Source organism: Cohnella suwonensis, assembly GCF_042655365.1.
Taxonomy (GTDB): domain Bacteria; phylum Bacillota; class Bacilli; order Paenibacillales; family Paenibacillaceae; genus Cohnella; species Cohnella suwonensis.
Genome location: NZ_JBHSMH010000005.1, coordinates 1 through 114,812 on the forward strand (window position 1 = coordinate 1; position 114,812 = coordinate 114,812).

108 protein-coding genes and 3 pseudogenes (1 of these 111 running past the window's edge) are annotated in these 114,812 nt (G+C 56.6%); 32 read left to right on the plus strand and 79 right to left on the minus strand.

Annotated elements, in window-relative coordinates:
• Positions 1-585: 585 nt before the first annotated feature.
• The 7 genes from ACFPPD_RS02115 to ACFPPD_RS02145 all read left to right on the plus strand — a co-directional run bounded on the left by ACFPPD_RS02115 (position 586) and on the right by ACFPPD_RS02145 (position 6,416).
• Positions 586-1,557 (plus strand): hypothetical protein, encoded by a 972-nt coding sequence (locus ACFPPD_RS02115; RefSeq protein WP_209742639.1) that lies wholly within the window; start codon positions 586-588, stop codon positions 1,555-1,557.
• A 27-nt stretch (positions 1,558-1,584) separates the two neighbouring features.
• Positions 1,585-2,307 (plus strand): ABC transporter ATP-binding protein, encoded by a 723-nt coding sequence (locus ACFPPD_RS02120; protein WP_209742641.1) that lies wholly within the window; start codon positions 1,585-1,587, stop codon positions 2,305-2,307.
• Positions 2,304-3,029, plus strand: a complete 726-nt coding sequence (locus ACFPPD_RS02125) for an ABC transporter permease (RefSeq protein WP_209742643.1) — start codon at positions 2,304-2,306, stop codon at positions 3,027-3,029. The genes ACFPPD_RS02120 and ACFPPD_RS02125 overlap by 4 nt, the downstream gene beginning before the upstream one ends.
• 3 nt (positions 3,030-3,032) lie before the next feature.
• Positions 3,033-4,499, plus strand: a complete 1,467-nt coding sequence (locus tag ACFPPD_RS02130) for a sensor histidine kinase (protein ID WP_209742645.1) — start codon at positions 3,033-3,035, stop codon at positions 4,497-4,499.
• 17 nt (positions 4,500-4,516) lie between these two features.
• Positions 4,517-5,236 (plus strand): response regulator transcription factor, encoded by a 720-nt coding sequence (locus ACFPPD_RS02135; protein ID WP_209742647.1) that lies wholly within the window; start codon positions 4,517-4,519, stop codon positions 5,234-5,236.
• A gap of 70 nt (positions 5,237-5,306) precedes the next feature.
• Positions 5,307-5,861 carry a PD-(D/E)XK nuclease domain-containing protein gene (locus ACFPPD_RS02140; protein WP_209742649.1) on the plus strand — a complete coding sequence of 185 codons (555 nt, stop codon included), beginning with the start codon at positions 5,307-5,309 and terminating at the stop codon, positions 5,859-5,861.
• 234 nt (positions 5,862-6,095) lie between these two features.
• Entirely contained in the window at positions 6,096-6,416 is a 321-nt protein-coding gene (locus ACFPPD_RS02145; protein WP_209742651.1) for a hypothetical protein, read from the plus strand.
• A 218-nt stretch (positions 6,417-6,634) separates the two neighbouring features.
• Here ACFPPD_RS02145 and ACFPPD_RS02155 read toward each other — a convergent pair.
• The 13 genes and pseudogenes from ACFPPD_RS02155 to ACFPPD_RS02215 form a co-directional block, all read right to left on the minus strand.
• A pseudogene (locus ACFPPD_RS02155) lies at positions 6,635-7,242 on the minus strand (AlkZ-related protein).
• 447 nt (positions 7,243-7,689) lie between these two features.
• Positions 7,690-8,301 carry a DUF2238 domain-containing protein gene (locus ACFPPD_RS02160; RefSeq protein ID WP_209742655.1) on the minus strand — a complete coding sequence of 204 codons (612 nt, stop codon included), beginning with the start codon at positions 8,299-8,301 and terminating at the stop codon, positions 7,690-7,692.
• A 154-nt stretch (positions 8,302-8,455) separates the two neighbouring features.
• Positions 8,456-8,677 carry an AlkZ-related protein gene (locus ACFPPD_RS02165; protein ID WP_209742657.1) on the minus strand — a complete coding sequence of 74 codons (222 nt, stop codon included), beginning with the start codon at positions 8,675-8,677 and terminating at the stop codon, positions 8,456-8,458.
• 44 nt (positions 8,678-8,721) lie between these two features.
• A complete protein-coding gene (locus ACFPPD_RS02170) occupies positions 8,722-9,204 on the minus strand; it encodes a DinB family protein (protein ID WP_209742659.1) in 483 nt (160 codons plus the stop codon).
• 130 nt (positions 9,205-9,334) lie between these two features.
• Positions 9,335-10,531: a M20 metallopeptidase family protein gene (locus tag ACFPPD_RS02175; protein ID WP_209742661.1), complete on the minus strand. Its 1,197-nt coding sequence runs from the start codon at positions 10,529-10,531 to the stop codon at positions 9,335-9,337.
• Positions 10,528-11,421, minus strand: a complete 894-nt coding sequence (gene sdaAA, locus ACFPPD_RS02180) for an L-serine ammonia-lyase, iron-sulfur-dependent, subunit alpha (RefSeq protein ID WP_209742663.1) — start codon at positions 11,419-11,421, stop codon at positions 10,528-10,530. The genes ACFPPD_RS02175 and sdaAA overlap by 4 nt, the downstream gene beginning before the upstream one ends.
• Positions 11,418-12,140, minus strand: coding sequence for an L-serine ammonia-lyase, iron-sulfur-dependent subunit beta (gene sdaAB / locus ACFPPD_RS02185; RefSeq protein ID WP_209742665.1), 723 nt, complete (start codon positions 12,138-12,140; stop codon positions 11,418-11,420). Before sdaAB ends, sdaAA begins: the two co-directional genes overlap by 4 nt.
• 3 nt (positions 12,141-12,143) lie before the next feature.
• Positions 12,144-13,220 carry a dihydrodipicolinate synthase family protein gene (locus ACFPPD_RS02190; protein WP_209742667.1) on the minus strand — a complete coding sequence of 359 codons (1,077 nt, stop codon included), beginning with the start codon at positions 13,218-13,220 and terminating at the stop codon, positions 12,144-12,146.
• Positions 13,220-14,236: an NAD-dependent epimerase/dehydratase family protein gene (locus ACFPPD_RS02195; RefSeq protein ID WP_209742669.1), complete on the minus strand. Its 1,017-nt coding sequence runs from the start codon at positions 14,234-14,236 to the stop codon at positions 13,220-13,222. Before ACFPPD_RS02195 ends, ACFPPD_RS02190 begins: the two co-directional genes overlap by 1 nt.
• A 98-nt stretch (positions 14,237-14,334) precedes the next feature.
• Entirely contained in the window at positions 14,335-15,651 is a 1,317-nt protein-coding gene (locus tag ACFPPD_RS02200) for a GGDEF domain-containing protein (RefSeq protein ID WP_209742671.1), read from the minus strand.
• A gap of 28 nt (positions 15,652-15,679) precedes the next feature.
• On the minus strand, positions 15,680-15,997 hold the full coding sequence (locus ACFPPD_RS02205) for an MTH1187 family thiamine-binding protein (RefSeq protein ID WP_209742673.1): 318 nt from the start codon (positions 15,995-15,997) through the stop codon (positions 15,680-15,682).
• A 30-nt stretch (positions 15,998-16,027) separates the two neighbouring features.
• Positions 16,028-17,137, minus strand: coding sequence for a nitric oxide synthase oxygenase (locus tag ACFPPD_RS02210; RefSeq protein WP_209742675.1), 1,110 nt, complete (start codon positions 17,135-17,137; stop codon positions 16,028-16,030).
• A gap of 233 nt (positions 17,138-17,370) precedes the next feature.
• Positions 17,371-17,667 (minus strand): annotated as a pseudogene (locus ACFPPD_RS02215) (Ohr family peroxiredoxin); the annotation flags it as partial.
• Positions 17,668-17,770: 103 nt separating this feature from the next.
• Here ACFPPD_RS02215 and xerS point away from each other — a divergent pair.
• Together xerS and fumC are read left to right on the plus strand one after the other, a co-directional pair.
• The gene (gene xerS / locus ACFPPD_RS02220) at positions 17,771-18,853 is read left to right on the plus strand and encodes a tyrosine recombinase XerS (RefSeq protein WP_209742679.1); all 1,083 of its coding nucleotides are present in this window, start codon (positions 17,771-17,773) and stop codon (positions 18,851-18,853) included.
• A gap of 99 nt (positions 18,854-18,952) precedes the next feature.
• On the plus strand, positions 18,953-20,341 hold the full coding sequence (gene fumC, locus ACFPPD_RS02225) for a class II fumarate hydratase (protein WP_209742681.1): 1,389 nt from the start codon (positions 18,953-18,955) through the stop codon (positions 20,339-20,341).
• Positions 20,342-20,376: 35 nt separating this feature from the next.
• On the opposite strand, the gene ACFPPD_RS02230 is transcribed toward fumC, so the two are convergent.
• Positions 20,377-20,742 (minus strand): ArsR/SmtB family transcription factor, encoded by a 366-nt coding sequence (locus tag ACFPPD_RS02230; protein ID WP_209742683.1) that lies wholly within the window; start codon positions 20,740-20,742, stop codon positions 20,377-20,379.
• Positions 20,743-20,848: 106 nt separating this feature from the next.
• Between ACFPPD_RS02230 and ACFPPD_RS02235 the strand changes: the two genes are divergently transcribed.
• Positions 20,849-22,231: an MFS transporter gene (locus ACFPPD_RS02235; RefSeq protein ID WP_209742685.1), complete on the plus strand. Its 1,383-nt coding sequence runs from the start codon at positions 20,849-20,851 to the stop codon at positions 22,229-22,231.
• 53 nt (positions 22,232-22,284) lie between these two features.
• On the opposite strand, the gene ACFPPD_RS02240 is transcribed toward ACFPPD_RS02235, so the two are convergent.
• Entirely contained in the window at positions 22,285-23,463 is a 1,179-nt protein-coding gene (locus ACFPPD_RS02240; RefSeq protein ID WP_209742687.1) for an MFS transporter, read from the minus strand.
• Positions 23,464-23,630: 167 nt separating this feature from the next.
• Here ACFPPD_RS02240 and ACFPPD_RS02245 point away from each other — a divergent pair, with 167 nt between their 5' ends.
• Positions 23,631-24,008, plus strand: coding sequence for a winged helix-turn-helix transcriptional regulator (locus ACFPPD_RS02245; protein WP_209742689.1), 378 nt, complete (start codon positions 23,631-23,633; stop codon positions 24,006-24,008).
• Between the two features lie 61 nt (positions 24,009-24,069).
• On the opposite strand, the gene ACFPPD_RS02250 is transcribed toward ACFPPD_RS02245, so the two are convergent.
• From ACFPPD_RS02250 to ACFPPD_RS02285, 8 genes are all read right to left on the minus strand, one after another.
• Entirely contained in the window at positions 24,070-24,501 is a 432-nt protein-coding gene (locus tag ACFPPD_RS02250) for a GNAT family N-acetyltransferase (protein WP_209742691.1), read from the minus strand.
• Positions 24,502-24,644: 143 nt separating this feature from the next.
• Complete coding sequence (locus ACFPPD_RS02255) at positions 24,645-25,775, minus strand: NADH:flavin oxidoreductase (protein WP_209742693.1); 1,131 nt, start codon at positions 25,773-25,775, stop codon at positions 24,645-24,647.
• 91 nt (positions 25,776-25,866) lie between these two features.
• Positions 25,867-26,178 carry an ArsR/SmtB family transcription factor gene (locus ACFPPD_RS02260; protein WP_209742695.1) on the minus strand — a complete coding sequence of 104 codons (312 nt, stop codon included), beginning with the start codon at positions 26,176-26,178 and terminating at the stop codon, positions 25,867-25,869.
• A gap of 91 nt (positions 26,179-26,269) precedes the next feature.
• Positions 26,270-27,298, minus strand: a complete 1,029-nt coding sequence (locus ACFPPD_RS02265) for a phosphotransferase (RefSeq protein ID WP_209742697.1) — start codon at positions 27,296-27,298, stop codon at positions 26,270-26,272.
• Between the two features lie 4 nt (positions 27,299-27,302).
• On the minus strand, positions 27,303-28,586 hold the full coding sequence (locus tag ACFPPD_RS02270; protein ID WP_209742698.1) for a stalk domain-containing protein: 1,284 nt from the start codon (positions 28,584-28,586) through the stop codon (positions 27,303-27,305).
• Between the two features lie 117 nt (positions 28,587-28,703).
• Entirely contained in the window at positions 28,704-29,534 is an 831-nt protein-coding gene (locus ACFPPD_RS02275; protein WP_209742700.1) for a VanW family protein, read from the minus strand.
• Positions 29,531-30,082, minus strand: a complete 552-nt coding sequence (locus tag ACFPPD_RS02280; protein ID WP_209742701.1) for a GNAT family N-acetyltransferase — start codon at positions 30,080-30,082, stop codon at positions 29,531-29,533. Before ACFPPD_RS02280 ends, ACFPPD_RS02275 begins: the two co-directional genes overlap by 4 nt.
• A gap of 16 nt (positions 30,083-30,098) precedes the next feature.
• Positions 30,099-30,728 carry an HD domain-containing protein gene (locus tag ACFPPD_RS02285; protein ID WP_209742708.1) on the minus strand — a complete coding sequence of 210 codons (630 nt, stop codon included), beginning with the start codon at positions 30,726-30,728 and terminating at the stop codon, positions 30,099-30,101.
• Between the two features lie 229 nt (positions 30,729-30,957).
• On the opposite strand from ACFPPD_RS02285, the gene ACFPPD_RS02290 reads away from it, so the two are divergent.
• The 6 genes from ACFPPD_RS02290 to ACFPPD_RS02315 all read left to right on the plus strand — a co-directional run bounded on the left by ACFPPD_RS02290 (position 30,958) and on the right by ACFPPD_RS02315 (position 41,559).
• Complete coding sequence (locus ACFPPD_RS02290) at positions 30,958-32,748, plus strand: ABC transporter ATP-binding protein (RefSeq protein WP_209742710.1); 1,791 nt, start codon at positions 30,958-30,960, stop codon at positions 32,746-32,748.
• 40 nt (positions 32,749-32,788) lie between these two features.
• Entirely contained in the window at positions 32,789-33,463 is a 675-nt protein-coding gene (locus ACFPPD_RS02295) for a response regulator transcription factor (RefSeq protein ID WP_209742715.1), read from the plus strand.
• On the plus strand, positions 33,460-34,710 hold the full coding sequence (locus tag ACFPPD_RS02300) for a HAMP domain-containing sensor histidine kinase (protein WP_378081168.1): 1,251 nt from the start codon (positions 33,460-33,462) through the stop codon (positions 34,708-34,710). The genes ACFPPD_RS02295 and ACFPPD_RS02300 overlap by 4 nt, the downstream gene beginning before the upstream one ends.
• A 176-nt stretch (positions 34,711-34,886) precedes the next feature.
• Positions 34,887-38,729, plus strand: a complete 3,843-nt coding sequence (locus ACFPPD_RS02305) for a response regulator (RefSeq protein ID WP_209742721.1) — start codon at positions 34,887-34,889, stop codon at positions 38,727-38,729.
• 96 nt (positions 38,730-38,825) lie between these two features.
• Positions 38,826-39,533 carry a response regulator transcription factor gene (locus ACFPPD_RS02310; protein ID WP_209742723.1) on the plus strand — a complete coding sequence of 236 codons (708 nt, stop codon included), beginning with the start codon at positions 38,826-38,828 and terminating at the stop codon, positions 39,531-39,533.
• 145 nt (positions 39,534-39,678) lie between these two features.
• Positions 39,679-41,559, plus strand: a complete 1,881-nt coding sequence (locus ACFPPD_RS02315; protein ID WP_209742725.1) for a putative bifunctional diguanylate cyclase/phosphodiesterase — start codon at positions 39,679-39,681, stop codon at positions 41,557-41,559.
• Positions 41,560-41,625: 66 nt separating this feature from the next.
• Here the strand turns inward: ACFPPD_RS02315 and ACFPPD_RS02320 are convergent, their stop codons facing one another.
• The 3 genes and pseudogenes from ACFPPD_RS02320 to hisC all read right to left on the minus strand — a co-directional run bounded on the left by ACFPPD_RS02320 (position 41,626) and on the right by hisC (position 43,827).
• Positions 41,626-42,159 (minus strand): YfiT family bacillithiol transferase, encoded by a 534-nt coding sequence (locus ACFPPD_RS02320; protein ID WP_378081353.1) that lies wholly within the window; start codon positions 42,157-42,159, stop codon positions 41,626-41,628.
• 39 nt (positions 42,160-42,198) lie between these two features.
• A pseudogene (locus tag ACFPPD_RS02325) lies at positions 42,199-42,726 on the minus strand (GrpB family protein); the annotation flags it as partial.
• A gap of 21 nt (positions 42,727-42,747) precedes the next feature.
• Complete coding sequence (gene hisC / locus ACFPPD_RS02330) at positions 42,748-43,827, minus strand: histidinol-phosphate transaminase (protein WP_209742727.1); 1,080 nt, start codon at positions 43,825-43,827, stop codon at positions 42,748-42,750.
• A gap of 194 nt (positions 43,828-44,021) precedes the next feature.
• Between hisC and ACFPPD_RS02335 the strand changes: the two genes are divergently transcribed.
• A complete protein-coding gene (locus ACFPPD_RS02335; protein WP_209742729.1) occupies positions 44,022-45,578 on the plus strand; it encodes an ABC-F family ATP-binding cassette domain-containing protein in 1,557 nt (518 codons plus the stop codon).
• Between the two features lie 282 nt (positions 45,579-45,860).
• Here ACFPPD_RS02335 and ACFPPD_RS02340 read toward each other — a convergent pair whose 3' ends face one another.
• The 4 genes from ACFPPD_RS02340 to ACFPPD_RS02355 are packed head-to-tail and all read right to left on the minus strand — an operon-like array spanning position 45,861 to position 47,962.
• On the minus strand, positions 45,861-46,358 hold the full coding sequence (locus tag ACFPPD_RS02340; protein WP_209742731.1) for a GNAT family N-acetyltransferase: 498 nt from the start codon (positions 46,356-46,358) through the stop codon (positions 45,861-45,863).
• 49 nt (positions 46,359-46,407) lie between these two features.
• Positions 46,408-47,427: an NAD-dependent epimerase/dehydratase family protein gene (locus tag ACFPPD_RS02345; protein WP_209742733.1), complete on the minus strand. Its 1,020-nt coding sequence runs from the start codon at positions 47,425-47,427 to the stop codon at positions 46,408-46,410.
• Positions 47,428-47,429: 2 nt separating this feature from the next.
• Positions 47,430-47,582 (minus strand): hypothetical protein, encoded by a 153-nt coding sequence (locus tag ACFPPD_RS02350; protein ID WP_209742735.1) that lies wholly within the window; start codon positions 47,580-47,582, stop codon positions 47,430-47,432.
• A 47-nt stretch (positions 47,583-47,629) separates the two neighbouring features.
• Complete coding sequence (locus ACFPPD_RS02355; RefSeq protein ID WP_209742737.1) at positions 47,630-47,962, minus strand: PH domain-containing protein; 333 nt, start codon at positions 47,960-47,962, stop codon at positions 47,630-47,632.
• 134 nt (positions 47,963-48,096) lie between these two features.
• Here ACFPPD_RS02355 and cdaS point away from each other — a divergent pair, with 134 nt between their 5' ends.
• Complete coding sequence (gene cdaS / locus ACFPPD_RS02360) at positions 48,097-48,726, plus strand: sporulation-specific diadenylate cyclase CdaS (protein WP_209742739.1); 630 nt, start codon at positions 48,097-48,099, stop codon at positions 48,724-48,726.
• Between the two features lie 91 nt (positions 48,727-48,817).
• Positions 48,818-49,618: a stalk domain-containing protein gene (locus ACFPPD_RS02365; protein ID WP_209742741.1), complete on the plus strand. Its 801-nt coding sequence runs from the start codon at positions 48,818-48,820 to the stop codon at positions 49,616-49,618.
• 159 nt (positions 49,619-49,777) lie between these two features.
• Here ACFPPD_RS02365 and ACFPPD_RS02370 read toward each other — a convergent pair whose 3' ends face one another.
• The 7 genes from ACFPPD_RS02370 to ACFPPD_RS02400 form a co-directional block, all read right to left on the minus strand.
• Positions 49,778-49,942 carry a hypothetical protein gene (locus ACFPPD_RS02370; RefSeq protein ID WP_209742743.1) on the minus strand — a complete coding sequence of 55 codons (165 nt, stop codon included), beginning with the start codon at positions 49,940-49,942 and terminating at the stop codon, positions 49,778-49,780.
• 3 nt (positions 49,943-49,945) lie between these two features.
• Positions 49,946-50,707 carry an SDR family NAD(P)-dependent oxidoreductase gene (locus ACFPPD_RS02375; protein ID WP_209742745.1) on the minus strand — a complete coding sequence of 254 codons (762 nt, stop codon included), beginning with the start codon at positions 50,705-50,707 and terminating at the stop codon, positions 49,946-49,948.
• A 149-nt stretch (positions 50,708-50,856) separates the two neighbouring features.
• Positions 50,857-51,168 carry a thioredoxin family protein gene (locus ACFPPD_RS02380; RefSeq protein ID WP_209742747.1) on the minus strand — a complete coding sequence of 104 codons (312 nt, stop codon included), beginning with the start codon at positions 51,166-51,168 and terminating at the stop codon, positions 50,857-50,859.
• Positions 51,169-51,189: 21 nt separating this feature from the next.
• Positions 51,190-51,540: a MerR family transcriptional regulator gene (locus ACFPPD_RS02385; protein ID WP_209742749.1), complete on the minus strand. Its 351-nt coding sequence runs from the start codon at positions 51,538-51,540 to the stop codon at positions 51,190-51,192.
• A gap of 102 nt (positions 51,541-51,642) precedes the next feature.
• Positions 51,643-52,959, minus strand: coding sequence for a deoxyguanosinetriphosphate triphosphohydrolase family protein (locus ACFPPD_RS02390; protein ID WP_209742751.1), 1,317 nt, complete (start codon positions 52,957-52,959; stop codon positions 51,643-51,645).
• Between the two features lie 46 nt (positions 52,960-53,005).
• Positions 53,006-55,237, minus strand: a complete 2,232-nt coding sequence (secA2, locus tag ACFPPD_RS02395) for an accessory Sec system translocase SecA2 (RefSeq protein ID WP_209742753.1) — start codon at positions 55,235-55,237, stop codon at positions 53,006-53,008.
• A 61-nt stretch (positions 55,238-55,298) separates the two neighbouring features.
• A complete protein-coding gene (locus tag ACFPPD_RS02400; RefSeq protein WP_209742755.1) occupies positions 55,299-57,134 on the minus strand; it encodes an ABC transporter substrate-binding protein in 1,836 nt (611 codons plus the stop codon).
• A gap of 113 nt (positions 57,135-57,247) precedes the next feature.
• On the opposite strand from ACFPPD_RS02400, the gene ACFPPD_RS02405 reads away from it, so the two are divergent.
• Complete coding sequence (locus tag ACFPPD_RS02405) at positions 57,248-57,445, plus strand: hypothetical protein (protein ID WP_209742757.1); 198 nt, start codon at positions 57,248-57,250, stop codon at positions 57,443-57,445.
• On the opposite strand, the gene ACFPPD_RS02410 is transcribed toward ACFPPD_RS02405, so the two are convergent.
• The 16 genes from ACFPPD_RS02410 to ACFPPD_RS02485 all read right to left on the minus strand — a co-directional run bounded on the left by ACFPPD_RS02410 (position 57,437) and on the right by ACFPPD_RS02485 (position 75,537).
• On the minus strand, positions 57,437-58,420 hold the full coding sequence (locus ACFPPD_RS02410; RefSeq protein ID WP_209742759.1) for a hypothetical protein: 984 nt from the start codon (positions 58,418-58,420) through the stop codon (positions 57,437-57,439). The two genes, ACFPPD_RS02405 and ACFPPD_RS02410, sit on opposite strands and share 9 nt — an antisense overlap.
• A 532-nt stretch (positions 58,421-58,952) precedes the next feature.
• Positions 58,953-59,666 carry a FadR/GntR family transcriptional regulator gene (locus ACFPPD_RS02415; RefSeq protein WP_209742761.1) on the minus strand — a complete coding sequence of 238 codons (714 nt, stop codon included), beginning with the start codon at positions 59,664-59,666 and terminating at the stop codon, positions 58,953-58,955.
• Positions 59,667-59,717: 51 nt separating this feature from the next.
• Positions 59,718-60,455, minus strand: coding sequence for a LutC/YkgG family protein (locus tag ACFPPD_RS02420; protein ID WP_209742763.1), 738 nt, complete (start codon positions 60,453-60,455; stop codon positions 59,718-59,720).
• A complete protein-coding gene (locus ACFPPD_RS02425) occupies positions 60,445-61,986 on the minus strand; it encodes a LutB/LldF family L-lactate oxidation iron-sulfur protein (RefSeq protein WP_209742765.1) in 1,542 nt (513 codons plus the stop codon). The genes ACFPPD_RS02420 and ACFPPD_RS02425 overlap by 11 nt, the downstream gene beginning before the upstream one ends.
• Positions 61,983-62,708 carry a (Fe-S)-binding protein gene (locus ACFPPD_RS02430; protein WP_209742767.1) on the minus strand — a complete coding sequence of 242 codons (726 nt, stop codon included), beginning with the start codon at positions 62,706-62,708 and terminating at the stop codon, positions 61,983-61,985. Before ACFPPD_RS02430 ends, ACFPPD_RS02425 begins: the two co-directional genes overlap by 4 nt.
• Positions 62,709-62,822: 114 nt before the next feature.
• Positions 62,823-63,590 (minus strand): DeoR/GlpR family DNA-binding transcription regulator, encoded by a 768-nt coding sequence (locus ACFPPD_RS02435; protein WP_209742769.1) that lies wholly within the window; start codon positions 63,588-63,590, stop codon positions 62,823-62,825.
• 37 nt (positions 63,591-63,627) lie between these two features.
• Entirely contained in the window at positions 63,628-65,103 is a 1,476-nt protein-coding gene (locus ACFPPD_RS02440; RefSeq protein ID WP_209743648.1) for a rhamnulokinase, read from the minus strand.
• A 73-nt stretch (positions 65,104-65,176) separates the two neighbouring features.
• On the minus strand, positions 65,177-66,439 hold the full coding sequence (rhaA, locus tag ACFPPD_RS02445) for an L-rhamnose isomerase (protein ID WP_209742771.1): 1,263 nt from the start codon (positions 66,437-66,439) through the stop codon (positions 65,177-65,179).
• A gap of 25 nt (positions 66,440-66,464) precedes the next feature.
• Positions 66,465-66,836 (minus strand): sensory rhodopsin transducer, encoded by a 372-nt coding sequence (locus ACFPPD_RS02450; RefSeq protein ID WP_209742772.1) that lies wholly within the window; start codon positions 66,834-66,836, stop codon positions 66,465-66,467.
• Positions 66,837-66,851: 15 nt separating this feature from the next.
• Complete coding sequence (locus ACFPPD_RS02455) at positions 66,852-68,921, minus strand: bifunctional aldolase/short-chain dehydrogenase (protein ID WP_209742774.1); 2,070 nt, start codon at positions 68,919-68,921, stop codon at positions 66,852-66,854.
• Positions 68,922-69,166: 245 nt separating this feature from the next.
• Positions 69,167-70,126 carry a class II fructose-bisphosphatase gene (gene glpX / locus ACFPPD_RS02460; RefSeq protein WP_209742776.1) on the minus strand — a complete coding sequence of 320 codons (960 nt, stop codon included), beginning with the start codon at positions 70,124-70,126 and terminating at the stop codon, positions 69,167-69,169.
• Positions 70,127-70,281: 155 nt separating this feature from the next.
• Positions 70,282-71,436, minus strand: coding sequence for a metallophosphoesterase (locus ACFPPD_RS02465; protein WP_209742778.1), 1,155 nt, complete (start codon positions 71,434-71,436; stop codon positions 70,282-70,284).
• Positions 71,437-71,536: 100 nt separating this feature from the next.
• A complete protein-coding gene (locus ACFPPD_RS02470) occupies positions 71,537-72,103 on the minus strand; it encodes an RNA polymerase sigma factor (RefSeq protein ID WP_209742780.1) in 567 nt (188 codons plus the stop codon).
• An 11-nt stretch (positions 72,104-72,114) separates the two neighbouring features.
• Positions 72,115-73,290: an ABC transporter permease gene (locus ACFPPD_RS02475; RefSeq protein ID WP_209742782.1), complete on the minus strand. Its 1,176-nt coding sequence runs from the start codon at positions 73,288-73,290 to the stop codon at positions 72,115-72,117.
• The gene (locus ACFPPD_RS02480; protein WP_378081175.1) at positions 73,268-73,984 is read right to left on the minus strand and encodes an ABC transporter ATP-binding protein; all 717 of its coding nucleotides are present in this window, start codon (positions 73,982-73,984) and stop codon (positions 73,268-73,270) included. The genes ACFPPD_RS02475 and ACFPPD_RS02480 overlap by 23 nt, the downstream gene beginning before the upstream one ends.
• Positions 73,984-75,537, minus strand: coding sequence for an efflux RND transporter periplasmic adaptor subunit (locus tag ACFPPD_RS02485; protein WP_209742784.1), 1,554 nt, complete (start codon positions 75,535-75,537; stop codon positions 73,984-73,986). Before ACFPPD_RS02485 ends, ACFPPD_RS02480 begins: the two co-directional genes overlap by 1 nt.
• Before the next feature lie 710 nt (positions 75,538-76,247).
• Between ACFPPD_RS02485 and ACFPPD_RS02490 the strand changes: the two genes are divergently transcribed.
• Positions 76,248-76,949: a response regulator transcription factor gene (locus ACFPPD_RS02490; protein WP_378081178.1), complete on the plus strand. Its 702-nt coding sequence runs from the start codon at positions 76,248-76,250 to the stop codon at positions 76,947-76,949.
• Positions 76,946-78,388, plus strand: coding sequence for a sensor histidine kinase (locus tag ACFPPD_RS02495; protein WP_209742786.1), 1,443 nt, complete (start codon positions 76,946-76,948; stop codon positions 78,386-78,388). Before ACFPPD_RS02490 ends, ACFPPD_RS02495 begins: the two co-directional genes overlap by 4 nt.
• Before the next feature lie 251 nt (positions 78,389-78,639).
• Here ACFPPD_RS02495 and ACFPPD_RS02500 read toward each other — a convergent pair whose 3' ends face one another.
• Both ACFPPD_RS02500 and ACFPPD_RS02505 read right to left on the minus strand, forming a co-directional pair.
• On the minus strand, positions 78,640-80,652 hold the full coding sequence (locus ACFPPD_RS02500) for a stalk domain-containing protein (RefSeq protein WP_209742788.1): 2,013 nt from the start codon (positions 80,650-80,652) through the stop codon (positions 78,640-78,642).
• Between the two features lie 149 nt (positions 80,653-80,801).
• Complete coding sequence (locus ACFPPD_RS02505; protein WP_209742790.1) at positions 80,802-81,239, minus strand: GNAT family N-acetyltransferase; 438 nt, start codon at positions 81,237-81,239, stop codon at positions 80,802-80,804.
• 172 nt (positions 81,240-81,411) lie between these two features.
• Between ACFPPD_RS02505 and ACFPPD_RS02510 the strand changes: the two genes are divergently transcribed.
• Genes ACFPPD_RS02510 through ACFPPD_RS02520 form a run of 3 tightly spaced genes read left to right on the plus strand, consistent with a single transcriptional unit; the run spans position 81,412 to position 85,216 of the window.
• Entirely contained in the window at positions 81,412-82,491 is a 1,080-nt protein-coding gene (locus ACFPPD_RS02510; protein ID WP_209742792.1) for an endospore germination permease, read from the plus strand.
• A complete protein-coding gene (locus tag ACFPPD_RS02515; protein ID WP_209742794.1) occupies positions 82,488-84,044 on the plus strand; it encodes a spore germination protein in 1,557 nt (518 codons plus the stop codon). The genes ACFPPD_RS02510 and ACFPPD_RS02515 overlap by 4 nt, the downstream gene beginning before the upstream one ends.
• Positions 84,041-85,216, plus strand: coding sequence for a Ger(x)C family spore germination protein (locus ACFPPD_RS02520; RefSeq protein WP_209742796.1), 1,176 nt, complete (start codon positions 84,041-84,043; stop codon positions 85,214-85,216). Before ACFPPD_RS02515 ends, ACFPPD_RS02520 begins: the two co-directional genes overlap by 4 nt.
• 29 nt (positions 85,217-85,245) lie before the next feature.
• Here ACFPPD_RS02520 and ACFPPD_RS02525 read toward each other — a convergent pair whose 3' ends face one another.
• The 3 genes from ACFPPD_RS02525 to ACFPPD_RS02535 all read right to left on the minus strand — a co-directional run bounded on the left by ACFPPD_RS02525 (position 85,246) and on the right by ACFPPD_RS02535 (position 88,875).
• Complete coding sequence (locus ACFPPD_RS02525; protein ID WP_209742798.1) at positions 85,246-86,244, minus strand: CobW family GTP-binding protein; 999 nt, start codon at positions 86,242-86,244, stop codon at positions 85,246-85,248.
• A gap of 42 nt (positions 86,245-86,286) precedes the next feature.
• Positions 86,287-88,251 (minus strand): tetratricopeptide repeat protein, encoded by a 1,965-nt coding sequence (locus tag ACFPPD_RS02530; protein WP_209742800.1) that lies wholly within the window; start codon positions 88,249-88,251, stop codon positions 86,287-86,289.
• 99 nt (positions 88,252-88,350) lie between these two features.
• Complete coding sequence (locus ACFPPD_RS02535; protein WP_209742802.1) at positions 88,351-88,875, minus strand: ADP-heptose synthase; 525 nt, start codon at positions 88,873-88,875, stop codon at positions 88,351-88,353.
• A 148-nt stretch (positions 88,876-89,023) separates the two neighbouring features.
• On the opposite strand from ACFPPD_RS02535, the gene ACFPPD_RS02540 reads away from it, so the two are divergent.
• Positions 89,024-89,536 (plus strand): hypothetical protein, encoded by a 513-nt coding sequence (locus tag ACFPPD_RS02540; RefSeq protein WP_209742804.1) that lies wholly within the window; start codon positions 89,024-89,026, stop codon positions 89,534-89,536.
• Between the two features lie 26 nt (positions 89,537-89,562).
• Entirely contained in the window at positions 89,563-90,510 is a 948-nt protein-coding gene (locus tag ACFPPD_RS02545) for a serine hydrolase domain-containing protein (RefSeq protein ID WP_209742806.1), read from the plus strand.
• Between the two features lie 434 nt (positions 90,511-90,944).
• Here ACFPPD_RS02545 and ACFPPD_RS02550 read toward each other — a convergent pair whose 3' ends face one another.
• From ACFPPD_RS02550 to ACFPPD_RS02570, 5 genes are all read right to left on the minus strand, one after another.
• On the minus strand, positions 90,945-91,244 hold the full coding sequence (locus ACFPPD_RS02550) for a hypothetical protein (RefSeq protein ID WP_209742809.1): 300 nt from the start codon (positions 91,242-91,244) through the stop codon (positions 90,945-90,947).
• A 21-nt stretch (positions 91,245-91,265) separates the two neighbouring features.
• Entirely contained in the window at positions 91,266-93,575 is a 2,310-nt protein-coding gene (locus tag ACFPPD_RS02555; protein ID WP_209742811.1) for a thiamine pyrophosphate-dependent enzyme, read from the minus strand.
• A gap of 58 nt (positions 93,576-93,633) precedes the next feature.
• Positions 93,634-94,638 (minus strand): 2-oxoacid:acceptor oxidoreductase family protein, encoded by a 1,005-nt coding sequence (locus ACFPPD_RS02560; protein ID WP_209742813.1) that lies wholly within the window; start codon positions 94,636-94,638, stop codon positions 93,634-93,636.
• Positions 94,639-94,786: 148 nt separating this feature from the next.
• Positions 94,787-95,701 (minus strand): polysaccharide deacetylase family protein, encoded by a 915-nt coding sequence (locus tag ACFPPD_RS02565; protein WP_209742815.1) that lies wholly within the window; start codon positions 95,699-95,701, stop codon positions 94,787-94,789.
• A gap of 126 nt (positions 95,702-95,827) precedes the next feature.
• The gene (locus ACFPPD_RS02570) at positions 95,828-96,526 is read right to left on the minus strand and encodes an MOSC domain-containing protein (protein WP_209742817.1); all 699 of its coding nucleotides are present in this window, start codon (positions 96,524-96,526) and stop codon (positions 95,828-95,830) included.
• Positions 96,527-96,636: 110 nt separating this feature from the next.
• Here ACFPPD_RS02570 and ACFPPD_RS02575 point away from each other — a divergent pair, with 110 nt between their 5' ends.
• Positions 96,637-96,777 carry a DUF6254 family protein gene (locus ACFPPD_RS02575; RefSeq protein WP_209742819.1) on the plus strand — a complete coding sequence of 47 codons (141 nt, stop codon included), beginning with the start codon at positions 96,637-96,639 and terminating at the stop codon, positions 96,775-96,777.
• 75 nt (positions 96,778-96,852) lie between these two features.
• Here ACFPPD_RS02575 and ACFPPD_RS02580 read toward each other — a convergent pair whose 3' ends face one another.
• A complete protein-coding gene (locus ACFPPD_RS02580; protein WP_209742821.1) occupies positions 96,853-97,581 on the minus strand; it encodes a phosphonate ABC transporter ATP-binding protein in 729 nt (242 codons plus the stop codon).
• Between the two features lie 132 nt (positions 97,582-97,713).
• Here ACFPPD_RS02580 and ACFPPD_RS02585 point away from each other — a divergent pair, with 132 nt between their 5' ends.
• Positions 97,714-97,944: a hypothetical protein gene (locus ACFPPD_RS02585; protein WP_209742823.1), complete on the plus strand. Its 231-nt coding sequence runs from the start codon at positions 97,714-97,716 to the stop codon at positions 97,942-97,944.
• Positions 97,945-98,088: 144 nt separating this feature from the next.
• Here the strand turns inward: ACFPPD_RS02585 and ACFPPD_RS02590 are convergent, their stop codons facing one another.
• Positions 98,089-98,226 carry a hypothetical protein gene (locus tag ACFPPD_RS02590; protein ID WP_209742825.1) on the minus strand — a complete coding sequence of 46 codons (138 nt, stop codon included), beginning with the start codon at positions 98,224-98,226 and terminating at the stop codon, positions 98,089-98,091.
• Positions 98,227-98,434: 208 nt separating this feature from the next.
• Here ACFPPD_RS02590 and ACFPPD_RS02595 point away from each other — a divergent pair, with 208 nt between their 5' ends.
• Entirely contained in the window at positions 98,435-99,187 is a 753-nt protein-coding gene (locus ACFPPD_RS02595) for an HAD family hydrolase (RefSeq protein ID WP_209742827.1), read from the plus strand.
• Positions 99,188-99,262: 75 nt separating this feature from the next.
• On the opposite strand, the gene ACFPPD_RS02600 is transcribed toward ACFPPD_RS02595, so the two are convergent.
• The 14 genes from ACFPPD_RS02600 to pdhA form a co-directional block, all read right to left on the minus strand.
• Positions 99,263-100,378 (minus strand): serine/threonine-protein kinase, encoded by a 1,116-nt coding sequence (locus tag ACFPPD_RS02600; protein ID WP_209742829.1) that lies wholly within the window; start codon positions 100,376-100,378, stop codon positions 99,263-99,265.
• Between the two features lie 75 nt (positions 100,379-100,453).
• Positions 100,454-100,774 (minus strand): hypothetical protein, encoded by a 321-nt coding sequence (locus ACFPPD_RS02605; RefSeq protein ID WP_209742831.1) that lies wholly within the window; start codon positions 100,772-100,774, stop codon positions 100,454-100,456.
• A 103-nt stretch (positions 100,775-100,877) separates the two neighbouring features.
• Positions 100,878-102,368 (minus strand): glutamate synthase subunit beta, encoded by a 1,491-nt coding sequence (locus ACFPPD_RS02610; protein WP_209742833.1) that lies wholly within the window; start codon positions 102,366-102,368, stop codon positions 100,878-100,880.
• Positions 102,369-102,511: 143 nt separating this feature from the next.
• Entirely contained in the window at positions 102,512-102,994 is a 483-nt protein-coding gene (locus ACFPPD_RS02615; protein WP_209742835.1) for a dihydrofolate reductase, read from the minus strand.
• Positions 102,995-103,109: 115 nt separating this feature from the next.
• Positions 103,110-103,883, minus strand: a complete 774-nt coding sequence (locus ACFPPD_RS02620; protein WP_209742837.1) for an anti-sigma factor — start codon at positions 103,881-103,883, stop codon at positions 103,110-103,112.
• Positions 103,884-103,886: 3 nt separating this feature from the next.
• Complete coding sequence (locus ACFPPD_RS02625) at positions 103,887-104,453, minus strand: RNA polymerase sigma factor (RefSeq protein ID WP_209742839.1); 567 nt, start codon at positions 104,451-104,453, stop codon at positions 103,887-103,889.
• A gap of 69 nt (positions 104,454-104,522) precedes the next feature.
• Positions 104,523-105,026, minus strand: coding sequence for a cupredoxin domain-containing protein (locus ACFPPD_RS02630; protein WP_209742841.1), 504 nt, complete (start codon positions 105,024-105,026; stop codon positions 104,523-104,525).
• Positions 105,027-105,160: 134 nt separating this feature from the next.
• A complete protein-coding gene (locus tag ACFPPD_RS02635; protein ID WP_209742843.1) occupies positions 105,161-106,732 on the minus strand; it encodes a plastocyanin/azurin family copper-binding protein in 1,572 nt (523 codons plus the stop codon).
• Positions 106,733-106,981: 249 nt separating this feature from the next.
• Complete coding sequence (gene thyA, locus ACFPPD_RS02640) at positions 106,982-107,776, minus strand: thymidylate synthase (RefSeq protein ID WP_378081189.1); 795 nt, start codon at positions 107,774-107,776, stop codon at positions 106,982-106,984.
• Positions 107,777-108,194: 418 nt separating this feature from the next.
• On the minus strand, positions 108,195-108,689 hold the full coding sequence (locus ACFPPD_RS02645; protein ID WP_209742847.1) for an acyl-CoA thioesterase: 495 nt from the start codon (positions 108,687-108,689) through the stop codon (positions 108,195-108,197).
• A 658-nt stretch (positions 108,690-109,347) separates the two neighbouring features.
• Positions 109,348-110,769 (minus strand): dihydrolipoyl dehydrogenase, encoded by a 1,422-nt coding sequence (lpdA, locus tag ACFPPD_RS02650; protein ID WP_209742849.1) that lies wholly within the window; start codon positions 110,767-110,769, stop codon positions 109,348-109,350.
• A 2-nt stretch (positions 110,770-110,771) separates the two neighbouring features.
• Positions 110,772-112,127: a dihydrolipoamide acetyltransferase family protein gene (locus ACFPPD_RS02655; protein ID WP_378081191.1), complete on the minus strand. Its 1,356-nt coding sequence runs from the start codon at positions 112,125-112,127 to the stop codon at positions 110,772-110,774.
• A gap of 16 nt (positions 112,128-112,143) precedes the next feature.
• Positions 112,144-113,121 (minus strand): alpha-ketoacid dehydrogenase subunit beta, encoded by a 978-nt coding sequence (locus tag ACFPPD_RS02660; RefSeq protein WP_209742851.1) that lies wholly within the window; start codon positions 113,119-113,121, stop codon positions 112,144-112,146.
• A gap of 127 nt (positions 113,122-113,248) precedes the next feature.
• Positions 113,249-114,352, minus strand: coding sequence for a pyruvate dehydrogenase (acetyl-transferring) E1 component subunit alpha (gene pdhA / locus ACFPPD_RS02665; protein WP_209742853.1), 1,104 nt, complete (start codon positions 114,350-114,352; stop codon positions 113,249-113,251).
• Positions 114,353-114,597: 245 nt separating this feature from the next.
• Between pdhA and ACFPPD_RS02670 the strand changes: the two genes are divergently transcribed.
• Positions 114,598-114,812: the 5' portion of an alpha/beta hydrolase gene (locus ACFPPD_RS02670; protein ID WP_209742855.1), read on the plus strand. 541 nt of this gene lie beyond the right edge of the window; the window shows 215 of its 756 coding nt (coding positions 1-215); the start codon lies at positions 114,598-114,600; the stop codon falls past the right edge of the window.

Genomic DNA, 114,812 nt, shown 5'->3' on the forward strand with positions numbered 1-114,812 from the left:
ATCTTTTCTGGCCATAAAAAATCCTCCCCTGACTGATTCTGAGGAGGATTATCTCATAGCGATTAGCGGGCTTGAAGGTGGGGAAGGTTTGACGCTTACGTTTCAATGACAACATCGCTTAAGCTGTATAGTAATCAGAATCAATTAATTGCTTCTAGCGTAACTTATGGCGTTTCCGTCATTTCCTTAAATATGACGGCAGGAGAAGTCGTGCGTATAGACGCTAGCACTACCTTCAAGGCCGGTTTAATTGTGTATTAAATTCGGACGGATACTGAATAAAACCTGCTCATAGCGAGATGGAAGGCCGTGACAGGTTGCTGGTTGGTGACCTGTTTGGCCCTTATTATGCACCTCTCTACCAGTATCGGCGAGCGCTGAAATCATGTAATGTAGAGCCTCCTTCAGTAGAAGGAGGCTCTTTCACGTTTATATCGCATGATGCGGGGATCAATCGTATGCGCCTATTCGCCAACCCACATTTTAGAAATATTTTCGAATTGGTTTCGAGGGAGTTTAGACTCCTCCTTTAGACTAAGGTTGTAAGCAAGAGAAACCATACAATCTTAAAGGAGCGAGTAAGATATGAAGAAGAGAAACCAATGGTTGATGATCGGCGGAGCGGCTGCTGCGGTGACGTTGTTTACGGCGACGGCGTTCGCGTACACCCCGAATACGGAGGGGTACAACGCGTTCAAAGAGGTGCTGAAGGCGAACCAATTGTCGGGCAAAGCTTTCGAGAGCGCGACGATGAACGGAAACTTCACCGTGACGGTCGATGGCAAGTCCGTGCTGATCGCGGACGGTAAGACGAAGGTGGCGGACGCGGAAGACGGACACATCGTGAGCAGCGACTTCGACTTCACCCTCATGGGCGTCGCGCGCAGCGGCAGTCTGTACAGCAGCGGCGATGAAAGCATCTATATGGTCGACCGCACGCACGATCTACACTATCAGGTGATCAACCTTGACAAGGAGAACGCTGGCAAGCACCGCGAGCGGCCTGATGAGGACGACTTCCATGGCCGCTCGATGAGCAAAGCGGAAGAAGTGCTTCTCGATTTCATGGTCGGCGACCTCAAGGATAATTTCAGCGTGTCGAACCATGCGGACGGCTCGAAGACGATTACGGCTGACATTGACGAGAAGGATATTCCGCTTCCGATTCGCCTGCTGATGGACGTGGCGGAGTCTAAGGACGGGATTGAGCGCAAGCATGCGGAGGAAGTGCCGGCAGAATGGGAGCGAATCAAGGAGCTGCCTTTCTTCCAAGGACTTAAAGACATCAACTTCGAAGAGCAAGTGCCGGAGCTGACGAAAGATTTCGCGATTGAGCACGTGATGCTCCAATTCACGGTGAATGCGGACAACGAGCTTCAGAGCGTGCAAGGCGAGCTTGAAGTAAGCGGCAAGGACGAAGCGGGCGTTGCCCACACGGTGGAGATCGAAGGCGCGGGTGATGTCAGCGGCATTAACGCGACGACGCCGGACGTGTACGACCCTGCCGGAAAGAACATCGAAATCATCGACGCGGCAACGTTCGAAGATCGCGGCTAACATCACGATAACGGGAGGACCTGTCTTATGTTCGAAGTGAACGATTTGTCGAAGGTCTACCCCGGCGGCCGCGGGATCCAAGGGCTCAATCTCACCGTACTTCCCGGTGAGGTTGTCGCCTTATTGGGGCCGAACGGCGCCGGGAAGACGACAGCACTGCAAGCGATGGCCGGTTGGCTCGAAAGCGACCGCGGGAATGCGCGTTTGGACGGCGCTTCCGTCGCCGACCAGCCCGAGCAGACGAGGCCGTACATGGGTTTGATGATTGGCGAGCCGACGCCGTACCCCTATCTCACGGGTTACGAGTATTTGAAACTCTATCACAAGCTGTACCCGGGCATTGACGAAACGCGTATTCGGCAGACGATAGAGCTTGTGGGCATGTCGAACCACCAACAGCTCAAAATCAAGAAGTACTCCACCGGTATGAAACAGCGGATTGAGCTCGCTAGCGCGTTGCTCCATCGGCCGAAGCTGCTGCTGCTCGACGAACCGTTCTCGGGCATGGACATTGAGGGTCGGCGGGAGATGGCCAAGATATTGCGCAATCTCGTAGCCGAGACGGGGATGAGCATCATCGTCTCGTCGCATCAGGTGCACGACATCGAGGATTGGATTACGCATGCATGCATTATTTACGAAGGGCGGCATGTCGGTACCTCGAGCGTCGCACAGATTCGGGAATCGTTCCCTAGCGTAGAGGATTACTATTTGCACGGTATCGCGCAAGAAAGGAGCGGGGCCGCATGATCGCGCAATTGAACTATCTCACGGGCGAAGAACTGCGTAAGCTGCTTCGCGGAGGCAAGCTGAAGGTGCTGCTGCTGCTCGCCTTCCTGATCGGCGTCTTCTTCGTCTTCATCGGCGACCGTATCGGGCTGGACGACAACCTCCCGTCGACCTCGTTGGAACTGTTGCTTGCGATCGTGTTCCCCTTATTCATGGTGTCGCTAGGCAGCGACCTCATGGTCGGCGAATTTAAGGACCGTACGATCAAGCATGCGCTGAAGCTGCCGGTCAGCCGAGAGTCCCTCTATATGGGGAAAATGCTCGCAGGGTGGACCGCCGGTGCTTTGATCGTGTTAAGCGTGTTCGTGCCGACGTTGATCGGAAGCATGGTGCTACAGGGGGTGCCAGCCCCCTCCGAGCTGGGGGCGAGTTTGGCTGAACTCGGCGGCGCGATTCTGTTCTGCGGATTACTAGTGGTGTTGGTTAACTGCGTGTCTTTATGGACGGGGAGCGGCGGAGTCGGGCTATTGGTATGCGTTGTGCTGTGGCTGGCGATGGGCGTCGTCGGCTTACTCGAACCGCAGTTAAGCCGATTCTTCGTCACCGACTTCACGGATTGGGTGCGGCCGTTTCTGTACGCAGGCGATGCCGGCGCGTCGGTCTCGGCATTGCTATTTATAACAGCCTACTATATCATTGGCACTATATTGGGCTTGTTAGCCTTCCAAAGAAAAGAGATCTAATAGATGTCTATTCGACTGAAGCTCATTTTAACGTATCTCATCGGCATTGTGCTGACCGCGGCGATCGTCACGGTGACGGGCATCGGAATCGTCACGGGGGTCGTCTCGTATTTCGCAAGCAGCATCGCGAAGGATCAAACCCCGCGCGAGGCGTTTGAGCGGGGCATCGATGTGATCGTGGACCTGCGCTATACGGAGCGGTATAAGCCGGAGGAGTTGGTCTCTCCCGCATTCGCGAGCCTGATAGGAGACCGACTGAGGCCGTTCGAGGGCTTCCTCGTCGTCCAGGAAGGCGAGCGATGGGAAAGCTACGGCGCGCTCAAGGAAGAGGATGCGTTCCTTGCGCAGCTGCGGAAGAACGTTTCGAAGCCGGGACAGCATGCGGACGGCGCGTTCACGGAGAGTACGTGGGAAGGACGCGATTTGCTCGCGCTGCGGTACGATTTTCCGGCAATCGACGATCCCTTAACGTATTATCTCGTCATCGACGTGACGGAGACGTGGACGAAGGGCAACCGTTTCCCGTTTTTTGTGCTTTTTGGCATTGCGATCTTACTTGGGATCATTCTAGTCCCGTTGATCTGGATTACGACGAAGGATATCGTCAGACCGCTGCGGCAGCTTGAACTAGGTTCCCGCCGAATCGCGGAGGGGGATCTGAACTTCAGCCTGCAATCGAAGGTGCGCAACGAAGTAGGCAACGTGATCAACTCGTACGAGAAAATGCGCAGCGAGCTCCAGCAATCGATTGGAGCGCAACTGGCGCTGGAGGAGAACCGCAAAGAGCTGATCTCGAACATTTCGCATGATTTGAAGACGCCGCTCACCTCGATTAAGGGATATGTGGAGGGGATTCGGGAAGGCATCGCGAACGACCCGGAGAAGCTGAGGAAGTATATCGACGTTATTTATACGAAGACGCTCGACATGGACCGGATGATCGACGATCTGTTCCTGCTGTCGAAGCTGGATCTCGAGCAAGAGAAGTTCCACTTCGATGCGGTGTCGCTGGAGGAGTTCTACCGGCAGACCATGAGCGAGCTGTACATCGAATATGAGAGAGCGGGCATACGGCTGACGGGCGAATACGAAGCCGGATCGGATGCTGTCGCGACGATGGATGCCCAGAAGATCAAGCGAGCCATCCTGAACATCGTCGGCAACTCGGTGAAGTTCATGGATAAGAAGGAACCGCATATCCATGTGTATTTCGGCCGGCAATCGGAGACGTGGGTTATCGCGGTGAGGGATAACGGTCCCGGCATGGAGCAGAGAGAAATAGAGCGGATTTTCGACCGGTTCTATCGGGCGGACGCCAATCGGAATCTGAACGTGGCGGGCTCCGGGTTAGGTTTGGCCATCGTGAAGCAAATCGTCGCGTTTCATGGCGGGACGGTTACCGCAAGAAGCGAGCCTGGGCAATCTATGACGGTGATGTTTACGATACCGATGAATCGGTCTCGAGCGTGACGGGAGAGAGTAAGAAGATGACGAAGCGGAAAGTGTTAATCGTCGAGGACGATCAAGCGATCGCCGAGTTGGAACGGGACTACCTTGAGGTACACGGCTATGAGGTGACCCTTCGGGCAGACGGCCGACAAGCGCTGGAAGAAGCGTTGGAGCAAGCGTACGATCTTATTATTCTAGACGTCATGCTCCCGGGCATGGATGGCTTCGACATTTTGCGGCGGGTTCGCGAGACGAAGTTCATTCCGGTGCTTATGGTGTCCGCCCGCAAGGAGGATATCGACAAGATCCGCGGACTCGGCTTGGGCGCTGACGATTACGTAACGAAGCCGTTCAGCCCGTCGGAACTCGTGGCGAGGGTGAAGGCCCATCTTGAACGGTATGACCGGTTGACCGGGACCGCGGCAGGCGCCGGTTCTTCTTCACCTGTGCGAAAGATGCGTGAGCTGAACATTCGCGGACTTGCGATTCAGGTCGATGCCAGACGGGTGACGCTGGACGGGCAAGAGATCACGATGACCGCTAAAGAATTCGACTTGCTGCTCTTTCTCGCGGAAAATCCGGATCGGGTCTATTCCAAGGAGGAACTGTTGGATAAGGTGTGGGGTATCGATAACTTCGGGGATTCCGCCACGGTCACGGTCCACGTCGGGAAGATCCGCGACAAAATTCAGAAGGACCCGGCAAAGCATCAGTTTATCGAGACGGTATGGGGCGCGGGGTATCGGTTTAAGGTGTGAATGCGTATGGGGGGACCTGTTGCGCTCCACACTTTCTTGGGCAGTCTCTGCTGATTAGGCGGGACTGTTTTTGCCGTATGGGCGTGCCCATAAGCACGCATCTTCAAGCCCGCCGAATATGGGTTTCCTCTATAGCACCAATGCCCATAAATACGGCGCTTCAAGCTGGAGGGGAGGAGCTGACGCGACAGCCCCTTACGCTTTCGTTGAAATGGACAATATCGGGAACTTTATTAAAACAAAACTTCGTAGTCTAATCACTGATGTTCCTCTTAAAGAGAAAGATATTCAGAATGCTGTTGAATTTTTATTTATCGGGAGAAACTTTACAAAGGGAATTGATTATGACAGAGAATCAGGGAAATTCAATTTTTCTGGAAGAGAATACATTCCCGATTTTATTCTTCCTAAGCTAAGAACTTGTATTGAAGTAAAGTTGTTAAAAGAGCCATCTAAACGCTCGAAAGTCATTGAAGAAATCAATGCAGATATAACCGCATATTCAAAAGAGTACGATACTATCTTATTTGTTGTATATGATGTAGGAATTATAAGGGATGAAGTAGAGTTTTGCAGAGATATAGAGAATATTACTGGAGTACGGCTTATTATCGTAAAACATTAAAATGAATAAGATTTGTACAGTGGTAACAGGGGGGAGTTAATTGATAAAAACTGATGATCTAATTGATAATAAGCGAGATAGAGATAGTCAGCCATATAAAACACTAATACTTGCAGCATAATTTTCATTGTTTTATGGGCGTTATCCGCGGTCATTATCATAACCTTCGTTTCTAATTCATACAGAGGCATTGCCAGCGACTTATTTGGAGCTGTTAATTCCCTATTCTCGGGATTGGCATTCGCAGGCATTATTTACACCATTGTAATTCAGCGCGAAGAACTCAGACTACAACGAAAAGAACTGCAGTTACAACGTCAAGAAGTGGCGAAGTCAACTGCTGAACTTGCTGGACAGAAAGAAATGATGTATTTACAACGATTTGAAACGACATTTTTCAACCCTATATCAGCTCATAATGAGATTGTTGCATCAGTAGTGGCTGGTGATATGGCTGGTAAAACAGTACTAGATCATTATGATAATTATTTCATACAAGAGAAAAATACGGAAGAATATTTATTGCCCAACTGTCAAAAGGTCAAGTCAATATGATGTAGATAGAAAGCCAAGGTAAAACATTAATCTAAAGATATCTGTATAAAATACGGGTTTTGTGAATAAGTAGCGCGGGTTAAAAGCCGGCGGTGTAGCCCATGTGCGCTTATCCGGGTTTCGTAAGCCTTAATAGCTAATTGGCTACACTACTGCATTTATAAAACTTCATTTATTGACTCTTTCTAATCATGACTCTGTTTACAGTTTGCACTCCATTACAAGTTCATGAGCTTCTGCATGTATTGCATGGCTTCGGGTTTAAGTCGCGGCTGCAGCCAGTCGCGTAATCGAGCTTTGGCGCCGTCGACGTCATTTGCATGATTGTCGATCCGATTGGCCGTCATCCAATGATCAATCGTTTCGAACGACGTGCTATTCCAGTCGCTTTGATCGCCGTTTCGTTAAGCCGTTGTTTGACGCCTGATATGACGATATCCATGCTGGCTTGCAATTCATTAATCGCTTGATCGTAATCTTTCTTATGATCCGACGCTTGCAGATTTGCTAGCTTTCTTAAGGCCCGAGTTTCGATGCCCAGATTTTCCGCGATTAACTGATTCAAATTCTTCACAGTTCCCGAAATCAATCCGTCCGCATACCGCTGCTGCATGTCCGACGAATGTCCGATGATCGACCTCACTAACGGGACCAGTTCGCGGGCGATCAGAATCGATTTCTTTTTGAAGAACTTCCCGTATGCGGCGACGTCGTCCGCGGGAAACCTGGCGCTCCACAGCCATGGATCGCGATCGCTGTCCGTATGCCAATCGCTTGGGTTCGTCAGACTGCCCAATGAAGGATGGAGAAAGCGGCAATATGCCAAACTGTTGAATGGCCTGTACGGCCTCCTCGTAATTTTCCACTGTCGCTATCCCCTGCATGCGTTATCCCCCCATAATTATTTGTTAACATAATAATAGTTATGTAAACTAATGGATTGATTTTATTTAAGTACATAAAATATTAGGGACTATCAGTCCGCCCCGGATCAAATCCGCGGATACCGGAGTTTTGCCGATTTCCCTCGCCCATACTGACAATTAGCCGAAATGATGAACTGATGGGCGAAAACATATTAGACACCCGCGTTCAGCAATTGGAAGCCGAGGAACCGCAATATAAAGGTTTCTAAGTTTAGGCACCTGCTGAATAAAAGCCGATGGTTCCCTTAAATAGGGAATCATCGGCTTTTTTCGATACTGAAAGATAGCGTCGGGATATCTTTCCGTTATCAAAGATTGTACCCCGTCGGATACTTTTAAAGATATCATCATTCCGTTTCGTCAACGGACAATATCGACAGAGGATGTCTTTTGGCTTTACGGGCCAAATAAAACGCGGTACCTGCGGCACCCGCGGTTCCGCATATGATATCAACCATCGTATCGGTTAAACCCGCCTGACTTGAAAGCCCAAACACCAGGTCGGTGACGAACTCCCATATTTCCCAGCAACCTGCCATAGCTACGGAAAAGTATAAGGCAATCCAAATCGCGATTGGAGAAGGGAATCCGTCTAATTTTTGCTTACGGATCATTTTCCGAACGATCAACAGTCCGATAAAACAAAGGATGACGCCGGAGAGCACATGCTCGAATTTGTCCAAGAACGGGATTATGCCATACAGCCCGAACAAGTTGGCGAGGAGCATGGCCAAAGCAATAAAAAACAACACAGAAAAACGAAGGGCGGGAAACAACACGCTCTTCGTCCATTTGACCAATCCTCGTATAAGAAGCAACACCGAAATAATTAGAATGGCTTGAAGTGTTTTGGGATATTGGCTTTTGATCGTAAAATAAACGATACAAAAGACGCAGATGACGTATAAGACGATTTCGAAGGCGTCATTTAATCGTTGCTTGCTTTTCCAATCCGACATGATAACCGATTCCCGCCTTGATAATATGATGTTGGTTTAAGTAATCTTTTCCCCAACATCCCTATATCATTCGTAGCAACAAAACAACTCTTACGACTTCAAAGGCGCATATTTTCGCGTACTTACCTTTTTACGTCAGATCAGCTTCGTCCCATTACAAACTCTTAAGCTTCTGCAAATATAACTTTGCTTCGGGTTTGCATCGCGGCTGCACCCAGTCGCGCAATCGAGCTTTGGCTTCGTCGACGTCGATCGAATTCGCGTCGATCTCATTGGCCGTCATCCAGTGATCGGCGGTTTTGAACGACGTGCTATTCCAGTCGCTTTTGTCGCCGTTATCGTTAAGTTGCTGTTTGACGCCCGAATGAATTAACATAACTTAAGTTATGTAAACCAATGAGATAGAATTTTTTAATGACATTAAATGATCGGCTCTATCAAACGGTTTCGAATCAGATTCGCGGATACCGGCGTTTTACCCATTTCCCTCGCCCATACCGACAATTGACCAAAATGATGAACTTGATGGGCGAATACGTGGCGCATGACCTCCCCCCATGCGAATATTTCCGCTTCTCCGTTCGCCAGTTCGTTATAGAACGGTTTACGTTCGAGAGGATCGTCCCAAGCCACTACGAAATCCACGACCTCGGGCCGCAATTGACGATCGAGCTGCCTGACTTTCTCCAACGTATTGTAGCTCTCAAAGCTTTCTTGGAAGTCCGATTTCCCTTGAAGGGCGCGAATCCAACTCCACTCGACGTCCGCCACGTGAAAGAGCGTCTGAAGAATGCCGCCTACGCCGCCGATACGCGGCCGGATCAGTTCTTCGTAAGGAACGTCTTCGCACCATTGATACCATTTTTCCCTTACCTGCCAATTATGTTCATAGAGTACTTTCATGTAGATCCTCCTGCATTCGAGTTCGTTTTCCTATGATAAAAGTTCTTTTCAAGACGCCATTTTCCTGCCGCAACGACGAAAACGCCTCGAGTAGACGGCGTTTTCTTTAAGCACCTTCATCGGGCGCTCCTCATCGGCCGGCGGCATCTTCGGCTTCGCTTTGGAAGGCGTTAAGCCTGCTCAGCGCGATGGTCGCAAGTAACGAAGCGCCGAGCGGAATGCAGGCTTCGTTCAGCGTGAATCTCGGATGATGCAAACCGTAAGCCTTCTCCGCTCCGACAGCCGGACCGGAACCGAGCCAGAAGAAACAGCCCGGCACCTCTTCCAAGTACAAAGAGAAATCTTCGCCTGCGAGCGTCGGCGACGCCTCTATTCTTCGTTCCGAACCGATCAGGACGTCGATAACGGCATCCACATGGGCGACGTTAGCGCCGTGATTGGACAATACGGGTACTTGGCGAACGTAGTTTACTTTCGCTTGGCACCGATGCGCCTCCGCGATTCCATTCACGATACGCTCGACGGCTTCCGGTAGCACCTTCTGCACGGTCGGGTCGAAGGAACGTATCGTCCCCGTCATCTCGCACGATTGCGGAATGACGTTGTTCGCTTCGCCGGCATGGATGCTACCGATCGTAACGACGACCGGAGCGAACGGAGACACTTCGCGGCTGACGATGCTCTGAAGCGATTGGACGATCGCCGAAGCGCAAACGATCGAGTCGATGCCTTGATCGGGGATGGCACCGTGCGCGCCTCGGCCTTCCAGCATGATCTCGATCCGGTCAACCGATCCCATCATCGGACCGACGCGAGTTGCGGCTAATCCCGCGGACAACGTCGGCAGATTGTGCAGGCCGTAGATCTCGTCGACCCCTCCCAGCACGCCTTCGGCGATCATCGCTCTTGCTCCGGCATTGATCTCTTCGGCCGACTGGAACAACAACCTTATCGTTCCGCCGAACTTCTCGCGAACGAGCAATTCCGCCGTGCCGAGAAGAATCGCCGTGTGCGCGTCGTGTCCGCAGGCGTGCATGACGCCCGGCCGCTCCGAGGCGAACGGCAATCCGGTGTCCTCTTGAATCGGCAACGCGTCCATGTCCGCGCGAAGCGCGATCGTCGGCCCCGGCCCATTGCCCGCTAGCTCTGCGACGACGCCATGCCCGCCGACGCCGGCGCGGTAGGGCACGCCGAGCCGATCCAGCCGCGCGATCACCGCGGACGCCGTCTCGCTTTCCTCGAAGCTCAGCTCCGGCTTCCGGTGCAACTCCCGGCGGAAGTCGATCCATGCCGCCGAATGCGACTTCGCTCTTTCCAATAAGCTCATGATTTGCCCTCCTTGCCGTATAACTCCTTCATGATTTTGCGTCCCGTCGGCGTCTGCGCCAGGCCGCCTTTCGCTGTTTCGCGATGTTTCTCCGGCATGGCCGAGCCGACCTCCAGCATGACGCCGATCACTTCGTCCGACGGAATCGCGCTCCGGACGCCGGCAAGAGCCATGTCCGCCGCTGCGAGCGCCGTCACAGCGCCGAAGCCGTTGCGCACGATGCACGGAATCTCGACGAGTCCGCCGACGGGATCGCAGATGAGGCCGAGAGAATTCTTTAATGCGAGCCCGACGGCGTGCATCGCCTGTTCCGGCGTCCCGCCGCGCATCTCGGTTAAAGCGCCGGCCGCCATGCCGATCGCCGAGCCGACTTCCGCCTGGCATCCTCCTTCGGCGCCGGACACGAACGAATTGTTAGCGATGACATATCCGATCGCGCCCGCCGCGAACAATCCTTGCACCAACGTTTCGTCGTCCCAGACGAATCGCTCCTGCGAGCTGACGAACACGCCCGGAATAATGCCGCACGATCCAGCCGTCGGCGTGGCGATGACGCGTCCCATCGAAGCGTTCACTTCCGAGACGGCCAGCGCGTAAGCGAGCGCCGCGCTCGCTTCGCCTCCGAGAGAAGGCGGCCGAACGCCGGACAATGCGCTCTCTCGAACGCGCTTGGCATCGCCGCCTGTCAATCCGCTGCGGGATCTCGTATCATCATGCAAGCCTTTGCGAACCGCTTCTTTCATGACTTCGTAATAGGAAGCCATCTGCGCGACGATCCGTTCTTCGCTTTGGCCGGTTTCCCGCGCTTGCTCGACGACCATCATTCGGCCGATCGTAGCGCCTTCTTGCTCGCACAAGTCGGACAGTTGCTTCAGACTCGTGAATCTCATGGCTGTCTATCCACTCCTCCGGGACTTGCTTCCGTATCCGCGTAGCTAGACGTTTCCGACAAATTGATTACACGCACTTTGCTTACGTTCGGCAACCTGCCGATTCGGTTCAACTCCGCCGACGGAATCGGCTGGTCGCACTCGATGACCGTCAACGCCTCGCCGTTCCGCGATTCGCGGTCGACCTCCATATGGCTGATATTCACCTGCGCGCGCATGAGAACGTCGGTCACTTCGGCGATCATGCCGGCCCGGTCTCCGTGAAAGACGAGCAGCGTCGGATAGTTCGCCGTGAACTTCACGTCGAAACGGTCGATGCCGACGATCTCGATATTGCCGCCCCCGATCGACCTTCCCGTCACGCGAATGCCTTCTTCTCCCCGCCGCAACGCGATCGTCGCCGTGTTCGGATGGGCGACGGGCGGCCGTTCGGGATGAAACCGGACGGTTACGCCGGCTTCCGTCGCCACTACGAGCGCGTTCCTGATCCTGGCATCGTCCGTATCGAAATCGAGCAATCCCGCGACGAGAGCCAAGTCCGTGCCGTGCCCCCGGTACGTGTCGGCGAACGAGCCGTACAGATGAATGTCCGCCTCGAACGGAGCGGTGCCCAGCGCTTGCCTTGCCGTCCTGCCAAGCCGGACGGCGCCCGCCGTATGCGAACTAGAAGGCCCGATCATGCTCGGGCCGATGATCGAGAATACGTCCTTGAATCTCATCGCTTATTCAACCGCTAACCATTCGGACAGACCGGCCGCGACGAAATCGTCGTCGTTGAGATGAGGATATTGCGCGTACACGCGGTCGATCTCCTCGGACTGTCCCGGAGACAACGTCTCTTCCGGGTTCAGGCACCAGATGCCCTTCATGAGTCCTTGTCTTCTGAGCACTTCGTGTATACCCGGAATGCATCCCTCGAAGTGATGCGCGGGATCGAAGAACGTCGCGTTCGTGTCCGTCACTTGAATCGCTCGCGTCATCCACTCCCGAGCGATCGCCTCGTCGCCACGAATACCCTTGATTTCTTCCATGAGCTCGACCGCCTTCCGCGTCCAGACGGCCCAATGACCGAGCAGACCGCCGACGATCTGCTTCTCCACGCGCACGCCGTCCACGTCGAAACGGAACGTCGTCAGCAGATCCGCTACGATGTTGTCGTCGTTGCCCGTATAGAGGGCGATCTCGTCGCGACGCGAAGAATAGCACACCGCGCGGGCGACGTCGAGCGTCTGATACCGGTTAAAAGGCGCCATCTTGATCGCGACGACGTTCGGAATTTCGGCGAACTTGCGCCAGAATTCGTAAGTGAAGATGCGTCCGCCGACGGATGGCTGCAGGTAGAAGCCGATGACCGGCAGCTTCTCCGCCACTTGGCGCGTGCGCGCCAGCAGATCTTCTTCGGTCCAATCCGCGAGGCCGCCCATGCTCAGCAGCGCCGTGTCGTAACCGAGCCGAAGAGCGATATCCGTCTCGCGTAGCGCCTGTTCGGTCGGACCGCAGATGCCTGCCGCTTGGATAAAAGGACGTTCGATGCGCGCCTTGGCCACTTCTTCGGCCGCCATCGCTAGCACCGTCTCGTACAGATCGTGCTCCGGGTCGCGAATCTCGAATTGGGTAGAATGCACGCCTACCGCGATGCCGCCGGCTCCGGATGCGATGTAATACCGCGTAAGCGCGCGTTGGCTGACCGGATCGAGCTTGCGATTCTCGTCCAACGCGAGCGGATGCGCGGGGATCACCAAGCCGTCGTGCAGCGCGTCCATGAGCGAAGGGGATAACTTGTGCTTAGAAGCGGCCATTAGAATTTCCCCTTTCTCTCTTGGAAGTGGGTCGGCTTGTTCCAGGTCGCCCCGCCCTCGAGCACCCAATCCGCCGTCCAATCGATCATCTGCAGCAACGACACTTGCGGATAACCAAACAGTTGGTGCGACTTCGACGCGTTATTGAGCAGCGCCGTCTCCGACTCGGAACCGACGAACTGCGCTTCTTTGCCCAAACGAGCCGCCAGCTCGCCGGCCGCCCAACGAATCGACAGCGTCTCGGGCCCCGTGATGTTGATAATGTTCGGCGGCGTGCTCGCATGTCTCAGGCAGCGCAGCGCCATCGCGTTCGCATCCCCTTGCCAGATGACGTTCGCGAAGCCCATCGCCAGGTTGATCTCGCGTCCTTCGTTGATCGCTCTCGCCAGCTCCAACAAGACGCCGTATCGCATGTCGATCGCGTAGTTGAGCCGGTACATGACCATCGGCGTTCCGTTCTTGTGGGAATGGTATTCGAAAATCCGTTCGCGTCCAAGCGTCGATTGCGCGTACTCCCCGATCGGTTCCGGCGCGACTGTCTCGGTCGCGCCGCCGCCGGATACCGGCAAGAACGGATAGATATTCCCGGAGGAAAACACGACGATGCGCGATTCCTTGTATTTCTCCGCCACGCGACCCGGCAAGTAAGCGTTCATCGCCCACGTAAAATGCTCGCGGCCCGTCGTGCCGAATTTGTTGCCCGCCATGTAGATGACGTTCTCGGCGTTCGGCAGCGCGCGAAGCGCGTCGTCTTCGAGCAGTTCGCAAGAGATCGTCTGAACGCCCGCGTCTTCGAGCTCTTGCCGGGCTTCCGCATTGGAGAACCGGGAAACGCCGATGACTTTCTTGTTCAAGCCGCCTTCGCGAATCGCGTTCATGGCCAGTCTCGCCAAGCTCGGCCCCATTTTCCCGCCGACGCCCAAGAGGACGATATCGCCGTTTACTTTCGCCAAATCCTGAATCAACGCCTCGTTCGGCTGCGCCAACTTGGCTTCCAATTGTTCCACCGTTTTCATGAAAAAGCCCCCTTCGTCGTCGTGCTTCAACATAAGCATACGGCGGCGAAGGATTAAAGGACAGGTCTTTATATCGTCTTTATATGTTGTCAAAAAAGCTAGAGAGACTTGTCCATCAAAAAAGTGAATCGGTAAATTTGCCGCGGACGGCCCTTCGGCACCTTCTCGTAGCCCGCGATGTCCACGAGTCCGCCGTCGATCCACATGAGCAGCAACCGGTGCGCGCTACGTATGGTAATGTTAAGCATCGCCGCCAGTTCGTGCACCTTGTACTCGTACTTGTTGAATCGCGCCATATGGTGCAGCAGCTTGCTCAAATAAGCGCTCGTCATGCCGGCGTCTTCCGCTTGCTTGATAAGCGACGCGTCCGTTGGCGACAAGATCGATTGCACGGGGTCCGCCATCTCCAAGGGTCCGATCAGCGTCGCGTCCTCGCGGACGATGAAGCAGGCGTTGCCTCCCGCTTCTTTCGCTTTGCGCAGCGCGCTTCTCGCGTTCGTGCCCGCGTCGTTGGCGGAAGCGCCGAAGCCGATGCCGACGCTGAGCGATAAGCCGTAAGACTTATTCGCGTCTTTCGCTAACGGGATCGTCTTGTATCCGCTCGTCTCCCTCTCGAAGATGCCCCGCGTCGTGAAGAACAAATATTCGTCACCGCCGAGCGAAGTCAAATAACCGTCGAGCGACTCGACGTAATCGAGTACCATCCGGTGAATGTCCAGCTTCAGCTTCTGCACCTCGTGCTCGTTCGTTCTTCGCATGGCGAGCTTGCCGAAGTCGTCCACGTTGATCATGCCGACGACGATCTGCGACTCCTTTCCCCGCCGGGATTCCGTCGACAGAAGCGCGCGCTCCAGCGTGACGATGATGTCCTGGTCCGAGGGCACGATCCATTCGTTCGGGACGGCGAACCGTCCGAGCTGTTCGGCCGCCTGCTCCACGCCCGTGAGCGCGACGGAACAATGGCCCGATTCGGCCAACTGGCGATGGAACGCGACAAGCTTGTCGGGCGAAGAGTAAGCGGGACCGTCGTAGACGACGACCCGCGTATGTTCCAAGCCGAGGTCGGCTAACGTTCTCGCGACCATTGCTTTCGTCAGGGAATCGACCGAGACGCCGACATCGAGGCGCCCCGCGCGGAATGCGCTGAAGAGCGCCTTATATAGGCCCGCGCCCGTAAGCGGCACGTAGTGAACGGGAACGGACAGCGTCGCGCCGTGTTTGACCGCGCGATGGGAAATCGGGCCGGACAAGAGCAACACTTCCGCTTCCGCTCCGAGTTCCTCCGCGGCTCGCAGCACGTCGCTCTCCCGGTCGGCGATTCGCGCTAAAGGCAAGAAAGTCGGGAAAGACTTCAGCACTCTCAAGATGCGGTTCACGATCGCATCCGTGCCGATGATTCCGATTTTGATCTGCATGAGCTTTCTCCCTCTCCGGAACGACGATTTATTCTCGCGAGTGATTCAGCTTGCTCTCGACGGAGCGCATTTTTTGCTCCATCGTACCGACTTTATCCCTTCGATCGTCGATCGTCAAAGTCGTAGACACGCGTAACGCTCCATTCTCGAACGGCACTTCGTGCATGCGGCGCACGAAGGCGAGCAGATCGTCGAGCTCGCCTTCGATGATCGTGCTCATCGGCGTCAATTGAAACTTCACCTTGTCTCCCGCTTGTTCCAGCACGCGGTGAACGGCCGCGACGTAATCGCCGACGCTAGGCGTTCCGGTGCCGAGCGGCACGATCGTGACTTGAGCGATTGCCATTCCTCATTCCGCCTCTCTACGAAACAACGATTAGTAAGGGCGCGATTGCGCCACGTAATCCGGACGGACACGCTTCTCGGTCAATTCGGCTTGATGCCAGACCGGCGTCGCGGCCGGCGACATCGGCGGGACGAGCCAAGACCAACGGGCGTTCACGTCGCGGCCGTTGTCTTGCTCGCGCTTCGCGAACCTCATGAATTGTTCGGCCGCCGTGTGATGGTCGACGATGCTGAAACCGTTCGCCTTGTACGAATGGATGACGGCCGCGTTCAACTCGACGAGCGCGCGGTCTTTCCACAAGCTCGCGTTCGTGGAACGGTCGAACCCGAACGCGTCCGCGACCCGGGGCAACTCGTTATATCGGTCGGCGTCCGCCAGATTACGGGCCCCGATCTCGGTGCCCATGTACCAGCCGTTGAACGGTGCGGCCGTATAGCGTATGCCTCCGATCTCCAGCGCCATGTCCGATAGAATCGGCACGCCGTACCAACGCAGGCCGAGCTCGTCGAACGAACGGTTATTCGGGTGAACGAGTTCGACTTCTTTCACGAGAATCGCCGGCAATTCGAACAGACGCGGCTCCCGGTCTCCGATCCGGACGACGAGCGGCAACACGTCGTATTTCGTGCCTTTACCCTTCCAACCGAGCCGCAGGCATTGCTCGGTGAAATCGACCGACGCGGGATCGCCGATGATGCTGCCGTCTTCTTTCCTGTAGCCGGCATAACGAACGAGTTGATGGTTCCAGATGCGGATCGTTTCGTCGCCCGACCCGTGATTCTCGGGGCGGAACACCGTAATCGTCGGGCGAACGCGCCCTTCGTTCGTCGCGAACGCGATGTGGGCGAACGACGCCTCGGCAATGTCGTCTTCCGTGCGGGCTTGACGGCGATCGATGACCTCGAGCGAGTCCCAGAACAATCTCCCTATGCATTTGGCGTTGTTGCGCCAAGCGACCTTGGCTCCGAAAGTCAGCTCTTCCGACGTATGCGAATACGTGCCGGTTTCTCCCACGGAAGCGCGCACGTATTCCAACCGATGAATCATTTCCGATGCCGAACGGCCGGTTTCTTCGTAAAACAATCGAATGAACGACAGCGCCTCTTCTTCGATCGAAATATCATTTACGACATTAATCATTTGCGATTCCCCATTTGGTTGACATAACTATAGTTATGTAAAAATGTTGACCGAGCGCCTCATGAACCCATTGTACCAAAATTCGTCATCCGAACGAAGCGCGTCACAAAATTGCAACAACGCAGCCCTCGCGGACCGCATTGCCGAATAACCCCAGCTAAAATAACGCGTAAACGCAAAAGAGCCCGCCAACGAGGCGAACTCGCCTAACGCGCTATTCGATCGCTACTCTCTTACGCGACGATGTTAAGTTCTACGGGAATGTTCCCTCTGGTTGCTTTCGAATACGGGCACACTTGGTGCGCGGCGGCCACTAGTTCATCCGCCACTTCGGGCGAGACGCCGAATACGGCCGCGTCGATTCTCGCCGCCAGCGCGAAGCCGCCGTCCGCGTCTTGCCGATCGAAACGTGCGCGGTCACTTGCGTGCCTTCGGGTTTGGATCTTTTTCGTGCGGATGACCAGCTTCAAAGCACTATCGAAGCAGACGGCGTATCCCGCGGCGAACAATTGTTCGGGACTGGTCGCGTGTCCTCCCCCTCCTCCTCTTTCTTGTCAATTACCAAGCATTAGCACCCGCGGATTTGCTATAATCGAGTTGACTTCATCTCGGCACGACAAGGGGAATCGCCGCATGAACCTTCAGAAAAAGAAAGACCGCATCGAGCTCGACCGGCGCATTCCGGGCATGCCGTGGTACGTCGAGAAATTCATCAACTATAAGCTGCCGGACTTGTCTCCCTCCTCCCTGCTCGAATACGTCAGGGATTACGAGACGTTCCTGTCGTGGCTCAAGGCAGAAGGACTCACTTCCGCAGATAAAATCACCGAAATCCCGCTCGTCGATCTGGAGAAGCTTCATATGGACAGCGTCGACAACTTCCGGATGTTCCTGGCGACGAAGAGGGACAACGCCAATACGCGAACGACGATATCGCGCAAGCTGAGCTCCCTCCGTTCGCTGTTCCACTATTTGAGCCAGATCGCGGAAGACGACGAATTTTACCCTCTTCTCAAGCGCAACGTCATGGCCAAAGTGTCGATCAAACGCACGCACAAACCGAAGGACACGGCCGCTAAGCTCGAAGGCAAGTTGCTGCAGGAACAAGAAATCATCGAATTCATTAACTACATTAAACAAGACTACGCCCACGACGTCGCGGCCAACAAGCAAGCGATATACGCCCACGAGCTGAACAGCGTGCGGGATTGCTGCATCGTCAGTCTCATTCTCAATTCCGGCCTGCGGGTGTCCGAGCTCGTGAACTTGAACGGCGACGACGTCGACTTCAAGAAGAAGCTCGTGTACGTGTACCGCAAAGGCAAGAACGACGACACGTTCAAGACGCCCGTCTACTTCCGGCAAGACGCGATCGCCGACCTGGAGACGTATCTCGCCCTTCGCGAGACGCGTTATAAAGCGCCCAAGCGGGAGAAAGCGTTGTTCCTCGCCATCGCCAACGGCAAGAAAGAAGGTTCGCGCATGACGAAGCGAGCCATTCAGGAGATGGTCATCAAGTACGCCAAGCGATTCGGCAAGCCTTATCTTTCCGTTCACAAGCTGCGTCATTCGTTCGCGACCGATTACTACATGAGCAACGACCTGTACAAAACGCAGGAGCAGCTCGGCCACGCTTCCCCGGAGACGACGCAAATCTACGCCCATCTGACCGACAAGACAATGGCGGAAGCGATCGACCGGCGCAAGGACGAATAGGCGAAAGCGGAGTCGGCATGTTTAATTTCGCAACCGTCGTAATATGCTACTAAGCGAACGGCTTCAGTCCGAACTTATGCCGAAAGTCGAGGGGTTCCGATGGACTATCGCATCGAGAAGGATTCAATCGGGGAGATCCGCGTCCCGTCCGATAAGCTTTGGGGCGCGCAGACGCAGCGGAGCTTGGACAACTTCAGGATCGGCTCGGAGAAAATGCCGCCGGAACTCATTCGCGTCTTCGCCTTGCTCAAGAAAAGCGCGGCTATCGTCAACCGCGAGCTCGGCAAGCTGAGCGACGCCAAGGCGAACGCGATCGTCGCGGCGGCGGACGAAGTGATCGGCGGCCGTTGGGACGACAACTTCCCTCTCGCCGTCTGGCAGACGGGTAGCGGAACGCAATCGAACATGAACGTGAACGAAGTGATCGCGTTTCGGGCGAACGCGCTGCTGGACGAGCAAGGCGTAACCGGAGAGCGCGTCCATCCGAACGACGACGTCAACAAGTCCCAGAGCTCCAACGATACGTTCCCGACCGCGATGCACGTCGCGGCGCTCATCGCCGTCGAGGACCGGGTGTTGCCCGCCGTCGAATTGCTTAGAAGCACGCTCGCGAAGAAAAGCGAACAGTTCGCCGGCATCATCAAAATCGGACGAACCCATCTTCAGGACGCGACGCCGCTGACGCTCGGCCAAGAAATCGGCGGCTGGGTCGCCATGCTGGACAAGTGTTCCCGGATGATTCGGGATAGCGCGGAATACCTCAGGGAACTCGCCATCGGAGGGACCGCGGTCGGCACCGGCATCAACGCGCATCCCGAGTTCGGCGCGCGCGTATCCGCCAAGCTCGGCGAGCTGTGCGGCAAGAAATTCGTCTCGGCGGACAACAAATTCCACGCCTTAACGAGCCACGACGAACTCGTTCACGCGCACGGCGCTTTCAAGGCGCTCGCCGCGGATCTGATGAAGATCGCCAACGATGTCAGATGGCTCGCCAGCGGGCCTCGCAGCGGAATCGGCGAAATTACGATTCCCGCGAACGAACCGGGCAGCTCGATCATGCCGGGCAAAGTAAACCCGACCCAATCCGAAGCGCTGACGATGGTCGTCGCCCAGATAATGGGTAACGACGCGACGATCGGTTTCGCTGCCAGCCAAGGCAACTTCGAGCTGAACGTGTTCAAGCCGGTCATCGTTTACAACTTCCTGCAATCGGCGACTTTGCTGGCGGAAGCGATCCGATCTTGGAACGACCATTGCGCCGTCGGCATCGAAGCGAACGAAGCCGCTATCAAGTCGCACCTGGACCGCTCTCTGATGCTGGTTACGGCACTCAATCCGTATATCGGCTACGAGAATGCCGCCACGATCGCGAAGACGGCGCACGCGCAAGGGCTCACGCTCAAAGAAGCCGCCTTGAAGAGCGGCTTGATCACGGAAGAGAAATTCGACGAAGTCGTAAGACCGGAAAAGATGATTTTCCCTAGCTAAACGGGTTACTCACAAAGAAAAGGCGAAGTGCGAGATTAACGCGGCTTGGCCTCTTCCTCTTGCCGGGCGAGATCGTCGACGGTTATTTTATCGTCGGACTTCTCATATGCGTCTAAGATAGCGTGTAGCAATCCTGGAAACCGGTATTCCAAATCCGCTTCCCTAAGCGACAACAGCCTGAGCGTGCCTTGAACGCGTGTGTTCACGACTCCGCACTCGCGCAGCGTGCGGGCGTGATGGGATAACGTCGACTTGACGACGGGAACGCAGATGTCGCCGCAGGATCTCTCCCCCGCCTTCCTGACTTCCGATACGATGAATAGCCGAATGGGGTCGCTTAACGCGTAGAGCACGGAAGATAAATGCAACTCGTCTCTGTCCGGATGATGGAGAATTTTCATGGTGTGTCCCCTTTCGCTGTCAATGATTGCATTTTACCATACTCCGTGTTATATTCCAATTGTTCGATTACAATCGAACAATAGAACATAGAGGAGTGGTCCATGCATGTCCAACCCAACAAACACGACATCCCTTGCCCCTGACCGATCGGTTTCCCGTAGGGAAGGGTTACTGATCGCTTTGCTCGGCGTCTCGGTCGTCCTTGTCATCATGAATACGATGATGTTTAACTTCGCCCTGCCCGATGTCGCGAAAGCCTACGAGTTAAGCGCGGTCGCCACGTCGTGGATCGTCACGGGGTACTCGATTATCTTCGCCATCTCGTCGATCACGTACAGCAGGCTGTCGGACTTCGTGCCGATCCACCGGCTGCTCATCGTCGGCATCTTGTCGCTCAGCCTCGCCGCGATCATCGGTTATTTCGTCGATAGCTACGCGATGCTGCTCGCCGTTCGGTTCGTTCAAGCGTCCGGCGCGGGTTCGATCCCCGCCTTGGCTCTCGTTATCTGCTCCCGATACGTGCCGCTGGAACGCCGTGGCAAAGCGATGGCGACGATCATGTCCGCCGCCGCTCTCGGCTTAGGATTGGGTCCCGTCGCGGGCGGCGCCATCGTCGAATACTTAGGCTGGCACGACTTGTTCCTCGTCACCGCGGCGACGCTCGTTCTCGTTCCCTTCTTCCTGGTGACCGTTCCCCGCGAGAAACCGGTTCGAGGTTCCTTCGACGCTCTCGGCGCTCTTCTGTCCGGCGTCGGAACGACCGGACTGCTGTTGTTCCTGACGAATCATTCCTGGATCGCGCTGCTCGGGGGTATCGCGGCCATTCTCTTGTTCGTCGTCCGCATCCGGATGGCGGCCTCTCCATTTGTCTTGCCAGCCCTCTTCGCGAACAGGCCTTACTTATCCTTGAGCGCAGTCGGCATCGCGGCTTACTTGTGCAGCTTCTCGACGTTGTACCTCATGCCTCAGCTTCTCGTGAAGCAATACGGGTTAAGCGCCATCGAAGCCGGGTTCGTCATTTTCCCCGGATCGTTGTTATCGATGCTCATCTCCTCGCGCGTCGGGCGGATTATCGATCGCAAGGGCAACCTGCCGATTATCCGTTACGTCCCTCTGCTCGTGCTCTTGGCCGTCATCTTGTTCGCGCTGTTCGACGGAGCGGGTTACGCGGCCATCTCATTCATCTACATTCTGCTTAGCGTCGGATTCACGTTCATCACGAGCAGCGTATCGAACGAAATGTCGCGCATCTTGCCGCCGAAGCAGATCGGTTCCGGACTTGGACTTCTGCAGCTGCTGCAATTTTTCAGCGGAGCTTTCGGCGTCGCGATGTCGGCGACCGCGGTCGGCTGGCAGAAGGAATTCAAGCTTTCCCATGCCTACAGCAACATCTACTGGGGGCTCGCGGTCATCGTCGCGTTATCGCTATTGTGCGTCCTACATTACTTGCGCTCGCGTTCCCGCGTCGCCCAGTCGGTAGCCGCTTAAACGAAGCGCCCCCGATCTCCCGTCACGATCGATTCACGAATGGAAGCGGCCTATTAGGTCGCTTCTTTCGCGTCGGCCGACGTCTTCGATCCGGAGCGGCGTACCGCGATAACCGCCATCGTCAGACTGAGCAATGCCGCGGCCGCCGAGACCGACGGATGATGCGCGACAGATGAAGACGATTCGGCGAACGCGCCTCCGATGCCGGCTCCCGCTGCGACGCCCAAGTGCAGCACCGACGTGTTCAAGCCTAACACCAGGTTCGAAAAGCCCGGGGATTGCCGGATGAAGAACGTTTGGATAGCCGGAATCGCGACGCTCATCGAGAAGAGCCAAATCAATAACAAAGCGGTACCGGTCTTAGAGAAATCGGGCAGCCCTTGAAGAATGGCCATAGAGACAATGCCGCCGATCAACCCGGCGTAGATCGTACGGGACGTTCCCCATCGGTCCGCCCACGCGCCGCCCATCCGGGAAGCGAGCACGCTTGCGATGCCGAAAGCCGCCATCATGGCCGAAGCTTGCGATACGCTAAAATGCAGAACCGTTCGAACGTACGGCGTAATGTAGCTATAGAGAGACGAGAAACCGGAGCTGAAGAAGAAGGAAGCGATCATCCCGATCGCGATGACGGGGTTACGCAGCACGCGGAATTGCTCGCGGAACGGAACTTGCCGATCTCCCTCGATATCCGGTAAATACTTGAGGACGAGCAGCAACGAGAGAACGGCGAGAACCGCCAACGAGCCGAATGCCGCTTGCCACGAGAGGGCGTCCGTGATGGCGATACCGGCAGGCACCCCGACGACCATCGACGTGCTGATTCCGAGCGATACGGTGCCGACCGCCTTCCCGATCCGGTCCGCGGGAACGAGCTTGGAGGCGGAGCCGAACGCGACGACCGTAAAGACGCCGGCGCTTAAGCCCACGACGGCTCTCGCGATCAACATCGGGACGAACGTCGTACTAAAGAACGAGGCGGCGGAACCTGCAGCGAACAACGCCAACGCGTAGACGAGAAGTTGCTTGCGGGGTAACCTGGACGTTATGGAGATAACGATCGGCGTGCCTATCGCGAACGCCAGCGAGAACGCGGAGACGAATTGGCCCGCCATTCCGATCGTAATGTTCAAGTCGTCCGCGATCCGTTGCTGAATGCCGACGACGATCAATTCCGCCGTTCCCGTGACGAACGCTCCCAATGTCAATAACAAAATACCTATTCTAGCCATCTTCCCCATCCCTTTCGATGTCTAAGTTCCAAGTCGCGAATGTACGATCCGCTCCTCTTGATTGACATATTAAGGGATCTACTTACATAATGTAAGAAGGCAAAAGAAATTGACGTAACACGAAGTATATGACCTACTATATATTGTATAGCGAGGGAGGGAACGCGATGAGAAAACTGCAAGCGGCAATAGATCCTTCCGCCTCTAGCGAAGAAGCGGCGGCACCCTATCCTCACATTTGCAACGCGCTGATCATACTCGGATCAAAATGGGCGTTCCCCGTAATCGCGGAGCTAAGCAAAGGCCCTACCCGATTCAAGCAACTGCAACGCAACACGCAACGGATCGCCACCCAATCGCTGACGGACACGTTGCGGCTATTGGAGCAAGCAGGCGTTGTGAAGCGCGAGGTGTTCCCGACCGTTCCGGTCAGCGTCGAATATTCGTTGACCGATAGCGGCGTCGACTTCCAAGACGTGCTCAAGGAGATGGACAAATGGGCGAACAAATGGGGCAAACCTTCATCTTCGTCGTCTCTTTCTTGAACGTCGCCCTCGACTCGCAAGAAAAAAGCGCCAGGCTTCGCGAAGAAGCGGGCGCTTTGCTTTATCCGGCGGGCAGTGATTTAACGAACATCACTTCTCCGACGCCATCATTAATGCCATTAATGATTCCGCATTCCGTAAATCCGACGTGCCGGTGCCATTGCTGCGGTTCGGCTTCGTCTTCTTGCGACGAGCTATATAGCTTCGTTAGGCCGCGTCCGGCGAGGAAGCTCTCCGCGAACGCCAGCAGCTTCTTACCTACCCCTTTGCGTTGTTCGTCCGGAATGACGCGGATAAGGCTGATATAAGGCTGCTTCGACCACAAATACTCCAAACGGATGAAGCCGATCGCCCGCCCCTCCGGTTTCGATATCGCGATAATGATTTCTTTATGCTGCAGCTTCCAGATGAGCTGCGCGGTCGATAAGCCGCCGTCCATGTCCGCGATCGCGGCGATATCCTTCAAGTCGGCGAAACGTACTTTGATGTTCATGCGACAGTCCTGCTCCTTCTTCTGTAAGCGGTCGTGCGGAAAACCTATGTCCCTATCTTACATGGGAGCGCTAGTTCAGGCAACGATTACGAACGATAAAGAGCCATCCGTGAGGATGGCTCTCATCTTACATACCCTTCCCGTCAGCTCAACGTCGATAACGCCGCCGGCGTGAAAGGCAAGATTTCGTCGTAACGGCCTTCGCGGATCTTGGCAGCCCACGCCGGATCGACGAGCAGGGCGCGACCGATCGCGACAAGATCGAATTCCTTGTCGTTCAGGCGTTCGAGAAGCTCGCCGATATCCGAATTCCCCGCGGCCTGCCCGCGGAACGCGCTCGTGAACTCTTGGTCGAGCCCGACGGAGCCGACCGAGATCGTCGGTTTGCCCGTCAGTTTCTTCACCCAGCCCGCGAAGTTAAGCGAAGAACCTTCGAATTCCGGTTCCCAGAAGCGTCGGGTCGAGCAATGGAAAATATCGACGCCCGCATCGACGAGCGGTTGAAGCAATTGCGCCAATTGTTCCGGGGTTTTGGCGAGTTTCTCGTCGAAATAGCCTGATTTCCATTGGGAAAGCCTCAATTGGATCGGGAAGTCGGGGCCGACCGCTTCGCGGCAGGCGCGAATAATATCGGCCGCGAACTTCGTGCGTGCGACGAGATTGCCCCCGTATTCGTCCGTCCGCTTGTTCGTCTGTTCCCACAAGAACTGATCGATCAAGTAGCCGTGGGCGCCGTGAAGCTCGATCCCGTCGAAGCCGATCCGTTTCGCGTCGGCCGCCGCTTGCGCGAAGGCGCTCACGATCGAGCGGATTTCTTCCGGCGTCATCGGCTCGTTCACCGGTTCGCCGGCCAAGTTCAAGCCCGAAGGTCCGATCGACGGAGCCTCAGGATGCGGTTGCGCCCCGTTCTTACGCGTCATGCCGACGTGCCATAATTGCGGGAAGATTTTGCCTCCGGCCGCATGGACTTCCTCGACGACCTTCTTCCACCCTTTCAACGCCCGTTCTCCGTGGAAATTCGGTATACTCGGATCGTTCGTCGCCGCGGGATGGTTAATCAACGTCCCTTCCGTCACGATCAATCCAACGCCGTTCTCGGCTCGGCGCCTGTAATACCCGGCAACATTATCTCCCGGCACGCCTTCCGGGGAGAAGCTGCGCGTCATCGGCGCCATGACGACCCGGTTTTGCAGCGTCAACGTCCCCAGCGTAAAAGGCTCGAACAACGACTTCGCGTTTGATTTGCCGGATACCGGCGATGGTTGATTTCCCATTCCAATCCCTCCAAGGTTAGATCTATTCGGTCTTTTCTATATATCTATAAAAACAGATATAACTTTTCAAAAAAAGAATCCATTCCGCCGGCTACAGCTCCTTTAGAATGGCTTCTTTTAACGCTTCTATTCCTTTCTCGTCGCGGCGGTAATACGTCCACTGGCAATGCCGCTTCGATTCGAGCAGGCCCGAGCGTTGCATCTTGACCAAATAACCGGAGATGACCGATTGCGCTAGCCCCGACTTCTCCGCGATCGAACCGACGCAGACTCCGCCCGCGAAGTCGCAATCCGAATGCATGACGCTCGAGGATCCGAAATGCTTCTCCGGTTCCTTCAACCACTCCAATATGCGGAATCTCGTCTCGTTCGATAGCGCTTTGATCATCGATAAAGTATCCATGCGCTAATTATATCTATTTTTATAGATATGTAAATACCCAGCGGAACAATCGGTTATTTTGCAACATTCGACGCACCGGTCATTAATGTCGTTAATTTTCAAATAAATAACGCATGCACAAGCGAGACAATTCGCCATCCGCGCGAGCGAGCGACTTCAGCCCTTTGCCGACGGATGTAATCTGTTCCTCCAGCACATCCGCGCCGTCGACGCCGTCCCAGTATCGTCCGAGGAAGTGCAGGAACACGTCCAGCATACGCAGCTTGACGAGAAGCGGGATCGCGGACGCTTCCGCCCGCTCCAGCTTGATTTCCTCCCCCGCGCCCTTCAGCAACGGTTCGACGCACGAACCGATCGCGGCCGCCTCGGTCCCGCTTTCCTCTTCGTTCATATAACCGGCGACGAGAACGGCGAATTCCATCGCGCGCAAATCCCAAGTTCCAAATTCAAAGTCAAGGATTGCGGCGATCTCACGGCCGTTTTTCCCTCCGGCGAGCGCGTTCGAGCAATTAATGTCGCCATGGATGAGCTGATGAGGCAATGACCGCAGTTCGGGTAACCGTTCGCGGAATCGCCGCAGCTCGTCTCCGATGCGCGACAGCGGCTCCCGGAGACGTTCGAATGGTTCCGGGGCACTTACGCAAAACGCTTCGACTTTGCTTGCGCCGGCTTGAGGGTGGGCCGAATCCATCTCGTAGTAAGGAGGATACGAAGACGGCGTCGTTACGGTCAGTCCTCGCAATGCCACGCTCAGCCGACCGGAAGCCTTGCCCAGCCGATAGGCGATACCCGGGTCGTTCTCTTGCGGACGCTCGCCTTCGATATAAGGAAAGAGACAGGCCAATCTGTCCGTCCCGTCTTCCAATAAGACGTATGATTGCCCATTCGTCGCGAGGATCGGCTGCGGAACGCGGAATGGCAACTCGAGTCCGTTCAGTGCCAGCAGCAGTTCGTGTTCGAACCGGACTTTGCTTGGATCCTTATGCGTCTCGTATACCCTCAGCACCCAGCGTTTGCCGTCCGCCTTCACGTAACGCGTCGTATTGTTCCAGCCGGAAGCCCCTTCTTCGATCGTCCATGAGCTTTCCGGAAAATAATGCTTTAACGCTTGCTTGAACATGCGTTTACTCCCCTATTTTGAACGCCGTTTTGTCGATCGCTACGGCGAATGCGTCGTTATAGAATGTCAACCGCCAGAACGATGCTCCTTTCAGGCCGTAACGTTTCGCCAGGCCGAGCTTATCGTCGACCGTCGACGTCGATTCGTTCCATAGGCTAACGCCGAGAATGAGCTTGTTCGCGGGCACTCCCGCTTGCAAGGTTTGCTCGATGGCGGCGACGACTTTCGCGTTCGGTTCCGGCGTACGGTCCGGTGTGGTTCCCTTCGGATTGTAATCGTACGCCATAAGCACGAGATCGTCCGCGAGCGTCGCAAGCGTTTTGTAATCGTAGCCCTTGTAGCTGCCGTTCGGCGGCGGCACGGCGAGGCTGAGCTTGATTTGCTTCTCCTTCAGCCTGTCGGACAGAAGCTTGGCGTAATCGTTTAGTAGCTTCTGTTGGCTTGCGGCATCCAGATTCAAGCCAAGTCCTTCGTAATCCAACTGAACGCCCGCGAACCCGTTGTCCGAGACGAGACGAACGATGTTGTCGATCGACTTGGCGACTAGCGCCGCATCGCTCAGCATCTTCGTCAACTCTCCCTTGCCGTCTACAGCATAGACCATCAAGTACGGATCGGCCCCAGCATCCGCCGATCCGCGAACGATCGCTTCGGGCGTATCCTCGCCAGCCGCTTCCGGCCAGTAATATTCCGCGCCTTCCAGCGTCAGTTCCCCGTTCGAGTCGATTCGGCTCCAACCGAACGCGACCGAATCCATGGCGGGAATCCGCGCACGCTGCGGGTACGATTTCAGCGCGTAGAACGCGCGAAGATGCATCGCTTTTCTCTGAGAGACGATGCTGACCGTCTTCGTCGTCCCGTTCCAAGCGGCCGTAGCGCCGAATTGGGAGCCGAAGAACGATAACGGGATATACGTCTGTTGGTCGACGATGACGGGAGCGACCGTTATGGCGACGGGCTTGCCGTCGACGAGCGCTTGTTTCTTGCCGAGCGTCAGAACGATTTTCCGAACGACTCCGTTAACCGGTGCTTCGGCGAGCACGGATTTCGTTTTCGTCTCCCACACGACGTCAATGCCGAGAGCTTTGGCGAACGAGCGAAAAGGAACCATCGTCGAATTGTTGATGATAACCGGTCTGGATCCTAACGATAAGGGAACATCGTCCAAGACGACTTGAATGACGGGCTGCGCGGGCGCCGCGCGAACGGTGTCGCAAGAGGCCAACGGACTGACGGCAAACGTTGCGGCGACGAGTGAGACGAGCGACGGTTTGATCCATTTGTTCATGTTGTTCTCCTAATTTGTGGATAATAGATTAATAGAATAGGAGAATTATATCACGGCGAAGACTCGCGGAACAAAAAAACGTCGTCCTATGGACGGCGTTATAGATAATCTTTATGGTCATCGAACTCTATCCGCTACTTCGCGAAGCAAAGGCGCGTACATCATAAGCGCATGGTTAGCCGTAACGTCTTCGGTCTTTATCCGTTCCCCGTCTAGCGCGAATACGTCGCGATAAAGCACGTTATGGCGGACGTAACCTCCCCAAGGCTCGGACGTGATGCGATGGTCGCGTTCCTTGACTTCGTACGTATATCTGCGCGGCTGATCCGAAAGCCATTCGCCTCGCAATTGCCCGTCATCCATCCATACGCGAAGTTGATAAGTCGCGTTCGTGCGGTTCTCGATCCGCAAATCCCGGTAATTGTAAGCGCATGTCGCCCCGCTGCCGAACGGTTGCGTCCGTCCCGAATCGGGAAACACGTCGTAGCTGTGACGGTGCCTTTCCGTTACGGTCAGCTCCGTATGAAGCGTCATCCAATAGATCAAGTTGGACAATTGGCATAACCCGCCGCCGATGCCGGAGCGGACTTCCCCGCAGAATAGCACCATGCCGTCGACGTAGCCCTTCCGGCGCGTCGGTTTGCCGATCAGCCGCCAATAGGACAGCGTCTCGCCGGGACGCAGAAGAAGCCCGTGCAGCCGGGGAACGGCTACGGACAAATTCACGATTTTGTTGCGCTGCAGCTGCATGTCCGTATTGGAAAGCTCGCGAAGAAGCGGCGTGCGATGGGCGGCCGTTCCGAACGGCAAAGCCGTCCCGCTTCTCGTCTTCGCGAACTTGACGCCTCCGAACAGCCATTCCAAATATCGTCTTCCCGTGTACGCCCACTTTCCCGCCTTCAGCCTGAGAGGCGAACGCGGGATCGGTCTCAATTCGGGCATCGTCATCCTTGTCGCGCCGCCTTCCAGTCGGACTTCAGAACGCCCATCTGCACGACGTCGACGTAGCGTCCCTTTTTATAGAACCGTTCCCGCAACCGTCCTTCTTCCCTGAACCCGCTGCTGACGTAGCTACGGATGGCGCGTTCGTTGAATTCGTACACTTCGAGCTCCAGCCGGTTCAAATTCATCTCGAGGAAAGCGAAGTCGACCAACAGCCGCATCGCCTCCGTGCCGTAGCCTTGGCCGAAGTCGTCCGTCGAGCCGATGACGATGCCGACTTTGCCTACGCGGTTTTTCCAATCGATCGAATCCAGATTAATCTGTCCGATATAAGCCTCGGTGCGGAGATCGGCGATGACGAACCCTCTGCTGTCTTCGTCCCCTGCCAGCATGGCGTCGAGGAACGCCTCCGTCGATTGCTCGGCATGGGGATACAGGAAAATATCGGACAAGTGTTCGACGATGTTCGGGTCGTTCACCCATTTGCGAATCCACGGCAAATCGTCCTTCCTGTATTCCCGGAGCATGATGCGGCCACCCAACAATCTCGACACGGGATCATCTCCTTCATTATTCTTTCGGATCGTCTTTCAGAAGGCCTTGGTCGATCGACTTCTGTATGATTTCTTGCGCGAACGCCCACAGCTTGTCCGATGCGTCGCGCACGGGCGCTAACCGCTTGAGCACCTGCGAACGAACGATGCCGTTGGCGCGCCAACTGACGCCGCCCGTGTAGTAGTTATGAATGACCGGCTGCAGTCGGTCCAACGCCGCCGCATAGACCGCTTCCGGGCTCGATCCTTCTTCGAATTCGCGCCATAGCGAGATCCACTCGTCCTTCTGCGCCTCCGGCAACATGCCGAACAACCGGTTCGCCGCGGCGTTCTCCCGTTCTTCTTTGTCGGCGTAGCCTTGAACGTCGTAAGCGAACGTATCGCCGGCGTCGATCTCGACGATGTCGTGCAGAAGCAGCATCCGAATCGTTCGATTCAGATCGATCGTCCCGTCGTTCGCGTGTTCAAGCAAGAGCATCGCCATAACCGCGACGTGCCAGCTATGCTCGGCCGTATTCTCGTGCCGGCTTCGATCCATCAGGAATGTTTTGCGCAACACGTTCTTTAGCTTGTCTATTTCCGCGAGGAACGCCAATTGTCCGCTCAGCTTCTCGTCTCCGAGCCAGTTGTCCGTCGGTTTCGTCATTCTCGCCAACTCCCCGCGTCCTCTATCGAACGCTTCTATTTTTCAACATTGTAGCATGAAATCGCGAGCGTCCGCTTTCCGTTCATATTCAGTTCATATCCATCACTCATGATAGTGAAGCGGGAAACTCGCAACCGATGGATTTACCGCGAACGTAACTTCATAATAGAACGTAACCGTTAAGCCCGAATAAACATCGCCATACTCCCACGAAACGAGGACATTTTCTATGAGCAGAGAATCTACCGCCGACTCGGGGTCGAACGACAAGAAATTCCCGGGAAAGAAAAATTGGAGACCGTTCGTCTCCTTGATCCGTCAAGCAAAGCCGTCGATGGCGATGCTCGCAGTCGCGCTTACGTTCAGCTTGATCGCGACGGTCGTCGGCTTGTTCGTTCCCCTATTCACCAAAAGCCTCGTCGACGGCTTTACGTTAGACTCCCTCGAACCGGGTCAGATCGTCCTTCTCGTCGGCGTATTCATCGCCCAAACGCTGACCGGCGGATTATCGATCTACCTCTTGAACAAGTTCGGACAGCAAATCCTGTCCGGTCTTCGCGATCTGTTGTGGCGCAAGCTGCTCTACTTGCCGGTATCCCGTTACGATTCGGAGGAGACCGGCGGCCTGATCAGCCGAATCACGAACGACACGAACGTCGTCAAGCAAGTCGTGTCCGAGCATTTGTCCGGATTCATTACAGGCATTATCTCGATCGTCGGATCCGTCGTCATTTTGTTCACGCTCGATTGGCAAATGACGCTCATGCTTCTCGTCGCCGTGCCGCTCACATTGATCGTTCTCGTGCCCCTCGGCAAGAAAATGTACGATCTATCGCGAAGCATGCAGAACGAGACGGCGAACTTCACTTCCGTGCTCACCCAAGCGTTATCCGAAGTGCGGCTCGTGAAATCTTCCAACGCGGAGAGAATCGAGTATGCGCGCGGCAAGTCCGGCATTACGTCTCTATATGGGCTTGGCGTTCGCGAAGGCAAAATCCAAGCGATTATCTCGCCGCTGATGGGCATCGTCGTCATGGCGCTCATGGTCGTCATTATCGGCTATGGCGGTCTGCGCGTCTCTAACGGCTCGATCAGCGCGGGAGAGCTCGTCGCCTTTATCTTGTATCTCATCCAGATCGTCATGCCTCTCGGCCAGATTACGGCGTTCGTCACCCAGTTGCAGAAAGCGATCGGGGCGACGGAACGGATGATCGACATTCTCGGCCAAGAGGAAGAAGACCACGATCGCGGTGTTCCCGTTCCCGCCGCGGATGCCGATATCATTTTCGAGAACGTCGGATTCCGATACGCGGCCGGGGACGAGATCTTGAAAGGCGTCAGCTTCGCCGTTCCCGCGGGCAAGGTGACCGCGCTCGTCGGACCTAGCGGTAGCGGCAAAACGACGTTGTTCTCCTTGCTTGAGCGTTATTACGAGCCTCAAGTAGGTTCGGTTACTTATGGCGGTTACGACATCTACGGCTTCTCGCTTCGCGATTGGCGCGGCCTGATCGGTTACGTTTCTCAGGAAAGCCCGCTTATGTCGGGCACGATCCGCGACAACATCGCTTACGGACTCGAACGCGGCGTCTCGGACGAAGAGTTGAAGCAAGTCGCGGCAATGGCTTACGCGGACGGCTTCATCGAGGAATTGCCGAACGGATACGATACCGAGGTCGGCGAACGCGGCATGAAGCTGTCCGGCGGTCAACGGCAAAGAATCGCCATCGCCCGCGCTTTGCTGCGCAATCCTCGCATCCTGATGCTCGACGAAGCGACGTCCGCGCTGGATAGTACGTCGGAACGGGTCGTTCAGGACGCGCTCAACAACCTGATGAAGGACCGTACGACGATCGTCATCGCCCATCGGTTGTCGACGGTCGTCGGCGCGGATCGGCTCGTCTTCCTCGAGAAGGGCGTCGTTACGGGCGTCGGCACGCACGACGAGCTCGTCTCGAGCCACTCGCTCTACCGCGAATTCGCGGAGCAGCAGTTGAACTACCGGGAGGTCGCCGCGATTTAAGCGACGAACAGACCCTACTCGATTAAAGGAGTGGATCCCCATGACCAAAATTCTTGTCGTCGACGACGATCCGCATATTCGCGAGCTCGTTCGCGTCTTTCTCGTCCAAGAAGGTCTCGAAGTGTTGGAAGCTGCGAACGGGGTCCATGCATTAGAAGTGCTGACGGGGGCTTCCGTCGATCTCGTCGTTCTTGACGTCATGATGCCGCATATGGACGGCTGGGACTTATGCCGAGAACTCCGCGAGCATTACGAGATGCCGCTTCTCATGCTTACCGCCAAAGGAGAAACGTCGCAGAAGCTGAAAGGGTTCCAGCTCGGCACGGACGACTATATGGTGAAGCCGTTCGAGCCGGTCGAGCTCGTCGCGCGCGTCAAGGCGCTCTTGAAAAGGTATCGCATCTCTATCTCCCAGCAAGTGTCGATCGGCCAACTGACGCTTGATCGCCAGACGTTCACCGTTCAAGCATCTAGCGCCTCCCTCACATTGCCGTTGAAGGAATTCGAGCTGATGTTCAAATTCGCCAGTTATCCGGGCAAGACGTTCGCGCGCGACCAGTTGATCGAACAAATCTGGGGATTCGATTACGAAGGAGACGAACGGACCGTCGACGTGCACGTCAAGCGGCTTCGAGAGCGGTTTCCCGACGGAGAATACGGCATTCGGATCGCTACCGTTCGCGGGCTAGGGTACCGACTGGAGGTGTGCGAATGAGGCGGCAGGGCGATGATGGAAGAGATCCCGGAGAGCGGCCGCATCGACATCTCGCCGGCGGCAGACGCGGGCGCGAGGGTCGCGGGGGACGCGGCGGCGAAAGACGCCGACTCCGAGACTTGCGGTTGTTCGCCGGCGACGACTGGCAGACGCCGGAGGAGCGGGAAAGAATCCGGGAATTAGGCAAGCAGATGCGTCCGCCGGCCAAGTACATCTGGCTCAGTATTATCGGCATGCACCTCGTCATCGCCGGGACTTGGGGATTGAGTTACTTAATCATGCATGCCGTCTTCCAATCGGCTTATCCGGAGCTCGAATGGCCGATCTGGCGGCAATTCCTGACGATCGAGCTCGCCTTTTTCTTGTTGCTCGGGTTCATACACCTCGTTCGATTGTTTTACCGTCCCTTGCGCAGGCAGATGGAATGGTTTTTTAACTTGATTATCGCGATGAAAGAGCTGTCCAAAGGCAATTTCGACGTGACGTTCAAGTCGAATCCGAAATACATGGGGCAATTCGGTCCTCTCGTATCGACGTTCAACGAAATGGCGTCGGAGCTTCATCAAATGGAACGGATGCGCCAGGAATTCATCTCCAACGTCTCCCACGAGTTCCAATCCCCACTCACCTCCATCGCGGGTTTCGCGAGAGCATTGCGGACGGACGAACTTCCGGCGGAGACGACTAGCCATTACTTGGACATCATTGAGACGGAAAGCAAGCGCTTATCCCGGCTCAGCGACAACTTGCTGAAGCTCACTTCGCTCGAATCGAAGCACCATCCGTTCGAACCGAAGCCTTATCGGTTGGACCGGCAACTGCGCCATATTATCCTTTCTTGCGAGCCGCTTTGGCAGCGGAAGAATATCGAGATGGACGTCGATCTTCCGGAAGCGACGATCGTCGCCGACGAAGATTTAATGAGCCAAGTATGGATTAATCTGCTGCACAATAGCATCAAATTCACGCCGGAAGGCGGCACGGTCGGCGTTCGGTTGACGACCTCGGACGACCGGATTCACGCGGTCGTCTATAACAGCGGCCCCGATATTTCGCCGCAAGCGCTGCCCCACCTGTTCGAGCGGTTCTTTAAAGAAGACAAAGCCCGCGAACGCGCGGGCGGGGGCAGCGGATTGGGTTTGTCCATCGTCAAGAAAATCGTCGACATGCACGATGGCGACATCGCGGCCAGCAACCGTCCGAAGGGCGGCGCCCAGTTCGCGGTATCGCTCCCCTCCGGTTCTTGACGGACGTTCTGGTTTTACCTAGCGTTGATCGACTGCCGCCTCATTTTCGCAAGTTGGAATTGTCAATTGTCGAACGTTGCCGTCTTTCGTTATGATAGAGTTAAAGTATTAGCGCAATTCCGTCGCGGAATTGAAAAAGCTAACATTTCCCACTCTATGCGAGGGAGCCTACCCCAATGTTGCGTTCTTTGCGCTTCAAAATCGTCGTCATTCTCGTCCTCGTCAATACGGTCTCTTTCGTCGCGATGATTTTGATCAACTACGAGACGTCCAACAAACAGATGAACAGGCAGCTCCTCAACAACAGCCTATCCAGCTTGAAGATTACGGTGAACAGCTTGTACGCGATGCTCCAGCTTCGCATGAAGGAAGCCGAGCTGATCGCGCATTCGTTGCCTCACTACTTTCTTACGACCGAACAGAAATTAAATTACTTGCGCTTCGACGTCCCCCTCGCGAGCCTGACGACCCGACACGTCGGCGTGGCGGCTAGAGACGGCATTATGCATCTGCTGGACGGCAACTCGGTGGACATGAAAAACATGGAAGCCTACCATGCCGCGTTGAAAGGGATCTCCTCCTATGCCGACTTGATGCTGGACGAGAAAGGCGTTCCCGTCCTTTGGCTGATCGTGCCCTACTATGATTCCAGCGGCTCGATCGACAGCGTCATCGGCATGGCGTTCGATTCGGCCGAGTTATTCCGCTCCCAATTGACGTTGCACGCCAACGACTACAAGGACAGCTCCATCCTCCTCGTCGATTGGGACACCAACCTGCTGTACTACAAAGACGAGTCACTCATTCTGAAGCTGAATTACTTGCGCGACGAGCCGCGTCTCGGTCCGTTTGTCGCCAAGCTACGCACGTCGAACGAAGGCTACGCACAATCTCCCGCTTTCGGCCGCGTCGTCAAAATCTTCTACGTTCGCATGCCCGGCATGGACTGGTACGCGGTATTCACGGTCAGCAAGTCGGAATTCGAAGCGCCTTTGCGGCGATCGATCTGGATGAACATCGGACTCGTCGCGGTCGCGGAGGTGCTCATCGGCGCTTTGTTGTTCTTCATCACGCAGAGGATGATTCTCGATCGCTTGAAGAAAATCGTCGAGGTGACGAAGAACGTCGCCGCCGGCAACTTCTATCCGAAGCCGCTGCAGCTCCGCGCGCGGGATGAATTCGGCATGCTTGCCACTTCCGTCAACGGCATGATCGAGAATCTGCAGGAGCTGTTCGAGCCTTTCCAGGCTTTCATACGGCATAACCAGTACGCGATGATCGTTACGGATGCGAAGTTCCTCGTCACGTCGTTCAACAAACGCGCGGAAGAGCTTCTCGGTTACTCCGAACGCGAAGTCGTCGGGCACAAGGCGTTATTGCTCTGGCATGACCCGGCCCAATTGCGCGATCGGGCGAGTTATTATTCGGACAAGCTCAAGCGCGACATAGCTCCCGACGAATCGGTACTGTTCGTGCTGCCGCAGATGGGCTTCCTGCCCGACTGGGAATGGCATTGGCTCCATCGGGACGGGCACCGCATGCTTGTCTCGATCAATACGAGCATCATGCGCCATCCCGACGGCTCGACGAAAGGATACGTATTGATCGCCCGGGACGTGAGCGCGATCAAGAAAGCGGTCGAGACGAACGCGAGGCTGTTCGAAATCATGGAAAGCGCCCACGATGCGATCGCTTCGTTCGACATGCGCGGCACCATCTTCTATTTGAACCAAGCGGGCCACGATTTCCTCGGGATCGACCGTCTGAACGAGGACAACAACCGGGTGAGCCGGTACATGCCGATTCCGATGACGGTCGCGTTCGCGGACGGCTTGATGATCGCCCAGCAACAAGGCTTCTGGCAAAGCGAAGCCGAATTTTACGCACCGGGCGGCCAGAACGGGGCAAGCCAGATCGTCTCGATCATCGTCGTGGCTCATCGGCCCGGAGACGATAGCGACGCTTATTTCTCCGCGATCGTACGGGATATTTCCGCTCATAAGGAGACAGAACGCCAGCTCCTTCTCGCGAAAGAAGAAGCCGACGAAGCGAATTTGGCGAAGAGTTCCTTCCTCGCGAGAATGAGTCATGAGATCCGCACGCCGCTCGGCGGCATCATCGGTCTGACCCATCTGCTGCGGAGAACGGAATTATCGGGCATCCAACACGATTACATCCGGCAAATAACCGATTCGTCCCAGGCGCTATTGCACATCCTGAACGACGTTCTCGATTTCTCCAAGCTGGAAGCGGACAAGCTTGTTCTTGAACGGGAGCCTTTCTGCCCCGCCGAATCGTTGCATCGTTTAAGCGGCATATTCTCCGTGCTGCTCGGGCCGAAACCGGTAGATTTCATTTTGCGCTCCGACCCGCGCATCCCGAAGCTCGTCGGCGATTCGACCCGACTCGAGCAAATTTTACTGAATCTGTGCAGCAACGCGATCAAATTCACGAACGTCGGGTTAATCGAATTAAGCGTCGAATTACTGGACTGCCGCGACGGCAACGCCCGGCTCGCGTTCCGGGTCGACGACACGGGCATCGGCATGACGGACGAACAATTGGAACGTCTGTTCAAGCCGTTCGTTCAGGCCGACGAGAAAACAAGCCGCAAATTCGGAGGCACGGGACTCGGCCTTGTCATCTCGCGTACGCTCGTCGAATGGATGGGCGGCACTTTAACCGTAGAAAGCCGCTACCGCGTCGGCAGCTCTTTCCGATTCGAACTGGAATTTCCGCTCGCGACGGACGCGTCGAATCCGGTCTGGGAAGCGGCCGAACCGCTTGAACTTTCCGTCGTCGTGCTCGAAGACGAGCCTGCCGTCGCCGAGCATTGGCGCACGCTTCTCTACTCGCTCGGTTGCGATGCCGTCGCGGTCGGAGGCTGGACGCAAGCAGCCGAATGTCTTGAAAGTCGACAGGCGGACTTGTTTATCGTCGACATGGAATGCGGCGACATGCACGGAGAGGAAACATGGTCGAATTGGAAAGAGTCGTTGGATGCCAAAGGCATAAAGACGGTATGTTCGACGACGCTTCTCGGCAGGGATGCCCTTCAACAGCTGCCGGAGCGATTGAAACCTGCCGCCGTGCTCGTCAAGCCCTCTTCCCCGCTGCAGGTCCGTCAGACGCTTGAAGCCGTCTGCCACCGATTGGACTTGCCGGAAGAACGATCTCCCGAAGAGGTACTCGGCACCGTCTCGGACCGAGCCCGATCCGAGAAGCTTCGCATTGTCGCGGTCGACGACCAGGTCGTTAACCGACTCGTCGTCAAGCAATTGCTGGACCATCAAGGCATAGAGGTCGAACTCATGGAAAGCGGCGTTCAAGCGCTCGAAGCGCTCTCGGACGCTCCTGCGGACTTGGTGCTGATGGATCTGCACATGCCGGACATGGACGGTCTCGAGACGACGATCGAGCTGCGTAAATTATTCGACGCCCGTCAATTGCCGATTATCGCGCTTACCGCGGACGTTACGCCGGAACAGCACGCGAAGTGCTTGGCGGCGGGAATGAACGACATCTTGACGAAACCGATCGAGCCCGACAAGCTGTACGCCGCGATGAGGAAGTGGGTCTCGCCCTTGTCCTCTTCCCTTTCCGCTCCAACCGGCGGCGAGATTGGGGCTGCCGACTCCGCGGTCGCTTCAGGCGACGGATGGTCGGATTTCCGGGATATGCCGGGCATGGATACGACGTCCGCGTTGGAGCGGCTTGACGGCAAAACCAAGCTGTACCGACAACTGCTCGATAAGTTCAAGGACCAACACGGGAATACCGCGCAACGCCTGTCAGACATGCTCGCCGCCGGCGATCGGGACGAAGCCGTTCGCCTGGCCCATTCTCTCGCGGGCGCGGCCGGACATCTCGGCATGGCGGATGTACTGGAGCATGCATCGGCGCTCCAGCAAGCCCTTCAACGGCATGAAGAAGGCCATGAACAAAGGTTAAAGCTGGAGGAATCCCTCGCGATCGCGCTCGACTCCATTTTTAATCTTTTAAAGCACAAAAGCAGTTAGACGAATATGGGTGTCGCATATTATAATAAGATTATCTCGACAAATGTTAGCAAAGTATGAGCATCCCTAACAAACTCTTATAAGGTGTGATGAAGTTTGACGAGAGTTCTTGTTATTGAAGATGATGCGATCATCGGAGAAATGCTCACCCTTTACTTGACCGAAGAAATGTTCGAAGTCCAACGCGTCGAAACTTCACGCGAAGGGAAGTTTGCGCTTAGCTCTTTTAATCCCGACATTTTGCTTTTGGATCTTATGCTTCCGGATGCGAGCGGAACGGAGCTTTGCGCGGAATTCAGACAGCTCACGGCTATCCCGATCATCGTCATCTCAACGAAGCCTTCCGTCACCGTCAGAATTCAAGCGATCAGCTCGGGAGCCGACGATTTCCTCGTTAAGCCCTTCAGCATGCAAGAGCTCAAGGTTAGAATGGATGCCGTCTTGAGACGCACGAACGCCGGGCGACCCGTCGTTGCCCAACCTGTCGGCGCGGGCGTCGGCGCCTCGTCCGGAATGCAGCTTGGGCTCTCGTTGGACTTGGAACGGCGCACGATCGTTCTTCACGGGCTGCACATCGAAACGACTTTCTCCGAATACGAAATCATGAAATTATTTTACCAGCATCCGAACCGCGTCTTCAGCCGAGAGGAGCTCATCAACGCCGTGCGCGGCATCGACTCCTTCATCAACGACAGAGCGATCGACGTTCATGTCACGAATCTGAGGCGCAAGCTGGAGAAGAATCCAAAAGAACCGCAATACATAAAAACGGTATGGGGCGTCGGTTATAAGTTCATTAATTGAATCGCAATCCCTCGGCGGAAGGCCCGAATACCGGGCCTTCTCTTTTACGTCCAAATATACCCAGCGCGCAACCCGCAACTTTACAAACGAATTCCCTTCATACTAACGAAGATTGGACAACTTAGACCTACGCGGAGGGCATCCCTTGATCGATATTAACGTGACCGGAATCGTCAACTTCATCCAAAATATCGCCGTCGTCGTCCTGTTCCTCATGTTCTGCCACAGGCTGATCCCCGCCTTCAAGGAGTGGAAGCCGCCGATGCGCAAGTCGGCATTCGGATTGCTGTTCGGCACGACGGGCATTGTCTCGATGCTGTTGCCTTTGTTCTCGGGCGAAGAATCGATCGTCAGCATGAAAAACATATTGACCGCCCTCTCCGCCTGGCTCGGAGGTCCGATCGCCGCCGGCGTTTCCGTGACGCTCGTCACGGTAGCCCGGCTGGCCATCGGGGGAGCGGGAGCGTGGCCGAGTATCGCGTCGGGCGTTACCGCGTCATTGATCGGTCTCGTGTTCTATTATTTCCGAAGGCCGACGATCTTCCGTTCTTTCCGACTCGCGAGGCCGACGCTGATCGGCTTGCTTGTATGGGCCGAAGGAACCGCCTGGTGCATGCTGCTGCCGGAACACGACCGCGTCTTCATCATTAGGAATTATACCGTCGTGCTCGCGGTCCTGTATCCGGCGGCCGCGATCCTGTTCCATTACTGCTTGAACCCGGAATGGGTCAAAAGTCGGGAAACCCTTGCCGACGAAGCGACGGGTCTCACCCCTCCCGACTTGTTCTGGCATCAAATGCAGCAAAAGATGGATGCCCGGACCCCTTTTTATTTAACGATATTAAACGTCGACGGATTAAAGACGATCGTGACGTTGAATAGCGCGAAGGCCTGTAACGAATTGTTGAAGGAGATCAGCGACAGGCTGACGGGTTGGCTTCCCGATAACGCGGCCGCCTGCCGAATGGAAGCGAATCAATTCGTCGTCGCCGTCGCCGATCCGGATCCGCAATCGGGCGCCCTCCCTTTGTTGCCGCCCGGCTTCTGGAAACAGTTGCAAGCGGCGTTGTCCGAACCTTACGTCATTCAGCACAAGCGCTGCCACGTCGCGATCGAGGCGGGGACGACCGCCTACGCCGGGGACGGCTTGTCCGTCGACCAGCTTCTCCCCCGCGCTTACGCGGCGTTGCAGCATGCGAGAGAGACCGGCGTGAATGAAGCGGTACTTTATAACGAACGGCTATCGGAGCGGATCCGCAGACTTGCGCAGATCGAAGAGCACTTGAAGACGGCAATCGAGGACGATCGGCTCTCGATTCATTACGAGCCGCAATTCGAACTTTCGGACGGCGCGTTAAGAGGAATCGAAGCGCAGCTGCACTGGGAGCATCCGGAGTTCGGAGAAGTGCCTGCGCGCGAGTTTCTGCCGATCGCGGAAAAGACGAAGATGATCGTTCGAATCGGCGAATGGACGTTACGCCAGGCGTGCGGCGCTTACGCGAGGATCGCGGCTCAAGGAGCGCCGGAATCTTTGAAATTGTCGGTTAACGTCTCCGGCGTGCAGCTCGAACAAAGCGGCTTTGCCGCGCTCGTCGTCGACGTGCTGCGCGAATTCGGCCTATCGCCCGACCGACTGGAATTGGAGCTGTCCGAAGGCAGTTTGCTGTCGTCCATGGAAAACGCGTCGAAACAAATGGACGAATTGAAGGCCGCGGGCATCCGGCTCGCGCTCGGTAAGTTCGGGTCGAGCGGCTCTTCGATCCATTTCTTGCGTATGTTTCCGTTCGATACGATCAAGATCGACAAAAGCTACATCCAAGATATCGGTAGCGCGAAGGAACAAGACTTGACCGGGTCAATGATCGGCTTCATTAAACATCTCGGCTATTCCGTCGTCGCCGAAGGCTTGGAGACTTACGAACAGCTCATTTATTTGAAAAAGCGCAAATGCGATTACGCGCAAGGCCATCTCTTCAGCAAGCCGTTGCGGGAAGACGAGATCGCCGCCTTGGTTCATATCGGTTAAGCCGACGAAAAAAGCCTCGTTCGTTAACGATAACGAACGAGGCTTTGCTATTACGCTAGATGGCTTTTATTGCCAGCCCATACGCTCGCGCAACGACGTTACGTGCGCGACGTGATGACGTCCGTGCCAAGCGTACATGCCGAGCGCGACGTCGAGCCGGGAAATTTGCTTCGAAGCGGGATGGAAGAACGTCCTTGCGTATTGTCCCTCGCTCATCGACCGGAGCAATACCGTCCATCTCTCGTGAAGGGCCGTCAACAACGCGACGGAAACGAAGACGGGCGTATCCAGCGTATCCGGAAGCTCCGCCCACAGCTGTTCCTCGTACGGCTTGATCGCCGGATTCTCTTCGGTCAACGCAAGCTTGAACCGGATGAAGCTGTTCATATGGCTATCCGCGAGATGGTGAGCCACTTGCTTGACCGTCCAGCCTCCCGGACGGTAAGGCTCGTTCAATTGCGCATCGGATAATCCGTCCAATGCCGCCTTCAGCTTCTCCGGCAACTCTTCGATTTCGGAAAGCCACTGTTCCTTTTGTTGCGCCGTAACCGGTCCTGCCTGATGGAAACGTCCGACCGGATATCTCAAATCCGTATTCACCTCGGTTGTCACCTTCACTTTCAATTCTCGGAGTATTCTGTCCACGAAACGCGACTTCGCTTCGGTGTAGCCTTCCCTGTCATGCCGGTAGCGTTCGGCCCATTCGACCTTGAGCTCCCCGTAAGCCATCGCCCAATCCCTTCGGCTCTGCAAGGCGTCCCGGAAAGCAAGCTGCTCCTTGTACCGCGGCTCGCCTTGCCGGAACAAATGCAAATGCGCGACGCGCCTATCGCCGGGCGCGAGCACGAAGAATCGCCGGTATGGCCGCAAATCGAGCTCCGGCGGCACGTAATGCCAGCCGTCGGGAGCAAGCGCTTCCGCGACTGCGCGCAGTTGGCCGTAGTCGGCGACGAGCGCCATCAGATCGATGATCGGCTTCGCGGGCAATCCCGGAATCGCCGTGCTTCCGATATGTTCGACATCCGTCACGCCTATGCCCCGAAGCTTCTCGCCGAGACGTTCGGCGAGTCGTTCCCCTTCGTGCGCCCATCTCGGATTCGCGTCCGAGAGTTCGACTTCCTCGTTCGCCCACTTCGGCCAATCTTCCTTCTTGCCCGTATCCGCCATCTCGCCATCCCCTTCGATCGGTTACTGGTCGATCCTTCCGGCTTCATCTACGATGTCGGCAAGCGCTCTAACGAATTGATCCATCTCTTCGTCGGTTCCGATGCTTACGCGCAAATAACGGTCGATTCTCGGCTTATTGAAATAACGCACGAGGATGCCCTTGCCCTTCAATCTTTGAAAAAGCATTTCGGCGGAAAACGCGGGATGCGTCGCGAACAGGAAATTCGCCGACGACTCGATCGAGACGAAACCGAGCTCGGCGATCGCTTTCGCCGTCCGTTCTCTCGTGGCGACGACTTTGCGCGTCGTCTCCTCGAAGTACGCCTCGTCCTCGATCGCAGCCAGCGCGCCGGCCAATGCAAGACGATCCAGCGTATAGGAGTTGAACGAATCCTTCACCCGGTTCAAGCCTTCGATCAGATCCGGATGGCCGAAAGCCATGCCGACGCGCAGTCCCGCGAGCGAACGAGATTTCGACAACGTCTGGACGACGAGCAGGTTCGGATAATCGCCGACGAGCGATACGGCGGAGCGTCCTCCGAAGTCGATGTACGCCTCGTCGACGATGACGACGCGGTCCTCATTCGCCTCCAAAATGCGTATCAGCGAATCCAGATCCAAGCATCGGGACGTCGGCGCGTTCGGGTTCGGAATCACGACGCCTCCGCTCGGTTTCGCGTAGTCGTTCAGGTCGATTCCGAATTCGTCGTCGGTCGGCAACGTTTCGTACGGTATGCCGTAAAACTTCGCGTACACCGGATAGAACGTGTAAGTTACGTCCGGGAACAAGATCGGTCGTTCCGGCGAGAAGAACGCCGGGAAAGCGAACGCGAGAATTTCGTCCGAACCGTTGCCTACGAAGATTTGCTCCTTCGCCAGGCCGTGCCGCCGAGCGATCGCGGCGCGCAAGTCGTCGCAGGTCGGATCGGGGTATAGCCTGAGGTCGTCGTTCGCGGCCGAGCGAATCGCCTCGATCGCTTTCGGCGAAGGCGGATACGGATTCTCGTTCGTGTTCAGCTTAATATATCGCCGGTCCTTCGGCTGCTCCCCCGGCACGTACGGGGTCAGCGACGCGGCCAGCTTGCTCCAATATTTGCTCAATGGTTGGCCCTCCTCTTCCGCTTCCTTGATTATACAGCGTCGTTCGGCGGTCGGTCTAGCGAGCGATCGCTGGGCGGTCGGAACGAAGATTAGGCGACGAAAACCGTTGAGTTTTGACCCGGTCGCGATTTATAATGGATTTTGGCGCGTTTGCGCGCAAACCGACGATATCAATGGAAAATAGGTGCCAATAGATGAGTATTTTGACGGTCAAAAATTTAACGCACGGCTTCGGCGACCGCGCGATCTTCAACGATGTCAGCTTCCGCCTGCTGAAAGGCGAACACGTCGGCCTGATCGGCGCGAACGGCGAGGGCAAGTCTACGTTCATGAACATCATTACCGGTAAGCTCGAGCCTGACGCGGGCAAAGTCGAATGGGCGCGCAAAGTGCGCGTCGGCTATCTGGATCAGCACTCCGTCTTGGAGAAAGGCATGACGATTCGCGACGTGCTTCGCGGCGCCTTCCAGTACTTGATGGATCTGGAGACGGAAATGAACGGCATGTACGAGAAAATGGGCGACGTCTCTCCCGAAGAACTCGAACGGCTGCTGGAGGAAGTCGGCACGATTCAAGATATTTTGACGAACAACGACTTCTATATGATCGATGCCAAAGTAGAAGAAATCGCCCGGGGACTCGGTCTGGCCGACATCGGCCTCGACCGCGACGTTCACGACTTGAGCGGCGGCCAACGGACGAAGATTCTGCTCGCCAAGCTGTTGCTCGAGAAACCCGACATCCTGCTCCTCGACGAACCGACCAACTACTTGGACGAACAGCATATCGAATGGCTCAGGCGGTATTTGCAGGAATACGAGAACGCGTTCATTCTCGTTTCCCATGACATTCCGTTCCTGAACAGCGTCATCAACCTGATCTACCATATGGGTAACCAAGAGTTGAATCGTTACGTCGGCGACTACGACAACTTCGTTCTTCTTCACGAAGCGAAGAAGCAACAGCTCGAGTCGGCTTACAAGCGCCAGCAGCAAGAAATCGAAGAGCTGAAAGATTTCGTGCAGCGCAACAAAGCCCGCGTGTCGACGCGCAACATGGCGATGAGCCGTCAGAAGAAGCTGGACAGCATGGACGTTATCGAGCTCGCCCGCGAGAAGCCGAAGCCGGAATTCCGGTTTAAGGAAGCCCGCACGTCCGGACGGATGATATTCGAGGCGAAGGATCTCGTCATCGGTTACGAGGAGTCTCTCTGCCGCCCGATCGACCTGCTTATGGAACGCGGACAGAAAGTCGCCATCGTCGGCGCGAACGGCATCGGGAAGACGACGTTGCTGCGCAGCCTTCTCGGGGAGATCCCCGCCCTGTCCGGCGAGACGAAAAAAGGCGAGAACTTGTTCGTCGGTTACTTCGAGCAAGAGATCAAGGGCGCGGCGGACGAAACTTGCATCGAGGCCGTATGGAAGAACTTCCCTTCGATGAGCCAATTCGAAGTACGCGCGGCGCTCGCGAAGTGCGGATTAACGACGAAACATATCGAGAGTAAGATCGGCGTCCTGAGCGGCGGAGAGAAAGCGAAAGTACGGTTGTGCAACTTGATCAACAAGGAAACGAACCTGCTCGTGCTCGACGAACCGACGAACCACTTGGACGTCGACGCCAAGGACGAACTGAAGCGCGCGTTGCAAGCGTACAAAGGCAGCATTCTGCTGATCAGCCACGAACCGGAATTCTATCGCGAAGTGGCGACCGAAGTGTGGAACTGCGAGTCGTGGACGACGAAAGTGTTCTAAGAGTAGTCGGATTTGCGAATGGACCGAGCCGCGGGCTTCCCCGCCGTTCGGTCTTTTTTTTGCGCGGCAGACCGTGCAAGGTTCGGATGTCGGACGTTAGGATGTTCGGTCGTCTGGATGTCCGGTCGTCCGGATATCGCATGTGTTCGAATTTCCTGTCGAACGACTTGTCCGTCTCGTCCGCTATTCCCCGCCTCACAAATGCAGGAATAGAACTTCAGCCCTCTATCTAACGTAGAAAAACCTGCACTTTCGCAGGTTTTCGTTCGCCGGTATGCGGTTTTAAGCTTTGCGCCCCATGATGACGACGTCGCGATCGATGCCGTCGAGAGTCGCCACGCCGGGCAACAGCCCCCATTGCTCGAAGCCGAACTTCTTCAGCAGCCCCAAGCTCGGACCGTTATGGCCGAAGACGAGGGCGACGATGGTGCGAATGCCGAGACCCGGACAAGCTTCCAGCGCCGCGGCGAGGAGTCGGCTGCCGACCCCGCTTGCCCGATTGTCCGCCGCGATGTAGATGCTGATCTCGGCCGTCGCGTCGTACGCGGCCCGGATATGGTACGTCGAGAAGCTAAGCCAGGCGATGATCCGGCCCGCATGCTTCATGACCCATAGCGGTCTTCGCTCCTCATTATGCTCTTCGAACCAACGAATGCGGCTCTCCACGGTGACGGGTTTCAAATCCGCCGTCACCATCCGGCTCTCGATCGTGGAATTGTAGATGTCCACGATCGTCTCCAGGTCTCCCCTCGTTGCATGCGCGATTGTATAAGATTCCATACGATAACCTCCGCGGTGTTTGTTCTGGGAGTTTAACTCGTCTAATCGTCTATTGGTTGCCGTTCGAACGTTTCGTTTGCCACAAATCGAGAATCTTCTTTTCTTTTTCCGCGTTCATGCCCGCTTTCCGGACTTTGCCGTCCGTCCTGGCGTCGTCCCATTCGAGCGTCGCCTCGATCGTTTCCTCCAGAGGCCGGAACGTCAACCCTTCCGCGAGCGCCCGATCGATATCGACGTCCAGCATATAACGCGCATCCGCCGTCTCTCCCGTTCCGGGTATCCATAGGGGAAGCTCCATCCATGGCCCGGCGCCGTTCGCAAGCAAGAATTCGTTATCGACCCATTCGAACCCCGCGCCTCCGCCGGACGCTTGGTTGGTTCGTTCAAGGAAATCTTTCATCGTCGTCCGAATAGCCGGTCCCGTCGCGTTATAGGTGCCCGTTCTCCGGCTTTCCGCCATTCGCACGATCCACTCCGCGAGATCCCTAACGTCGATGAATTGCACCGGCGCGTCGGGCAGGCCGGGGGCAATCGTCTCCCCTCCCTCGCGTAAGCGTACCGGCCAATAGGTAAAGCGGTCCGTCGGGTCGTTCGGCCCGACGATTAAGCCCGGTCGGACAATAAGCGCGCGTCCCGGAAAGCCTTCCCGTACGACTTCCTCGCACGACGCCTTCAGCGGGCCATAAGCTTTCGCGACATCTTCAGTCAAAGGGTCGTCCAATGTGCCCGTGGCATGCGTCTCATCTTTGCGAGGCTCGCGAAATCCATCATAGACGGAGATGCTGGAAACGAAGACGTATAAGCCAACGGCGTCCGTTAACCGCTCAACCGACTGTCGTACGACTCTCGGCACGTAACCCGACGTATCGATGACGAAGTCCCATTTCCGTTCCCCGAGCGCGTCGAGGTTGCCGTCCCGATCTCCCGTCAGTCGTTCGGCGCCCGGCAACGGCCCAGCGGGTTTCGATAACCCCCTGCTGAAGACGGTCACCTCATGCCCCGCCTCCAAGGCGCTTCGAGCGACGTGATAACCAAGGAATACCGTTCCCCCTAGAATAAGTACCTTCATCTCTAACCTCCGATCTCGGATAAGAAACGATAGAAGCTGTAAGCTCCGAAAGCGAATAACACGATCGCCGAACCGTAGTTGATCAGCCGGAGCGCATTCGCCGTCACCGTTCTCTTCAACAAGCCGATAATAAAGCCCTTAAGCCATAAATCCATAAATTGAGCCGCACCTTCCGCATGATCTTAAATCGCGCAGTCGTCGATTACAGAACGCCGGAAATTTTGCCGTTCACGAACGCGATGAACGAAGAACGCTTGTACAAGACGAATTTATGCCGCGCGCCCGACTTCAACGTCAACAGAATGCCGTTCGGAACGATACCCATCGTGTTGCGTTTGGCGATCGACGCGATATCGGCGTACGGGATATCGAGCGGGGCGGATTGAATGTTGAGAGCGTGCGGAACGAACTTCATTCGGGTTTCCGACGCGTGTAACCAACCGCCTACCGATTCGATTCCTCTAAAGAGGTTGGCTGCTTTCTTGAATAATACCGGTTCTTCATTCTGCTGTTTCTCGGATTGGACTGTTTGCAACGTTCGTCTCTCCTCATGGTCGGATGATGGTAAAATGGGTAACATTCCCTTTATTTTAACGGAAACTTGCATACATTCCCATCCCCTTCTGCATGCTAACCGGAAGGACGACAGAGGAGCGGTGATGCAGCGGCATGGCGGCGCAATCCCCCGAATGCGATTTTTCCCCGATGAAGGAATTGATCAAACAGGATATCCGGTCGACGATGGAGAAGCTCGAGCAGCTCCTTGCCCGGCTCGATCAAGACGAACGGTGCACGTTGGGCGAATTCGAGAATATCAAAAAGAACTTCCTCGACATCGAATCCCGGGCGGCGACGTTTTATTTGAATTGTTATCTTTCTCCGTTCATGGAGCGATACATGGACCTGTCGCTTGCGATTCGTTCGCTGTCCGGACGCAGGCACGGCGCGCTCATCGCGGTCGAGCGCGCCGACTCGACTTCGCCGTTCGTCCAACCCGGCATTCCGATCAACGCGCCGGTGTCCCATTCTTTGCTTGAAGCGATTTTCTATCCGGGAAATCCGCTTCACGACGGCGCCGTGCTCATCCGCTCGAACCTGATCGTCTCGGCGAAGCACGTATTGCCCCTCACGTCCGCGCAAGGAAACGAACGCATAACGGGAACGAGGCATCGCGCCGCCGTAGGCTTGTCGGAGCAATGCGACGCCATCGTCATCGTCATCGTCATCGTCGTGTCGGAGGAGACCGGCAACGCGTCCTTCGCGATCGACGGACAGTTATACCCGGTCATAACTCCTTAACGAGCATTCCCTTTTGCAACTTTTTCCAATTCGCGACGTCTAAACAGGCATGCCCAGAGCGGCTACATTTTCCAATAGGAGCGTGCCTTAGATGAATGCCTTTCTCTCCTTGATGCTCGCCGTTACATTAATCGCGGGTGGAAAAGCCGACCAGACGACGCCCACGATGCAAGTCCATTCCGCGGTGAACGGGAACGAGACTTTCGCGGCGCTCATCCAGAAAGGCCGCGCCTACGTCGACGCGGATGGATTGTTGAAGATCCTGCCTTACCGATTGGACAAGGACAACGTGACGCGGGACGCTAAGGGTCACACGCTTTACGTCCACGGCGAGAGCTATCCGGATTTGAAGAGCGACACGCTTATCTTCAAGAAGGACGCGAAGTCGTTCAAGATCGGGAAAGCCGACATCGCCTTGCAAGACCCGATCGTCGCGATCGGCGATCGTCTCTATATCCCTCTTCGGGGGATCGCGCATTACTATCATCTCAAGCTGTCGATCGACAAGAACAAAACGATCCAAATCTCGAAAGCAAACCATGAAGAAAAGATGGTCATCGCGAATACGGCCGTTATCGCCCGGGCGAACGCGGATCGATTGATCGCCCTCACGAACGAACATATCCAAGCGGCCAACGACAAGGATTTCGCCAAGTATCTCTCCACGCTGCTCCCTAAGCTCAAGGAGGTCGACGAATACAATCCTTGCTTTTTCGTCTGGTTAGACGCCGAAAAACAGCCCCTGAAGCTCCGAAGGATCGATTTCGTTTCCGAGAACATCGTCGGCAAGTCGCCGCGCATCATCGCCGAAGTGAAATGGACCGGTCGGCAAATGCAAGTCGCCTACTTGAAGGACAAGAACGGCGAATGGAAGATCGGATCGTTGGATTGACGACCGTCGGATTCGCGGCCTCCGATTAACGCTCGCCGGCCTCGATCGCTGCGACCCGGCTCATGGGGCCGGATTCGCCGATTTGACTCTCCAACCGAGCGGTCCCTTCTTCAATTCGAAGAAGGGACTGTCGCTTTTCGATACGATATACGACTCCCCTTAGCTTCTTTCGTCGATCGGCGCGCTGAACGCCAATATCGGATGAAAGGTAAAGAGCAAGTGCTTGCGAATGGCGAATTGCGGCGTCGGAGACGGCAGAAAGACGATATAGAAAACGAGCAAAGCGGCGACGGTTATCCAGACGTACCGGTATTTGCCCCGCATCCGTTAGATAGCCGGCATCACGTTGCCGCCGCTCACCGGCAAGTATGCTCCCGTAATAAAGCTGGCAAGGTCCGACGCGAGGAACGCGACAGCGTTCGCGATCTCTTGATCGGTGCCGCGACGCTTGAGCGGAACGCTAAGCTGGTACGATTCGCTCACTTCGGTATGGTTCTCGCGATCCCGGTCGCTGATCGTCCACCCCGGCGCCACTTGGTTAACCGTGATCTGGTGCTCGCCGATTTCCTTCGCCAGCACGCGATAGACGCCGTCCATGCCTCTCTTGCCCGCGACGTAAGCGGATTGCGAAGGGAAGTTCTGCATGACGCATTCGGTGTTGATGCCCACGAACCGCCCCCACTTCTGCGCGATCATGTCCGGTGCGAACGCCTTGGCCAAGTAGACGCTTTGCATGACGCACGTGTCGAATTGGCTGGCGTAATCTTCCGGCGCTTGTTCCAATATCGTCGTCCACTGGTATTGCGCGACCGCGTTCGCGACGACGATGTCGACGGAGCCGAGCTGCTCCTTAATCTGATCCTTCATCGCGACGATCTCTTCGAGACTCGTAATATCCGCTTGAAAGATGGCGGCCCGTCTGCCGTAACCGTGAATTTCGTCCATCAATTCCGAAGCTCTCGCCGAGTTGCTGTTGTAGTGAACGGCGACGTTCGCGCCGCAATTTGCAAGCGTTCTGGCCATGACGCGGCCCAATTGCCCCGTTGCTCCCGTAATCAGTGCCGTTCTATTGGTCAAATCGATGTGCATGCCTCGAATGCCCCTCTCCGCGATATGAATGTAATGATAGGCAATTTCGCGAGAAAACACAACGTGAATAGAGACGCATCCGCGCAACGAAAAAACCCGCGAGGATCGCGGGTTCAAGCGTGTTCCGTACCGATTATTGGATTTGATCGTTAAAGGTGCTTCGCGATCAATCCCTCGTACACCGCTTTCGGCCGAAGACCGACGATTTTCTCGACGGGCTCCCCGTCCCGGAAGACGAGTACGGTCGGCATCGACATGACGCCGTAAGTCGAAGCGGCGCCGGGAGAATCGTCGCAGTCGACCTCGATGAACGCAGCCTCCATTCCCCTCTCTTCCGCCAGCTCGTCCAGAATCGGCTTCAATACTTTGCATGGCGGACACCATTTCGCGCCGAAATCGACCAGCGTAATGCCTTGTTGCCGGATGCTTTTTTGCAAGCTTTCGTCGTTCGCGATCAACATGAGTCGTCGCCTCCTACGGTTTTATCGTCGTTCCCGTATCGATCGGATGCGGTCGAGCAAGTTCGAACGGATCTCGGACAACTGGTGGATACGATCGTCGATTTCCTTCAGCTTGCTCTCGTATACAGGAAGCACTTGCTCGCAGAACGCTTCCTCGTTGATGAGCACGCAGTTCAGGAAACCCGCGATCTGCTCCGTAGAGATGCCGAGGGCGAGATAGAGCTGGATCGTCTTCACCTGCTCCTCCGCCAGGGGCGAATAATCGCGATAACCATTATCCGCCCGGACCGACGATAGTAGCTTCATCTCTTCGTAATAACGTAACGAACGGACGCTCACGCCCGTTCGCGCGGCCAGTTCTCCGATCCTCATGACGAACACTCCTTTCCTACGATCGATACGAGAACAGTATAAACCCTGACATTACTGTCAGGGTCAAGAGGCTCTTCATTGTGAAGTCGCTAAGCGGCGACGTTAATCTCTTTCGTAGATCGAGCCCGAACGGCTGGCGAAGAATTCGGCGTACACTTTCTCCGCGTAAGCGTCCGTCATGCCGGAGATGTAATCGGCCGCGAGCCTCTCCCAGCTCCACTTGTCTTTCTGCGCTTCGTAGCTCTCCAGCCAATCCGGCGGGATGATCAGGCGTCCCGTCTCGTAGCTCTTGAAGCTGCCCCATAGCCGTTCGATCATGACCTCGCTTCGTTTATGCAACCGTTGCACGCGGAAATCCTTGATCAAAGTCACCCACGCGAGCTTCTTCAAGATTTCGATCGTGCGCAGCAGCTCCACGTTTTCCTTGCCGTCGCGAACGAGGGTTACTTTTTTCCAGCCTTTGTTCGGATCGTCGATAATGCCGACTTCGCTCGCGAACTTGCGAACCCATCTCGCCTTCATTTCCCTGCGCGTGCGCGAAGGCTCGCGGTCGCACTCGGCGTAGATGATCTCCCACTGCTCCAAGTAATGAATGAGGACTTGCTTGACCATTGCCGCCTGGTCGATGCCTTCCCAATTCGCCGGCGAATAGCTCGGGTCGCTCGTGATTTCCTGAATGACGTTCGCGACGACGCGGTCGTCCTCGAAGAAGCGGCGGTCCATCTGGATTTTTCCGGCGCGGATGCCGTCTTCCAAGTCGTGCGTCGAATAGGCGATGTCGTCGCATAAGTCCATGAGCTGAGCCTCTAGCGTCGCGCATCCGACTGGCATGCCCCATGCTTCCCGTAACGATTCGATGCCTTCCCATTCTTTGCGGTAGACGCCCTTCTGCCTGCCCGGCTCGTCGATGCAGAACGGGTATTTGTTGATGCCGAGCAACACGGCCGCCGTCAAGTCCAAGCCGCTGCCGCTCCCCGCCCGTTTCTCGAGAAACATGAGAATGCGAAAGTTCTGCGCGTTGCCTTCGTACTTGAGCCCGTGATCCTTCCGAAGCATGCTATCCAGCACTTCTTCGCCTTTATGTCCGAACGGCGGATGGCCGAGATCGTGCGCGAGCGACGCGCATTCGACGACCTCGGGATCGATCATGAGCCCGGGATGTTCTTTCAGGGAAAGGGACGGATCGGTCTTGAGCAGTCTCCGCGCGACTTCGCGGGCGATCTGCGACACCTCGAGCGAGTGCGTCAGCCGCGTCCGGTAGTAGTCTCCGGAGCCCGCGCCGAACACTTGCGATTTGCCCTGAAGCCTTCGGAAAGCGGGAGACTGGATCAACCTCGCGTAATCTTTCTCGTATTCGTCGCGGTCTTCGCCGGAATGGATGTTCTCCGTGTCGTAAAGTCTCATTTTGCGTACGTTCATGCCAGCCGCCTCTTTCTTTCGTTCCAATTCTGCTCATTCCAAAGCATTACAGGCCGAAGAAACTTTGTTTCTTCTCCATAAATTGATCTTGGATGAGATAAGTCCACGTCCGGGTCGGCGATTTCAAGCCGAGCTTCTCCCAGTCGATCGGGTCGCCGTACGCGCCGGACTTCAGCTTGTTCATCGTCGCGGCCGTCTCCTTCTCGATCTTCTCCGGCAATTGCTCGAACGCATGGATGATCCGGTGGTGGAATTCGTCGGCAGGGTTGCGGTTAGCCAAGCTCTCTAGATGGATCGCTTCGCGGATGTAAGACACGTAGGCCAGGTGGTCGGCCCATGCTTTATCCATATGGAACAATGTCGCGCGCCGTTCCGCGGAGCCGAGGGAATCTTCGTTGAATAGCACTTCTTCCCGCTGCTCTTGGTGAATGCGCCGTTGCTCCTCGACCATGTCCGAATATTTGTTGAGCGTTTTGCGGATTTCGAAGTTCTGTCCCATGACGACGCGCTGGATATGATCGGTTTTCTTGTTGAAAATGCTCTCTTCGAGAGGCTCGTCCTGCTTGCGGTTCCGGTAAGACGCGGGCAGCGCCTTCTCGATGCCGAACCGCTCGATGAGCTCGTCCTCCAGGCAGACGTAGAAGCGCGAGGACCCGGGGTCGCCTTGGCGGCCGGCGCGCCCGCGAAGCTGGTTATCGATACGCGCGCTCTCGTTCATATGCGTGCCGATGACGTAAAGGCCGCCGAGCTCGGAGACTTTCCCGGCTTGATCCGGATCGCCTCCGCCCAAGCGGATGTCGACGCCCCGTCCCGCCATGTTCGTCGATACGGTGACCGCGCCGAGCACTCCCGCCCTCGAGACGATCTCCGCTTCCTTCTCGTCGTTCTTCGCGTTCAGCACGTGGCACGCCACGCCGGATTTCCCGAGCGCCTCCGCGAGCTGGTCGGATTCCTCGACGCTGCTCGTGCCGATCAGGATCGGGCGCTTCGTCGCGTGCACTTCGGCGATCTCGCGGACGAGCGCCTTTAATCTCGCTTCCTTGTGCGTGAAAATCCGGCTTTCGTGGTCGATGCGGATGTTCGGACGGTTCGGCGGAATTTCGACGACTTGCAAATTGTACGTCTCTTCGAATTCGTCGGCGGAATCCTGCGCCGTCGCCGTCATGCCGCTGATCTTCGGATACAGGCTGAGCAGATGCTGCAGCGTGATCGTTCCGAGGATTTTGCCCGCCGTATTCGACGTCATGCCTTCCTTCGCCTCGACCGCGGCCTGCAAGCCGTCCGGCCAGTGCCGGTTCTCGGCGACGCGGCCGGTGAACGGATCGATCAGCTCCAGCTTGCCGTCGCGGATGACGTAATCCACGTCGCGTTTCAATAGCGACTCCGCGTGGATCGCGCAATTTAACGACGTTAACAAATGCGAATTGTGCGCTTCGTACAAGTTGCCGCTGCGCAGCGACTTCTCCGCTTTCTCTACGCCGGCTTCCGTCAGGAACACGTTGCGCTTATTGTCGTCGAAGTCGTAGTCGTCCCCTTGGGTCAACTCCCTGGCTAGCTGCGCCATTCTCCCGCCGTCGCCTCCCGTCGAAGCGACTTCCCCCGCGATGACGAGAGGGACGCGCGCTTCGTCGATCAACAGGGAATCGGCTTCGTCCACGATCGCGTAGTGGAACGGACGGTGGACGATATCGGCGGCTCGAATCGCGATCGTGTCGCGCAAATAGTCGAATCCGGCCTGCTTCGCCGTCACGTACGTGACGTCCGCGGCGTACGCTTGCTGTCTTTCTTCCGTCGTCATGCCTTCTTTGACGGAGGCGACAGTCAAGCCGAGGAAGCGATAGACCGGCCCCATCCATTCGGCGTCGCGTCCGGCCAAGTAATCGTTAAAAGTCAGCACGTGGACGCCTTTACCCTGTAAAGCGTTCAAATACGCCGGCATGACGGCGGCGAGCGTCTTGCCTTCGCCCGTCCTCATCTCGACGAGATAACCTTCGTGAAGGGCGGCGCCGGCTAATACTTGCACCTCGAAAGGTTTCATGCCGAGGGTGCGGCGAGCCGCTTCGCCCGCGATCGCGAACGCGAGCGGCAGCAGATCGCTCAAGGGAGCGCCCGCTTGGGCTTTCTTCTTCAGCGCGAGGGACTCCGCTTGCAACCGCGCGTCGTCCCAGGATTCGACGTGTTGGCCGTGAACGGCCTGCGCGATATCTTGGAAAGGTTTTAATTTATGCTGTACGAAACGGCTCTTGACCTTCTGTACGAGCTTGGCGGCGAAATTCATCGGCACAGTCCTCTCTGTCTCTCTAGGTATTGTTCTTATTATAGGGATTACGTGCCGTTTTTCATAGGGTAACGCTCGGGGAGCGGGACGACGCGCCCGGCTCCAGCCAAATGTCTTTGAAGTCCATCCAGCCCAGGTAGTTCAATTCCACTCCTTTGACGGTCGGATGAGCGAGCGTGCCCAGCTTCTTGTGCAGGATAAACAAAACCTCGTTGTCGTCCCGGATTTTGTCTTCGATGCGGCGGAACACGGCGGTACGTTCCTTGGCGCTATCGCTGCCCAGCGCGTCTTCCACCTGCCCTTGTACCCAAGCGAGCGCGTCGGCGCCTAGGCTTTCCTTGATGAAATTGCCTTCTTGGAAATAATTCTCCACTTCGCACACTTCGTCCCGCGCGATCACGACCTCGAACATGATGCAATCGGCGCTCGCGATCAGCGCAGGATCGCCGATTTTCGTCTTGGCGTCCTTCCTCACCGTCAACCGGACGTCGAATTCGGCGAGTCTTCGCGATAACCATTCGGCGTCGGCCCCATGCATGCCATAAATGCTGAGCGTGATGGTCTCCCCGTCGTAACCGGATTCCCGCAATAACCTCTTCGCTTCTTCTTCGTCGAGCACGTCCTCCATCACCGGCGTCCGTTCTGTCGGCGTATACCCGCGCGCGGGATAGACCCGATTGCCCCCGACCTCTTCGATCATCTTGCGACGGTTAAGCAGAAGGTCCACCGCTTTGCGGAACGCCGAAGATTGATGAGGCCCGGGCTTGCGCAAGTTCCAAGTCATCATCAGGCAGCCTTTATCGAGCTCTTCCATGACCGTCCACTCCGGACCGGGCTCTTCGACGCTCGACGTGTCGTCGAACAAGAACCGTCTCCAGTTGGAGAATGAATACTTGGAAGGCAAACCTTCCGGCATGAACGCGATCACGACGCGGTCCAAGTGCGCTCGGCCGAGGTAATAGTCTTTGTTCGACGACAGCTCCAACCGATCGGCCGTCCATTTGTTCAGTCGGAAAGGTCCGCTGCCGACAGGACGATCGATGAAGAACCGTTCGTCCTTCTCCACGAGGTCGTGGGGGACGATCGACATGCCCGCGGAGCTCAAATAACGGTGGAAAATCCGATTCGGCCGGGCTAAGCGAATACGCAACGAGCGAGGCCCCAGCAGTTCAATCTCGGTCACGCCTCGAACCATCCAACTCATTGCGCGACTTCCCCTCAAGCGCTCCAGCGAGAAATTGACGTCTTCAGACGAGATTTCCCGGCCGTTGTGAAACCGGGCGCCCTTGCGCAAGTACAGCGTGAATTCGGTCCAATCCTCGTTAATGTCCCACGCGTGGGCAAGTCCGGGACTGACCCTGTCGGACGAGTAGTCGTAATGAATCAAGGAATCGTATAATTGCCGGATGATATGGGCGTCGAACGCGCAATAAATTTCCGCGGGGTCGAGGCTCAAGATCGGATAATAAACCGGGAATCTTAAAATATCGACAGCTTCGTTCCCTTCAGACGAATCCACGGAATAGCCGAAATGGCCGTTCAGCCATTGAAGGTACTTCTCATGGACGCCTCCGCCGTCGCGCGCGTCGTAAGCTTGAAACAGCTCGAACGCTTGCTTGTACTCCCCTTTAGAGGAAAGCCGCTGCGCGTAATCCAACAGCAGATCGTCCTTCTCCGCGAGAAAAGCAAGCCGGGACGCGTTGCCCCTGCCCCTTCCCGCGCGCCACCGGATCAGCCCTTCGTCCGCCAACTTCCGGATCACGAGCTTCGCGTTCCGTGTCGTGCAATAGAGCGCGCCGGCCACTTCCTCCGTCGTCGCTTCGATTTCCGCTCCGGTCTCGCTGTTCGGACCTAATTTATTTAAGATCATCAAATACTTATCCAAAAGCGCGTTCATCTTCATGCCCTCCCGTCGAAAAGGGGAAATACGAAGAGCAAACTGTACCCTTTTTTTCCTCTTTTGACAACAGCATAATGAAGCTCAGAACGAAACGCAAGGAGGAAAAAGAAATGAACTTTCATGAACACGATTTGAGGATTTTGTCGGCCGAACGCCACGAACAATGGGAACGTCGCATCCGGGACGCTTCGGACCGCAAAGCGGCGAAACGCGAGAAAGCGGAAGGCAAACGACGCGCCTCGGAGCCGAAAAACGAAAAAGAAGGGTGCTCGAAGGCCCCTTCCCTGTCTATCCACGGCTTACGCTGACGGACTTGCCGCCGACCCGGATTCAACGCCGCGGGAGACGAACTCGGCGTCAATGAGTGCTTCGATGTTCTCCAGCAACTTTGTGATCTTCTCGTAAATCGGATCGTTATAAGACTCCTCCGCGGCAGGAAGTTCCTTCGCGAGCCTGTTCACTTCATCTCTATACTCTTCCGTAACCCGGGCGGTGAATGAGTTCCCGTAGGCTTCGATGATTCGTTGGAACGCTTCGGCGTTTTCCGGAGCGAATCGACGATTCTCGAACACGCCGTCGTTGCTGGACCCGTTAAGGAAACCGAGCAAATTACGATACAGAACGCTCTTCGCCAAGTCGAAGCGAGGAGAATCCGAATGCTCGAGCAAATAGTTTTCCGCCTTCAACGCCCTTTCGCCCAACTGTTCCCATGGGATAACGATGCTGCCGTCCGCCAGCGACGGTTCGTCGGATTCGGTCGCCATGAGGGAGACGTAGTCGACCATCGCCGGGCTTAAGTAGCCGCTATAAGCCTGCAGTGCGCGATAATCGACGATGGGCTCGAGAACGCCCTCCCCCGCATTGAACTTGTATTTGCCTTCGATGGCGCCTTTGACTACCGAGCGTAGCCCTTCGTCCGCGATCGTCGCGATCTGGGCATCGTCGACCGGATTCTGAAAGAGCTCAAAAACACCCTCATCGTTCGCATCCCTAATCGAGGCTTCCATTTTCTCCGAGTCCGCGCGGTAGAATGCTTCCAACGCCATGAACATCGTGTCCACGCCATCGGCATCTAAGAGCGGCAACTGATTCTCGAATATAGCGATCGCTTCTTTGGCGGACGTCGCCGCTTCGATCGTTCGAGGCAAAGCCTCTTCGTATGAAGCGGGAGTCGATGTCGGTTCGGCGTAAGTAGCGGATGGCTCGGGCGGCGACTTGCCGCAACCCGATAGCGTGATGACCGCCGCCACGAGAAAAATATACAAATAACGCATAATTGTCATTTCACCGTCCTATTCGCGATTGCTTACTACTACGCATTTAGACGATCGGAATTTCCAAAAGTTGTAGCGCTCGCACGAAATAGAAAAAGCCCGTCGCCGGGCCTTTAGTATGTAGAGAAACCAGTATGGCGTAAACGGACCTGATTAAACGCTATCTCTCGGGGCTCGGTCGTCGCAATAGCCCTGCCTTGCCTGCCTTGCCTGCCTTGCCTGCCGTGCCTGCCGTGCCTGACAAACTGCATAAGTGCAGGTTGATCCCTTCCGAATCGGCAGCACAGCGTAACAACCTGCACCCACTACAGTTTGTTGAGCTGAAAGGGTTCATTTTGCACAAAAATCGGCAAACAACCTGCATATATGCAGGTTGCCCTCGAACTTTTGAAAGTACGAGCCCAATAAACTGCACATTTGCATTTTGTCTGGTCCAGCGAGGCAATCATGGTTTCGCATTGGCGGCCGATACAAAATCGATTCGAGTATCTGTAGATGTGGATTTTCTCGACAACCTGAGATCCCGTCGTCGGGCCCTCCCTTAAATGTACTTCGTCAAGATGTGCTCCACGTGCCGCAGATGCTCGCGCATCGATCGCGCGGCCCTTTCCGCGTCCCGGTTCCGTATCGCTTCGTAGATGGCGGAATGCTCCAGGAACAACCGCTCCGCGACCGCCTTGTTCGCATAGAGCTCGACCCTGCGAACGTCGCGGATCGATTCCTCGAGCTGGCTCGCGATCGACTCGAACAATCGGGCCAATATCGAATTGCGCGTCGCTTTCGCGACGGCCCGGTGGAAACAAACGTCCGTCCGTTCCCCTTCGAGATCGAAGCCGATCGTCAGCTCCATCTGCGAGACAATGGACGCCAGCTCCGCGACGTCGGCTTCCGTCCTCTTGGCCGCCGCGACGGACGCATTGGACACTTCGAGCGATTGACGGGCTTCTAGCAGCTCCAGCAGCGTCTCCCGGTTCATGCGAAGGGAGTAAAGCTCCGGCATGGCGACTTCGAGCTCGGCGGGCGTATTGCGTAGGACGCGGCAGCCGCCGCCTTGGCGAATCTCGATCAGCCCCATCGCCTTCAGCGCGCTGAGCGCTTCGCGGGTCGTCGACCGGCCGACGCCGAAGCTCTCGGACATCTCCCTCGTGGAAGGGAGTTTATCCCCGACCCTCAGCTTGCCGTCCATAATCATCCGCGCAAGCTGGTCCTTGATTTCTTCGTAATGGTTCCGCTTCGTCAGTCTCGTCATCTCCATGCGCCGCGCTTCGCCCTCCGTTCCGTATGCCGTTCGTTTAATGAAGCTGCCTTATCCGACGATGAGGGCGTATACGACGCCGGGGCCGTGAACGCCGATCGTCAAGTCGTTCTCGATGTCCGAAGAGCGGCTTGGCCCCGAGATGAAGTGAATTCCCGCGGGCAAGCTCTCCCTGCCCTCTTCGTCGAACCGATTCAAGATTTCGCCGAGTCTCGTCTTTAGTCGCTCCAGCGGAATGACGACGACGAGCACGGTCGGCAGCAAGCTGACGGAACGCCCCTTGCCGGCCGAAGAACGAACCATGATCGAGCTCGTATACGCCGCGGCCGCATCGGCCATGACGACGCCGATATCCGCTTCGGCGGAACGGGCCATCCAGACTTGATCCTCATCGGTATTCCATACCGATATTTTCGCGTCCGGCAGCTCGCTTTCCAAATCCAGCTCCGCCAGCTCGGCTTCGTTCTGGCGCACGACGAAACGGGCTCCGAGCGCTTTCGCTTTGTCCGCGATGAAGCTTTTCGCTTCCTCCATCGAAGACAGCCGCTCGACGTGACCGCCGTTATTGCGGAAGTTCTCCGTAAACCGTTCGACCCGCTGCTCTTCCGTCCATTCATAAGCATTCCAGAAATCCGGTGCTCCTCGGTATGGATGGGACGGCGCTTCGGTCACCATCGGACGGCGTAGCTTGGAGGAGATGCCGGCGATGAAGCTCATCTGTTTGACGCGCGATTGCGCCTCCATCATCTTGAGCCATTCGTCGTGGGGTTGATTCGCGTTAATGGCCATGGCCGTGTCCGCCTCCGTTTCCTTTCGCCCGATCGGCGACGAGCTTCTCCATGCGCGTTTTCGCTTCCGCGGACAACTCGCCGAGCTCGCCGCGAAGCTCCGCTTCCAACGTGCGCCAGCCGTCCCGGAACGATTTCTTCGGCAAGCTCGGCGTCACGCGATAACTGTTCCAGCCTTTCAGCGGACCGACCTTGAGCCGAATCTCGCCGCCGCGGGCGACGAGTTTCTGGCCGAACTTGCCCATCTTCAAAGCGGACTTATACAACGCGGGCTTCGACATCACTTGGGCGAAGCCCTTCATGCCCGCGCCTTCCATCTTGTTGCCGTGGCCCGCTTCGACCTTGCGCCTGCGCAAGTAGACGAGCATGTCGTGCAGCGGGATCTTGACCGGGCACGCTTCGTAACAGGCGCCGCACAAGCTGGAAGCGTTGGCGATGTCGTCCCACTCGGCGACGTTCTTCTGCAACGACGGCGTAAGCACCGCGCCGATCGGGCCGCTGTACGTCCCGCCGTAGGCGTGTCCGCCGATATGGCGGTACACCGGACAGGCGTTCAAGCAAGCGCCGCACCGGATGCAGTTGAGCAATTCCTGGAACTCGGGATCTCCGAGCTGCAAGGAACGGCCGTTGTCGACGATGATGATGTGCATCTCTTCCGGTCCGTCCGCGTCTTCCGTCCGCTTCGGTCCCGTAATGCCGGACATGTACATCGTGATTTTCTGACCCGTCGCGGACCTCGGCAGCAACGTCGCCATGACCTCGAGATCGGTCCAGGACGGAATGATCCGTTCCATGCCCATGAGCGTGATTTGCGTCTTCGGCACCGTCGTCACCATGCGGGCGTTGCCTTCGTTCTCGAAGAGCACCATCGAGCCCGTCTCGGCGATCGCGAAGTTGCACCCCGTCATGCCGATGTCGGCGTCGAGGAACTTCTGCCGCAGCCTGCGCCGCACGAATCCGGCGAGCACCGTCGTGTCCGGCTCCAACGTCTCTCCGGCGTCCTTCGAAAGCAGTTCGGCGATCTGGTACCGGTTCTTATGGATGGCCGGAATGATGATATGGGAAGGCGCTTCGCCTGCCAATTGGATAATGTATTCCCCGAGATCGGTTTCTACCGCTTCGATGCCCTTCGATTCGAGCGCGTGGTTCAAGTGCAGCTCTTCCGTGACCATCGATTTCGATTTGACGACGGACTTCGCTTGCTTGCGTTCGGCGATCGCCATGGAGATGTCGACCGCTTCCGCCGCCGTCTCCGCGAAATGCACGTGAACGCCGTTCGCCCTCGCGTTGTCCGCGAACTGGGTTAAGTAATAGTCGAGATGCGCGATCGTATGCAACCGGATTTGGCGGCCTCTTTCCCGCCATTCCTCCCAGTTGCCGTGCTCTTCGGTCGCCTTGAGCTTGCCGTTCTTCAGCCGTTCCGTCGTGAACTTGACCGCCTTGCGGAGGAAATCGTTGTTCAACGCGATCTCCGCGCGTTCCTTCACAGTCGCGCCGTCTCCATGAACGTGTCCGTGCGAGTTGCCGCTCATGCTTTCACCCCTTCGTACAGAAGCTCGGCCAAATGCATGACCCGGACCGGCTCGTTGCGATAACGCAGATTGCCCGCGATGTTCAACAAGCAAGCCATGTCGAGGCCGACGAGCACTTCCGCTTCCGTCTCCTTCACGTGATCCACTTTCTCTTGCACCATAGCGCCGGAAATATCCGACATCTTCACCGCGAACGTACCGCCGAAGCCGCAGCAATCTTCGGCGTGCGGAAGCGGCACGAATTCCAAGCCCTTCACGTTGTTCAGAAGCGCCATCGGTTCGTCCTTCACGCCGAGAATCCGGCTGCCGTGGCAGGACGGATGATAGGTCACTTTATGCGCAAAGGTCGCTCCGACGTCGGTGACGCCGAGCACTTGAACGAGGAATTGCGTGAATTCGTAAGACTTCGATTGAAGAGAGAGCGCTTTCTCTAACATGACCGGATCTTTCTCGAACAGCTTCGGATAATGATGGATCATGCCCGTGCAAGAGCCCGAAGGCGAAATGACGAAGTCGCAATCTTCGAATGATTCGATGATCGTCTTGGCCGCTGCGCGCGCTTCGTCCCAGTACCCGCTATTAAATGCCGGTTGGCCGCAGCAAGTCTGCATGGAAGGAAACTCGAGCTTGACGCCGTACTTCGCCAGCAGCCGCACCATCGCTTCCCCGACGCGGGGATAGATCGCGTCGCTTAGGCATGTAATGAACAACGATACTTTCATGTCGCACCTCTCATGAAGAAGAGCCGAGTCGCTCCTCCGTTTATCGTTCATATCTATCAGGTTATCAGACAAGTTGAAAGGAGTAAAGCGGCTATCGCTAGCCGCTCCGCCCGATTATACCGCGATGACGCGTATGCCGAGATCCTCAAGCTGACGGATCGTATCGGCGGGCATCCGCTTGTCGGTGACGATGACGTCCACTTGGGACAAGTCGCCGACGTGCGTAAACGCCTGGACGCCGAACTTGCTGGAATCCGCAAGCAGGATCACTTGATCCGCCATGCCGATCATCCGCGATTTGATTCGCGCTTGAAGTTCGTTCGATTCGCTGATGCCGCGCTCGAGATGGACGCCTTTGCAAGACAGGAACACTTTGTCGACGTGGTAAGCGTCCAAGGAACGCTCCGCGAGCGGACCGACGAACGACAGCGAGCGTTGCGCGAGAATGCCTCCGGTCGCGATGACCTCGATCTTCTCCTTGCCGCTCAGCTCCGTCGCCACTTTGATCGAGTTAGTCAAAACGGTCAACGAGAGATCCGGCACGTCCGAAGCCATGTACCAGGCGGTCGAGCTCGCGTCGAGCAAGATCCGGTCCTTCGGCTGGATGAGCTTGATCGCTTCGCGGGCGATTCGCCTCTTCTCGTCCGCATTCGTGATTTCGCGGACGGAGTACGGAATTTCCGGATGGGCAAGCTTATCGTCCCTGACGCTGACCGCGCCGCCGTGCGACCGCCGCAACCGTCCGGATTGCTCCAGGCGGTCGAGATCGCGGCGGATCGTTTCTTCCGTCACCTGGCATAACTCGCTAAGCTCGGATACCCTGATGCTTCCCCTCTCGTTCACCCATCCGACGATTTTCTCGTAGCGTTCCGCAACTAGCATAACGGCGTCCTCTCTCTCTCTATGCGTATCCTGAACGTTAAGCTTGCGCGATACCGGTCGTCCTAGCGAAATCGGCGTAAGCTTCGTTCCAACGTAGCCCTTCCTCGGGTTCGTACGTCTTCACCGGGAACGATTCGCGGATCGCGCGCCTCGCTTCCCAAATGTTGGCGAAATCTCCCTGCGCGATCCACTGGACGGCAAGGTTGCCGATGGCGCTGCCTTCCGCGGGTCCCGCCCATACCGGCTTGCCGATCGCGTTGGACGTCCACTGGCAGAGCAGTTCGTTCTGAATGCCGCCTCCGACCATATGCAACCCGCCGAACCGCTGGCCCGATAGCCTCTCCGTCAACTCTAGCACGTAACGGTATTTGAGCGCCAGACTTTCGAATATCGTTCTCGCGATCGAACCGGTCGTCTCCGGCGGTTGCTGTCCCGTTCTTCGGCAATATTCCGCGATTCGCGAGGGCATGTCTCCCGGCGGCAGGAACAGGTCGTCATCGGGATCGATGTACGCCGCGAACGGACGGGCATCGTTCGCCATCCGCACGAGCTCGGGGAATGAATGCGAGAGGCCTTCCCTCTCCCACTCGCGCCTGCATTCTTGAATGATCCAGAGGCCCATGATGTTCTTGAGCAGCCGGTACGTGTCCGCGACGCCGCCTTCGTTCGTGAAGTTCAGCTTCTGGGCTAGCTCGTTCATGACCGGTTTGTCGACTTCCGTCCCCATGAGCGACCACGTTCCGCAGCTTAAGTAAGCGAACGACTTTTCCGTCGCCGGTACGGCCGCGACCGCGGAACCCGTGTCGTGCTCCGCCGCGGCGTAGACCGGAATCGACGGCACGCCCAGCTCCTCGCAGACGCTCGCCTGCAGGTATCCGGCCAATTGTCCGGGCTTCAGCACTTCGCCGAACCAACTCCGTTCAAGACCGAGCAACCGAAGAAGCTCCGCGTCCCAATCGCCGGTCAACGGGTTGAACAGTTGCGTCGTCGTCGCGTTCGTGAATTCGTTGTGCGTATTGCCCGTGAGGAAATAGCGCAGCAAATCCGGAATCATGAGCAGGCGAACGCCGTTGTTTAGCCAAGGCGAATTCGCTTGCTTCAGCGCGGCCAGCTGATAGATCGTATTGAACGGCAGGAATTGAATGCCGGTACGGGCGAAAATAACGGAGGCCGGAATGCGCTCGAGCACGTTTTCCATCGCGCCTTCCGTGTGGCGGTCCCGGTAATGGTATGGATTGCCGATCAATTCTCCGTCCTTGCCCAAGAAGCCGAAATCGACGGCCCACGAATCGATCGCCATGCTCTTGAGCGTTATGCCGCGATGCTTCGCTTTCAGCAGGCCTTGCTTGATCTCGTGGTACAGCCGAAGAACGTCCCAATGCAGCCTGTCCCCGACTTGGACCGGGTCGTTCGGAAAACGGTGAAGCTCCTCGACTTCGATCTTGCCGCCGACAAGGCGGCCGAGCAGCGCCCTTCCGCTGCTCGCGCCGAGGTCGAACGCGAGAATGCTCAACGTTCCCGATCCGATCTCGCGATCCTCATGTTCGGTTATGTTCGACATCGTCCCTCACCCTTGCGCGAATGAATTAGTTGCCGCGTTGCGACAGCACTTCCCGTTCGTAGGCTTTCACGTCGGCGAGCCAATCCTCGCGAACCGGCACGCCCATCTTCTCGCAGTAATAATCCCACACCGCTCCGAACGGATACGATTTGAACTCTTCCGTCAGCGCGAGGCGCGTCGTGTAGTCGCCTTCCAGCTCGGCTTTCTTGAGCGCGTCGACCGGATCGAGCATGCCGCGAAGCAACGCCTTGATCGTGTTGCGCGTGCCGATGACCCACGCCGCGACGCGGTTAATGCTCGCATCGAAGAAATCGAGGCCGATATGCGTCTTGCCGAGCAGTTCGCCACGGACGAGCTCCCGGCCGATATCGATCAGCTCGTCGTCGAGCGTGACGACGTGGTCGCTGTCCCATCTCATCGGGCGGCTGACGTGAAGCAGGATGCCGTCCGCGAATAGGGAAAGCGAGCTCAGCTTGTTCGAAATGACTTCCGTCGGATGGAAGTGTCCGGCATCCAGGCAGATCAGCTTGTTGTTGGCGATGCCGTAGCCCATGTAGAACTCGTGGGATCCGACGACGTAAGCTTCGGAGCCGATGCCGAACAGCTTGCTCTCGACCGCGTCAAGGTTGTGCGCGGGATTCAGTTCTTCGGCGAACACTTCGTCCAAAGACGCTTTCAACCGTTGGCGAGGCGCGAGGCGATCGACCGGCGTATCCTTGAAGCCGTCCGGCACCCATACGTTCGTGACGCAAGTCTGGCCGAGCTGTTCGCCGATGTAAGCGCCGATTTTGCGAGACGCTTTGCAGTGGTCGATCCAGAAGCGGCGAATGTCTTCGTCCGGGTGGCTTAGCGTGAAGCCGTCCTTCGATTTCTCGTGGGAGAAGCAGGTCGGGTTGAAGTCCATCCCGAGACCTTGCTCCTTCGCCCAATCGACCCAACGTTGGAAGTGCTTCGGCTCCAGGCGGTCGAGCTCGACTTTCTCGTCCGTGTCCGCGTAAATCGCGTGAAGATTCACTTTATGTTTGCCGGGAATGAGCGAGAACGCTTTCTCCAGATCGGCGCGAAGCTCGTCCGGCGTCGTCGCCGCTCCCGGATAGTTGCCGGTAACGGAGATGCCGCCCGTCAAGTCTTGGCCGCGGTTCAAGAAGCCTCGAACGTCGTCCCCTTGCCAACAGTGCATCGAAATTTTGATGTTTTGCAGTTTGTCCAACGCTTGGTCGACGTCGATGCCGTGTTTCGCGTATTGCTGTTTCGCGGATTCGTAATTGCTCAATACGTTTGGTTGCACGTCTTCCCCTCCTTGGTCGCTTTCGTTATTTGATCGGAAAAGCCATGACGGACATGAGCGCGTTTTCCGCTTGCGTGCTGTCTAGCCGGCTATACTGCACGATGATCGGGATGTCGCTTGCGATCTCGATTGCATAAGGAACGCCGACCGGAATCGGCGTTCCTTCCTTATGCAGCGAGCTCGTGCGGATATGCTTCGTTCGCCGGGCTCCGACAACGACCATGAGATCCTCCATCGGATCCCGGTCCTCGAAGAAGATCGTGACGCGTAGCAGTGCTTCTTCGGACGACGTGTTCAGCACGCAGATCGATTCGTGGCTCGTCAGTCCGCCGGAGCTAATCTCCGGAATGTACCCGTCGGGAATGAACCATAACTTCTCGCCGCGCTGTTTATACATGTTCGTCCCCTCCGCTTAGCGAGTGAACGCCGCCGGCACGCCGCCGTCGATCGTCAGCATGCAGCCCGTCGTTTTGTCGGATTTCGAGGAAGCGAAGAACGCGATGCCTTCCGCGATATCTCTCGGATAGATGTTGACGAGCAGCGTCGTGCGCTTGCGGTAGTATTCTTCCAATTGGTCCGGTTCGATGCCGTACGCCGCCGCGCGCTCGTTGCGCCAGCTGCCGTTCCAGATCGCCGAACCTTGCAGGATCGCGTCCGGAAGAATCGTGTTCACGCGGATGCCGAACTCGCCGCCTTCCGCCGCGATGCAGCGCGCCAGATGCGCTTCCAGCGCTTTAGCGGAGCTGTACGCGGTGGCGTTCCTGCCGGCGTATACCGAGTTTTTGGAGCCGATGAACACCATATTGCCGCCGATTGCCTGTTGCTGCATCAGCTTGAACGCTTCGCGGGCGACGAGGAAGTAACCCGTGCCGAGCACGTTCATGTTCAGGTTCCATTCTTTGAGCGACGTTTCGGTGAACGGGCTCGACGTCGCCAGACCCGCGTTGTTGACGATGATGTCCACGCCGCCGTATGCGAGCGCCGTAGCGGCATAAGCCGCTTGCACCATCTCTTCGTTCGTCACGTCCATCTTCACCGCGATCGCGCGGTTCTCGCCATACTTGGCGTTGATGTCGGACGCGACTTTCTCGGCGCCTTCCAGGTTCAAGTCCGCCAAGACGACATGCGCGCCTTCCTCTACGAGCCTGCGAGCCGTTTCGGAGCCGATGCCGCCCGCTCCGCCCGTTATGAAGGCGACTTTACGGGAGAATTCCGCTTCGGCCGGAGCCAAAGACAATTTATACAATTCGAGCGGCCAGTATTCGACGTTGTACGATTCGTTCTCGGACAGCGAGACGAAATCGCCGAGCGCCGTCGCGCCTCTCATGACGGCGATCGCGCGGTGGTACAGCGCGCCGCTCACTTGGGACATCGTCCAGCTCTTGCCGGTATTGATCATGCCGACGCCCGGAATCAGGATGACGCGCGGAGCGGCTTCAAACATAACGTCGCCGATGTTTCTGTTGCGTTCGAAGTAGGCGGCGTACATGGCTTTGTATGCGGCCACGCCTTCTTTAAGCTTCGCTTTCAGCCCTTCGATATCCTCCGCGTTCGGCTCCCAATCGATGAAGAGCGGAACGACTTTCGTGTGGACGAGGTGATCCGGGCAAGCGGCGCCGACTTGCGACAGCTTCGCGGAGTCGCGGCCCGCGACGAATTGCAGCACGTCGTCCGCGTCGTCGAAGCTCAGGATCATTTTTTTCGCGTCGCTGACGGCGCCGCGGATCGTCGGCATCACTTGCGAAGCGACGCTTCTGCGCGTCTCGGCGTCGAGCGTCGCGTATTTGGCGCCGCCGAACGTCTTCGCTTCGTCGATGCGGGCTTCGATGAACGCTTCCGCTTCGGAGATGATTTTGATCGTTTGCGCATAACAAGCTTCGGACGTATCGCCCCAAGTGACGAGACCGTGTTTCTCCATGAGAACGAGCTCGGCGTTCGGATTATTGCGGACGCCTTCGGCGATCATCTTGGACAGCTTGAAGCCCGGACGGATATAAGGAACCCAGACGAACCGGTTGCCGAAAATCTGTTCCGCGAGCTGCTTGCCGTTGTCCGCGCAGCAAAGGCTGATTATGGAATCGGGATGCGTATGGTCGACGTGCGGGTACGGCAGGAACGCGTGCAGCAGCGTCTCGATCGACGCGCGCGGGTGTTTGGCATCGATCATGCAGTTCGCCAAGTAAGCGACCATGTCTTCGTCGGACATTTCGTCGCGCTCGTACAGCGGACGAATGTCGTCGAGACGCAAGCCGGTGAAGTTGCCCGCTTTCATCGAAGCGAGGTCGGAGCCGCTTCCTTTCACGAACATCACTTCCGTGTCGCGTCCGCGGAAATCTTGGACGACCGTCTTGGACGACGTGTTGCCGCCGCCGAAATTACATACCCGGCGATCCGCGCCGATGATGTTGGAACGGTAAACGAGCTGATCCAGACCCGATTGTTGTCCTGCCGCTTTCGAAGAATCCCACAAGCTTTGTACCATGATCATACCTCCGAATGTTTGGATTATTTCTGTTTGTTTGTATTATAACATATCCGTTTGTGTTTGAATACACATAATTCAAATACAAACAAAGATCGTTAGGTGCAATCGTGCCGCTCTAATTCGTCTTATGTTTCCCAAATTTGATATTCACGCTCGCGCTCCGGAATCTCGGTGCCCGGAAATGGAAAAGATCCCGCTTACGCCAGCATTGGCGTAAGCGGGATCTTCCTTTTCGTGATTACTTATAGATGCGACTTGTTCGGCAAGTAGTGCAACGCCCGAATGAAACGGATCGTTCTTGTCTTCGCCCGCATAACGATCGAGTGAGTCTCCGCGCGGTCGTCCGGCAAGTACCGCACGCCTCCGAGGAATTCTCCCGGCGTGACGCCCGTCGCGGCGAAGATGACGTCGTCGCTGCCGACCATGTCCGCCATCGTCAGCACTTTGTACGGATCGTCGATGCCCATCTCCAAGCAGCGCGCGTATTCGTTCGCATCGGACGGCATCAATCTGCCTTGAAGTTCGCCGCCCAAGCATTGCAGCGCGGCCGCGGCGAGCACGCCTTCGGGCGCGCCCCCCGATCCGACGTAAAGATCGATGCCCGCCTCGGGGAATGCCGGAGCCATCGCTCCCGCGACGTCTCCGTCGGAGAGAAACTTGATTCGAACGCCGACTTTGCGGAGCGTCTTGACGAGAGACTCGTGTCTAACGCGGTCGAGAATCATGACGGTCAGCTCGGACGCGTTCTTGCCGAGCGCGTCCGCCGCTTTGCGGAGCGTCGTCTCCATCGGGTCCGTCAAGCTGAGCTTGCCGACGAGCTGAGGACCGACCGCCAGCTTTTCCATGTACATGTCCGGCGCATGCAGCAGGTTGCCCTTGCTGGCGACCGCCAGAACAGACATCGCGTTGTTTAACCCCTTGGCGACGATCTCCGTGCCTTCGAGCGGATCGACGGCCACGTCGACCTCCGGCCCGTTCATGCTGCCGACTTCCTCGCCGATATAGAGCATCGGCGCTTCGTCCATCTCCCCCTCGCCGATAACGACCGTGCCTCTGATCGATACGGAGTCGAACATCGCCCGCATGGCCGACGTCGCGGCCCCGTCCGCGTTGATTTTATCTCCTCTGCCCATCCAAGGCGCGGACGCCAAGGCAGCCAATTCCGTAACGCGCGCAAGCTCTAATGCCAGTTCTCTCTCCATATAAAACCCTCCAATAAGCATTTTTCTTTATTTATGGTATAACATATATTCATTTGTGATACAATAAATAATTTATTATTAGGTATATGAATACATATAAAAGCCTCCGAACGTTTCGTTCGGAGGCTTTGTGACGTCATATGCTCTTTTGATTGTTAAGAGAGGCGAATATTCAGCCTGATGATTTCGCTTCTGCTGCCGAGGCGGATCGGCGGACCCCACGAGCCGAAGCCCGACGAGACGACGACATGCATCGCTTCCTTGAGCATATAGCCCCAGTCCAGCTCGAAAAGCCTGCGAGTGAATAGATGGTTCGGAGCGAATTGACCCCGATGCGTATGACCGCTGAGCAAGACGTCCGCGCCCGCCGCGGCCGCCTCCGCGAATTGAGTCGGCTGATGGTCGAGCAGGAGGATCGGCTTGCTTTTGTCCAAGCCGGCGAGCAATGCCGCGGTCGGCATTCTTCCGTTCGGATCGGCGGACTCTGCCGTCTTGTCCTTCCGCCCGGCGACGTACAGGGCGTCCGCGACGATCGCCGTCTCGTCTCTCATGACGCGAATGCCGATGCGATCCATTTCCTCGATGTACTGATCGACATGGCCGCCGTAATACTCGTGATTGCCGAGCACGGCGTAAACGCCGTAAGTCGACTTCATCTCCGCCAGCAATTCGCTCATCCGATTGCGGAGAAACGGCTCTACCGAATCGTCGATGACGTCGCCGGGCAACAAAATCAAATCCGGCTTCATCGCGTTCACGCGATCGACGAGACGGCGAAGATGCCTTCGCCCGACGACGTTGCCCAAATGGATGTCCGAGGCGACGGCGACGGTCCACACGCGGGAGGCGCCTTCCTTCGGTCTCTTGTCGATTTCCAGGTCGAACGTCCTCACGATAGGACTCCATGCGTTGCGCGAACCGACCGCGAGAGACGCGACCACGATCGCCCAGACGACGTATCCCGCGACTTCCGCGTAATCGCGGACCGAATAACCGGCCAGCCCGACGACGATCCCGACGGCGTCCGCGGCCAGCGCGAGCAACAAACCGATTTCCATCAAGAAAATGTAGAACGAACCTAGCACCTTCAACAATCGGAATACGGGCTTCAGCAGGGATGGCAACGGCAACCGCCCGATCAAATAGCCGTAAGCGAATACGACGAACGGAATCCAGAACGCGGCCGAATCGACGTCGACGCCCATAGATGCCAACCAATACGTAATGTTCCAGCCCAAATAATACGTCAAACCGGCTAAAATAACGAAGATGACGGCGAACATGATGGCAAAACGCGTTTTCAATTTCATCCCGGCGATACTCCCCCTGATTCTATCCGATAAACTAGGAGAATTATAGCATAGATAACGCCCCGAACCGAAATGGCCGGGGCGCTTGTCATGCGCGGCGTTATCTTTCCGAAAGCAGTCCTTGCGGTCGGTCTTGCATGATCGCCCGAGACCATCTTTCGACGTCGAGCCTGACGACGTTGCGCCTGTCGTTCAGGCTGTGACGGTTCCGCAGCAGGTCGCGGGTGCGGAAGAGCACCGACTTGACCGCGGATACGGAGCAATCCATCGCGCGGGCGATTTCCTGCATCGTGTAGCCGAAGTAATTGAACAGAAGCCACGTCTCGATATTCCTGCGGGGAAACCGTTCCGCCAGCCATTCGATGGCGCTCCGCACTTCCACGTAATCGTTGTCCGTCGCGTACGCGCGCGAATCGTCCGCGATGTGCAGCCGCCTTCTTTTGCGTTTGCGGCACTCGTCGATCCACAGGTTGCGGGCCACTCTGACGAGAAAAGGCTTCACGTCCACGTGCGGCGTCGTATGAAGAAAAAACACGAGAGATTTCGTCAGCGTTTCCTGGCACAGATCCTCCGCGTCCCATCTCGACTTGGTTAAATAATAGCAATACTTCTGCAAATCTCCGAGATGAGGGACGATCAGCGCCTCGTAATCGGTCATGGCATCCATAGGGATCCCTCCTATTCGAAACGTAACGCTTCGATCGGCTTCAGCTTGGCTGCCTTGTTGGCAGGGAACATGCCGAACAGGACGCCGATCGCGACCGAGAACGCGAATGCGATCACGATGACGTCGATCGAATACACGATTTCCATGTCCAGCGCCTTCGAAGCGCCTTGCGCCGCCCCGACGCCGATCGCGATGCCGAGAAGCCCGCCGAGTCCGCTCAACACCATCGATTCGATGAGGAATTGCATGAGAATGTCTCTTCTCTTCGCGCCGATCGCCTTGCGAATGCCGATTTCCCGCGTACGCTCCGTGACGGACACGAGCATGATGTTCATGATGCCGATGCCGCCTACGAGGAGCGAGATGCCGGCTATGCCGGCTAGAGCGAGAGTCAACGTATCGGATACCGAAGACAACGTGTCGAGCGCGTCGGACTGGTTGAATACCCGGTAGCTGTTCGTGTTGCCGCGGAAATGGGAAGCCAGTTCCTTCTCCAGTCCGGCGACGACGGCGTCGATCTGCTCGGTCGTCTCGACCTGCACGTAGATCGTCCGCACGCCTTTCGTCTTAAACAATCGTTCCGCGGACGTCTCCGGAATCATGACGACCTCGTCGTTGGACCCCGTCGTCGAGCTGCCCTTGGAAGCGAGCACGCCGACGACCTTGTATCGCGTCCCCTGAATGAGAATGTACTCCCCGAGCGGATCCGCGAAGCCGAACAGGTCGGTCGCCGTCGTCGATCCGATGACCGCTACCTTCTGGTAGACGTCGAGATCGATCTGGGCGAGAAAACGGCCGGAGGCCACTTCGTATTCCCTGACCGGAGCGTAATCGGCATTCGTGCCGATTACGCTCACGTCGACGCTATTCGTGCCGTATTTTACGGACGTGCTCGACGTCGTCGTCGGCGCAAGGTACTTGATGCCTTCGACCTTATCCGTCATCGCCGCCGCGTCCGTCGCTTTCAAGGCGTTCGTGGAGCCGCGTCCGACGATATTGACCGTCAGCAGGTTCGTGCCGAGGCTTTGCACCTGCTCGGTGACCGATTTGGTCGCGCCTTGCCCGAGGGCGACGAGCGCGATGACCGCCGTCACCCCGATAATAATGCCGAGCATCGTCAACAGCGAGCGGAGCTTGTTGGACAGAATGCTCTTGAGAGCCATCTTAATCGCTTGCAAGAAGTTCAATCCGCCCCGCCCCCTCTTCGTTCAGCCGACCGTCCCGGATCGTCACGACTCTTTCCGCTTGGCGCGAGATGCCCGGGTCATGGGTGATCAGCACGACCGTATGCCCCATGCCGTTCAGCTCCCGCATGAATCCCATCACTTCTTTGCCGGTTTTCGTATCCAGCGCGCCGGTCGGTTCGTCCGCGAGCAGGATCGGCGGGTTGCCGGCCAATGCCCGCGCGATCGCGACGCGCTGCTGTTGTCCGCCTGACAGCTCCGTCGGACGATGGTGCAGTCGCTCCTCGAGACCGACTTTCCTTAACGCTTCGGCCGCGAATTCCCGCCGTTGCTTGGCCGGAATGCCCCTATAGATGAGAGGCAACTCCACGTTCTCGATGGCCGTCATCTTCGCGAGCAAGTTAAATCCTTGGAAAATAAACCCGATCTTCCGGTTGCGAATGTCCGCGAGCTTGTTCTCCTTCAGCTTGCTGACTTCTTCTCCGTCCAGCCAATATTCGCCCGACGTCGGGGAATCCAAGCAACCGATGACGTTCATGAGCGTCGACTTGCCGGATCCCGAAGGGCCGACGATGGCGAGGAAATCTCCCTTGTTCACCGTTAAGATCACTTCGTCCAACGCTTTGAGCGTCTCGCCGCCCATCTTGTACGTTTTGCTTAAGTTCTGGATACGGATCAATTGTTCGGCAGCCGACATTAACGACCACCGCCCGCCGCGCCGCTTCCGGAAGATTGTTGACGAATGCCTCCCGCGCCCCCGAAGCCTCCGGCTCCGCCCGGGAACGCTCCCGCGCCTCCGAGGCCGCCCGCGCCCAATCCCTGAACACCAAAACCGCCCGCTTGATTGTTGGAGGAGCTCGAACTCGCCACCGTCGGAAGTACGACCAGATCGCCTTCCTTTAAGCCGGATACGATCTCGATGTAATCTTCGTTGTTGATGCCGACTTCGACCTCGACACGGGACGTCGTCGTGACCCCCGTCGTCGCGCCGGAAGTACCGCCGCTCGCGAAGTTGCCGCCGAATCCGCCGGCCGTTCCGCCGTTCTCGCGCGCCGCCATGAATTGCTCGCGCATCGCCGCGCGTTCTTCTTCCGTCATGTTCTGGAACCGGCTTGCGTTCTCGCCATTTTGTCCGGCCGCTGGACCGCCTTGGCCGGCTTGTTCGCCTTGCGCAGCTTGTCCTCCCTGCGCTTGCTGCCCCGTTTGCCCGCCTTCTGCTGCCGACTGGCCGCCTTGACCGGACTGTGCGCCTTGACCCGCAGCGCCTTGTCCCGCAGCCGCTTGACCGCCAGCCGCTCCGCCTTGCCCCGTCATCGTCGCGCCGTTCTCCGTTTCCGTTCCGGATCCCGGAACCATAACGTAATACTTGCCGCGCGACGATTGCACGGCCGCTACCGGCACGTACAACGCATCCGCTTTCTGCGCGGTCATGATGCTGGCTTCGGCCGACATGCCGACTTTCAAATCATTCTTCGTTTCCAGCTCGACCGTCACGTCGAACGAAGCGACGCCGTTGCTGGAAGTGCCTTCGTCCGCGATCGTCACGACTTTGCCCGCGTACGAATTTTCCGGCAACGCTTCGACGAGTATCTTCGCCGTCTGGCCGACTTTCACTTTCGGAATGTCGAGCTCGTCGACTCCGACGACCATTTGCAGCTTCGAGAAGTCGACGATTTCGCCGAGCTCCGCGTTCGGATTCAGGCTATCCCCGACGGCGACGTCGAATGTCGACAGCACGCCTCCGATCGGCGCGACGAGCGGATCGATGCCTTCATCGTCTTGCAAGGAATCGAGATCCTCTTCGGCAAGCTCGATGTCTAGCTGCTGCTTCTGGATATTCAAGGCGATCGACTCGCGCGATTCGTCGTCCGCCGCCTCCTTGTACTTCGTCTGCAGATCACCTAGCTCCAGCTTCTTCTTCTTGATGTCGATTTGTTTGCTTTTCACTTGGCTCGAATTGTCTTCTTCTTCGAAGGTCGCTAGCACGTCGCCTTTCTTGACGGTGTCCCCTTCCTTGAAGTTGACTTTGGCCACCGTCCCCGATACGTCCGACTTCAGCGTCTCGCGCGCGTACGGCTGAATCGTTCCCGTTCCGCTCACTTTCACCTCGAGCGTGCCTTTACGAACTTGCGTCGTATTCAGCGTCGCCGCGAGTTGCTTGTCCTTTTTTCCGTATACCGCATATCCGCCCCAAGAACCGGCCGCGAGAACGACGACGAGCCCCGCGATCCACAAGCTTTTGCGTTTCATCGCGAGCCCCCCCCTTTCCGTTCTGCCCTCCCGGAACGATCCTGAATGAATGCTGCCACGACATTGCCTCCCCCAACTGATATGGAATCATTATGCAAGGGGAACCTTAGTCGAACATGAGACGCCGCTGAATGTTTCCTGAACGTAACCGCTTTTGATCACGATGTAGCTCGGGTAGCCTATTCGGCGTCAAATCTTGAATGCTGCAGGCTCTTCCGGTTCTCACGTAGGTCTGCCTACGCTCAAACCGAATTACAGTCCACATATCTCCTCGAAGTATCTCCGTAGTCCGGCCAAACCGAATTACAGTCCGCATATCCCCTCGAAGTATCTCCGTAGTCCGACCAAACCGAATTACAGTCCGCAAATCTCCTCGAAGTATCTCCGTAGTCCGGTCAAATCGAATTACAGTCCACATATCCCCTCGAAGTATCTCCGTAGTCCGGTCAAACCGAATTACAGTCCGCAAATCTCCTCGAAGTATCTCCGTAGTCCGGTCAAACCCAATTGCAATCTGCGTTAGTTTGAGAGTTGGTCATTACTACGTCTCCTTAGTTGGATTAAGGAAACGGAAGCAGTAACCACTTTTGAAAGACAGTCTTATTTTCATTTCAGCAATTTTTCAGCTTCCGTTCAGACAAAGTTAAGTTCGCTCGGCGATAATGGTAGGAAAGAGTCGCCATTCATTCGCAATCCGGAGGTAACACGTTATGATGCAACCGCCAACGAAGCCGTCAGGCCAAGGAATCAAAGTACTGATCGTCGACGACGAACCGAACATCGTTCAATTTCTCGAGCTGGGTCTTCTTAACGAAGGGTTTCAGGTCGCCTCGGCTCAAGATGGCCCCGAAGCGCTGGCAGTCGCCGAAACGTTCGTTCCTCACGTCGTCATTCTCGACGTGATGATGCCCGGCATGGACGGGTACGAAGTATGCCGCAAACTGAAGGACGGCAAGCCGGTCGCGGTCATCATGCTGACCGCCAAGGAGCACGTCGACGACCGCGTGCGGGGCCTATCGATCGGAGCCGACGACTACATGCCGAAGCCGTTCAGCTTCGAAGAACTTCTCGCCCGCATCCAAGCGCGAATCCGCAACCAATTCCCGCAGCTTCTCGACGAAGTCTCGATCGGACCGTTCACCGTTGACGCCGTTCGCAAGGAATTGCGTTATCACGGCCGTCCTCTAGAGTTGTCTCCGACGGAGTTCGAACTGTTGAAGCACCTTCTCTTCCATCACGGATACGTGCTGAGCAAAAGCGCTATTTTGGACCAAGTATGGGGGTACGATTTCGGCGGGGAAGAAAACATCGTGGAAGTGTACATCCGTTCGCTTCGGGATAAGTTGAACGATCGGGAGCACCGGGTCATCCGGACGATCAGGGGCGCGGGCTACCGCGTCGACCTCGTATGAGATCGCTCCGATCGCAGCTTCTCGCCCGTCTGCTGCTTATTCTTGCCTGTTTGTTTATCGTCGTCGGTCTCATTCAATTCGCGTTCATGGAGAAGTTTCTATATCAGAACCGGGCGTCGGCCGTCCAGCGGCAAATCCAGTCCGTACCAGGCGAGATGTGGGAAAGATTTCGTCCTTATATGCGAAGAGGACCGCAGGATTCGATTCTCTTCTTCCCGTCCGCGTCCGTCGCGTTCATTAACCTCGAAGGAGAGTTCAACGTTTTGTCTCCGCCGGGCGAAGCGTCGACGGTAACGGTTCCCCATCTGGACCAAGAACGATACGAAGAGGCGATGCGACTGCCCCGCCAATCGAAGGCGACCTATCGGATCGTTAACGAGCCCGGATTGGGCGAACAACTCGTCGTCCTGCAAGCGGTCAGAACGATTAACGGCATTAAAGGCGTCGTTCAAGTGAACATGAGCACGAAACCATTAAAAACCGAACTGTACAGGCAGTTGCTTCTATTCGCGGGATTGGCGCTCGCGGCGATCGTCGGCGGGCTGCTCACTTTCCTGCCCGTCATCCGCAGAACGCTGACGCCGCTATCCCGCATGATCGATACGGTGGAGCGCATAGACTCCGGCAAGCTGAGCGAGCGACTTCCAGAACCGGGAACGCCGCTGGAAATCGATCGGTTATCCCACTCGTTCAATCGGATGTTAGAAAGGTTGGAAGGCTCGTTCCAGGCGGAACAAGAAGCGAAGGAACAGATGCGACGATTCGTCGCGGACGCCTCCCATGAGCTCAGAACGCCGCTGACGTCGATTCACGGCTTCCTCGAGGTGCTGCTGAGAGGCGCCGCGACGGAGCCCGAACAATTGAACCGGGCGCTCAACAGCATGCACGGCGAGTCGGAACGGATCATCAAGCTCGTGAACGACTTGCTTCAACTCGCCAAGCTCGACCGGGAGTCCGAGCTTCGCGCGGAACCGTACGATCTCGCCGAGCTCGTCAGGAAAACGGAACCGCAATTGCGCATCCTCGCCGGACAACGCGGCATCGAACTGGATTTGGCCGAACCGGCCGTCGTTCCTCTCGACCGGGACAAGGTCAAGCAAGTGCTCTTGAATCTATTCCACAATGCCGTACAGCATACCGACCCGCAAGAAGGCCGCATCCGGATCGCCGTTCGCGGAACGGATGCCGGAGCGGCCTTGGAAGTCGAGGACAACGGATGCGGCATCGCCGAGGAACATCTCCCCCATCTGTTCGAACGTTTCTATCGCGTAGACTCGTCCCGGACGCGCAAGCATGGCGGGGCGGGACTCGGACTGTCGATTTCCCGATCGATCGTCGAGCTGCACGGAGGTTCCGTAACGGCAACAAGCCGCCCCGGAGAGGGCAGCTTGTTGGTCGTCGAATTTCCGTCTATGTTGGTTGAACCAAAGATTACCTAGAGTTGGAACGGCTTAACGTTATGGGATCACGCTATTGTGATTATTTTCTTCGCTTTCAAGAAAATAGAGCTTTACTATAACGCTAATTTCTCTTCTATAGCCTGAATTAGCTCCATAATCGGGATTTAACGTTACTGCATCATCTTATTTTCCGGCAATATCCGAAATAGGCGTGATTAACGTTATGCCGCAGCCTTATTTTACTCCAGTTCCAAGATGGGGACATCATGCACGGTATGTCGATTCTTAGTTCAAGGCTCGATATTCTCTAGAGGCGTTTCCGGCGGTTGTTCCGGATCCGGCGTCGCGCCGGGCGGTTCCGGGAAGAACAGCAAATTGATCGGCAGGTTGCTGCCCGGAGCGGGCGTAAATTGAATCGTGACCGATTCGACCGAATTTCCCGTTCTGTAGAGCATCGCGCCTTCGTTGGCGTTAGCCAAATATCCGGTATTCGTAGCGTAGACGAGTTTGCCGTTCACGAGGAACGCCCCCGCGTAGTACCCGCCTCTTCCGTTCACGACGATCGCCGTGTTCGGTTGAACCGAATTCATGCGTATCGTGTACATCGCTCCGTAATTGCCCGAATTGAGCACGGGCGTCCCGGTCGTCTTATCGATGCCGGACAAGCGGGTATCGACCGTATTGTCGGCTAAGATCATGCGGCCTTTCACGTCGCCGATCGTCCGATTGACGATCATGAGCCGGTTCGCGTCGTCGAACGTGCCTCTGACGTGCGCGACGACGGGCAGCACGCTCAGCGTCGGCAGCGTCTTGAATACGTCGCGGTCGGCGTTCACGACGACGACCTTGATATCGAGCGGTTGATCGATGAATACATCCGCCAGACTCGCGTATACGTCTCCCGGTGCCAGCGTCTTGTCGCTGACGGCCGGAATGAGAATGCGGCTTTGGCCGGCGGGAATCTTAACCGTCGTTGCTTTCGGATTCAGTCTCGCGTCCAAATACTTGGCGGACACGGATCTCGCGACGTTAGGCACGTACAAGTTCGGCCCCCCGATGCCAACGGGTCCGATCTTAGCGGTCGCATCCGCCGCGTTGTTATTCGTCGCGACGATATAGATCTTCACCGGCGCGGAGCGGCCGTTGGCATTATGCGTCATGAACCGCACGTTGCCCGTTACGCGGTCCGCGTAATAGATGCCCTCGTCGACGATCGTCTCCGGACTGTTCGAACGGACGAGCGTCACTCCCTGATTCGAGATATCGTACGGAATGACCGAGTAACCGAGCACGTCTTTGCCGACGAGGGGGAACTTGTCTCCGATATCGGTATACAGCAAATGGAAAGAATCTTCGGGATACAGCGTCGCGTCCGTAATCGTGATCGTCTTCGAGATTTCGTTCGTCTCGCCGTGCGCGTCGGTGACCGACAGCGTGATCGTCTGCGGCCCGGGAACGAAGAAGCCCTTCATCTTGTTCGTCCACTTCCGTCCGGTAATCCGGTTCTCGTCGTCCGTGCTGACGTCTTCGTATTGAATCGGTTCGCCCATTTTATAGACGTCCTTGTCCGTCGCGAACCCCGCGACCGGGGGCTGATTCGGCGGCTTGACGTTGATCGTGACCGTGTAAGGCTCGCTCCAGAGTCCCGATTCGTCTTGCACCCAGTGGGTAACCTGGGCGGCGCCCGCCGTTTCGAATACCGACAAGTTGTTCTCCCAGCGTTCGTTAACGATCTTGTAACCTCTAGGATGATAGGATAAGTCCGTGTAATACACTTCGCTTTGTTCCGCGTAAGGATTCAAGTTCGAGACTTCGAACTTCGCGATCGGCTTCATCGACCAGCTCAACGTCAATTGCTTACTGCCTTGCGCGGCGACGAGCGTCATGCCGAAGCTATTGGCGACCGTTCGGATCGGCACCATCAACGTGCCCTTCAGCACGTAAGGCGCTCCCTGCGCCCCGTTCTTCAACGTTCCGTTGAGGGAATACGTCGTCTTCCCCGCCGTGAACGCGAGCGTCATCCTGCCGAAATACAGCTTGTAGGCTTTCGTCTTAGCGTCGTACGAGATCGAGCCGGACAACTCCTTCATCAGCGCTTTGGCGGCGACGAACGTGACGCCGTTCTTCAGCGTGAGCGGTTGGACCGCGTTCACGGCCACGCCGTTATGTACCATTTTCTTGGACTGTTGAACGAGAACGATCACTTCCGTTCCCGGAGCCGCAGCGGCGCCCGCGCGAGCGGGAAGCGTCAAAGTAACGAACAACGATAAAGCGGTCAATAACGAAATCCAGTTTTTCTTCATTTCCTTCTCCTTCTGCTCATGCTGTCGAAATATCCGAGATTGTTCATCATTAATAACGCTTCTAGCGGAGTAAGGTTGCTAGTTTGCTAGAATTTTAGGCAAACTTAATAAAAGCCGTGGCAGCAACGCCCTCGGCCCGGCTTCGTTATTTACAAGCTTTTCCTCATGCGAACGTGCGGGATATCCGCGTCCAGGAACGGTTCATCCGAGATCGTCTCGTATCCCAATTTCTCGTAAAACCCTTCCGCCGCGCATTGAGCGTCCAGCAAAGAAAATGCGAACCCTTGTTTTATCGCGTCTTCCTCCATCGCGAGAAGGAGGGCCTTGCCGACGCCTTGGCCCCGGCGGCTCAAGAGAACCGCGATCCTCTGCATTTTGGCCGTGCCCGGCTCGAACGTCTTATACCTGCCGGTCGCGACCGGCTCGCCGCCGTCCAGCGCCAGGAAATGACGGCACGCCTCCGGGGAAACGTCGTACTCGTCCATTTCGAGTTCCTTCGGAACCCCTTGCTCTTCCACGAACACTTTCACGCGGATGCCGAACGCTAGTCCAAGCCTCTCCACCGTTTCGATTTTCACGATTTCCATCTTCGACCTTCCTTTCGCGGGCGACTTCGCCGGACGTTTTCTCTCTATCGCGTTCGCTTTCTTCAAGCATAAGGGCGATGGCCAGCTTTCACAATGGAATTTTCAGGCATAAACGAGCGCGCCGCTTGGCATAATAAGGGAACCTGACCGAAAAAAAGGAGGTTTCCGTCGCATGATCGCTTCCCGCATTAACGTCGTCCAATCGATGTTTCTGTTGATCTTGGCCGTCGGCATCACGAATCATGTCCTCATCGTACCCCTGATGCTTAACGCATCCCACCGCGATTCGTGGATCAGCGCCCTGTACGCCATTCCTCCGCTCGTCCTCTGGACGTCCCTGATTTATTTCATCATGAAAACAACGAAGCAACAATCGCTGTTCGAATGGTTCAAAGCCCGTTATCATCCCGCCATAGCTTGGATCGTCGTCATGCCGCTGTTGATCTTGACGCTTATGATCTGTTTCGTTACTTTGCGGGATACGAGCGCATGGACGAAAACGACGTATTTGCCCAAAACGCCGTTGCCCCTAACCGCCTCCTTATTCATGCTGTTCGCTTTCTACGCCGCCCATAAAGGGTTGCGGACGATTACGATCGCGGCGGGCATCCTGCTTCCCGGCGTCATCGCGTTCGGCTTGTTCGTGATGACCGTCAATTTTCAATTCAAAGATTATACGTATTTGTTCCCGGTTTTCACGCAAGGCCAGAAACCCGTCATGAAGGGGATGGTATACGCGTTGGGGGGACTGGTCGAATTCGTGCTCCTGCTCGGCTTCCAACAGCACTTGAGCAAGCCGTTCCGGTATTCTTCGTTACTTCTTCTCACGCTCGGCGTGACCGGGCTCGTGTTCGGTCCGATTATCGCCTCGATCGCGATTTTCGGCCCTTACGAAGCATCGGACCAGCGGTACCCGGCTTTCGAGCAATGGCGAATGGTATTGATCGGCAAGTTCATCTCTCACCTGGATTTCCTTTCGATCTACCAATGGCTGTCGGGTTCGTTGATTCGCATTTCGCTGTCTCTGTTTTTGTTTTTCGATTTGCTTCGTTTGAAAGCCGGCAATAAGAGAACGGCGTTGATGATCGGCCTCAGCGTTCTTCTGGTCGCATTCGTCAGTCAGCATCGGCTTAGCGACGAGAACTTTTTCTACTTTTTGCAGGCCTATTTCCCCTGGGAAACGGCATTCTTCTACGCGTTCCCGTTCGCCCTATTGCTGCTGATCGCTATGAAACGGGAGGAGTCGTCATGAGCATGGATAACTTATTCCGAGAAGCGCTGTACGTCGGCGGCGAAGGACAAGAAGGCGGCGAAGATCGCGACGGCGAACCGTCCGTCACGCTCGAACAATTGGACGACGAAGGCGTGTTCCGATTGTTCGAGCATTCCCGGGACGTCAACGTGTACCATTATAGGAACGGCGAATCCTCGCGCGAGCTCAATCCGTTGCTCGTCTATTGCGACGGCATGATCGACGGCGCATTGCTGAACGACTTCCTGTATACGAAACTGCATAGATTGCTTGCCGAGCCTTCGGACGACCGCCCGTCGGCGGATGGCGCTCCGTCGTTCGTATCCCAGAACATCTACCGCATCCGGGAACCGAACGCCGTCGAACAATTCATCCGGCAAGTGATGTCGGGCAATCTCGTTCTGTTCTTCGCGCGCTCACGCGAAGCGTTCGCGATTCAAATGTGCAATCCGCCTCAACGGACCCCCAGCGAATCGAACACGGAAATATCGGTCAAAGGTCCGCGGGACGGCTTCACCGAATCGATCGAGACGAATATCGCCCTTATACGCAAGCGATTAAAAACGCCGAAGCTCGCCATCCGCTACTATCAAATCGGCCGGCGCAGCGCCACTTCCGTCGCGCTCGTCTACATGACGGACATCGCGAACGACGATCTCGTCCGGGAAGCGTCGGAACGTATTCAGAGGATCGAAATCGACGGCTTGCTGTCAAGTCAGCAGCTTGAAGAGGCGTTGTCCGATGCGTCCTCTTCATTCTTCCCTTTGATTGAATATATGGGACGTCCGGATTACATCTCCGAAAGCTTGCTTCTAGGCAGATTCGCGATCGTCGTCGACGGTTCGCCGATGGTGCTTGTGGCGCCTACGAACTTAACGTCATTAATTAAATCGCCCGAGGATATGCATCTGCCGTATTATTACGTATTCATGGAAAAAATACTGCGGCTTCTCGGACTCGCCGTCGCCCTATTCCTGCCCGGCTTCTGGGTTTCGATATCGGCGTTTAACTTGGATCAAATTCCGTTCCCGTTGCTCGCGACGGTCGTCATCTCGAGACTCGGACTCCCCTTGTCCGGTCCGATTGATTTGTTCCTTATGCTCGGCTTGTTCGAGTTGTTCCGCGAAGCAGGCATGAGGCTTCCGAAAGCCGTCGGGCAGACGGTAGCCGTCGTCGGCGGACTGATCGTCGGAGAAGCGGCGATCTCCGCCGGATTCACGGGACCGACGACGCTTGTCGTCTCCGCGGTGACGGCGGTGTCCACGTTCACGCTCGTGAATCAATCGCTCAGCGGCGCGGTCACGGTCATCCGCTTCGTCGTTCTGACGTTCAGTTGCGTTTTCGGCATGCTCGGCTTCTTCATGAGCCTGTTCGGCATCGTCGTCTATCTCTCGTCGCTAACCTCTTTCGGAGTCCCTTTTTTATCCCCGTTGTCTCCTATTCGCTTTCGCGAGTCGTTGTTCGCTTTATTCCGGTTTCCGCGTAAAATGGCGAAAAAAAGGCCCGGCATATACGAACCCAAAGATTCGGACAGGCAAGGAGAGAAATCATGAAAGGCCGGACGTTGCTTTTACTGTTGTACGCGGTGCTCGCGTTCCCTCTGACCGGATGCTGGGACATCAAATCTTTGCAAGACGTGAACTATTTCACGGGCATCGGAATCGATTACGAGAACGGGAAATATCGCATTTACGTTCAACAGCTCGACTTCGCCAACGTCGCCAAAACAGAATCCGGTAAATCCACGAATCCGGCGACCGTGTGGATCGGGCAAGCGGAAGGGTTATCGATGTCCGACGCCGTTATGAAGCTGTACCAGACGACGCAGCAAACCGTCTTCTGGGGACATCTGAGCTGCGTGATCCTGTCCGAAGCCGTTCTCAAGTCGGGCGACTTGGTCAGCGTGTTCGACAATATCATCCGTTCGCCCGAAATCCGGTACACCCCATGGGTCTACGGAACGAAGACGAATATCGAGGATTTGTTCACGACCAAGCCATTCTTTAATCTGTCGCCGATGAATTCCATCCTCTACGCGCCGGAAACGAATTACGACCAGAGGCCGATCATCGCGCCGATGCGGTTGTACAAGTTCGCGCGCGAAATGCGCGAACCCGGACAAACGACGTTCGTGCCTTCTCTCGGCGTATCCGACGATACGTGGATGAGAAACAAAAAGAAAGACCCGAAGCTGGACGTCGACGGGTTGTTCGTCTTGCATAACGATGTCTGTAACGGCTGGATCGGGGAAAATCAGGCAACGGGACTCCGTTGGCTCGTCAACCAATCGCCCGGAGGACGCATCCTGCTGAAGGAAAACGACAAGATGCTAGCCACGTTGAGAATGAACAAACCGAAATCGAAAGTGAAAATCGAAATAAAAAAAGGGGAACCCGTTTTTCATATCGACGTCAAAGTCGATGCGGCCGTGTATGAACTCGGTAAGCAATTGTCGGAGAAAGAACTGTCGAAGCTTGCGGGCGAGGCGGTCGCCGGCGAAATACGGTCGACTTTCGAAGCCGGTCTCGCCATGAATCACGCCGATTTATTCGGTCTGGAACACGAGCTATACCGCAAGAAGTTCAAAACTTGGAAGGCCATGACGAAGGAAGGTAAAATTCCGCTTAAACCGATCGTTCTCGGTAACATCGATGTGAATGTCCATGTCGTGCATACCGGCATGTTCAAGCTGAAGCGGGATTTTGACCCGTTCACTTCAAAATGAACGAATTACGCTTGTCCCGTCGCTCGGCATTAGGCTTCGAGCTCCTTTAACCGTTGCTCCAGCTTTTCCCGGGAGAAGCCTTCCCCGATGAATACGGCGACGCGGTTAACGGATTTCTGCGGCGTGACGCGAAGGAAATCGGATTCGCCGTAAGCATGCTGAAACAGGAACAGACTGGCCGTATCCCGGAAACCGACGATTCCCTTCGCGCGATACACGTTCTCCGGCAGCTCCTTCAGAAAGCGCTCGAATCGTACGCTGTCGATGTCGTTGCCGAAAAAATAAGTAAACGCGTTGACGTGGGCATGTCCGGCAGAAGCGTTCGCGAATTTGAATCGTCCGTCGGATGCCTCTCTGTCGGTTGGTTCTAGTTCGTCCTCCTGCGACGCTTCGAAGACGGCGCGTGACTTGCCGCCGCTCGGCGCGTACGCGTACAGCGCCCGCGGATCGAGCTCCGCCCGAGATACGACGTGAATGACCGCCTGCGGATTCCATGCCGCGAGCGCTTCGCGAAGTTCTTCGAGTTCGGCCGGTGCGACCAGATCGGCCTTGTTGAGCACGAGAATGTCGGCGGCGCGGATCTGCTCCTTCATAAGACGGAACGTCTTGCCGCTTCCGATCCGAATCCGGTCGAGCAAATGGCGGGCATCGACGACCGTCACGACGTTCGCCAGTTCCAGTTTCGCGTACAGCGAGGCTTCCGTGACGCCTTCCACGACGTCGAGCGGCTGCGCGATGCCGGTCGATTCGATCCAAATAACGTCCGGCTTTTCTTGTTGCGCGAGCTGCACGAGCTCGAGGCCCAAGTCCCCTTTGCTCGTGCAACAGATGCAGCCGCCCAGCAATTCGGCCATCGGCACGGCAGCGTCGATCGTTTGACCCTCGACGTTAACGTCGCCGACTTCGTTCATGACGATCGCCGGCTTCAGTCCCCTTGCCTTCGCGTCGTCCAGCACGCGGTTAAGCAACGTCGTCTTGCCGCTGCCCAGAAATCCTGTCAATACATATACGGGTATCGTTGCGTTCATTGTCTTCTCACTCTCTTTTCGGTATTCGCCCTATCCGTCCCGTTACGAGAGATAACGACTGCCTCCGTAACGGAGGAGGAATTGGTCCTTGGCGCGCTCTCTCATGTCGTCGTCGAAACCGGGAACGTCCGCGAGCAGGGCGAACCGGTCGCCCGGAGGCTGTTCTCCTCCCGCGTACAACAGCCACTGCGCCAAGTCGTCCGCCGCCTGCGCCCGATCGAACGAGTAACGGTAAGCGAGCGTCGCCCGTTCCAAGTAAGCTTGCGCCTCGAACGGATTGAGCTCGATCGACTTGGAGAAAGCGTCGATCGCGTCGTCGTTGCGGTCGAGCTGACTATAGATCAAACCGAGATTATGATATCCCTGGGAATCTTCCGGCGCGAGCGCGGAGTAAGCGAGCGAATCCGCCAGCGCGCCCTCGTAATCGTCCAGCCGGTAACGAATCAGCCCGCGCAGCCAATTCAAGCCCGCGTGGTTCAGATCGAGCAACAACCCGCGATCGCAATCCGCCTTCGCGTCCTCCAGGCGGTCCGAGGAGAACCGGCATCTCGCGCGCCTCTCGAACAATTGCGCGTTGCCGGGTTCCAGCTCGATCGCCCGGGTGAATTCCTTGTCCGCGAGCTCCCAATTGCCCATGCCGACGAGGAGCTCTCCCATCGCATATGCCGTTTTGCTCTGGAGGAGCAAGCTTTCGTCGCGTCGGACCGCCTCCTGGACGTCCATCATCGCTTCCTCGTACCGCTCGGACATGTATCTGGAGAAGCTGCGTCTCATGCGAGCGTCAGCCGTATCGTCCAAGGCGATCGCGCGCGTCAGCGCTTCCTCCGCGTCCCCGTATCGCTCGCCGTCGATCGCGATTTCGGCCTTTTGCTTCCAGTTCAGCGGATCGTCGGGCTCGAGCGTCGTCAATTCCTCGTTTTCGATTCTCGCGTGATCGGCTTGTTCGCCTTCCCGGTAAGCGTCGGCGAGCCAATATCTGACGACCGTATGATCGGGATATCGTTCTTTGGCCGCGAGCAATGTATCGGTCATCCGCTTGTAATCGCCGGAGACCCGATGCGTCGTCGCCAGCTCCATGTAAGCGGGCAGGAACGACGGTTCGCGCGCCGTCAAGCGCTCGAACGCTTCGGCCGCTTCGGCCGCTCGCCCGGCATCCCGGATGAGGCAGCCCCGGCGAAGCTCAAGCTCCGGCTCATCCGGATAATGAACGAGCGTCTGTTCGATCGTCCGAAGCGCCTCGTCCGTCCGGCCGCTCGCTTCGAGCAAGCGGGCGCGATACGGCCGAAAGCCGTATTCGTCGTCGGCGCTTCCGATGAAGCTCGCGACCGCGGCGGGAGAATAGTTCGTGCGGAATCGGATAGCTGCCGCGCCTTTGTCTTCCGTCTTGCGCCATTCGTCCTGCAGCCGGATGCCGGCTTCGATCGCGATCAGCGCGTCCGGAATGTTATCCGATCGCTCGAGAGACTGCGCCAGCCGGTAATAATAATGGGGAATGGCCTTGTCCGGGTCGGTCGCCGCCCGACGGTAGCTGTCTTCCGCTTCCGGAAAACGGCCCGTCTTCATGTAAACGTTGCCGAGCTCGTAATAGGTGGAAGCCTTCGAGTCGTCCCGCCGGCGCAGCGCTTCGCGAAAGTCGTTCACCGCTTCCTCGTAACGGCCGAGATCATGATGGGCGACGGCCCTCGTATACCAATAAATATAAGGCTCGGGATCGAGCCGGATCGCGTGGTCCATGTCCGCGACAGCGTCTTCTTCCCGGCCTCTTTCGTTGTAGATGTGCGCCCGTCTTTCGTAAGCGTGCGCGTATTCGCCGCTCTTCAAGACGAGTTCGAGCAAAGCCAGGGCGCGATCGGATTGCCCGAGGTCGTGCAACAGTCCCGCGTAATCGATTTTTTCTTCGGCGGACATCCGGGCTTCTCCCCACTTGCCGTACCACCGAAGCGCGGACAAGAGTTTTTGACGTTTATGCTGTCTCTTCGCCATCCATCTCGCGAATCGTTTGCCCATTCATCCACCCCTCCCGCTAAACAAAAACATCATCGGCGTCCTTTGGATTACGCTTACCGATCCTGTACGCAAAAGCTGCCGAGATCCTCGGCAGCCCGGTTATTCCTGTATGTCTCCCGCCGCGTCGACGCCTTCCTCGACGGCGAATTCGAAATCGTCGATATCGAACACCTGCACCGGTACTGCATTTTGCACGACTTTGTCCTGGAACTCGATCTGATCGGTCATTACCGGACATTGGCTCTTCAACGCAAGTAGCATGATCTCCGTCTCGATCGGGTCGAATTGCTCGCCGTATTGCATGTTTTCCGAAGAGTTCACGACGACGAGCGACACTTTGTCGCCGATCGGAAGCGGCGGGCTTTCGCGCCACGGCGCCATGAGCGCCCTCTCTATTTTCTTCTTGTTGAACGGATCCTCGAAGTAAGAGATCATTTCCGCGATTTTGCTTTTGACGAAAATATCGTCGTCCGGCTCCGGCATGACCGGTTCCGGGCTATCCTTCATATCGTAAAGTTCCATGACCGACGTATAAGGAATGCGATATTCGACCGATTCCCTCGGTTGGAGCAATTGTCCGTAAATCGCGATCATTACGGCTTCGATGACGAAACGCCGGCTCATCTTGTTCGTGTCCCTCCCATAAAGCGTTGCCCGGTCGATCCGGGCATTTTGCTTTTCATTATAGCACAAAAAAACGGGCGCACGCTCGAGCCGTGGGGTATATTATTCAAGTAGGTTTCCCATTTTATACCTGAAGGGACTGCCAACGATGTCCGAGCTAACCTTTTACCATTATATGCGAATGGATTCCGGCCAACCAGAGCAAACGTATAGAGCGGCCATGGAAAAGGCGGGATATTTCGCGTTTTATACGTTCGCCGAGGGTTTCCGCAACGGTTTGCGCGAATACGCGGAAGAAGATAGTCCCTTGTATTCCCGCTTGTTGGCACGAGCTCGCCGGCTGTTCCCCGAGCCCGAACGGTTCAGTCCGTCGTGGGGCGGGTTATGGGACGAATTCGACCTCATCTTCGCGGCCAAGAACGAGGCGCTCGCGGCTGTCCCCGTCTCCAAGCGGGACGGAGAATGGCAAATCCTCATCGATAATCCGTATTCCCACAATCAAGTCGTCTGTTACACGACCCTCCCTTTCTTGGAAGCGTCGTACTTATACGGTTATTTTCAGCGCGAATTGAAGCCACATGAAGTGCTGCGACTGCAACGGATCACTGAAAGACTGCAAACGAACGGACGCAAGGAAGCTTCCATTTTCCCCGACTACTAAACGACAAGCACAACGGAGTTTATCGAATGAATGACGCTTTAACCTATCATTGTCCGCGGACGGAACAGCTCGCCTTGCGCATCGCCGGAGAGAGAATCGACTATTGCGAAATTCGCGAGCGCGGCGAGACGTTGCTCGTCCATTCCCGCGACGGACGATCGGCGGACGATCTGCATAAAGTCAATTCCATCACCAAAAGCGTGCTATCGTTACTTATCGGCATTGCCGCCGGCAGAGGGGAATTCCCCTCTCCCGACGTTCCGATCGCCGGATACTTCGCCGAAGCGCGGGACAACCCCGATCTGGCTTCGCTGACCGCCGGGCATCTGCTGACGATGACGCCGGGGTGGGACTGGCAAGAGATGGGAGACTGGCACGGTTTGCCCTACCCGATGACGGATAGTCCGGATTGGGTGCGATTCGTGCTGTCGAGGCCGCTCGTCCGCCCGTCCGGCACTCGCATGGTGTACGACTCAGGCTCGTCCCAAGTGCTCAGCGCGATCCTGCAGCGATCGACGGGCATGACCGCGGCCGCCTACGCGGAACGCCATCTGTTCCGCCCTCTAGGTATGGAACAGTATCATTGGCCATCCGATCCGCAAGGCGTCAGCGTCGGGGGCTTCGGCTTGCAGCTGCGTCCGCGCGATCTGACGAAACTGGGCTTGCTCGTCCTGCAGCGCGGCGAATGGCGCGGGGCTCCTCTCGTTCCGAGAGAGTGGATCGCGGAAAGCACGAAGCCGCGCTTCCGCGGTTACGACAACATCGGCGCTTACGGCTATCATTGGTGGACGCTGACGGAAGACAACGCGGAGCGCGCCCCGCTCTCGCCGAGCGTCGCGTTCGCCGTCGGATTCGGCGGACAATACATCTTCGTCTCGCCGGAGCGCGAGCTCGTCGCCGTCTTCGCCAGCGCCCTCGGCAAGAAGAAGTTTCTGCCGCTTAAGCTGTTCCGGGAATGGTTGGCGGAAAACTGATAGTTCGCGCATCCATCAATAGCGATTTCCGAACGGATCCGCCCACACGCGTCGGTTCCTCACGTCTGCTGAGCTGCATGGTCGCTATTACGCCAATCCGTCGTACATCCTTCGCTTTTCCACTCCCAAGCGCCAACAAAATGCAAATGTGCAGGTTGTTGGGCTGGTTTCTTCAAATGATCGCCGACAACCTGCAAATCTGCAGGTTGTTTACCGTTTCAGGCACGAAACGATCCATTCCGGCTCCACAAAATGCATTTTTGCAGGTTGTTGAGCCGTTTTGCCGATTTGATGCGAACAACCTGCATTATTGCAGGTTGTCTGCGAGGAGCGGTGTGATTGGAGTGTGATTAGGGTGTGATTGGCGGAGTCGCAAAGTGAGACTCGAAAAGCAAAGGAGCCGATCCGCATCGGCTCCTTCAACTCGCCTAAGGCTATGCGTCCGTCGCGGCGAGAATGCCGTTCCGGTAATAGACGACTCTGCGCGGATCGTTGCGCAGCTTGACGTTCGCCATTTTCGCCTCGTGCTCGGTCAGCTCCATCGCTTCCCAATCCGAGAGCCGGCCGGCGGCGTCTCCGGGTTCGATGGCGGCCTCCGCCAACGCTTCCGCCATGTGCGCTTCCTCCGGACGCTGCTCCCAGAGCACGAGTCCGTAATAGGCGAGCTTATATCCGTTGCGTTGAACGACGGCGAGCAGCGTGCCCGAAGGCGCATGTCTCATCGCGTACGGCATTCGAATGCGCCTCCCCTCTTGTTAGAGATATGGATTCTCGTGCTTCGCTTTCAGCATGTTCCAGCGACGCTCAATCTCGTGTTCGAATTCCCGCAGCGTCTCCGCGTATTCCGGCTTGGACAGATGTTTCGTCTTGCCCATCATTTTCAGCCAATCGCCGACCGGTACCCGCTTGCCCTTCTCCTCGGGATTGTACGTGATCGTAGTGACGCCGCGCTCGACTTCGTACAGCGGGAAGAAACACGTATTGACCGCGAAGTCGATAATGTCCGCCCCGTCCTTGTCTTCCGACAGCCAGTTGAGCGGACAGGTGATCAAGATTTTGCCGTACACCATGCCGACGTTCTGCGCGTACCATTGCGCTTTCGCGCCCTTGCGCACGAGGTCGATCGGACTCGCTTCGCTGCCCGTGAACACGTACGGGATGTTCGTCGCAGCCATGATCTGCGCCGTGTCCTTGTGGTGGAACACTTTGCCCCCTTGATGCTTGCCGACGTTGGACGTCGATGTCCGGTGGCCCATCGGCGTCGAATAGGACAATTGCGCGCCCGTATTCATATAGCCTTCGTTGTCGTATTCCAAGATAATCATCCGGTGGTTGCGGAGAGCGGCGCCGATCGCCGGCCCCATCCCGATGTCCATCCCGCCGTCTCCGGTAATCATGACGAACGTAAAGTCGTCCTTCAAGCCGAGATCGTCGAGCTCTCCGCGACGCTTGCGCTCGTGGAACATCTCGACGACGCCCGACAATGTCGCCGCGCCGTTCTGGAACAGGTTGTGGATGTACGTCGCCTTGTGCGCCGAATACGGGTAACCGGTCGTGACGACCATTGCGCAGCCGGTATGGAACAGCGCGACGATGTCGCCTTCGATACCCTTAAAGAACAATTCCAAGCCGGAGAAAATGCCGCAGCCCGGACAAGCGCCGTGCCCCGGAGCGATGCGCTTCGGTTTCTTCGTCAATTGGCGGAGCGGCGGGACTTTCACGTTCACTTTGCCCGTCGCCTCGTCGTGCGTTACCGTAATCAGGCCCGTTTTGAGCGATTCGTAGTCCATCGGCTCGAGCACTCGCTTCGGCGCCTTGGCCGGATTGCCCGCCGTAATGCCGTGATAGTCGTAAGGCTTCTCGACTTTCCCCGCATGAACGGCGTCGATGGCGAATTCGAACATCTTGAGGCCGTCTTCCGCGTAGAAATCTTTGCCGCCTAAACCGTAGATGCGGCTGATGACCATCGTCGTCGCGTTGCCGTATTGCTGAAGCGCCGCGCGCACTTCCATGACCATGTTGCCGCCGTGCCCGCCGTACGAATCGGCGCGGTCGCCGACCGTGACGGCCTTGACGCTCTTCAAAGCCTCGGCGATCGCTTTCGCCGGGAACGGACGGATGATGTTCGGCGAGATCGCCCCCGCCTTCACGCCTTGCGCGCGAAGCTGGTCGACGACATCCTTAATGATCTCCGCGGAGGAATTGAGCAGGAACACGGCGACTTCCGCGTCGTCCATCCGATACAGTTCCAGTATCGGATATTCGCGTCCGGTCAGCTCCGCGTACTCTTGCTGGATGCGATCGAATACGGCTTCCGCCCGGTACATCGCTTGACTTTGCTGATAGCAGTTATTAATATAATCCGGCTCGTTCATGTACGGGCCGACTGTTATCGGATTGTTACGGTCGAGCACGTGCGCGAATCCTTCCGGCGGGCTTTCGCCGACGAAGCGCTGCACGTCCTCGCGGTGCGTGAACGTCATGACGCGGCGCTTCTGATGGCTCGTGAAGTAGCCGTCCGAGGCGACGAGCACCGGCAGGCGGACTTCCGGGTCTTCCGCGAGCTTCAGCGCGATGATGTTCATGTCGTACACGGCTTGCGGATCGCGGCACAGCACGATCGGCCAGCCCGTGTTCAAGGCGAAGTAAAGGTCGGAATGGTCGCCGTGAATGTCTAACGGTCCGGACACCGAACGGCAGACGAGGTTCATGACCATCGGGAAGCGCGTACCCGACTGTACCGGCATTTGTTCGAGCATATACAAGTAGCCGTTCGCGGACGTCGCGTTGAACACGCGGCCGCCGGCCGTCGACGCGCCGTAACAGACGCCCGCGGAACCGTGTTCGCCGTCCGCCGGAATCAAGACGATGTCGTGCTGGCCGTTCGCTTTCATCAAATCGAGAAACTGAGCCACTTCCGTCGAAGGCGAGATCGGGAAGTAACCCATAATATGATAGTTGATCTGGTGCGCCGCATATGCTGCCATCTCGTTGCCCGATTCGTAGACGATCCGTTGTTCGACGGTGCCCTGCTTTGCCGATTCCTTTCGAATGTCGATCGACATGTGAGACTCCACCTTTCCTATCGTTTTCTCGTTGAAAATATCGCTCGCGCTCTATCTCTTATATGGCCAGATGAAACCGATGCGGCACCCGGTGACCGTCCGCGTAGCCGTCTTCCTCCAATTCGGAGGACAGCGCCTCAGTCGGACAAGCTTGGACGCACTTGAGACAACCTTTGCAATATTGGTAATCGATCCCCTGCAAGAACATCTGCGGGCGCCCTTTCTTATCCGGTTGCTCCTCCCAGACGAAGCAGAAGTCGGGACATACGTTGTCGCAAGCGGCGCAGTGGATGCATTTGTCGTCCGCGAAGTGCGGCATCATTCCCGCGCGGGAGATGCTCAGATCCTTCAGGATGCTGTTGCCGGGATTCGTGATCAAGCCGCCGATCGGCTGCGTTTCGTAGCCGAGCACCGGCGTGTCCATCCGGACGAAGTCCGGCATCGCGTCTCCTTCGGCCAATTCGAACGTCTGGAATTGCACCTCGTCGAAGCCGCGTTGGAACGTATTCAGCGCGGGCTGCACGGCGGCCGGATATTTCTTCTCCAGCGACTTGCGGATAACCCCTTTCATGAACTCCGCGTCCAGGAATCCGCACAGTCGGAACAATCCGCCCAGCATCGCCATGTTGACGCGGTTATTCTCGGTCATCGAGATGCCCGTCGCGTCGACGACGGCGATGATGCCGCCCTTTAACTTCAGCTGCTCCTTCAATTGCGCCGGGGACTTCTTGGAATTGACGAGCACGATGCTGTCTTCGAGCATGCCGGAGATGACGTTAACCGTCTTGGACAGGTTTTCGTGGAAAATACCGATGACGTGCGGCCGTTCGACCGGCGACGTATCCCTGATCCTCGTGTCGATATCGCAGAATCGGATGTGCGCCTTCACCGGAGAACCTTTTTTCTCCGAACCGTAAGAACTAAAGCTGACGCCGTTTAGCCCGACGCCCATGACTCCCGCTTCCGCCAGCATTTTGCCTGCCAGATTGGCGCCCAGCCCACCGATGGACTCCAGACGAATTTCAAAAAAGCCGAGCTCGTTCACCTTAGGCAGCATAACCATGTCGTTCCGCAATCCCCTTTCGAATTGAAATGAAGGAACATTCAGAAAATTAAAACAGTGCAAACATGATTTATTTCGATCTTCGCGGGCAAATTCCTTCTTTAATTGCTTAAATATGGGGAAAAACGCTTCCATTCTCATTTTACGTTCACGCGAGGCTCGCCTGCAGTCTTTGCAAATCCTTCCACCCGATCATTCGTATGCCCTCGTCCGCCAAGACATTCCTCACGTTCTCGTCTCTCCAGAAATCGGCTTCCATCGCCCTCTTGGCCGGTTGGCCATGGAAGGCCCTCAATTCTTCGGTCGCCCGGGAAGGATGCGCGATCCATTCCGTGACGCCGGGCAACAAGCCTCGCAGCAGCGACAAGCCTTCGGTCTTCGCCGTTTCGTACGTATCCCCTTCGCTCAGATCGTAGTTCGGCCCGATCACGTAATCCGGCAGGATGATGCCCCGGTCTTCCGCTTGGCGCACGCGCACTTTGGCCCTTTCCATGATTTCGCTCGGAATGCGCCTTCCGCCGACCGCCATCAGCATGCGCGGCAACCGGAACGGCAGTCCGAACACGGCGCAAACGTCGAACGCGACCTGAAGCAAGTCGTTGCCCGTATGAAATCCGTACAAACTGCCCATATGGCTATCCGCGTGGGTTAAGCGGATGCCGGCTTTCAGCGCCGCTTCCGTCTGCGCGATCAACTCCTGGCGAACTTCGTCGGGATCGGCTTTCCGTTCCGCCTCTCCGCTCGTCTCGGGAAACCAACCGTCCGGACCTGCCAACGAAGCGACGGAACGGGTGCGGCACAGAGGCCCCCACTTGTAGCCCTTCCATTCGCTCGTCAGCGTCCAATGGACGCCGACGTCGGCGTCCGGGCAAACGTCCCGCAGCATGGCCGCCGCTCCCGACGACCACGGACAGACCATCATGACCGTCGCGGATCCGATCGCGCCTTCCGCCAACAACTCCGTAACCGTTTCGTTCACGCTTCTGCACAGTCCGAAATCGTCCGCGTTGACGATCAACAGCTTCTCGTATTTCCCGTATCCAAGTCGCTGCGCCGTGTTCATCCGTCTTCGCCTCCCCGTTATTCTATATATATATGTCGGAATCGGTACGGCATTGCTCATCTTTTGCCGTCGTATGCCGTCTCGCGTTTATAAAAAAATAGAGCCTCATCGGCTCTATCGTGGCGGTTACTTAAAGTCCGGCGCTTCGCGGTTCTCCAAGCGCGAAAGTCTAGCCGACAGCGTTTTTTTCCAACTCGCCGACAGTTCTTCGACGGCCAACACCCGGAGAATGCCCTCCGCATCCGCTTTGTCCTTGTGCATAACCCTGTTCGCTTCTTCGATCGTAACGCCGGCTTCATGCGCGATTTCCAACGTCAGGCTGTCCGAGGGTTGGATCGTGCCCGGCGTTAGCACCCGGAAGTAGAAGCCGGTCGCGCCGGTTTCCGTCACGAGCATCGGCAGCTCCTCGAGTCCCCATTTCATCGCCAGCTTCCAGCACGGTTGCCTCGGCTGGCTCACTTGAACGACGGCCGTGCCGACCCGGAAGACGTCGCCGATGCGGATATCCCGTTCGCTCAGGTTGCCGACGGTGAAATTCTCGCCGAACGCGCCGAGCGGCAACTCGGCGCTCAGCACCTTTTCCCAATGGGGATAGTGCTCCAGGCTATAGACGCAGATCGCCTTGTCGGGACCTCCGTGATTGACGAGGTCCGCCTGTTCGTCGCCGTCCAGCCCGAGCGCGGACAATGCCAGCGGGCGGTCCACCGTCGTCTTGTAAATGCCGGATTGCGCTTGCTTACCTTTGTATTCGTCAGTCCGAACGGCTCCGACGTTCAACGATATGATCGGATACGCATGCGATTTCTCGGTCAATGTCGTCGTCATGTTCCCATCTCCCCTATAGAAAATGTCCCGCGCGCATAACCTTGCGCCGCCTGCGCCACGCTAACGGAGGCAAGCCCATTACCTAGCCGAACGGCGAAAGGTGGAGTCGTATGCCCCCGTCCAAACGACGCAGGGAAAGCGCGTGGAAAAGCCGTAAGCAGAACCAACACCCGCACGGTCGAATCTCTTCCTTGCACGAGCTGGCGAACGAACCGTCGCCGGACGCGCAGTCGGACCGTACCGACGCGTAAGGCGAGAGCCTGGCGTTTTCTCGTCCCGGATTGCGGGAGGAAGAAGACGGCCAGGCTCTCTCTATGCGCGAGGGCTCAGGATAACCGATGCTTCTCGGATGCCGTCAGCCTTCTGCCCTTGATGTTCACGACGATCTGGCCGTCCTGCATGCCCCAGATTTCGTCCGCGAATTTCTCCGCCAATTCCGTTCTATGCAGCGCGGCGACGATCGTCGCCCCTTTCTCGTGGCACAGCTTCTTCAGCGTTCGCATCATTTCTTCCGACGTGTGCGGGTCGAGGCCTGACACCGGCTCGTCCGCGAGCACGAGACTGGCTCCGTGCACGAGCGCCCTCGCGATGGCGATGCGTTGCCGTTCGCCTCCGCTCATCTTCTCGACTTGCTGGGAAGCTCTCTCCATCAGCCCGACCTTCTCGAGCATGTCCATCGCGCCCATATGATCGTCGCTTCTCGCGATGCCGGTCGCCCGGCGCCAGAGCGGATTCTGTTCCGCCGTTCCGATGAGGACGTTCTTCAATGCCGACTTCTTCTCGAAAAGGATCGGCCTTTGTTCCAGGTAAGCGACCTGCCTGCGGAATTTCATCTTGGCGAGGAAGCCGGTCTGCATCATGTCTTTGCCGTCTACTTTATATTCGCCGGAGGTCCAAGTTTCCTTCAGCGCAAGTGCTTTCAACAACGCCGACTTGCCGCTGCCGCTCGATCCGACGACGGCGACGAAGGTTCCCGGCTCCAGTCTTAAGTTCACGTGGTTCAATATCGTTTTCCCATCGGGGATTGTTCGGGTTAACCCGGAAATGACGATCATCGCTGTCCTGTCCCTTCGATCCATTATTCATCTAGTTTAAGCCATAATGTCATCCCTTGCCATACGAACAAATGTTTGCTATAATCAAAACAAGAACAAACGTTCTATTCTACTCGATAGGTGGGATAATGGATGGTGAATTGCGAACATCTCCGTTACTTGGAACCTGCCAGAGGGCCTAGACCGTCTCGAGACCTGACTTTCAAATTTTACGACGACGGCAAGCTCGTCATCATCGATAACGACACCGGCAGCACAATGAACCCCCGCGAATTGTCCGGGGGCAGTTACGACTTCTATGTCCGCCAGCGCATGCGGTTGATCAGGCGCGACTTGGAGGCCAAGATCCGCAAATATGCTTAATCGCGGCGAGAAGCCGGCGTCATACGCGAAGCCGGCTTCTTTCGTTCGTTATTCAGAATGTATAAGTTTCGCGCTTATCCATTTCTGAATATCCTCCGCAAAGCTGCTTCAATGTCCAGAAGACGTCGAAGGCTTTTTGCTTGGTTAAGGCAAGTTTTTATTGATCCGGTTCATACTCGGCGGATATTTCGTCATTTTGTTCAAGCCGAGATCCAGGCCATTTCCTTTGCTCTTGGAGACGCCGCGCATTTCGTTGCCTTTTCCCAAGTTCGGGTTTGCCAACTTACTTCACCTCCCACCCATCGGCTCGACTGTCGCCGGCGGGCTTTACTATTAGTTTTCCTATTTCCCCTCATTTACAAACCCGTTTTCAAACCCCATAATGGGAAGACGGCGCCCCCTCGCGATGTGCCGTCACGTTTGCGCGGCAGCCGATATATTCTGTTGAAGGCCGAATTAATCGCATTCGCGTAAGGAGACCGACCCAACGATGAAGCAAACGATATTTTTCGATCTGGACGATACTCTTGTCTATTGCAACAAATATTTCAACGACGTCCTCGACCGGTTCGCGGACGAAATGTACGCCTGGTACGCCAAGTCCGGCGTCACTCGCGAAGCGATCGCCGCCAAGCAGGCCGAGATCGACATCGCGGGCGTGCAGGTCGTCGGCTTCCAGCCCGATCATTTTCCGCAGTCGTTCGTCGAGACTTACCGGTTTTTCCGCGATGCGACGGGACGCGCCTCCTCCGTTCTCGAAGAAGAGAAGCTATGGAAGCTAGGCAATAGCGTGTACGGGATCGAAGTCGAACCTTATCCGATGATGGAAGAAACGCTGTACTCGCTCGCGAACAAAGGCAACGAATTGCATCTCTACACGGGCGGCGACACGCTGATTCAATACCGGAAAATCGAAAGCTTGCGGCTGGACCGATTTTTCGAAGAACGCATCTACGTGCGTCAGCATAAGAACACCGATGCGCTGGAAGAAATATTGGCTTCGGGCCGATTCGACCGTTCGAACACGTGGATGATCGGAAATTCGGTCAGAACCGACGTCGTTCCCGCCCTTCTCTGCGGCCTGAACGCCGTATACTTGAAGCAAGATGAAGAATGGAAATACAATATCATTCCGATCGAGACGCCTCCGACCGGCGCGCTCTTGACGTTGACCGCGCTGCCTCAAGTGCCGCCGGCGATATCCGACTACTTGTCCGGCTTGACGATGAAAGAGTCCGGTTGAACGAACTCATTCCCAGCGAAATAACGAACGGCAACCTCCCTGCGCGGACGCAGTCGGGTTCCGTTTTTGTTGTCTTTATCGATTTGCCGATCCGCCGTCGTCCAATCCCGAAAGCTTGACGAACAGCTTGCGCACGCCGTCGGACCACTGCGGATCCTCTGCGTATGTCCGATTGAACCATTCGAACGGATCGCGACCTTCGGGACGGCTTTCCGCCAGCTCCAGAAGAAACCGCGAAGCGATTCCCGCCGAATCCCTTATGTCGGTATTGTATTCCATCCAGCTATGTCCGACGTTAAACGGATTATTCGCGATTTTCTTCGCGTCCTTCGACGATTTCGGAACGAAGCCTTGCTCTTGGCCCGTAATGGCAAACAGAAACAAAGGATGAATGTCATGCTCCTTGGCGGTCGCGACGATCGCGCCGAAGTAAGGCTCTTCGGCAAGCAAGGAGTCTCTGCCGTTCAAGTACTTCTTTAACGACTTGACGTCGAAGTCCGCGTAACGCAAGAAGTCCGGCATACCGACGTCGGGCCTCGCGATCGGCGCGGGAACGACGGCTTCGGGCCGAGACGGCGCGACCGGCGTCTCCGCGGAGGTCCGAAACAGCAACGCCGCCCCCAATCCGGCTCCGCCGGCAAGGACGATGGCCAGCGCGACGGCGGGAATCGGCCGCGCCAGACGGCGCGTCGCCGTCCTCGCGAACCGAAAGACGGCCGCGGCAAACTCTTTTGTCGCAGGAAGCGAAGTCTCGCCTTCAACCGGAAAATCAAGCGATGGCAATGCGGCAAGCGCCAACATCGTCGGTCCTTTTCTCCGTTCGAGTCTCGTCGCCACCTGTTCAGCGTTCCATCTGCCGGGAGCATGTTGTTCCGCCCAATTCGTCAAAGCCCGAACGAGTTGCTCCATTCGAGAGTCGTCGTTCGTATCGGCCAGGTCCGAGCATAATTCCAGGACGTCGTCGGGCCGGATTTCTCTACGTTCGGTAAGCAAACAAGTCGTTATCAGCCGATCGACGAGTCCTTCCTTCTGCTGCTCCGGGAGATCCGGCAGCCGCTGACGCAGCGTTCTTCGAATGGCGTCGGCAACGATTTCCGCGCGGCGATCTCCGGGGAGCGGCGCGTATTTCGTCTGGACGTAACGGCGGATCGTGCTGACATCCGTCGGCGATAGCAATGCGGCGTTATCCATTCGAACAGCTTGGCCCCCCCATCCGAAACCTATTCACATCAGTGTATCACGAGGAAACTTTTGGGGGAACCCTGTCTATCGGACCAGTGCCGCTTCGACGATATCCGCTTGCACCTCGGCGGATCGGAGATAAGCGTTAATCTGTTCCTGCTCGCTTTCCGTCAGCTGGTACTCGCAATCCATTTCCTCGTCTTGCGTGACGAGTTGGATCGGATGACCCGCGTGCGTGCATACCGCCAAGATCGAGAAATCGATCAAGTCGTCCGGCAATGGGGTATCTTGCGCGGTCTCCACGCGCAGGATAACGTCTACCCATTGCCCGTCGCGCCGCTCCGCCCCATGCCGTAACCCGATAAACTTCAATTCGCGCCACTGTTCGTCTCCGTACCGGATCACGCGACTCACTCCTTCGGTTGTTTGCTTTCGTCGTACCCCGACACGGCTATTCAAAAGGCCGTCCCCTGCCGGGAACGGCCTCCATTTCTTCGCTATCGCGAGATCAAGGCAGTTGCGTGCTGCCCATCAAGTACTTGTCGACTTCGCGCGCCGCTTCGCGGCCTTCGTTGATCGCCCAGACGATCAAGCTTTGACCGCGCCTCATGTCGCCGGCGGCGAACACTTTGTCGACGTTCGTTTTGTATTGGCCGTATTTCGCTTTCACGTTCGTGCGACGATCCGTCTCGAGGCCGAATTGATCGACGAGCGTGCGCTCCGGTCCTTCGAAGCCGACCGCCACCAGAACGAGATCCGCCGGCCATACTTTTTCCGTGCCCGGAATTTCTTCGTAAATTTTGCGACCCTGCTCGTCCACGTAACGGCGAATTTGCACGGTGTGCAATTCTTTCACGTTGCCGTTCTCGTCGCCGACGAATTTCTTCGTCAGGACGGAGAACGCGCGCGGATCTTCGCCGTACAAAGCTTTCGCTTCTTCGTGCGCGTAGTCCAGCGTATAGACGTTCGGATATTCCGGCCAAGGGTTGTTCGCCGAATCCCGTTGCAACGGCGCCTTCGAGTGCGTGCCGAATTGGGTTACGCTCGCGCAACCGTGACGGAGAGCCGTCGCGACGCAGTCCGTACCCGTGTCGCCGCCGCCGATGACGATGACGTTCTTGTCCTTGCCGGACATGTACGTACCTTCTTGCAGGCCGTTATCCAAGTAGCTCTTGATCGTGCTGTTCAAGTAATCCATCGCCGGATGGATGCCTTTCAATTCATGGCCTTCGACGTTGCCGATCGGACGCGCTTTCGTCGCGCCGCCGCAAAGGACGACCGCATCGAACTGCGACAATATCTCGTCGGCGGTAATGTCTTTGCCGATCTCGGTGTTGACGACGAATTGAACGCCTTCGGCCGTCAGCAAGTCGACGCGGCGCTGAACGATTTCCTTCTCCAGCTTCATCGTCGGGATGCCGTACATGAGCAAGCCGCCGACGCGGTCCGCTCTCTCGAATACGGTTACCGTATGGCCGGCTTTGTTCAGTTGAGCGGCCGTTGCGAGTCCCGCCGGACCGGAACCGATGACCGCGATTTTCTTACTCGTGCGGACTTCAGGAATTTGCGGGACGACCCAGCCTTCATGGAAAGCGCGATCGATGATCGCTTGCTCGATCGTCTTGATCGTGACCGCGTCGCCGATCAGACCGACCGTACAGGAGCCTTCGCATGGCGCGGGGCACACGCGACCCGTAAACTCGGGGAAGTTGTTCGTCTTCGACAGACGCTCGTACGCTTCTCTCCATAGTCCGCGGTAAACGAGGTTGTTCCACTCCGGGATGAGATTGTTGATCGGGCAGCCGGAGGCGTTGCCGCTAAGCTCGATGCCGGTATGGCAGTAAGGCGTGCCGCAGTCCATGCAACGGGCGCCTTGCGTGCGCAATTGATCGTCGGAAAAATGCTTGTGGAACTCGTTCCAGTCCTTGATTCTTTCGAGCGGATCGCGATCCGTCGGCAGTTCGCGTTTATATTCCATGAATCCCGTAGGTGTCGACATCTCATTTCCTCCATCTGTCGGTCTCATCGCTAGAGCGCGTTAGTTCGATTTCTAGGTCAATAATTGAATATCTTAACAAACCAAGCGACTCGCCACCATGTATTATACGCAAAAAAATTTGTACTTTCTAACAAAATGCGAGCTTATGCGCGCTCGTACGCGCAAAACGCGTAAGGTAGCGCGTTTTTGTCGTCTTGCTGGCCTTCCGTGCGAGAAACGAGCTTCCACTCTCCGCGGTCGAAGGACGGGAAATAAGCGTCGCCTTTGAACGATTGTCCGATTTCCGTCAACAGTAAACGATCCGCATGCTTCAGCGATTGGGCATAAATCTCCGCGCCCCCGATGATCATGAGAGGTTCGCCAGCGTATCGCGACAACGCTTCGTCGAGAGAGCCGACGAGCTCGCAGCCGTCGGGCGCTTCCTTCAACGTTCGGGACATGACGATATTCGTTCTATCCTTCAACGGCTTGCCGAGCGACTCGAACGTCTTGCGTCCCATGAGGACCGGTTTGCCGATCGTCTGTTGCTTGAAAAATTTCATATCGGCGGAAAGCCGCCAGATGAGCTCGTTATTGTTTCCGATAACCCCATTCGAGGCGACGGCGGCAATGAGAGTGACTGTCATTTCGGTTCGCCTCTTCCGTTCTGATCTGCAATGCTACACTTCATCATACCATAACGCCTCCTTGATGCCTACCCGAAGGAGGCATCAAGGAGGCGTTATGGCCGAATCCGATCGCTTATATCGTCCCTGTCGTTTCTTGCTTGTCGGAGCCGAACATTTTCGGTCCTTTCGGCTCGGAGGAATGGCTGTTGGGCTCCAGCGTAACTCCGACTGCTTCGATATCCGGGATCGATTCCGTCAAGGGCAGGGTCAAGATACCGACACCGGAAGAACCGACCGTAAAAGTCCCCGCGCTGCTGCGCTGGTCACCCTTCCACAGCCAGACCTGATAAGCTTCCTGGCCCTGCGTTTGCGGAGAACCGAAAATATAGACGACAAGCTGCTCTTTATTTTCGGAACGGATGAGACAGGCTAAGCCCCATGCCCTGGAGTTATCGGCGAACATTCCGCTGCCATTCTCCGCGGTCAAATTAAAAATCGTTTCAATATTCGTTGGCGCTTGAGCGATAGCTTCCGTTTCGGATGAAGGCGTTTGTATACCCCGCATAAGCCATCCTGCTATAAACACCGATATCAGGACCGCCGTCCAAGACACAGCACGAATAAGCCGTTTACCCCTGAAGCCCCGAGGCTGCTTAACAGGTTCTTGGATCATTTCGTTAGCGTCAAAAAGAGGACGCAAAACCGAATCCTTCAGGTCGGCAGGAGGTTCAACCATAGTGACGTCGTCGGTCAAGCGGTCCCATACTTCGCGCCAGGCTGTCGCTTCTTCCGTACAAGCGGAACAGGTAACAAGATGCTTCTCAAAACGCTTGCGTTCGAGATCCGTGCCTTCGCCCGCCATATAATCAACCAACCCGTCGCATGGGGTTGTTTCCTTGATTTCCATCGGTTACCGTTCCTCCTTCATTTCCATCAAATGCAGGCGAAGCTTCTTCAGCGCCTGATGGAGCCGATTTTTGACCGTTCCGACAGGTTCTCCGCCCATATTCGCGATTTCCTGGAGCGTATATCCTTTCCAATATAGAAGCTCAATCACCCGCTGCTGCGGCTCGCTCAACCGCTTTGCCGCAGAGGCGATTTCAGATCGCTCGGCATTTTGCATCGCAGCCGTCTCCGGATCGTCCTGGCCCGCGCTGTCCGCCCGTTCTTGTATCTCTTCAATCGGCATGGCGGCTTGATGACGGCGTTCGCGGCGCACGATGTCGATGGCAATTCGCCTTGTCACGGTGATCAGCCAGCTCTGGAAAGCTCCCTTTCCCGCATCGTATTCCGCTTTCGTCGTCCACAAACGCGTAAACACATGCTGAACGACTTCACGGGCCAAAGCCTCGTTCCCGCAGACGCGTCTGGCAAAAGAATACACAAGCCGCGCATACCGGTCGTACAGTTGCTCCATCGCATCTTGGCTCCGCTCGCGAATTTGGCGCAATAAATCTCCATCGGTCCGGATCGGCATTCGGCGGTTCCCCTTTATTTCCATCCTATTTAAAAGCGGACGGGAGCAGCTCCCATCCGCCGTCAAATATTATTCTACCACGATTTTTGCGGTCATGCCCGGATGCGGGCCGCAATGATACGAGAAAGATCCGGGAGCGTCAAACTCGACCGTTTCCGATTCGTCTTGGCCAAGCAGCTTCGTTTCGAACTCTCCGCCGTCGGCGACCGCGTTATGTTTCACCTCATCGCGATTGATGAATGTAACCTTGCTGCCAGCGGGAATCGTGATCTCCGCTTTGGAAAATGCAAATTCCTTGATTTCCACAACCACAGTCTTCGGTTCGGCCGACGCTTCTACCGGCGCCGGGTCGGCGCTGGGAGATTCGGACGGCTTCGGGCTTTCGGAAGGCTTCGGTTTGTCCGCTTTGTCAGCGGACGGCTTAGGCGAAGGCGATTCCGATTCCGCAGGTTCAGAGGGCTCCGCTGAAGCATGGTCTGCATGCTCCGATTCGACCGCGGATGCGCTTGGCGATTCCGATGGAGATGCGCTCTCGGACGGCGATGCATTAGCGGCAGACGGTGACGCCTCCACAGTAGGGCTTGCAGGCGCCGAACTTGAAGCAGACGGAGAAACCGACTCCTCTTTATTGGAGGAAGAGCATGCCGTTACGACTGCGAAAACGAATAAAACGATTAAGGTAAATAGTATGCCTCTCTTGGCTGTCATCATTGTACGATAATCTTCCCTTTCATATGAGCTGCATGAGGCGCGCAATAATATTCGTAAACACCGGGTTTATCCAGCGTGATCGTCGCGGATTCCCCTTTGTCCAACAATTTGGTCTTGAAGGAACCGTCTACGGCTACTGCGTTGTGCTGGTCGGGGTCCATGTTGACGAATTCGATTGTCGTCCCCGCTTTGACTGTTACTTCGGGCGTCGCAAACTTGTAGCCCTTCATTTCGATCGTTACTTTGGCTGGAACCGAAGCCGGAGCTGCTTTGCCGGCCGTCGTTCCGGTGAATTTCGCCGGATCTACAACGTACCAGACGTTGTTCAGTCCTTGTCCTTTCAAATCGCCGCGTTTAGCGTCCTGGACGAAATAATAGAGCGGATATCCTTTGAACGTCGTTTGCTTCGTCCCGTCATTTCTCGTGATTTCGCCGAAATCCGCCGCGTTTAATCCTTTCGGAGCTACGATGCCGTTCTCATGGAAAGCGGGCCATGCTTTCAAGCAATCCCCCGAACAAACGCTGGCGCCGGCAGGATCCTTGTCAAAATAGTATAGCGTCTTCCCTTCGCTGTCGACCAAATAATTGCCGAGCTTGGCGTCCGTTCCAAGGCCGACGGTGTAGAACGGCTGTTTGATCAGGAACCAGACGCTGTTCGCGCCTTCTCCGTTCACGTCGCCGGCTTTGGCGTCCATGACGAAATAATAGAGCGGCCAACCTTTGTAAGTCAGCTGCTTTGAGCCATCGGTCCGCACGAAGGCGCCGAAATCTCCGCTGTCCAATCCTTCAGGCAGGATCAACCGATCCGCGGCGAACACCGGCCAGTTGGCCAAACATTGGCCTTGGCAGGAGTTCAAGTCGGCCATATCTTTCGTGAACAGATAAAGCGCCATTCCTTTGCCGTCGGTCAAATAATAAGTTCCGTCAGCCGTCTTGCGGATATCGATCCGCTGTCCGTTCAGCAGAGCGGCTTTATCGGCGGAGACGATTTTCATTTCGATCATTTCCTGCAACAGCGTACCTTTTCCGTCCTTGGTCATTGCTTGCAAAGTTTCCGTTAAAGCTGCCGCCAGATCGCGGTTCGTGAACGGAACGGCTTTGGCCGCGCGGAACAATCCTTTGGATTCGGCGAATGCCAGTGCTTCTTTGTAGGTGAAATCCGTTCCCGAACGGAAGCGGAGCGACTCCAGCATCACTTTATAAAGCTGCTGGGCGGTGATCGTCGCATTCGGCTCGAACTTTCCGCCGCTTGTACCGGTCCAGCCGTATTCCGGGTGGTTTTTGAGATAGGCCAAAACTGGGCGGCTAGATTTTCCGGCGGAATTCGCGTCCGCAAAGGTTGCCGTTCCCGTATAAGAAAGCGCCTCCTGCTCTTTGCCCATCAGACGAAGCAGCAAAATGGCCGCTTGCAGGCGGGTGGACGTTTTGGCGAGATACTCATCCGTAACGCCTTGTCCGTCACCCTTTAGAACGCCGAGCTGCGCGGCGATATCGGACGAAGTGGAAGTTTTCACCTCAGCCGTGCCGGAAACGGCAGCCGTCTGTTCTCCTTCCGCAAAAACCGCCAAAGGTGTTACAACCATACAAAAAGCTAAAATTAATGCCGTTAACCATTTGTTCTTTGTTCTCATCACTGATCTGCATCTCCTTTTCTTATGTATCTCACCTAAGAAAACGGAGCGATCGGCTGAACGGTTTGAGCCTTAAACAAAAAAAAACACCGAAATATAAAAAAAAGGACCGCCGAAATTTTATCGGACAGTCCTTGACCCGCTATTTCATTGACATATCCGCGATTGATCGCTTCACAAAGATCGTTATACGGCTACAGTGGCTTTGATCGTCGGATGATGCTCGTAACCTTCGAAGACGAAGTCTTCGTATACGTAATCGAAGATCGAGGCCGGTTTGCGCGCGATGACCAGCTTCGGGAGCGGGAACGGCTCGCGCGACAGCTGCAGCTTCACCTGCTCCAGATGGTTACTGTAAATATGAACGTCGCCTCCGGACCAGACGAATTCGCCGGGCTCCAAGTCGCATTGCTGCGCGATCATATGGGTCAGCAGCGCGTACGAAGCGATGTTAAACGGCAATCCGAGGAACGTGTCGACGGAACGCATCGTGAGCATGCACGACAATTTGCCGTCCGCGACGTAAAATTGGAACACGAAATGGCATGGCGGCAGCTTCATCTGATCGATGACGCCGACGTTCCACGCGCTGACGAGAAGACGGCGGGAATCCGGATTGCGCTTGATCCCTTCGACTACTTGCGCGATTTGGTCGATCACGCGTCCGTCCGTCGTTTCCCATGCGCGCCATTGCGAGCCGTATACGGGACCGAGATCGCCGTTCTCGTCGGCCCATTCGTCCCAGATGCGTACGCCGTGTTCTTTCAAGTAACTTATATTCGTATCGCCTCTCAGAAACCAGAGAAGCTCGTGAACGACCGATTTCAAATGGACGCGTTTCGTCGTGACGAGCGGGAAACCTTCCGAAAGATCGAACCGCAGCTGGCGGCCGAATACCGACAGCGTGCCCGTCCCCGTCCGGTCTTCCTTCTTCGCGCCATGATCGAGCACATCCTGTAGCAAATCCAAATAATTGCGCAAAACGACACCCCTCGAGCCAGTATGCCTCCATTGTAGCATCCGATTCGGCAGCTTGTCGACGAGATGCCTGCCGTTAACGAACGGAGAATTGCTATTTACAGGCCTCGAGCGACTCTCGAGGCCGATATCGCACGGAGAGTTGTTATTTGCTGGCCGCCTGCGGCACTCGAGTCAGATAGCGTACGGAGAATTGTTATTTGTTGGCCGTAGGCGGCACTCGGGTCCGATAACGCACGGAGAGTGGCTAATTGCAGGCCGCGGGCGCCACTCGAATCAGATAGCGTACGGTGAGTTGCTATTTGCTGGCCGCGGGCGGCACTCGGGTCCGATAGCGCACGGAGTTTGCTTTTTGCAGGTCGCTACCTCCCCCGCGTTCGCATTAACACGCTTAGCAACGTAATTTCCCCCTCTGAGCCCCTTACTCAGTCGTCGAGTATCTCTGAGCGCGGCGCTTCTTGCGCATCTCGTATCGCTCCGGCGCGCTGTCGTGCAGCTTCCGCTCGGCGTCGTTCTCCGGCAGCACGGACGGAATGGCGACCGGCTTCCCGTTCTCGTCGACCGCGACGAACGTGGAGAACGCCGTACAAGTCACCCTGCGGTCTCCGGTGAACAGATTCTCCGCCCGCACGACGACGTATACTTCCATCGAACTTCTGTGCGTCCATGTGACGAACGCCTCGAGCTCTACCGTCTCGCCCATGCGAATCGGCGCGAGGAAGTCGAGGCTGTCGGTCGAAGCGGTGACGACCGGTTTCGAGCAATGCCGCATTGCCGCGATCGCGGAAATTTTGTCGATGTAATTCATGAGCGTACCACCAAACATCGTACCGTGATGGTTCGTGTCCGTCGGGAACACGAGCTCCGTCATGATGGAACGGGACCGGCCCATCGGCCTGGCTTGTTCGGTCGTCATTGCCAAATTCCACCTCCATATCGTTGTTCACTAATAACCATAGTCCCTAACGAAAAAAAATAGCACAACGCTACTTCGGAGCCCGAGCGGACTGCGTGCGATGAAGTTAAGTAGCACAGCGCTACTTCGGAGCCCGTGCGGACAGCGTGCGATGAAGATAAGTAGCTGAGCGCTACTTCGAAACTCGGACGGACAGCGTGCGATGAAGATAAGTAGCTCAGCGCTACTTCGGAGCTCGGTCAGGACTGCGTGCGATGAAGTTAAGTAGCTCAGCGCTACTTCGGAGCTCGGTCAGGACTGCATGCGATGAAGTTAAGTAGCTTAACGCTACTTCGTAGCCCGAGCGGACTGCGTGCGATGAAGTTAAGTAGCACAGCGCTACTTCGGAGCCGGTGCGGACAGCGTGCGATGAAGATAAGTAGCTGAGCGCTACTTCGAAGCTCGGACGGACAGCGTGCGATGAAGATAAGTAGCTCAGCGCTACTTCGGAGCTCGGACGGACTGCACGCGATGAAGTTAAGTAGCTCAGCGCTACTTCGGAGCCCATAAGAAACTACGCATGACGTAGTCATCCGATGAAAAAAACCTTTACGATGGCGTTCACGATGTCATGACGGTATCGTGAAGCCCTCGTAAAGGTTATGCGGCTTGCGCCGGATTAGGATTTCGGAGCGATCGTGTGGATCGGATGGCCCATCGCGAGTTCCGCGGCGTCCATCGTAATCTCGGCAAGCGTCGGGTGAGCGTGAATCGTCAGAGCGATGTCTTCGATCGTCGCGCCCATCTCGATCGCGAGACCGAGCTCGGCGATCATATTGGAAGCTTCGACGCCGGCGATTTGAGCGCCGAGCACGAGGCCCGTATCCGTGTCATGGACGAGCTTCAGGAAGCCGTCGGCACCGTTCAGCGTAACCGCACGGCCGTTGCCGCCGAACGGGAACTTGCTGGACTTCGCTTTGTAGCCTTTTTCTTTCGCTTCCTTCTCGGTATAGCCGACGCTTGCGCATTCCGGATCGGAGAACGCGACGGCCGGGATGCATTTGTAGTCGACTTTGGAAGGCAAGCCCGCGATCGCTTCCGCCGCGACTTTCGCTTCGTAGGAAGCTTTGTGCGCGAGGGCGGCGCCCGGCACGATATCGCCGATCGCGAAGATGTGTTTCACGTTCGTGCGGCATTGGTCGTCGACTTCGATCAGGCCGCGTTCGCCGACTTTGACGCCGGCAAGCTCGAGGCCGAGCTCTCCGTCCGTGTTCGGACGGCGTCCGACGGTGACGAGCAAGTAATCGGCCGTAACCGTTTTTTGCTCTCCGCCGACTTCGTAAGTGACCGTTACGTCTTTATCGGTTTGCTCCGCGCCTTTAGCTAGCGCGCCGTTCACGATATCGACGTTCGATTTTTTGAGCTTCTTCACGACGAGCTGGCTCATGTCTTTATCGAAGCCCGGAAGGATCGTGTCCGCGCCTTCGAGGACGGTCACTTGCACGCCGAATTTCGCGTACATTTGGCCGAGCTCGATGCCGATGTAACCGCCGCCGATGACGACGAGACTCTTCGGCAATTCAGGCAGGGACAACGCTTCCGTCGAAGAAAGGATCCGTTTGCCGAACGGGAAAGGCTTCAGTTCGATCGGGCGGGAGCCTGTCGCGATGATGCAGTTCTTGAAGCGGTAACGAGGCGCTTCGTTCTCGTTGAACAAACGCGCTTCGTTCTCGTTGATGAACATGGCCTCGCCTTGGAACATTTGCACTTTGTTCGCCTTCAGCAGCATTTCCACGCCGCCCGTCATTTTGTTGACGACCGACGTTTTGTACTCTTGCACTTTGCCGAAGTCGACGCCGATGTTCTCGGCCGACAGACCGAAGTCCGCCGCGTGTTGCATCGATTCGTAATGGTGAGCCGAGTTGATCAGCGCTTTGGACGGAATGCAACCGACGTTCAAGCATACGCCGCCGAATTTGCCTTTGTCCGCGATAATGACCTTCTGGCCTAATTGAGCGGCGCGGATCGCCGCGACGTAACCGCCGGGCCCAGCACCGATGACGAGCAAATCGATATCTAAAGAAGCATCTCCAACGACCATGATTATACCTCCATGACCAGCAGTTCAGGATCGCTGAGCAGCTGTTTGATGTAGTTCAAGAAGTTTTGCGCCGTCGCGCCGTCGATGATGCGGTGGTCGAAGCTGAGCGACAACGCCATGACCGGAGCGGCCACGATTTCGCCGTTCTTGACGACCGGTTTCTCCGTGATGCGTCCCGTGCCGAGGATGGCGACTTCCGGGAAGTTGATGACCGGCGTGAAGAACATGCCGCCCGCCGAGCCGATGTTCGTGATCGAGATCGTGCTGCCCTTCAGTTCGGACGCGCTAAGCTTGCCGTCGCGTCCGCGGGATGCGAGGTCGCGGATTTCGTTCGCGACGGACCAGACGTTCTTGCGGTCCGCGTCGAAGATGACCGGTACGATCAAGCCGTTCTCGGTATCGGTCGCGATGCCGATATTGTAGTATTTCTTGTAGACGATTTCGTTGGCCGCCTCGTCGATCATCGCGTTCATGGCCGGGAATTCGCGGCATGCGGCGACGAGCGCCTTCACGATGAACGGCAAGTACGTCAGCTTGACGCCTTTTTTCTCGGCGACCGGTTTCGCTTTCGTACGAAGAGCGACCAAGCCGGACACGTCCACTTCGTCCATCAACGTGACGTGAGGAGCCGTGTAGACGGATTTGACCATCGCGTTCGCGATCGCTTTGCGGATGCCTTTGAACGGCACGCGCTCTTCGACGCCCGGGCCGTAGGAAGTCGCGGCTTTGGCAACAGGAACCGCAGCCGGAGCGGCCGCGCTTGCTGCCGGAGCTTCCGAAGCCGTCGCTTTCGGAGCGGAACCGCCGCTCGCGAATCCGAGCACGTCCTCGCGGGTAATGCGTCCGTTCTTGCCGCTGCCGGCGATCTCGGAGATGGCTACGCCCTTCTCGCGGGCGAATCTGCGCACGCTAGGCGTCGCCAAGACGATGCCGCCGTTAGCCGGCCGCGCGGTCGGCGCGGGAGCCGCGGCGGGCGCGGGCGCTGCCGGAGCGGCTTCCGCCGCTGCCGGTTGTTGAGCCGGCTGGCCATGCGTATCCGCACCGCCGGTCGCCGCGTTGCCGCTGGCCGTCGGCGCGTGGTCGGACGGCGCATGCCCTTGATCCGGCACGTCGCCTTCCGCTTCGATGATCGCGACGACTTCGCCGACGTGCATGACTTGTCCGTCTTTCGCGAGCACTTCGACGACTTTGCCGTTGACCGGGCAAGGCACTTCCACGATCGCTTTATCGTTTTGCACTTCCATGATGATATCTTCGTCTGTTACCGTTTGGCCCGGCGCGATATGCATTTTGACGATTTCGCCCTCATGCAGCCCTTCGCCGAGCTCCGGGAACCGATATTCGAATCTCGTCGTCACTCGGAATCCTCCTCGATTAGAACTGTACAACCTGGGTAGCGGTTTTCACGATGCGGGAAACCGACGGCAACCACGCGTCTTCGATTTGCGCGAACGGATACACCGTATCCGGGCCGGCGCAGCGAAGCACGGGCGCTTCCAGGTGCAAGATGGCTTTCTCGTTGATTTGCGCGATGATTTCCGCGGCGGCGCCGGAAGTTTTTTGCGCTTCCTGCACGACGATCGCGCGGTTCGTTTTCTGGATCGACGCGACGATCGTGTCGATGTCGAGAGGCAACAGCGTGCGAAGATCTATGACTTCCGCGGAAATGCCCGCTTTCTCGAGCTCGTCCGCCGCTTTCAGCGACGTGTGAACCATCAGGCCGTAAGTGAGAATCGTAACGTCCTTGCCTTCGCGAACGACTTTCGCCTTGCCGATCGGCACGGTGTATTCGTCTTCCGGAACTTCGTCGCGGAACGCGTGGTACAAGTTTAGATGCTCCATGAAGAATACCGGATCGTTGTCGCGGATCGCGGAGATCATCAAGCCTTTGGCATCGTATGGATTGGATGGAATGACGACTTTAATGCCCGGCGTCTGGATGGCCAAGCCTTCCAGGGAATCGGTGTGAAGCTCCGCCGCTTTGACTCCGCCGCCGAAAGGCGTGCGGAAGACGATCGGGGAATGGTAACGGCCGCCGGAACGGAAACGCATGCGGGCCGCTTGGACGAACATCTGGTCGAGCGCTTCGTAAATGAAGCCGACGAACTGGATTTCGGCGATCGGGCGGAAGCCTTGCGTGCCGAGACCGACGGCAAGACCGCCGATGGCGGATTCCGCGAGCGGCGTATCGAACACGCGCGTCTCACCGAATTCCGCTTGCAGCCCTTCCGTCGCGCGGAATACGCCGCCTACCTTGCCTACGTCCTCGCCGAACAGAATCACGTTAGGATCGCGCTTCAGCTCGACGCGCATCGCGTCGCGAATCGCTTCTTTCATATTCATTTGAGCCATGCTGCTGAACTCTCCTCGCCATGAGCGAACCGGCGCGCAACCGCCCGCCGTCCGCCTCGCAAAATTTATTAGTTGTTCAAAAAGTCCGCTTTTAATGTGCTGAAAACCGAACTTTTTGAACTTGCTCTTATTGGAAATCGGCTTTTTGCTCTTCAAGATGCGGCGGCGTCGTCTCGAACATCGAATCGATCAAGCCGGCAACGGTCATTTTCTCCGTTTGCTCCGCTTTTTTGATGTGTTCGTTGACCGCGTTTTTCGCTTCTTCTTTCACGCGCGCCGTTTCTTCCTCGGACCAGAGGCCCTTTTTCTCCAAATATTTGCCGAAGCGCACGAGAGGATCCTTCAGGCTCCACTCTTGCTCTTCTTCCTTCGTGCGGTATTTGCTCGCGTCGTCGGCCATCGAGTGGGGACGGAAACGGTACGTCAAGCCCTCGATCAACGTCGCGCCGCCTCCGTTGCGTCCGATTTCGGCCGCTTCTTGAACCGCGGAGATGACCGCGAGCACGTCCATGCCGTCGACCTGAAGGCCGCGGATGCCTGCCGCCAAAGCTTTATGGGCGATCGATTGCGCGCCTGTCTGTTTCGCGAACGGCGTCGTGATCGCATAACCGTTGTTCTGTACGAAATAGATGACCGGCAGCTTGAACGAGCCCGCGAAGTTCATGCCCTCGTAGAAATCGCCCTCGGAGGAACCGCCGTCGCCCGTATACGTGATTGCGACGCGTTTCTCCCCTTTCAGCTTGAAGCCCATCGCGATGCCCGTCGCGTGCAGAATTTGCGCGCCGATGATGATCTGAGGCATCAAGACGTTAACGTCCTGCGGAATTTGACCGCCGTGCTGGTGACCGCGGGAATACAGGAACGCTTGGTACAAAGGCAATCCGTGCCAGACGAGCTGCGGCATGTCGCGGTAGCCCGGGCAGACGAAATCTTCTTTGTTCAAAGCGTATTCGCTGCCGACCATCGTCGCTTCTTGTCCGGATACCGGCGCGTAGAAGCCGAGACGGCCTTGGCGGCCCAAGTTCACGGCGCGATCGTCCCAAGTCCGCGTAAACACCATGCGGTACATGATTTCTTTCAATTGCTCGTCGGACAGCTTAGGCATGCGCTCCGGATTGACGACTTCGCCTTCCGGGGACAATACTTGAAGCGGAGCGACGTCTTCCGACCTGACTTCATGCGAGAGAGCGCCTTTCACGTTTGCCGGCGCTTCCGTGGATACTTTACTCATTAGGTTCACCTCATCTTGAATTGTGGAAGAGGGCTTTCTGTTATAGAATTATTATATCCCTGTTTAAGTGAATTGGTCAAAGAAAAACTCCAAAAACCCTTTATTCATATAGCTTTCGACTAAATCATGTTTGTATAACAGGTGTATATTTTTTATGTAACAGTGTAATACAACTTTGCTTTTGCGGCCTTCAATTGGTTTGCCCATGCCCGACTTATCCCATACGTGCCGAAGGAGGTTGTCCGATGAGCGACAATCCGTTGTACAAAAGAACGATAAACAGACATGTCATACCAAGCCGACATTTGCCGGAAGGAGAACGCGCCATCCGCGTTTACTTGCCGCCCGGTTATCAAGCTTGGATCAGCTACCCCGTCGTCTATTGCCAAGACGGCGAAGACTTTTTCAATTTCGGCAGAATCGCTACGCACGCCCAGCGCCTCATCCTGGAAGAAGGCTG

What these genes read in the sequence shown, in the direction of transcription:
- ACFPPD_RS02115 (WP_209742639.1), top strand. Translation starts at nt 586, where the DNA reads ATGAAGAAGAGAAACCAATGGTTGATGATCGGCGGAGCGGCTGCTGCG.
- ACFPPD_RS02120 (WP_209742641.1), top strand. Translation starts at nt 1,585, where the DNA reads ATGTTCGAAGTGAACGATTTGTCGAAGGTCTACCCCGGCGGCCGCGGG.
- ACFPPD_RS02125 (WP_209742643.1), top strand. Translation starts at nt 2,304, where the DNA reads ATGATCGCGCAATTGAACTATCTCACGGGCGAAGAACTGCGTAAGCTG.
- ACFPPD_RS02130 (WP_209742645.1), top strand. Translation starts at nt 3,033, where the DNA reads ATGTCTATTCGACTGAAGCTCATTTTAACGTATCTCATCGGCATTGTG.
- ACFPPD_RS02135 (WP_209742647.1), top strand. Translation starts at nt 4,517, where the DNA reads ATGACGAAGCGGAAAGTGTTAATCGTCGAGGACGATCAAGCGATCGCC.
- ACFPPD_RS02160 (WP_209742655.1), bottom strand. Translation starts at nt 8,301, where the DNA reads ATGTCGGATTGGAAAAGCAAGCAACGATTAAATGACGCCTTCGAAATC.
- ACFPPD_RS02165 (WP_209742657.1), bottom strand. Translation starts at nt 8,677, where the DNA reads ATGTTAATTCATTCGGGCGTCAAACAGCAACTTAACGATAACGGCGAC.
- ACFPPD_RS02170 (WP_209742659.1), bottom strand. Translation starts at nt 9,204, where the DNA reads ATGAAAGTACTCTATGAACATAATTGGCAGGTAAGGGAAAAATGGTAT.
- ACFPPD_RS02175 (WP_209742661.1), bottom strand. Translation starts at nt 10,531, where the DNA reads ATGAGCTTATTGGAAAGAGCGAAGTCGCATTCGGCGGCATGGATCGAC.
- sdaAA (WP_209742663.1), bottom strand. Translation starts at nt 11,421, where the DNA reads ATGAGATTCACGAGTCTGAAGCAACTGTCCGACTTGTGCGAGCAAGAA.
- sdaAB (WP_209742665.1), bottom strand. Translation starts at nt 12,140, where the DNA reads ATGAGATTCAAGGACGTATTCTCGATCATCGGCCCGAGCATGATCGGG.
- ACFPPD_RS02190 (WP_209742667.1), bottom strand. Translation starts at nt 13,220, where the DNA reads ATGGCCGCTTCTAAGCACAAGTTATCCCCTTCGCTCATGGACGCGCTG.
- ACFPPD_RS02195 (WP_209742669.1), bottom strand. Translation starts at nt 14,236, where the DNA reads ATGAAAACGGTGGAACAATTGGAAGCCAAGTTGGCGCAGCCGAACGAG.
- ACFPPD_RS02200 (WP_209742671.1), bottom strand. Translation starts at nt 15,651, where the DNA reads ATGCAGATCAAAATCGGAATCATCGGCACGGATGCGATCGTGAACCGC.
- ACFPPD_RS02205 (WP_209742673.1), bottom strand. Translation starts at nt 15,997, where the DNA reads ATGGCAATCGCTCAAGTCACGATCGTGCCGCTCGGCACCGGAACGCCT.
- ACFPPD_RS02210 (WP_209742675.1), bottom strand. Translation starts at nt 17,137, where the DNA reads ATGATTAATGTCGTAAATGATATTTCGATCGAAGAAGAGGCGCTGTCG.
- xerS (WP_209742679.1), top strand. Translation starts at nt 17,771, where the DNA reads ATGAACCTTCAGAAAAAGAAAGACCGCATCGAGCTCGACCGGCGCATT.
- fumC (WP_209742681.1), top strand. Translation starts at nt 18,953, where the DNA reads ATGGACTATCGCATCGAGAAGGATTCAATCGGGGAGATCCGCGTCCCG.
- ACFPPD_RS02230 (WP_209742683.1), bottom strand. Translation starts at nt 20,742, where the DNA reads ATGAAAATTCTCCATCATCCGGACAGAGACGAGTTGCATTTATCTTCC.
- ACFPPD_RS02235 (WP_209742685.1), top strand. Translation starts at nt 20,849, where the DNA reads ATGTCCAACCCAACAAACACGACATCCCTTGCCCCTGACCGATCGGTT.
- ACFPPD_RS02240 (WP_209742687.1), bottom strand. Translation starts at nt 23,463, where the DNA reads ATGGCTAGAATAGGTATTTTGTTATTGACATTGGGAGCGTTCGTCACG.
- ACFPPD_RS02245 (WP_209742689.1), top strand. Translation starts at nt 23,631, where the DNA reads ATGAGAAAACTGCAAGCGGCAATAGATCCTTCCGCCTCTAGCGAAGAA.
- ACFPPD_RS02250 (WP_209742691.1), bottom strand. Translation starts at nt 24,501, where the DNA reads ATGAACATCAAAGTACGTTTCGCCGACTTGAAGGATATCGCCGCGATC.
- ACFPPD_RS02255 (WP_209742693.1), bottom strand. Translation starts at nt 25,775, where the DNA reads ATGGGAAATCAACCATCGCCGGTATCCGGCAAATCAAACGCGAAGTCG.
- ACFPPD_RS02260 (WP_209742695.1), bottom strand. Translation starts at nt 26,178, where the DNA reads ATGGATACTTTATCGATGATCAAAGCGCTATCGAACGAGACGAGATTC.
- ACFPPD_RS02265 (WP_209742697.1), bottom strand. Translation starts at nt 27,298, where the DNA reads ATGTTCAAGCAAGCGTTAAAGCATTATTTTCCGGAAAGCTCATGGACG.
- ACFPPD_RS02270 (WP_209742698.1), bottom strand. Translation starts at nt 28,586, where the DNA reads ATGAACAAATGGATCAAACCGTCGCTCGTCTCACTCGTCGCCGCAACG.
- ACFPPD_RS02275 (WP_209742700.1), bottom strand. Translation starts at nt 29,534, where the DNA reads ATGACGATGCCCGAATTGAGACCGATCCCGCGTTCGCCTCTCAGGCTG.
- ACFPPD_RS02285 (WP_209742708.1), bottom strand. Translation starts at nt 30,728, where the DNA reads ATGACGAAACCGACGGACAACTGGCTCGGAGACGAGAAGCTGAGCGGA.
- ACFPPD_RS02290 (WP_209742710.1), top strand. Translation starts at nt 30,958, where the DNA reads ATGAGCAGAGAATCTACCGCCGACTCGGGGTCGAACGACAAGAAATTC.
- ACFPPD_RS02295 (WP_209742715.1), top strand. Translation starts at nt 32,789, where the DNA reads ATGACCAAAATTCTTGTCGTCGACGACGATCCGCATATTCGCGAGCTC.
- ACFPPD_RS02300 (WP_378081168.1), top strand. Translation starts at nt 33,460, where the DNA reads ATGAGGCGGCAGGGCGATGATGGAAGAGATCCCGGAGAGCGGCCGCAT.
- ACFPPD_RS02305 (WP_209742721.1), top strand. Translation starts at nt 34,887, where the DNA reads ATGTTGCGTTCTTTGCGCTTCAAAATCGTCGTCATTCTCGTCCTCGTC.
- ACFPPD_RS02335 (WP_209742729.1), top strand. Translation starts at nt 44,022, where the DNA reads ATGAGTATTTTGACGGTCAAAAATTTAACGCACGGCTTCGGCGACCGC.
- ACFPPD_RS02340 (WP_209742731.1), bottom strand. Translation starts at nt 46,358, where the DNA reads ATGGAATCTTATACAATCGCGCATGCAACGAGGGGAGACCTGGAGACG.
- ACFPPD_RS02345 (WP_209742733.1), bottom strand. Translation starts at nt 47,427, where the DNA reads ATGAAGGTACTTATTCTAGGGGGAACGGTATTCCTTGGTTATCACGTC.
- ACFPPD_RS02350 (WP_209742735.1), bottom strand. Translation starts at nt 47,582, where the DNA reads ATGGATTTATGGCTTAAGGGCTTTATTATCGGCTTGTTGAAGAGAACG.
- cdaS (WP_209742739.1), top strand. Translation starts at nt 48,097, where the DNA reads ATGGCGGCGCAATCCCCCGAATGCGATTTTTCCCCGATGAAGGAATTG.
- ACFPPD_RS02365 (WP_209742741.1), top strand. Translation starts at nt 48,818, where the DNA reads ATGAATGCCTTTCTCTCCTTGATGCTCGCCGTTACATTAATCGCGGGT.
- ACFPPD_RS02370 (WP_209742743.1), bottom strand. Translation starts at nt 49,942, where the DNA reads ATGCGGGGCAAATACCGGTACGTCTGGATAACCGTCGCCGCTTTGCTC.
- ACFPPD_RS02375 (WP_209742745.1), bottom strand. Translation starts at nt 50,707, where the DNA reads ATGCACATCGATTTGACCAATAGAACGGCACTGATTACGGGAGCAACG.
- ACFPPD_RS02380 (WP_209742747.1), bottom strand. Translation starts at nt 51,168, where the DNA reads ATGTTGATCGCGAACGACGAAAGCTTGCAAAAAAGCATCCGGCAACAA.
- ACFPPD_RS02385 (WP_209742749.1), bottom strand. Translation starts at nt 51,540, where the DNA reads ATGAGGATCGGAGAACTGGCCGCGCGAACGGGCGTGAGCGTCCGTTCG.
- ACFPPD_RS02390 (WP_209742751.1), bottom strand. Translation starts at nt 52,959, where the DNA reads ATGAACGTACGCAAAATGAGACTTTACGACACGGAGAACATCCATTCC.
- secA2 (WP_209742753.1), bottom strand. Translation starts at nt 55,237, where the DNA reads ATGAATTTCGCCGCCAAGCTCGTACAGAAGGTCAAGAGCCGTTTCGTA.
- ACFPPD_RS02400 (WP_209742755.1), bottom strand. Translation starts at nt 57,134, where the DNA reads ATGAACGCGCTTTTGGATAAGTATTTGATGATCTTAAATAAATTAGGT.
- ACFPPD_RS02405 (WP_209742757.1), top strand. Translation starts at nt 57,248, where the DNA reads ATGAACTTTCATGAACACGATTTGAGGATTTTGTCGGCCGAACGCCAC.
- ACFPPD_RS02410 (WP_209742759.1), bottom strand. Translation starts at nt 58,420, where the DNA reads ATGACAATTATGCGTTATTTGTATATTTTTCTCGTGGCGGCGGTCATC.
- ACFPPD_RS02415 (WP_209742761.1), bottom strand. Translation starts at nt 59,666, where the DNA reads ATGGAGATGACGAGACTGACGAAGCGGAACCATTACGAAGAAATCAAG.
- ACFPPD_RS02420 (WP_209742763.1), bottom strand. Translation starts at nt 60,455, where the DNA reads ATGGCCATTAACGCGAATCAACCCCACGACGAATGGCTCAAGATGATG.
- ACFPPD_RS02425 (WP_209742765.1), bottom strand. Translation starts at nt 61,986, where the DNA reads ATGAGCGGCAACTCGCACGGACACGTTCATGGAGACGGCGCGACTGTG.
- ACFPPD_RS02430 (WP_209742767.1), bottom strand. Translation starts at nt 62,708, where the DNA reads ATGAAAGTATCGTTGTTCATTACATGCCTAAGCGACGCGATCTATCCC.
- ACFPPD_RS02435 (WP_209742769.1), bottom strand. Translation starts at nt 63,590, where the DNA reads ATGCTAGTTGCGGAACGCTACGAGAAAATCGTCGGATGGGTGAACGAG.
- ACFPPD_RS02450 (WP_209742772.1), bottom strand. Translation starts at nt 66,836, where the DNA reads ATGTATAAACAGCGCGGCGAGAAGTTATGGTTCATTCCCGACGGGTAC.
- ACFPPD_RS02455 (WP_209742774.1), bottom strand. Translation starts at nt 68,921, where the DNA reads ATGGTACAAAGCTTGTGGGATTCTTCGAAAGCGGCAGGACAACAATCG.
- glpX (WP_209742776.1), bottom strand. Translation starts at nt 70,126, where the DNA reads ATGGAGAGAGAACTGGCATTAGAGCTTGCGCGCGTTACGGAATTGGCT.
- ACFPPD_RS02465 (WP_209742778.1), bottom strand. Translation starts at nt 71,436, where the DNA reads ATGAAATTGAAAACGCGTTTTGCCATCATGTTCGCCGTCATCTTCGTT.
- ACFPPD_RS02470 (WP_209742780.1), bottom strand. Translation starts at nt 72,103, where the DNA reads ATGGATGCCATGACCGATTACGAGGCGCTGATCGTCCCTCATCTCGGA.
- ACFPPD_RS02480 (WP_378081175.1), bottom strand. Translation starts at nt 73,984, where the DNA reads ATGTCGGCTGCCGAACAATTGATCCGTATCCAGAACTTAAGCAAAACG.
- ACFPPD_RS02485 (WP_209742784.1), bottom strand. Translation starts at nt 75,537, where the DNA reads ATGAAACGCAAAAGCTTGTGGATCGCGGGGCTCGTCGTCGTTCTCGCG.
- ACFPPD_RS02490 (WP_378081178.1), top strand. Translation starts at nt 76,248, where the DNA reads ATGATGCAACCGCCAACGAAGCCGTCAGGCCAAGGAATCAAAGTACTG.
- ACFPPD_RS02495 (WP_209742786.1), top strand. Translation starts at nt 76,946, where the DNA reads ATGAGATCGCTCCGATCGCAGCTTCTCGCCCGTCTGCTGCTTATTCTT.
- ACFPPD_RS02500 (WP_209742788.1), bottom strand. Translation starts at nt 80,652, where the DNA reads ATGAAGAAAAACTGGATTTCGTTATTGACCGCTTTATCGTTGTTCGTT.
- ACFPPD_RS02505 (WP_209742790.1), bottom strand. Translation starts at nt 81,239, where the DNA reads ATGGAAATCGTGAAAATCGAAACGGTGGAGAGGCTTGGACTAGCGTTC.
- ACFPPD_RS02510 (WP_209742792.1), top strand. Translation starts at nt 81,412, where the DNA reads ATGATCGCTTCCCGCATTAACGTCGTCCAATCGATGTTTCTGTTGATC.
- ACFPPD_RS02515 (WP_209742794.1), top strand. Translation starts at nt 82,488, where the DNA reads ATGAGCATGGATAACTTATTCCGAGAAGCGCTGTACGTCGGCGGCGAA.
- ACFPPD_RS02520 (WP_209742796.1), top strand. Translation starts at nt 84,041, where the DNA reads ATGAAAGGCCGGACGTTGCTTTTACTGTTGTACGCGGTGCTCGCGTTC.
- ACFPPD_RS02525 (WP_209742798.1), bottom strand. Translation starts at nt 86,244, where the DNA reads ATGAACGCAACGATACCCGTATATGTATTGACAGGATTTCTGGGCAGC.
- ACFPPD_RS02530 (WP_209742800.1), bottom strand. Translation starts at nt 88,251, where the DNA reads ATGGGCAAACGATTCGCGAGATGGATGGCGAAGAGACAGCATAAACGT.
- ACFPPD_RS02535 (WP_209742802.1), bottom strand. Translation starts at nt 88,875, where the DNA reads ATGAGCCGGCGTTTCGTCATCGAAGCCGTAATGATCGCGATTTACGGA.
- ACFPPD_RS02540 (WP_209742804.1), top strand. Translation starts at nt 89,024, where the DNA reads ATGTCCGAGCTAACCTTTTACCATTATATGCGAATGGATTCCGGCCAA.
- ACFPPD_RS02545 (WP_209742806.1), top strand. Translation starts at nt 89,563, where the DNA reads ATGAATGACGCTTTAACCTATCATTGTCCGCGGACGGAACAGCTCGCC.
- ACFPPD_RS02550 (WP_209742809.1), bottom strand. Translation starts at nt 91,244, where the DNA reads ATGCCGTACGCGATGAGACATGCGCCTTCGGGCACGCTGCTCGCCGTC.
- ACFPPD_RS02555 (WP_209742811.1), bottom strand. Translation starts at nt 93,575, where the DNA reads ATGTCGATCGACATTCGAAAGGAATCGGCAAAGCAGGGCACCGTCGAA.
- ACFPPD_RS02560 (WP_209742813.1), bottom strand. Translation starts at nt 94,638, where the DNA reads ATGGTTATGCTGCCTAAGGTGAACGAGCTCGGCTTTTTTGAAATTCGT.
- ACFPPD_RS02565 (WP_209742815.1), bottom strand. Translation starts at nt 95,701, where the DNA reads ATGAACACGGCGCAGCGACTTGGATACGGGAAATACGAGAAGCTGTTG.
- ACFPPD_RS02570 (WP_209742817.1), bottom strand. Translation starts at nt 96,526, where the DNA reads ATGACGACGACATTGACCGAGAAATCGCATGCGTATCCGATCATATCG.
- ACFPPD_RS02575 (WP_209742819.1), top strand. Translation starts at nt 96,637, where the DNA reads ATGCCCCCGTCCAAACGACGCAGGGAAAGCGCGTGGAAAAGCCGTAAG.
- ACFPPD_RS02580 (WP_209742821.1), bottom strand. Translation starts at nt 97,581, where the DNA reads ATGATCGTCATTTCCGGGTTAACCCGAACAATCCCCGATGGGAAAACG.
- ACFPPD_RS02585 (WP_209742823.1), top strand. Translation starts at nt 97,714, where the DNA reads ATGGTGAATTGCGAACATCTCCGTTACTTGGAACCTGCCAGAGGGCCT.
- ACFPPD_RS02595 (WP_209742827.1), top strand. Translation starts at nt 98,435, where the DNA reads ATGAAGCAAACGATATTTTTCGATCTGGACGATACTCTTGTCTATTGC.
- ACFPPD_RS02600 (WP_209742829.1), bottom strand. Translation starts at nt 100,378, where the DNA reads ATGGATAACGCCGCATTGCTATCGCCGACGGATGTCAGCACGATCCGC.
- ACFPPD_RS02610 (WP_209742833.1), bottom strand. Translation starts at nt 102,368, where the DNA reads ATGTCGACACCTACGGGATTCATGGAATATAAACGCGAACTGCCGACG.
- ACFPPD_RS02615 (WP_209742835.1), bottom strand. Translation starts at nt 102,994, where the DNA reads ATGACAGTCACTCTCATTGCCGCCGTCGCCTCGAATGGGGTTATCGGA.
- ACFPPD_RS02620 (WP_209742837.1), bottom strand. Translation starts at nt 103,883, where the DNA reads ATGGAAATCAAGGAAACAACCCCATGCGACGGGTTGGTTGATTATATG.
- ACFPPD_RS02625 (WP_209742839.1), bottom strand. Translation starts at nt 104,453, where the DNA reads ATGCCGATCCGGACCGATGGAGATTTATTGCGCCAAATTCGCGAGCGG.
- ACFPPD_RS02645 (WP_209742847.1), bottom strand. Translation starts at nt 108,689, where the DNA reads ATGACGACCGAACAAGCCAGGCCGATGGGCCGGTCCCGTTCCATCATG.
- lpdA (WP_209742849.1), bottom strand. Translation starts at nt 110,769, where the DNA reads ATGGTCGTTGGAGATGCTTCTTTAGATATCGATTTGCTCGTCATCGGT.
- ACFPPD_RS02660 (WP_209742851.1), bottom strand. Translation starts at nt 113,121, where the DNA reads ATGGCTCAAATGAATATGAAAGAAGCGATTCGCGACGCGATGCGCGTC.
- pdhA (WP_209742853.1), bottom strand. Translation starts at nt 114,352, where the DNA reads ATGAGTAAAGTATCCACGGAAGCGCCGGCAAACGTGAAAGGCGCTCTC.